General features: G+C 70.8%; 100 protein-coding genes, 1 tRNA gene and 1 pseudogene (2 of these 102 only partly in view). 55 read left to right on the top strand and 47 right to left on the bottom strand.

Going from position 1 to position 115,343, the window contains the following annotated elements; all coding sequences use genetic code 11:
• Together FXF50_RS29110 and FXF50_RS00755 are read right to left on the bottom strand one after the other, a co-directional pair.
• A protein-coding gene (locus tag FXF50_RS29110) for a hypothetical protein (RefSeq protein ID WP_187399451.1) crosses the window boundary here: on the bottom strand, positions 1 to 576 show its 5' portion. The gene continues 594 nt to the left of window position 1, outside the view; the window shows 576 of its 1,170 coding nt (coding positions 1-576); the start codon lies at positions 574 to 576; its stop codon lies off the left edge, out of view.
• Entirely contained in the window at positions 573 to 1,097 is a 525-nt protein-coding gene (locus tag FXF50_RS00755; protein WP_148425248.1) for a SigE family RNA polymerase sigma factor, read from the bottom strand. The genes FXF50_RS29110 and FXF50_RS00755 overlap by 4 nt, the downstream gene beginning before the upstream one ends.
• Positions 1,098 to 1,230: 133 nt before the next feature.
• On the opposite strand from FXF50_RS00755, the gene FXF50_RS00750 reads away from it, so the two are divergent.
• Both FXF50_RS00750 and FXF50_RS00745 read left to right on the top strand, forming a co-directional pair.
• Positions 1,231 to 2,004 carry an ArsR family transcriptional regulator gene (locus tag FXF50_RS00750; RefSeq protein WP_148425247.1) on the top strand — a complete coding sequence of 258 codons (774 nt, stop codon included), beginning with the start codon at positions 1,231 to 1,233 and terminating at the stop codon, positions 2,002 to 2,004.
• A complete protein-coding gene (locus FXF50_RS00745; protein ID WP_148425246.1) occupies positions 2,001 to 2,408 on the top strand; it encodes a VOC family protein in 408 nt (135 codons plus the stop codon). The genes FXF50_RS00750 and FXF50_RS00745 overlap by 4 nt, the downstream gene beginning before the upstream one ends.
• A 176-nt stretch (positions 2,409 to 2,584) precedes the next feature.
• On the opposite strand, the gene FXF50_RS00740 is transcribed toward FXF50_RS00745, so the two are convergent.
• The 9 genes from FXF50_RS00740 to FXF50_RS00690 form a co-directional block, all read right to left on the bottom strand.
• On the bottom strand, positions 2,585 to 3,187 hold the full coding sequence (locus FXF50_RS00740) for an LUD domain-containing protein (protein ID WP_148425245.1): 603 nt from the start codon (positions 3,185 to 3,187) through the stop codon (positions 2,585 to 2,587).
• Positions 3,184 to 4,593, bottom strand: a complete 1,410-nt coding sequence (locus FXF50_RS00735) for a lactate utilization protein B (protein WP_148425672.1) — start codon at positions 4,591 to 4,593, stop codon at positions 3,184 to 3,186. The genes FXF50_RS00740 and FXF50_RS00735 overlap by 4 nt, the downstream gene beginning before the upstream one ends.
• Before the next feature lie 53 nt (positions 4,594 to 4,646).
• Entirely contained in the window at positions 4,647 to 5,420 is a 774-nt protein-coding gene (locus tag FXF50_RS00730) for a (Fe-S)-binding protein (RefSeq protein ID WP_148425244.1), read from the bottom strand.
• 247 nt (positions 5,421 to 5,667) lie between these two features.
• Positions 5,668 to 6,000, bottom strand: coding sequence for a cupin domain-containing protein (locus FXF50_RS00720; protein ID WP_255509818.1), 333 nt, complete (start codon positions 5,998 to 6,000; stop codon positions 5,668 to 5,670).
• 207 nt (positions 6,001 to 6,207) lie between these two features.
• Positions 6,208 to 6,762, bottom strand: coding sequence for a M20/M25/M40 family metallo-hydrolase (locus FXF50_RS00715; RefSeq protein ID WP_255509817.1), 555 nt, complete (start codon positions 6,760 to 6,762; stop codon positions 6,208 to 6,210).
• Between the two features lie 16 nt (positions 6,763 to 6,778).
• Positions 6,779 to 7,486, bottom strand: coding sequence for a DUF998 domain-containing protein (locus tag FXF50_RS00705; protein ID WP_187399450.1), 708 nt, complete (start codon positions 7,484 to 7,486; stop codon positions 6,779 to 6,781).
• On the bottom strand, positions 7,483 to 10,818 hold the full coding sequence (lysX, locus tag FXF50_RS00700) for a bifunctional lysylphosphatidylglycerol synthetase/lysine--tRNA ligase LysX (protein WP_255509816.1): 3,336 nt from the start codon (positions 10,816 to 10,818) through the stop codon (positions 7,483 to 7,485). Before lysX ends, FXF50_RS00705 begins: the two co-directional genes overlap by 4 nt.
• 81 nt (positions 10,819 to 10,899) lie before the next feature.
• Positions 10,900 to 11,967, bottom strand: a complete 1,068-nt coding sequence (locus FXF50_RS00695; protein ID WP_222865958.1) for an FAD-dependent oxidoreductase — start codon at positions 11,965 to 11,967, stop codon at positions 10,900 to 10,902.
• A 154-nt stretch (positions 11,968 to 12,121) separates the two neighbouring features.
• Positions 12,122 to 12,460, bottom strand: a complete 339-nt coding sequence (locus FXF50_RS00690; RefSeq protein WP_148425239.1) for a rhodanese-like domain-containing protein — start codon at positions 12,458 to 12,460, stop codon at positions 12,122 to 12,124.
• A 34-nt stretch (positions 12,461 to 12,494) separates the two neighbouring features.
• On the opposite strand from FXF50_RS00690, the gene FXF50_RS00685 reads away from it, so the two are divergent.
• Positions 12,495 to 13,136 carry a TetR/AcrR family transcriptional regulator gene (locus tag FXF50_RS00685; protein ID WP_148425238.1) on the top strand — a complete coding sequence of 214 codons (642 nt, stop codon included), beginning with the start codon at positions 12,495 to 12,497 and terminating at the stop codon, positions 13,134 to 13,136.
• A gap of 21 nt (positions 13,137 to 13,157) precedes the next feature.
• Here the strand turns inward: FXF50_RS00685 and FXF50_RS00680 are convergent, their stop codons facing one another.
• A complete protein-coding gene (locus FXF50_RS00680) occupies positions 13,158 to 14,282 on the bottom strand; it encodes an NAD(P)/FAD-dependent oxidoreductase (protein WP_148425237.1) in 1,125 nt (374 codons plus the stop codon).
• Between the two features lie 102 nt (positions 14,283 to 14,384).
• Between FXF50_RS00680 and FXF50_RS00675 the strand changes: the two genes are divergently transcribed.
• Positions 14,385 to 15,038: a TetR/AcrR family transcriptional regulator gene (locus FXF50_RS00675; protein ID WP_255509815.1), complete on the top strand. Its 654-nt coding sequence runs from the start codon at positions 14,385 to 14,387 to the stop codon at positions 15,036 to 15,038.
• 21 nt (positions 15,039 to 15,059) lie between these two features.
• Here FXF50_RS00675 and FXF50_RS00670 read toward each other — a convergent pair whose 3' ends face one another.
• Complete coding sequence (locus FXF50_RS00670) at positions 15,060 to 15,473, bottom strand: MmcQ/YjbR family DNA-binding protein (RefSeq protein WP_187399449.1); 414 nt, start codon at positions 15,471 to 15,473, stop codon at positions 15,060 to 15,062.
• Positions 15,474 to 15,548: 75 nt separating this feature from the next.
• Entirely contained in the window at positions 15,549 to 16,784 is a 1,236-nt protein-coding gene (locus FXF50_RS00665) for a hypothetical protein (protein ID WP_148425235.1), read from the bottom strand.
• Between the two features lie 683 nt (positions 16,785 to 17,467).
• On the opposite strand from FXF50_RS00665, the gene FXF50_RS00660 reads away from it, so the two are divergent.
• The gene (locus FXF50_RS00660) at positions 17,468 to 18,583 is read left to right on the top strand and encodes a MerR family transcriptional regulator (RefSeq protein ID WP_148425234.1); all 1,116 of its coding nucleotides are present in this window, start codon (positions 17,468 to 17,470) and stop codon (positions 18,581 to 18,583) included.
• A gap of 28 nt (positions 18,584 to 18,611) precedes the next feature.
• On the opposite strand, the gene FXF50_RS00655 is transcribed toward FXF50_RS00660, so the two are convergent.
• On the bottom strand, positions 18,612 to 19,466 hold the full coding sequence (locus FXF50_RS00655) for a DUF4253 domain-containing protein (protein ID WP_148425233.1): 855 nt from the start codon (positions 19,464 to 19,466) through the stop codon (positions 18,612 to 18,614).
• A 126-nt stretch (positions 19,467 to 19,592) separates the two neighbouring features.
• On the opposite strand from FXF50_RS00655, the gene FXF50_RS00650 reads away from it, so the two are divergent.
• The 4 genes from FXF50_RS00650 to FXF50_RS00635 all read left to right on the top strand — a co-directional run bounded on the left by FXF50_RS00650 (position 19,593) and on the right by FXF50_RS00635 (position 21,977).
• Positions 19,593 to 20,111, top strand: coding sequence for a hypothetical protein (locus FXF50_RS00650; protein ID WP_148425232.1), 519 nt, complete (start codon positions 19,593 to 19,595; stop codon positions 20,109 to 20,111).
• 48 nt (positions 20,112 to 20,159) lie between these two features.
• The gene (locus FXF50_RS00645) at positions 20,160 to 20,387 is read left to right on the top strand and encodes a hypothetical protein (protein WP_148425231.1); all 228 of its coding nucleotides are present in this window, start codon (positions 20,160 to 20,162) and stop codon (positions 20,385 to 20,387) included.
• Between the two features lie 146 nt (positions 20,388 to 20,533).
• Positions 20,534 to 21,403, top strand: coding sequence for a DUF6745 domain-containing protein (locus tag FXF50_RS00640; RefSeq protein WP_255509814.1), 870 nt, complete (start codon positions 20,534 to 20,536; stop codon positions 21,401 to 21,403).
• Between the two features lie 202 nt (positions 21,404 to 21,605).
• Complete coding sequence (locus FXF50_RS00635; protein WP_148425230.1) at positions 21,606 to 21,977, top strand: helix-turn-helix transcriptional regulator; 372 nt, start codon at positions 21,606 to 21,608, stop codon at positions 21,975 to 21,977.
• A gap of 309 nt (positions 21,978 to 22,286) precedes the next feature.
• Here FXF50_RS00635 and FXF50_RS00630 read toward each other — a convergent pair whose 3' ends face one another.
• Positions 22,287 to 22,883, bottom strand: a complete 597-nt coding sequence (locus tag FXF50_RS00630; RefSeq protein WP_255509813.1) for a DJ-1/PfpI family protein — start codon at positions 22,881 to 22,883, stop codon at positions 22,287 to 22,289.
• Between the two features lie 136 nt (positions 22,884 to 23,019).
• Between FXF50_RS00630 and FXF50_RS29615 the strand changes: the two genes are divergently transcribed.
• Together FXF50_RS29615 and FXF50_RS00625 are read left to right on the top strand one after the other, a co-directional pair.
• On the top strand, positions 23,020 to 23,148 hold the full coding sequence (locus tag FXF50_RS29615) for a hypothetical protein (protein ID WP_255509812.1): 129 nt from the start codon (positions 23,020 to 23,022) through the stop codon (positions 23,146 to 23,148).
• Positions 23,149 to 23,237: 89 nt separating this feature from the next.
• Positions 23,238 to 25,211 (top strand): potassium transporter Kup, encoded by a 1,974-nt coding sequence (locus tag FXF50_RS00625; RefSeq protein ID WP_148425228.1) that lies wholly within the window; start codon positions 23,238 to 23,240, stop codon positions 25,209 to 25,211.
• 112 nt (positions 25,212 to 25,323) lie between these two features.
• Here FXF50_RS00625 and FXF50_RS00620 read toward each other — a convergent pair whose 3' ends face one another.
• On the bottom strand, positions 25,324 to 25,905 hold the full coding sequence (locus tag FXF50_RS00620) for a type 1 glutamine amidotransferase domain-containing protein (RefSeq protein ID WP_148425227.1): 582 nt from the start codon (positions 25,903 to 25,905) through the stop codon (positions 25,324 to 25,326).
• Positions 25,906 to 26,146: 241 nt separating this feature from the next.
• Here FXF50_RS00620 and FXF50_RS00615 point away from each other — a divergent pair, with 241 nt between their 5' ends.
• On the top strand, positions 26,147 to 26,989 hold the full coding sequence (locus tag FXF50_RS00615; RefSeq protein WP_148425226.1) for an aldo/keto reductase: 843 nt from the start codon (positions 26,147 to 26,149) through the stop codon (positions 26,987 to 26,989).
• An 86-nt stretch (positions 26,990 to 27,075) separates the two neighbouring features.
• Here FXF50_RS00615 and FXF50_RS00610 read toward each other — a convergent pair whose 3' ends face one another.
• From FXF50_RS00610 to FXF50_RS00595, 4 genes are all read right to left on the bottom strand, one after another.
• Entirely contained in the window at positions 27,076 to 27,483 is a 408-nt protein-coding gene (locus FXF50_RS00610; RefSeq protein WP_148425225.1) for a DUF2267 domain-containing protein, read from the bottom strand.
• Between the two features lie 73 nt (positions 27,484 to 27,556).
• Positions 27,557 to 28,240 (bottom strand): TMEM175 family protein, encoded by a 684-nt coding sequence (locus tag FXF50_RS00605; protein WP_222865957.1) that lies wholly within the window; start codon positions 28,238 to 28,240, stop codon positions 27,557 to 27,559.
• A 141-nt stretch (positions 28,241 to 28,381) separates the two neighbouring features.
• Complete coding sequence (locus FXF50_RS00600; RefSeq protein WP_148425667.1) at positions 28,382 to 29,557, bottom strand: zinc-dependent alcohol dehydrogenase; 1,176 nt, start codon at positions 29,555 to 29,557, stop codon at positions 28,382 to 28,384.
• Entirely contained in the window at positions 29,554 to 30,096 is a 543-nt protein-coding gene (locus FXF50_RS00595; protein WP_148425224.1) for an SRPBCC family protein, read from the bottom strand. Before FXF50_RS00595 ends, FXF50_RS00600 begins: the two co-directional genes overlap by 4 nt.
• 655 nt (positions 30,097 to 30,751) lie before the next feature.
• On the opposite strand from FXF50_RS00595, the gene FXF50_RS00590 reads away from it, so the two are divergent.
• The 4 genes from FXF50_RS00590 (at position 30,752) to FXF50_RS00575 (ending at position 34,913) form a co-directional block, all read left to right on the top strand.
• Positions 30,752 to 31,642: a hypothetical protein gene (locus FXF50_RS00590; protein ID WP_148425223.1), complete on the top strand. Its 891-nt coding sequence runs from the start codon at positions 30,752 to 30,754 to the stop codon at positions 31,640 to 31,642.
• Positions 31,643 to 31,989: 347 nt separating this feature from the next.
• Positions 31,990 to 32,343: a hypothetical protein gene (locus FXF50_RS00585; RefSeq protein WP_148425222.1), complete on the top strand. Its 354-nt coding sequence runs from the start codon at positions 31,990 to 31,992 to the stop codon at positions 32,341 to 32,343.
• The gene (locus FXF50_RS00580) at positions 32,340 to 33,515 is read left to right on the top strand and encodes a zinc-dependent alcohol dehydrogenase (RefSeq protein WP_148425221.1); all 1,176 of its coding nucleotides are present in this window, start codon (positions 32,340 to 32,342) and stop codon (positions 33,513 to 33,515) included. Before FXF50_RS00585 ends, FXF50_RS00580 begins: the two co-directional genes overlap by 4 nt.
• Before the next feature lie 297 nt (positions 33,516 to 33,812).
• A complete protein-coding gene (locus FXF50_RS00575) occupies positions 33,813 to 34,913 on the top strand; it encodes an L-dopachrome tautomerase-related protein (RefSeq protein WP_148425220.1) in 1,101 nt (366 codons plus the stop codon).
• Between the two features lie 13 nt (positions 34,914 to 34,926).
• Here FXF50_RS00575 and ctaD read toward each other — a convergent pair whose 3' ends face one another.
• On the bottom strand, positions 34,927 to 36,933 hold the full coding sequence (gene ctaD / locus FXF50_RS00570) for a cytochrome c oxidase subunit I (protein WP_148425219.1): 2,007 nt from the start codon (positions 36,931 to 36,933) through the stop codon (positions 34,927 to 34,929).
• 280 nt (positions 36,934 to 37,213) lie between these two features.
• Positions 37,214 to 38,230, bottom strand: a complete 1,017-nt coding sequence (locus FXF50_RS00565) for a glycosyltransferase family 4 protein (protein WP_148425666.1) — start codon at positions 38,228 to 38,230, stop codon at positions 37,214 to 37,216.
• Between the two features lie 729 nt (positions 38,231 to 38,959).
• On the opposite strand from FXF50_RS00565, the gene FXF50_RS00555 reads away from it, so the two are divergent.
• From FXF50_RS00555 to FXF50_RS00545, 3 genes are all read left to right on the top strand, one after another.
• Positions 38,960 to 39,970 carry a mechanosensitive ion channel family protein gene (locus FXF50_RS00555; protein WP_255509809.1) on the top strand — a complete coding sequence of 337 codons (1,011 nt, stop codon included), beginning with the start codon at positions 38,960 to 38,962 and terminating at the stop codon, positions 39,968 to 39,970.
• Positions 39,971 to 40,071: 101 nt separating this feature from the next.
• The gene (locus FXF50_RS00550) at positions 40,072 to 42,549 is read left to right on the top strand and encodes an ATP-dependent Clp protease ATP-binding subunit (protein ID WP_148425218.1); all 2,478 of its coding nucleotides are present in this window, start codon (positions 40,072 to 40,074) and stop codon (positions 42,547 to 42,549) included.
• 324 nt (positions 42,550 to 42,873) lie between these two features.
• Positions 42,874 to 44,481, top strand: coding sequence for an alpha/beta hydrolase fold domain-containing protein (locus FXF50_RS00545; protein ID WP_148425217.1), 1,608 nt, complete (start codon positions 42,874 to 42,876; stop codon positions 44,479 to 44,481).
• Positions 44,482 to 44,579: 98 nt separating this feature from the next.
• On the opposite strand, the gene FXF50_RS00540 is transcribed toward FXF50_RS00545, so the two are convergent.
• Positions 44,580 to 47,201 carry an SDR family oxidoreductase gene (locus FXF50_RS00540; protein WP_148425216.1) on the bottom strand — a complete coding sequence of 874 codons (2,622 nt, stop codon included), beginning with the start codon at positions 47,199 to 47,201 and terminating at the stop codon, positions 44,580 to 44,582.
• A 1,093-nt stretch (positions 47,202 to 48,294) separates the two neighbouring features.
• Here FXF50_RS00540 and FXF50_RS00535 point away from each other — a divergent pair.
• Both FXF50_RS00535 and FXF50_RS00530 read left to right on the top strand, forming a co-directional pair.
• Positions 48,295 to 48,654: a hypothetical protein gene (locus tag FXF50_RS00535; protein ID WP_148425215.1), complete on the top strand. Its 360-nt coding sequence runs from the start codon at positions 48,295 to 48,297 to the stop codon at positions 48,652 to 48,654.
• A gap of 442 nt (positions 48,655 to 49,096) precedes the next feature.
• On the top strand, positions 49,097 to 49,426 hold the full coding sequence (locus FXF50_RS00530; protein WP_148425214.1) for a hypothetical protein: 330 nt from the start codon (positions 49,097 to 49,099) through the stop codon (positions 49,424 to 49,426).
• 17 nt (positions 49,427 to 49,443) lie between these two features.
• Here FXF50_RS00530 and FXF50_RS00525 read toward each other — a convergent pair whose 3' ends face one another.
• The gene (locus FXF50_RS00525) at positions 49,444 to 49,683 is read right to left on the bottom strand and encodes a hypothetical protein (protein ID WP_148425213.1); all 240 of its coding nucleotides are present in this window, start codon (positions 49,681 to 49,683) and stop codon (positions 49,444 to 49,446) included.
• A 108-nt stretch (positions 49,684 to 49,791) separates the two neighbouring features.
• On the opposite strand from FXF50_RS00525, the gene FXF50_RS00520 reads away from it, so the two are divergent.
• Positions 49,792 to 50,430 carry a class I SAM-dependent methyltransferase gene (locus FXF50_RS00520; RefSeq protein ID WP_148425212.1) on the top strand — a complete coding sequence of 213 codons (639 nt, stop codon included), beginning with the start codon at positions 49,792 to 49,794 and terminating at the stop codon, positions 50,428 to 50,430.
• 37 nt (positions 50,431 to 50,467) lie between these two features.
• Here FXF50_RS00520 and FXF50_RS29105 read toward each other — a convergent pair whose 3' ends face one another.
• The 5 genes from FXF50_RS29105 to FXF50_RS00500 all read right to left on the bottom strand — a co-directional run bounded on the left by FXF50_RS29105 (position 50,468) and on the right by FXF50_RS00500 (position 54,982).
• A complete protein-coding gene (locus FXF50_RS29105; protein WP_187399447.1) occupies positions 50,468 to 50,635 on the bottom strand; it encodes a hypothetical protein in 168 nt (55 codons plus the stop codon).
• 56 nt (positions 50,636 to 50,691) lie between these two features.
• Entirely contained in the window at positions 50,692 to 51,147 is a 456-nt protein-coding gene (locus tag FXF50_RS00515) for a hypothetical protein (RefSeq protein ID WP_148425211.1), read from the bottom strand.
• Between the two features lie 194 nt (positions 51,148 to 51,341).
• Complete coding sequence (locus tag FXF50_RS00510; protein WP_148425210.1) at positions 51,342 to 52,310, bottom strand: hypothetical protein; 969 nt, start codon at positions 52,308 to 52,310, stop codon at positions 51,342 to 51,344.
• 193 nt (positions 52,311 to 52,503) lie between these two features.
• Entirely contained in the window at positions 52,504 to 53,127 is a 624-nt protein-coding gene (locus FXF50_RS00505; protein ID WP_148425209.1) for a TetR/AcrR family transcriptional regulator, read from the bottom strand.
• 214 nt (positions 53,128 to 53,341) lie between these two features.
• Entirely contained in the window at positions 53,342 to 54,982 is a 1,641-nt protein-coding gene (locus tag FXF50_RS00500; protein WP_148425208.1) for an ATP-dependent DNA helicase RecQ, read from the bottom strand.
• Between the two features lie 251 nt (positions 54,983 to 55,233).
• Between FXF50_RS00500 and FXF50_RS00495 the strand changes: the two genes are divergently transcribed.
• On the top strand, positions 55,234 to 56,439 hold the full coding sequence (locus FXF50_RS00495; protein ID WP_148425207.1) for a hypothetical protein: 1,206 nt from the start codon (positions 55,234 to 55,236) through the stop codon (positions 56,437 to 56,439).
• A gap of 203 nt (positions 56,440 to 56,642) precedes the next feature.
• Here the strand turns inward: FXF50_RS00495 and FXF50_RS00490 are convergent, their stop codons facing one another.
• A complete protein-coding gene (locus FXF50_RS00490; RefSeq protein WP_148425206.1) occupies positions 56,643 to 57,161 on the bottom strand; it encodes a 4'-phosphopantetheinyl transferase superfamily protein in 519 nt (172 codons plus the stop codon).
• A 251-nt stretch (positions 57,162 to 57,412) separates the two neighbouring features.
• Between FXF50_RS00490 and FXF50_RS00485 the strand changes: the two genes are divergently transcribed.
• The 8 genes from FXF50_RS00485 to FXF50_RS00445 all read left to right on the top strand — a co-directional run bounded on the left by FXF50_RS00485 (position 57,413) and on the right by FXF50_RS00445 (position 69,974).
• Positions 57,413 to 59,785 carry an AMP-binding protein gene (locus tag FXF50_RS00485; RefSeq protein ID WP_148425205.1) on the top strand — a complete coding sequence of 791 codons (2,373 nt, stop codon included), beginning with the start codon at positions 57,413 to 57,415 and terminating at the stop codon, positions 59,783 to 59,785.
• Between the two features lie 13 nt (positions 59,786 to 59,798).
• Complete coding sequence (locus FXF50_RS00480; RefSeq protein ID WP_148425204.1) at positions 59,799 to 60,824, top strand: iron ABC transporter substrate-binding protein; 1,026 nt, start codon at positions 59,799 to 59,801, stop codon at positions 60,822 to 60,824.
• The gene (locus tag FXF50_RS00475; protein WP_148425203.1) at positions 60,808 to 62,409 is read left to right on the top strand and encodes an iron ABC transporter permease; all 1,602 of its coding nucleotides are present in this window, start codon (positions 60,808 to 60,810) and stop codon (positions 62,407 to 62,409) included. Before FXF50_RS00480 ends, FXF50_RS00475 begins: the two co-directional genes overlap by 17 nt.
• A complete protein-coding gene (locus FXF50_RS00470; RefSeq protein WP_148425202.1) occupies positions 62,406 to 63,440 on the top strand; it encodes an ABC transporter ATP-binding protein in 1,035 nt (344 codons plus the stop codon). Before FXF50_RS00475 ends, FXF50_RS00470 begins: the two co-directional genes overlap by 4 nt.
• 91 nt (positions 63,441 to 63,531) lie before the next feature.
• Positions 63,532 to 66,108, top strand: a complete 2,577-nt coding sequence (locus FXF50_RS00465; RefSeq protein WP_148425201.1) for an AMP-binding protein — start codon at positions 63,532 to 63,534, stop codon at positions 66,106 to 66,108.
• Between the two features lie 1,382 nt (positions 66,109 to 67,490).
• Positions 67,491 to 67,709: a hypothetical protein gene (locus tag FXF50_RS00455; RefSeq protein WP_148425200.1), complete on the top strand. Its 219-nt coding sequence runs from the start codon at positions 67,491 to 67,493 to the stop codon at positions 67,707 to 67,709.
• Positions 67,710 to 68,321: 612 nt separating this feature from the next.
• On the top strand, positions 68,322 to 69,143 hold the full coding sequence (locus FXF50_RS00450; protein ID WP_148425199.1) for a DUF4352 domain-containing protein: 822 nt from the start codon (positions 68,322 to 68,324) through the stop codon (positions 69,141 to 69,143).
• A 168-nt stretch (positions 69,144 to 69,311) separates the two neighbouring features.
• Entirely contained in the window at positions 69,312 to 69,974 is a 663-nt protein-coding gene (locus FXF50_RS00445) for a hypothetical protein (RefSeq protein ID WP_148425198.1), read from the top strand.
• Between the two features lie 216 nt (positions 69,975 to 70,190).
• Here the strand turns inward: FXF50_RS00445 and FXF50_RS00440 are convergent, their stop codons facing one another.
• From FXF50_RS00440 to FXF50_RS00430, 3 genes are all read right to left on the bottom strand, one after another.
• Complete coding sequence (locus FXF50_RS00440) at positions 70,191 to 70,757, bottom strand: hypothetical protein (RefSeq protein ID WP_148425197.1); 567 nt, start codon at positions 70,755 to 70,757, stop codon at positions 70,191 to 70,193.
• Between the two features lie 362 nt (positions 70,758 to 71,119).
• Positions 71,120 to 71,578, bottom strand: a complete 459-nt coding sequence (locus FXF50_RS00435; protein WP_148425196.1) for an ATP-binding protein — start codon at positions 71,576 to 71,578, stop codon at positions 71,120 to 71,122.
• Between the two features lie 337 nt (positions 71,579 to 71,915).
• Positions 71,916 to 72,803, bottom strand: a complete 888-nt coding sequence (locus tag FXF50_RS00430) for an NmrA/HSCARG family protein (protein WP_148425195.1) — start codon at positions 72,801 to 72,803, stop codon at positions 71,916 to 71,918.
• An 82-nt stretch (positions 72,804 to 72,885) separates the two neighbouring features.
• On the opposite strand from FXF50_RS00430, the gene soxR reads away from it, so the two are divergent.
• Both soxR and FXF50_RS00420 read left to right on the top strand, forming a co-directional pair.
• Positions 72,886 to 73,341, top strand: a complete 456-nt coding sequence (soxR, locus tag FXF50_RS00425; protein ID WP_148425194.1) for a redox-sensitive transcriptional activator SoxR — start codon at positions 72,886 to 72,888, stop codon at positions 73,339 to 73,341.
• Positions 73,342 to 73,768: 427 nt separating this feature from the next.
• On the top strand, positions 73,769 to 74,251 hold the full coding sequence (locus FXF50_RS00420) for a hypothetical protein (protein WP_148425193.1): 483 nt from the start codon (positions 73,769 to 73,771) through the stop codon (positions 74,249 to 74,251).
• On the opposite strand, the gene FXF50_RS00415 is transcribed toward FXF50_RS00420, so the two are convergent.
• Positions 74,191 to 74,802 carry a helix-turn-helix domain-containing protein gene (locus FXF50_RS00415; protein ID WP_222865956.1) on the bottom strand — a complete coding sequence of 204 codons (612 nt, stop codon included), beginning with the start codon at positions 74,800 to 74,802 and terminating at the stop codon, positions 74,191 to 74,193. The two genes, FXF50_RS00420 and FXF50_RS00415, sit on opposite strands and share 61 nt — an antisense overlap.
• Before the next feature lie 184 nt (positions 74,803 to 74,986).
• Here FXF50_RS00415 and FXF50_RS00410 point away from each other — a divergent pair, with 184 nt between their 5' ends.
• The gene (locus tag FXF50_RS00410; RefSeq protein WP_148425192.1) at positions 74,987 to 76,246 is read left to right on the top strand and encodes a cysteine desulfurase-like protein; all 1,260 of its coding nucleotides are present in this window, start codon (positions 74,987 to 74,989) and stop codon (positions 76,244 to 76,246) included.
• Between the two features lie 56 nt (positions 76,247 to 76,302).
• Here the strand turns inward: FXF50_RS00410 and FXF50_RS00405 are convergent, their stop codons facing one another.
• Together FXF50_RS00405 and FXF50_RS00400 are read right to left on the bottom strand one after the other, a co-directional pair.
• Complete coding sequence (locus FXF50_RS00405) at positions 76,303 to 76,950, bottom strand: IS110 family transposase (protein ID WP_148425191.1); 648 nt, start codon at positions 76,948 to 76,950, stop codon at positions 76,303 to 76,305.
• Between the two features lie 187 nt (positions 76,951 to 77,137).
• On the bottom strand, positions 77,138 to 77,947 hold the full coding sequence (locus tag FXF50_RS00400) for an SDR family NAD(P)-dependent oxidoreductase (RefSeq protein WP_148425190.1): 810 nt from the start codon (positions 77,945 to 77,947) through the stop codon (positions 77,138 to 77,140).
• Positions 77,948 to 78,078: 131 nt separating this feature from the next.
• Between FXF50_RS00400 and FXF50_RS30185 the strand changes: the two genes are divergently transcribed.
• The gene (locus FXF50_RS30185; protein WP_148425189.1) at positions 78,079 to 78,408 is read left to right on the top strand and encodes a helix-turn-helix domain-containing protein; all 330 of its coding nucleotides are present in this window, start codon (positions 78,079 to 78,081) and stop codon (positions 78,406 to 78,408) included.
• A gap of 193 nt (positions 78,409 to 78,601) precedes the next feature.
• Here FXF50_RS30185 and FXF50_RS00390 read toward each other — a convergent pair whose 3' ends face one another.
• A complete protein-coding gene (locus FXF50_RS00390; protein ID WP_148425188.1) occupies positions 78,602 to 79,954 on the bottom strand; it encodes an MFS transporter in 1,353 nt (450 codons plus the stop codon).
• 45 nt (positions 79,955 to 79,999) lie between these two features.
• Here FXF50_RS00390 and FXF50_RS00385 point away from each other — a divergent pair, with 45 nt between their 5' ends.
• Positions 80,000 to 80,650 (top strand): hypothetical protein, encoded by a 651-nt coding sequence (locus tag FXF50_RS00385; protein WP_148425187.1) that lies wholly within the window; start codon positions 80,000 to 80,002, stop codon positions 80,648 to 80,650.
• A gap of 230 nt (positions 80,651 to 80,880) precedes the next feature.
• Positions 80,881 to 81,207, top strand: coding sequence for a hypothetical protein (locus tag FXF50_RS00380; protein ID WP_148425186.1), 327 nt, complete (start codon positions 80,881 to 80,883; stop codon positions 81,205 to 81,207).
• Between the two features lie 169 nt (positions 81,208 to 81,376).
• Here the strand turns inward: FXF50_RS00380 and FXF50_RS00375 are convergent, their stop codons facing one another.
• On the bottom strand, positions 81,377 to 82,060 hold the full coding sequence (locus FXF50_RS00375; RefSeq protein ID WP_222865955.1) for a GntR family transcriptional regulator: 684 nt from the start codon (positions 82,058 to 82,060) through the stop codon (positions 81,377 to 81,379).
• 337 nt (positions 82,061 to 82,397) lie between these two features.
• On the opposite strand from FXF50_RS00375, the gene FXF50_RS00370 reads away from it, so the two are divergent.
• From FXF50_RS00370 to FXF50_RS00340, 7 genes are read left to right on the top strand one after another with little or no spacing between them, the layout of a single operon-like run.
• The gene (locus FXF50_RS00370; protein WP_148425184.1) at positions 82,398 to 83,498 is read left to right on the top strand and encodes an ABC transporter substrate-binding protein; all 1,101 of its coding nucleotides are present in this window, start codon (positions 82,398 to 82,400) and stop codon (positions 83,496 to 83,498) included.
• Between the two features lie 26 nt (positions 83,499 to 83,524).
• The gene (locus tag FXF50_RS00365; RefSeq protein ID WP_148425183.1) at positions 83,525 to 85,051 is read left to right on the top strand and encodes a sugar ABC transporter ATP-binding protein; all 1,527 of its coding nucleotides are present in this window, start codon (positions 83,525 to 83,527) and stop codon (positions 85,049 to 85,051) included.
• Positions 85,048 to 86,007: an ABC transporter permease gene (locus FXF50_RS00360; RefSeq protein WP_148425182.1), complete on the top strand. Its 960-nt coding sequence runs from the start codon at positions 85,048 to 85,050 to the stop codon at positions 86,005 to 86,007. Before FXF50_RS00365 ends, FXF50_RS00360 begins: the two co-directional genes overlap by 4 nt.
• On the top strand, positions 86,004 to 87,023 hold the full coding sequence (locus tag FXF50_RS00355) for an ABC transporter permease (RefSeq protein ID WP_148425181.1): 1,020 nt from the start codon (positions 86,004 to 86,006) through the stop codon (positions 87,021 to 87,023). Before FXF50_RS00360 ends, FXF50_RS00355 begins: the two co-directional genes overlap by 4 nt.
• The gene (gene lsrF / locus FXF50_RS00350) at positions 87,016 to 87,900 is read left to right on the top strand and encodes a 3-hydroxy-5-phosphonooxypentane-2,4-dione thiolase (RefSeq protein WP_148425180.1); all 885 of its coding nucleotides are present in this window, start codon (positions 87,016 to 87,018) and stop codon (positions 87,898 to 87,900) included. Before FXF50_RS00355 ends, lsrF begins: the two co-directional genes overlap by 8 nt.
• A gap of 60 nt (positions 87,901 to 87,960) precedes the next feature.
• Positions 87,961 to 89,622: a glycerol-3-phosphate dehydrogenase/oxidase gene (locus FXF50_RS00345; RefSeq protein WP_148425179.1), complete on the top strand. Its 1,662-nt coding sequence runs from the start codon at positions 87,961 to 87,963 to the stop codon at positions 89,620 to 89,622.
• A complete protein-coding gene (locus FXF50_RS00340) occupies positions 89,619 to 91,148 on the top strand; it encodes an FGGY-family carbohydrate kinase (RefSeq protein ID WP_148425178.1) in 1,530 nt (509 codons plus the stop codon). Before FXF50_RS00345 ends, FXF50_RS00340 begins: the two co-directional genes overlap by 4 nt.
• A 489-nt stretch (positions 91,149 to 91,637) precedes the next feature.
• Here FXF50_RS00340 and FXF50_RS00335 read toward each other — a convergent pair whose 3' ends face one another.
• Complete coding sequence (locus FXF50_RS00335; protein ID WP_148425177.1) at positions 91,638 to 91,895, bottom strand: DUF6221 family protein; 258 nt, start codon at positions 91,893 to 91,895, stop codon at positions 91,638 to 91,640.
• Positions 91,896 to 92,106: 211 nt separating this feature from the next.
• Between FXF50_RS00335 and FXF50_RS00330 the strand changes: the two genes are divergently transcribed.
• From FXF50_RS00330 to FXF50_RS00320, 3 genes are all read left to right on the top strand, one after another.
• On the top strand, positions 92,107 to 93,195 hold the full coding sequence (locus FXF50_RS00330) for an acyltransferase family protein (protein ID WP_148425176.1): 1,089 nt from the start codon (positions 92,107 to 92,109) through the stop codon (positions 93,193 to 93,195).
• Positions 93,196 to 93,668: 473 nt separating this feature from the next.
• Positions 93,669 to 94,364, top strand: a complete 696-nt coding sequence (locus FXF50_RS00325) for a suppressor of fused domain protein (protein ID WP_148425175.1) — start codon at positions 93,669 to 93,671, stop codon at positions 94,362 to 94,364.
• Positions 94,365 to 94,672: 308 nt separating this feature from the next.
• Positions 94,673 to 96,130 (top strand): SDR family oxidoreductase, encoded by a 1,458-nt coding sequence (locus FXF50_RS00320; protein ID WP_148425663.1) that lies wholly within the window; start codon positions 94,673 to 94,675, stop codon positions 96,128 to 96,130.
• 170 nt (positions 96,131 to 96,300) lie between these two features.
• Here FXF50_RS00320 and FXF50_RS29100 read toward each other — a convergent pair whose 3' ends face one another.
• Positions 96,301 to 97,041 carry a TetR/AcrR family transcriptional regulator C-terminal domain-containing protein gene (locus FXF50_RS29100; protein WP_187399446.1) on the bottom strand — a complete coding sequence of 247 codons (741 nt, stop codon included), beginning with the start codon at positions 97,039 to 97,041 and terminating at the stop codon, positions 96,301 to 96,303.
• 204 nt (positions 97,042 to 97,245) lie between these two features.
• Between FXF50_RS29100 and FXF50_RS00310 the strand changes: the two genes are divergently transcribed.
• Positions 97,246 to 98,595 carry a transaminase gene (locus FXF50_RS00310; RefSeq protein WP_148425174.1) on the top strand — a complete coding sequence of 450 codons (1,350 nt, stop codon included), beginning with the start codon at positions 97,246 to 97,248 and terminating at the stop codon, positions 98,593 to 98,595.
• 116 nt (positions 98,596 to 98,711) lie between these two features.
• Here the strand turns inward: FXF50_RS00310 and FXF50_RS00305 are convergent, their stop codons facing one another.
• Positions 98,712 to 99,629, bottom strand: coding sequence for an NADP-dependent oxidoreductase (locus FXF50_RS00305; protein ID WP_148425173.1), 918 nt, complete (start codon positions 99,627 to 99,629; stop codon positions 98,712 to 98,714).
• Here FXF50_RS00305 and FXF50_RS00300 point away from each other — a divergent pair.
• Entirely contained in the window at positions 99,628 to 99,849 is a 222-nt protein-coding gene (locus FXF50_RS00300; protein WP_148425172.1) for a hypothetical protein, read from the top strand. The two genes, FXF50_RS00305 and FXF50_RS00300, sit on opposite strands and share 2 nt — an antisense overlap.
• A 754-nt stretch (positions 99,850 to 100,603) precedes the next feature.
• On the opposite strand, the gene FXF50_RS00290 is transcribed toward FXF50_RS00300, so the two are convergent.
• The 4 genes from FXF50_RS00290 to FXF50_RS00275 all read right to left on the bottom strand — a co-directional run bounded on the left by FXF50_RS00290 (position 100,604) and on the right by FXF50_RS00275 (position 105,381).
• Complete coding sequence (locus FXF50_RS00290) at positions 100,604 to 101,230, bottom strand: hypothetical protein (RefSeq protein WP_148425171.1); 627 nt, start codon at positions 101,228 to 101,230, stop codon at positions 100,604 to 100,606.
• A 942-nt stretch (positions 101,231 to 102,172) separates the two neighbouring features.
• Positions 102,173 to 104,683 carry a choice-of-anchor L domain-containing protein gene (locus FXF50_RS00285; protein WP_148425170.1) on the bottom strand — a complete coding sequence of 837 codons (2,511 nt, stop codon included), beginning with the start codon at positions 104,681 to 104,683 and terminating at the stop codon, positions 102,173 to 102,175.
• Positions 104,684 to 104,993: 310 nt separating this feature from the next.
• The gene (locus FXF50_RS29610; RefSeq protein WP_148425169.1) at positions 104,994 to 105,242 is read right to left on the bottom strand and encodes a hypothetical protein; all 249 of its coding nucleotides are present in this window, start codon (positions 105,240 to 105,242) and stop codon (positions 104,994 to 104,996) included.
• A gap of 55 nt (positions 105,243 to 105,297) precedes the next feature.
• Positions 105,298 to 105,381: transfer RNA gene (locus FXF50_RS00275), tRNA-Leu, on the bottom strand.
• 94 nt (positions 105,382 to 105,475) lie between these two features.
• Between FXF50_RS00275 and FXF50_RS30180 the strand changes: the two are divergent.
• Positions 105,476 to 105,787 (top strand): annotated as a pseudogene (locus FXF50_RS30180) (hypothetical protein); the annotation flags it as partial.
• 788 nt (positions 105,788 to 106,575) lie between these two features.
• Here the strand turns inward: FXF50_RS30180 and FXF50_RS29095 are convergent.
• Positions 106,576 to 107,007, bottom strand: a complete 432-nt coding sequence (locus FXF50_RS29095; protein ID WP_222865982.1) for a hypothetical protein — start codon at positions 107,005 to 107,007, stop codon at positions 106,576 to 106,578.
• A 1,060-nt stretch (positions 107,008 to 108,067) separates the two neighbouring features.
• Between FXF50_RS29095 and FXF50_RS30175 the strand changes: the two genes are divergently transcribed.
• From FXF50_RS30175 to FXF50_RS00245, 5 genes are all read left to right on the top strand, one after another.
• On the top strand, positions 108,068 to 108,793 hold the full coding sequence (locus FXF50_RS30175; protein WP_148425662.1) for a fibronectin type III domain-containing protein: 726 nt from the start codon (positions 108,068 to 108,070) through the stop codon (positions 108,791 to 108,793).
• Between the two features lie 205 nt (positions 108,794 to 108,998).
• Positions 108,999 to 111,563 (top strand): fibronectin type III domain-containing protein, encoded by a 2,565-nt coding sequence (locus FXF50_RS00260; protein WP_255509859.1) that lies wholly within the window; start codon positions 108,999 to 109,001, stop codon positions 111,561 to 111,563.
• A gap of 29 nt (positions 111,564 to 111,592) precedes the next feature.
• Positions 111,593 to 112,588, top strand: coding sequence for a MoxR family ATPase (locus FXF50_RS00255; RefSeq protein WP_148425167.1), 996 nt, complete (start codon positions 111,593 to 111,595; stop codon positions 112,586 to 112,588).
• A 3-nt stretch (positions 112,589 to 112,591) separates the two neighbouring features.
• Positions 112,592 to 113,746, top strand: coding sequence for a DUF58 domain-containing protein (locus FXF50_RS00250; RefSeq protein WP_148425166.1), 1,155 nt, complete (start codon positions 112,592 to 112,594; stop codon positions 113,744 to 113,746).
• Positions 113,722 to 115,343, top strand: the 5' portion of a protein-coding gene (locus FXF50_RS00245; protein WP_370464066.1) for a DUF3488 and transglutaminase-like domain-containing protein. 793 nt of this gene lie beyond the right edge of the window; only the first 1,622 of its 2,415 coding nucleotides appear in the window; its start codon is at positions 113,722 to 113,724; its stop codon lies beyond the right edge, outside the window. Before FXF50_RS00250 ends, FXF50_RS00245 begins: the two co-directional genes overlap by 25 nt.

Genomic DNA, 115,343 nt, shown 5'->3' with positions numbered 1-115,343 from the left:
CCAGTTCCCCGGCGGGGTGCGCAGCCGCGTGGCGGCACCCTGCTGGTAGCGGAAGACGTACTCCTGCCGCCCGTCCTCGACAAGGCCGACCGCGACACCGGCGGCGTTGACGGCGGTCACCTCGACGGACCTGCCGCGCACCGGCAGCGCCTGCGGCTTCCCGTCCGTCCACAGGACCGGCCGGAAGTCCTGCCCGACGACCTCGTTGCCGACCACGTACCGTCCGGTGGGGTCGACGCCGGACGCCGTGGCGTTCCTCATCCCGGCCGGGAGGGGCAGTTCGCTCGGCTGGCACGGGGTGGGCGAGGCCGCCGCGGTGGTGCCCGCGCCGGTCGGACCGGTGGCGGCCGGCGAGGCGCCGGCCGGCGCGGCGTCCGGCCGCGCGCCCGCCGTCGTCAGGATCGACGGCGCCGTGAGCAGCAGGGCTGTCGCCAGCGCCACGCCTCCGGCCCCCGCCACCGAGCGGCGGCGAAAGGCGCGCCGGCGGCCGGCGCGCACCAGCCCGTCGATCTCGATCCGGCTGGCCGGCACCTCGATCGCGCGCAGCCGGTCCCGCAGTTCCTGTTCGTCGTTCATGGCCGAGCCCCTTCCCCCTGTGCGATCACGACCGGACGCCCGGTGCCCAGCACCTCGCGCAGCGCGGCGAGCCCCCGCGCGCACTGGCTCTTGACGTTGCCCGCCGAGCAGCCGAGAGCCTCCGCGGTCGCCTCGACCGAGAGGTCGCCGAAGTAGCGCAGCACGACGACCGCGCGCTGCCCCGGTGGCAGCGACCGCAAGGCCGGCAGCAGCACGTCCCGCTCCTCGATGCCCTGTTCCGCGGGCACGGGGAGGTCCGGCAGCCGGTCGCCGAGCAGCACCCTCGACCACCCGCGCCGCCGCTCGTCGAGGTACCGGCGCACGAGGATCCGGTGCACGTAGCCGTCGAGGTTGTCGGCGCCGGCGGCCCGCGTCCAGTTGAGGTAGAGGGCGGTGAGCGTCGCCTGGACGATGTCGTCCGCCTGGAAGGCGTCGGCGCAGAGGAGGTACGCGGTGCGGTGCAGCCGGGGTAACCGCGCCGTCACGTACTCGACGTACTCCCGTTCGAGGTCGGTCCGCATCCTGCTCCCTTGTCCTGCCGGCGTGGGCCGTGGCGCTCCGGTCGTCTCTATGTCGGCGGCCGCCGGGTGCAAGGTTGCACAGGGGTCCGACTTCACGCGATACATCAAACCGATTTGATGTATCGTCCGAGGCATGGGTGCGTCCGGGGCCCCTCCCGCCTACCTGCGGTTGGCCGCCCATCCGTTGCGCTGGCGGCTGCTGACCGAGCTCGCCGGCAGCGACCTGCGGGTCCGGGAGCTGGCCACGCTCACCGGCGAGCCGCAGAACCTGGTCTCCTACCACCTGCGGCTGCTGCGCGACGGCGGTCTGGTCGCCGCCACCCGCAGCAGCTTCGACGGCCGCGACAGCTACTACCACCTCGATCTGGACCGCTGTGCCGAAGGGCTCGCCGGCGCGGGCGCCGCCCTGCACCCGGCCCTGCGTCCGGGCATCGGCACAGCGCCGCCGCCGATCCGCCCCCGGCGGTCCCGCCGCCTCGCCGTGCTGTTCGTCTGCACGGGCAACACCGGCCGCTCACCGATCGCGGAGGCCCTGCTCCGCCAGCACACGGCGGGACGCGTCGAGGCGGTGAGCGCCGGGAGCCGGCCAGGCCAGCGACTGCATCCCGGCGGCGTGCGGGTGCTGCGCGACCGGTACGGCATCGACGTGGCCGACCAGCGCCCGCGCCACCTGGACACCGTGGCCGGCCGCCGGTTCGACTACGTGATCACGCTGTGCGACAAGGCGCGCGAGGTCTGCCCCGAGTTCCCGCGGCACCCGCGCCGCATCCACTGGAGCATCCCCGACCCCGCGTCGCCGGGTGATGGCGAGCAGGCCGGCCACCCGGCCTTCGCCCGCACGGCGGCCGACATCGACACCCGCATCCGCCATCTGCTACCCGTCCTCGCGCAAGGGGGTTCGCCATGACCGGAAGCCACGAGTACGCCAGCGTCCGCTACCTGGTCGACGACGTCGCGGCAGCCGTCGACTTCTACACCACCCACCTCGGCTTCCGGTTGGGCGCCGACGCCGCACCGGCCTTCGCCGAGGTGCTCCGCGGTCCCCTGCGGCTGCTGCTGTCCGGGCCCGCCAGCTCGGGCGCCCGAGCCACGCCGGAGGACGCCGCCGATCCCGGCCGCAACCGCATCCACCTCGTCGTCGACGACCTGGCCGCCGACGTCGAGCGGCACCGGGCGGCGGGGCTGCCGTTCCGCAGCGAGGTCGTCGCCGGACCGGGTGGGCGGCAGATCCTGCTGGCCGACCCCGCGGGCAACCTGATCGAACTGTTCCAGCCGGCCGGTCAGGCGCGGGCGGCGACAGCCGCACCGTGACCGCCGGAACCGTGATCCGACGGAACCCACGGCGGCCTTCACCCCTCCATCCTCGGGGCGAACGGCGCCAGGGCGAACGAGAACACCGAAAGGGCCGGCGCGGCATTCGCCAGGCGCTGCCCGGCACCCACGCCGGACGCCACCAACCCACCGCGGCGATCACCCGCCGGCCGGGTTCACGGCGTGATGACCACGTGCAGGTGGCGGGGCCCGTGGACGCCCTCGACCCGGTTGAGTTCGATGTCGCTGGTGGCCGACGGCCCGCTGATCCAGGTCAGTGGCCGGTGCGGATCGACCCGGCCGAGGGCGTCCGGCACGGTGGCGACGACCTGATCGGCCCGCAGCACGCACACGTGCACGTCGGGCAGCAGCGTGATGATCCGGCGGCCCTGGTCCGGGCCACCGTCGAGCACGATGGTGCCGGTCTCGGCCACGGCGACCGCCGCCGCGGTGACCACCCCGTCCACGGCGGCGACCCGCTCCGCCGGGAGGCCGTCGTCCGGCAGCACCTCGACGCCGTCGGGCAGCCAGTGCCGGGGCAGCCCGGCCGGCACGACGACCTGCCGGCCGCCGAGCACCTCGTCGACCACCCGGGCGACCTCGGCGGCGGCGCAGCGGTGCACGGTGGCCCGGTAGTCGGTGAGCCGGTCCACGAACAGGTCCAGGTCGGCGGCGACGGCGCCGGCGGGCCGGTAGCCCCGGGTCACCTCGGCCGGCGCCGGCCGTGGCGCGCCGAGGGCGGACCGGAGCCGGCCGAGGACGAGGTCACGGGAACTCACCGCTCGGCCCACCAGTCGCGGAAGGTCTGCGGCGGCGGGTCCGGCAGGTCGCGGCTGGCCGTCCACCCGGACAGGGGAGGCGGCAGACCCCGCCCGCGCGGGCCGGCGAGCCGGGCGAGCCGCGCGCCGCGCTGCGCGGCCGCGTACAGCGCCGGGTGGTCCATCGTGTACGCGGCGGCGGCCATCGCCGCCGCCTCGGCGCGCGGGTGCGGGGCCTGCCCGCGCAGGTGCACCAGGATCGACGGGATGTCGATCATGACAGGGCAGGCGTCGTAGCAGGCGCCGCAGAGCGACGAGGCGTACGGCAGGGAGGCGTTGTCGGCGACGCCGGTCAGTTGCGGGGACAGCACCGCGCCGATCGGCCCGGGATAGACCGACCCGTACGCGTGCCCGCCGGTGCGTTCGTAGACCGGGCAGACGTTGAGGCAGGCGGAGCAGCGGATGCAGTGCAGCGCCTGCCGGCCCACCTCGTCGGCGAGCACCGCGCTGCGCCCGTTGTCGAGCAGCACCAGGTGCACCTGCTGCGGGCCGTCGCCGGGGGTGACGCCGGTCCACATCGAGGTGTAGGGGTTCATCCGCTCCCCCGTCGACGCCCGCGGCAGCAGTTGAAGGAAGACCTCCAGGTCCCGCCAGGTGGGGACGACCTTCTCGATGCCCATCACGGTGATCAGGGTCTCCGGCAGGGTGAGGCACATCCGCCCGTTGCCCTCGGACTCGACCACCGCGAGGGTGCCGGTCTCGGCCACGGCGAAGTTGGCCCCGGAGACGGCCACCCGCGTGCTGAGGAACGTCTCGCGGAGGTGCCGGCGCGCGGCGGCGGCCAGGGCCGCCGGCTCGTCGGTCAGCCCCGGATCGACACCGGGCATCTCGCGCAGGAAGATCTCCCGGATCTCGGCCCGGTTGCGGTGGATGGCCGGTACGAGGATGTGGCTGGGCCGGTCCCGCCCGAGCTGGACGATCAGCTCGGCCAGGTCGGTCTCGACGGGCTCGATGCCGGCTGCCTCGAGGGCCTCGTTGAGGCCGATCTCCTGGGTGGCCATCGACTTGACCTTCATGACCCGGTCGGCGCCCGTGGCCCGGACCAGGTCGGTGACGATCCGGTTGGCCTCGACGGCGTCGGCCGCCCAGTGCACCGTGCCGCCGGCCGCGGTGACCGCCGCCTCCAGCCGCTCCAGCAGCTCGGGCAGGCGGGCCATGGTGTCGGTCTTGATCGCCCGGCCGGCCGCGCGCAGCTGCGGCCAGTCGGGCGCCTCAGCGATCACCGCCCCCGACTTGGCGCGGATCGTGGTGGTGGCGTGCCGCAGGTTCCGGCGGAGCTGGGGGTCAGCCAACGCCCGCCGGGCCGCGGCGGGGAACGGCTCGTCGCCACGCAGGTGCCCCACCCCGGGCGGGGCGGTCGCCGGCATGCCGAGGAACGTGGTCGCCCGTCCGGTGGCCCCGGCCGGCCCGCCCGGGGCCGTCACCGGGCCACCCCCGCGACGTCCCGGCCGGCGCCGCGGGCGTCCGCCTCGGTGCTGGCCAGGATCTCCGCGAGGTGCACCGTCCGCACGCCCGCACGCAGCCGGGACAGCCCGCCGCCGATGTGCATGAGGCAGGAGGCGTCCCCGGCCGTGCACACGTCCGCCCTCGTGGCCAGCACGTTGCGCATCTTGTCCGCCAGCATGGCCGTCGAGGTGTCCGCGTTCTTCACCGCGAACGTCCCCCCGAACCCGCAGCACTGCTCCGCCTGCGGCAACTCCACAAGCTCCAGGCCCCGCACCGCGCGCAGCAGCCGCAGCGGCCGGTCCCCGACCCGGATCATGCGGAGGGAGTGGCAGGTCGGGTGGTACGTCACCCGGTGCGGGAAGTAGGCCCCGACATCGGTCACCCCCAGCACGTCGACAAGCAGTTCGGACAGCTCGTGCGTCCGCGCGGCAACCTCCTCCACCCGGCTCGCGAGCCGCTCGTCGCCGGCCCGACGCGCCACCGTCGCGTGCTGGTGCCGCACCGAGCCCACGCACGAGCCGGACGGCGCCACCACCACGTCGTACGGGGCGAACACCCGGACGTGCCGGCGTACCAGCCGCAACGCCTGGTCCGGATAGCCGGTGTTGACGTGCATCTGCCCGCAGCACGTCTGGCCCTCGGGGAAGACCACCTCGTGGCCCAGGCGCTCCAGCAGCCGTACCGTCGCCTTGGCCGCCTCGGGGAAGAGCGTGTCGGCGAGGCAGGTCACGAACAGTGCGATCCGCATCCTCAGCCACCCGTCCGGGGTCTCTCGCAAGAAGGCTCCGCGGTGCCGGAGTCCCGCCCCTGCCCCAGGATGCTACCGAGGACGGCTCAGCGGGAGAGGGCGTCGAGGGCCTGCATGATGACGTCCGCCCCCGTTCCACGAGGAGCTGCCGGCGAAGGCGCCGTGCACCAGGACAACCGTGGGCGCGCCGGGACGGGAGGTGGCCGTGGACATCGGCTCTCCGTTCATCGAGGGTGCGCTCCCTCGGTCAGTGGCACTGCGTCACCAGCGGCTCGTTCTCGTCGACGAAGTACGTCGACAGCATCATGGTGGTGACGTCGGCGGTGATGTTCCGCGCGTTGTGCACGACTCCGGGTGGGATCAGGAAGGGCTGCCCGGCGTGGATGGTGAGCGTGGGCCGGTCGTCGAACTCCATGGCGACCGTGCCGTGGATGAGGAAGCCGACCTCCTCGCCGGGGTGCCGGTGCCGGCCCGACGCCAACCCCACCGGGATCTCGAACAGCGTCTGGACGATCAGCCGGCCCGGCACGGAGGCCGGGTGCCGCTGGAGCTCGGTACGCCGGACGGCCGGCGGTTCCACGACATTAGGAGGGTGCGACATGTCCGCCCCTCCCGTCCTGTCCCGTGGATCACCGGCGGCCCACCGACGATGGCAGGCTGCGCGGCGGCCGGCCCCCGGATCACGCGGTGGTCATCCGTTCGGGCGGCGGCCCGGAACTTCCCGGGCCGCGATGAGCAGAGCCGCCGTCGGGTGACCGGCGGCGGCTCCGTTCGCGGGCGAGCGGTGTCAGGGCCGGTCGGCTGCGCCGACCAGGTCGATGAGGCCGGCCAGCAGCGCCACCCGTGGGACGACGGAGTCGAGGTCGAGCCACTCGTGCGGGCTGTGGTCGGCGCCGCCGATCGGGCCGAGCCCGTCCAGCACAGCCGCGCCCGCCTCGGCCAGGAGGTTCGCGTCGGCGCAGCCACCCGTGGCGGTGTGCGACACGGGCACGCCGAGCCCGGCGCCGACCTTGGCCGCCAGCTCGGTCAGCCGGCGGCCGCCCTCGCCCGGCTCCCACGGCGGCGTGTGCCAGGCGCGCAGGTCGACAAGCATCCGGGCGTGGTCGGCGACCACGTTGGGCCGCCCGCCGGCCTCCAGGAGCCCGACGTTCACGGTCACGCCGGGCCAGCGACCGTTGAGCTGGTCCAGGTCGACGGTCAGCCGGGCGGCGGCGAGCAGGGCGTTGACCCCGCGTTCGGGCTCGATGCCCGCGTGGGCGGACCGGCCGCGCAGGGTCACCTCCAGGTCGGCGACGCCCTTGCGCGCCGAGACCAGGTCGCCGTTGTCGCGGGCGCATTCCACGTCTCGAACATCCTGCTCAAGCTCGGCGTCGCCGACCGGGCGCAGGCGGTGGCCCGGGCACGGGACGCGGGCGTACACCGGCCGGGCTGACGCGGTTCGCGGCGACGACGCCGCCGGCGTAGAGCAGCCAGCCGGAGAGGCCGAGCAGCTGCACCCGCTGCCAGGCGCCCGGCGCGGCGTCCGGCCGGATCAGCTCGACCAGCGTGCCGGCCGTGCCCACCAGCAGCACCGCGGCCACCGCCAGCCCCCAGCGGAACGACGCGCGGCGACCGCGCAGGCTCACCAGCAGCGCGAACAGTGAGGCCAGGGCGGCGGCGATGGCCACCGCCGAGCTGACCGAGTGCCCCTGGTCCCGCCAGGACAGCTCGCCCAGCTCCGCGAGCCGGGCGCAGCGCGCGTCGGCCGAGGGGGCGCAGTCCATCGAGCTGACCGTGCCGTCCAGGGCGGTGGCCACGCCGAAGCCGACCAGCGCCCACCACGCCCACCGCGGCCAGCCCCGGGCCCGCCGGGCCAGCGCCAGCCCGGTCGCCGACGCGAGCGCGCCGACGACCAGGTCACCCAGGCCGAACACCAGGTGGTACGGCTGGTCGCGGGCGGCCAGCTCGCTGGCGTACCCGTCGAGGAGGCCGAACGCCGGGTTCAGCAGGGGTCCGATCAGCCACGACGAGTAGAGGACCCCGGCCAGTGCGAGCGCCAGCCCCGGCAGCGCCCGGGCCCGGTTCACGAGGAGTCCCGGACCAGCGGGAAGGGCAGCGTCTCCCGGATCGACCGGCCGGTCAGCAGCATGAGCAGCCGGTCCACGCCCAGGCCCAGGCCGCCGGTGGGCGGCATGGCGTATTCCAGCGCGGTGAGGAAGTCCTCGTCCAGCTCCATCGCCTCGGGGTCGCCGCCGGCCGCGTGCAACGACTGCGCGGTGAGCCGGCGCCGCTGTTCGGTCGGGTCGACCAGCTCCGAGTACGCGGTCCCCAGCTCCATCCCGAACGCCACCAGGTCCCACCGCTCCGCCAGCCGCGGGTCGTCCCGGTGCTGGCGGGCCAGCGGCGAGACGTCGGTCGGGAAGTCCAGGTAGAACGTCGGCGCGTCGGTGCGCGCCTCGACCAGCCGCTCGTACAGCTCCAGCAGCACCGCGCCGCGCTCCCAGCGCGGGTCGTACGCGACCCCGGCGGCATCGCAGAGCTTGCGCAGGGCGGCCAGGTCGGTGTCGGCGGAGACCTCCTCGCCGAGCGCCGCGGAGACCGCCTCGTTGACCGTACGGACCGGCCATTCGCCCCCGATGTCCACGGTGTCGCCCGTCCCGGGGCGGCGCACCACCGGCGACCCGTGCACCGCGACCGCCGCCGCGACGATCAGCTCCCGGGCCAGCTGGCGCATCACGTGGTAGTCCGCGTACGCCTGATACGCCTCCAGCACCGTGAACTCCGGGTTGTGGCTGTGGTCGACGCCCTCGTTGCGGAACGCCCGGCCCAGCTCGTACACCCGCTCCATCCCGCCGACGGCGAGCCGCTTCAGGTACAGCTCGGGGGCGATGCGCAGGCTCAGCCGCAGGTCGTACGCGTTGCTGTGGGTGACGAACGGGCGGGCGTTCGCGCCGCCGTGCACCCGCTGGAGGATCGGCGTCTCCACCTCCAGGAAGTCCCGGTCCGCCAGCGAGGCCCGCAGGCTGTGCAGGGCGGCGCCGCGGGCCCGCAGCAGGTCCCGCGCCGCCGGATCGATGGCCAGGTCGAGGTAGCGCTGCCGGACGCGGGCCTCCGGGTCGGCGAGCCCGTGGTGCTTGTCCGGCAGCGGGCGCAGGCACTTGGCGGTCAGCCGCCAGTCGGCCACCCGCACCGACACCTCGCCGCGCCGGGTCGCGTACACCTCGCCGGTGGCGCCCACGTGGTCGCCGATGTCGACGGTGGCGCGCCACCGGTCCAGGTCGTGCTCCAGCACCAACTGGAGGTCGCCGCTGCCGTCCCGGATCGTCGCGAAGCAGATGCGCCCGTGGTCGCGCATCAGCAGCACCCGGCCGGCCACCGACACGGTCTCCCCGGTGCCGGTGTCCGGCGCCAGCCCGGCGTGCCGCGCCCGCACCGCCGCGCAGTCGTCCGTACGCGCGAAGCCCACCGGGTACGGGTCGACGCCCTCGGCGCGCAGCCGGTCGAGCTTCGCCAGGCGTACCCGGATCTGCTCGGGCAGGTGAACGGCGGCCGGCTCCGGCGGCACGGCCCGGACCGTCGCGGCGGCCGGCGGCACGTAGCCCACTCCGCCGTCGGCCGGTGGCACGCCGTGCAGCGGGGTGGGCCGGCCGCCCGGCAGGGCGACGAAGCCCTCGGCGACCGCGGCGGCGAGGCCCACCCGGGCCAGCTCCCGGCGCTCCCCGAAGCACAGGTAGCGCGGCGTCCAGTGCGGCTGGTACTTGGCGTTGGAGAGGTACAGCGACTCCAGCTGCCACCAGCGGGAGAAGAAGAGCAGGGTGTGCCGCCACAGCCGGATGACCGGGCCGGCGCCGATCCGGGCGCCCTGCTCGAAGACCGACCGGAACACCGCGAAGTTCAGCGACACCCGTTCGACGCCGAGCCGGGGCGCCTCGCCCATCAGCGCCGCGACCAGGAACTCGGTGATCCCGTTCTCGGCCGACCGGTCCCGGCGCATCAGGTCCAGCGAGAGCCCGTCGGCGCCCCACGGGCTCAGCGACAGCAACGCCCGCACCTGGCCGTCGGCGTCCCGCGCCTCGACCAGCACGCAGTCGCCGTCGGCCGGGTCGCCGAGCCGGCCCAGCGCCATCGAGAAGCCCCGCTCGTGTTCGGTGTCCCGCCAGGCCGTGGCCAGCCTCGCCAGCTCGGACAGCTCCCCCGCCGGGATCTCCGCGTGCCGGCGCACCCGGGCCGTGTAGCCGGCCCGCTCCACCCGGTGCACGGCCTGGCGGACCGGGCGCATGTCCCGCCCGTCCAGGTCGAACTCGCGGGCCAGCAGGATCGCCTCGTCCCCCAGGTGCAGCACCTTGAGCCCGTGCCGGTGGTACGCCCTGGCGCCCGCCTCGCTGGCGCCCATCACCGCCGGGGTCCAGGCGTAGGCGCCGGCCTGTTCGAGCCACGCCTCGATGGCCGGCCCCCACGCCTCCGGGTCGCCCACGGGGTCGCCGCTGGCCAGGCTGACGCCGTTGACCACCCGGTAGGTGATCGCCGCCTTGCCGCTGGCCGAGAAGATCGCCGCCTTGTCCCGGCGGGTGGCGAAGTAGCCGAGCGAGTCGCGCCCGCCGTGCCGGGCGAGCAGTTCCCGGATCCGCTCCTCCTCGTCGGGGTGCAGCACGGCGGCGGCCCGCTGCGACCGGAGCAGGGTGAACAGGCCGGCGACGAAGGCGATTCCGCCGAAGGCGCCGAGCAGCAGGTTGACCCAGCCGGGCGCCTGCCCCTGCCGGGTGACGTCCAGGGTGACGGCGCCGCCGAACACCTTCTCGACGGCGTAGCCGAGCCGGTCCACCCAGGTGCGCAGGCTGCCCGGCTCGACGAGGAGCAGCAGGTAGCCGAGCCCGACCGCGACCGCCGCCAGCCCGAGGAACACCCCCAGGGCCTGCCAGACGCTGCCGCCGCGCACCCGGGCGTAGAACTCCCGCCGGGCGGCGAGCAGCAGGGCCAACGCGCCGGCGGCGAAGGCGATGCCGACCCACACCCCGACCGTCTCCAGCGAGGTGAACAGCCGCTCCCCGGCGTCGTCGGTGAGGTCGTTGCTGCCGATCACCAGCAGCAGCACGCCGGCCAGCACGCCGACGGCCAGGCTGAGGGTGAAGTAGACGACCAGCACCCAGTACGCCAGCCGCTTGCGGCGCAGCACCGCCGAGGCGAGGGTGCCGAGGAAGACCGCGTACGCCAGGTTCGCCGGCGCGGGCAGCAGCAGGGCGTCGATGGCGGTGCGGACCGGCTGGATGTCGGAGCGGACGGCGCTGCTCAGCGCGGCCAGCGCGCAGACCACCGCGATCACCCAGAGCAGCGTGGCGAAGGCCCGTGGCACCTGGCGTCGCCAGTCCCGGTCGGCGCGCCGGGCGTCCGCCACCGTCCGCGACGCGGTGCTCGGGGTCAACGTGGCCTCCTTCGTGCCGGTGACGCCCCGGCGTCGACCGGCCTCATGGTAGCCACGCCCGCGGTCGGCCCTCCCCGGAAGCTACGCGGCGACGCCGTGCGGGTCCGCCGGCGCCGCCAGGAGCGCGCGCAGCTCGCGGACGGCCGCCCGCCCGGCGCGGTTCGCGCCGACCGTGCTCGCGGACGGCCCGTAGCCGACCAGGTGGATCCGGGGATCGGCGACCACCCGGGTGCCGTCCACGACGATGCCGCCGCGGGGCCCGCGCAGCCGCAGCGGGGTCAGGTGGTCGAGCGCCGGCCGGAAGCCGGTGCACCAGAGGATGACGTCCGCGTCCTGTGCCGCGCCGTCGGGCCACCGGACACCGTCGGGGACGATCCGGTCGAACATGGGCCGGCGTACGAGGAGGCCGCGTTCCCGGGCTTCGCGCAGCTGTGGGGTCCACGCCAGCTCGCTCGCGCTGGCGATGCTCCCCGGCGGCAGGCCGGCGCGGACGCGCGCGTCGACCGTGGCGACCACCTCGCGGCCGTAGTTGGGCGTGAAGGGCCCGTCCCGGAACACCGGCGGGCGGCGGGTGACCCAGGTCGTCGTCGCCGCGACGTCGGCGATCTCGACCAGGAGCTGCACGGCCGACGTTCCGCCCCCGACGACGATCACCCGTTTCCCGGCGAACTCGGCGGGGCCCCGGTAGTGGGCGGTGTGCAGCTGCCGCCCGCGGAAGGTCTCCTGTCCGGGGTAGTACGGCACGAACGGCCTGGTCCACGTTCCCGTGGCGTTGATCAGTGCCCGGGTCGTCCAGGTGCCCCTGTCGGTCTCGACGAGGAGCCCACCGTCGCCGGCGTCCCGGACGGCCGTGACGGCGACCGGCCGCTGCACGTCGATGCCGAACTCCCGCTCGAAGTCGGCGAAGTACGCCGGCACCGCGTCGGCCGCCGGCTCGTCCGGCGGCGGTGGCGTGAAGTGCATCCCGGGCAGGTCGAAGATCCCGTGCACGGTCGCCATGCGCAGGGTCGGCCAGCGGTGCTGCCAGGCTCCGCCGGGTGCCCGGTCGGCGTCCAGGACGGCGAAGTCGAGACCGGAGGAGCGCAGGTGGTACGCGCTGGACAGGCCCGCCTGCCCGGCTCCGACCACCACCACATCCGTCTTCGGCACGTGCCGCACAACACCTCCGGGTGTGCGCGGCCTTCCCGCCGGCGAGGGATCTCACACCGCCCGCACTACCTGGTCCAGGAGACGGAGGACCTGCGGAGGGAGAGCGGGCGGGCCCCGCGCGGGGAGGTCGCGGGCACGACCTCCCCGCGCCGCCTCAGCGGGTGAGCGCCCCGGACTCGGTGGGCAGTCCGGCGCTCACCCAGTCCTCGATGCCCTCGGCGTACTTGCGCACGTTCGTGTAGCCGAGCGCGGTGAGGCGATCGGCCACCCGGCCGCTGTTGGGGCAGGCCGGGTTGGAGCAGTAGGTGACGACGGGCGCGTTCCGGTCCGGCAACAGCTCACCGGCGCGGTCGGCCACCTCGGCCTCGACCAGCGGGACGGCGCCGGGCAGGTGCTGCTTGGCGTAGTACTCGCCGCCCAGCGCGTCGACGACCGTGACGGTCCCCGCGTCGATGGCGGTACGCAGTTCCTCGCGGCTGATCCGGGCAGTCATGACAACCTCCAGAGAAGTGGACTACAGTCCGTTTATGCCTCGGAACGATAGCGGACCGCGGTCCGGTTATGCCACTCCCCCGGCCGAACTCGTCGAGTTGCGTACGACACCCCCGCGCGAGCGGGCGGACGCGGCCCGCAACCGCGCCGCGGTGCTGGACGCCGCCGCGACCCTCTTCCGCGAGCACGGCGTCGAGGGGGTCTCCATGGAGGCGGTGGCCGCCGCCGCGGGAGTGGGCAAGGGCACCCTGTTCCGGCGCTTCGGGGACAAGGCAGGGCTGGCCACCGCCCTGCTCGACACCCACGAGCGCGCGCTCCAGGAGGCGATCCTGTTCGGCCCCGCGCCCCTCGGGCCCGGCCCGGCCGACGCGCCGCCGCCGGCACGGGACCGGCTGCACGCCTTCGTCGAGGCGTACCTGGACTATCTGCTCGACCACCTAGACCTGGTCCGGATCTCGGAGACCGCGGCGCCCGGCGCCCGGTACCGGATCGGGGCGTACCGGTTCTGGCACCAGCACGTGACCCTGCTCCTCGCGGGCCGCCCGGATCCGGCCGCGGAGGCGCACACCCTGCTCGCCGCTCTCGCCGCCGAGCACGTGCGCGCGGCCCTCGACGACGTCGGGGCGGACCGGCTACGAGCGGCGACCCTGCGGCTGGCCGCCGCCCTCACCACCTGACGGTGTCGTCTCGCGGCGCTGTCAGTCCACGGGTGCCGGCTCGGCGGCCCGTGGCGTGAAGAAGCGCACGGTGTCCTCGGCCGCGCTGGGCGACAGCATCATCGCCTGGACCCGTGCGGACATCTCGGCGATCGGGTGGATTCTGGCGAACATCGCCTGCTCGTACGCCCGGATCGCCGAGTCGGGGTCGGCGGGGTTGCCGGCCAGTTCGGCGGCGAGTTCGGCGGCGTCGAGCATGGCCTGGTTGGCGCCCTCGCCGACGGGAGGCATGAGGTGCGCGGCGTCACCGATGAGCGTGACGCCCGGCCGGTGGGCCCAGCGCGTACCGGTGGGCATGGCCTCGATCCTCCGAGGGGTCGGCGGGCCGTCAGCGGCTTCGATGAGTGCGGTGAGCCTACGGTCCCAGCCCTCGAACATGTCCAGCAGAGCGCGCCCGCTGCGGAAAGCGTCCAGGTGGCGATCGTCCGCGGGCAGGGAGATCCCGACCCGGATGCTGCCGTCGCCGAGGCGTTGCGCCGACAGGATCCGGCTCACGCCGATGCACCAGAGGTTCCCGGGGCCGACCAGCTCGGCGAGGTCCGGGTGGCGCCGGTCGGCGTCGCCGATGCTCAGCTCCACCACGGTGGCCACCGGGGACAGTGTCGCGTCGATCAGCAGCGGCCGGACGACCGAGCGCGCGCCGTCCGCGCCGACCAGGACGTCGCAGTCGGTGCGGCGGCCGCCGTCGAACGTCAGCTCGAAGCCCCCGCCGGACCGTGGCGTCGCCGCGACGAGCCGGTGCCGCCAGACCACCGCGTCGCCGGGGAGCGAATCGAGCAGGAGGTCACGCAGTGCGCGGCGGTCGATCTCGGGACGTCCGGAGAACGAGCCGGGCGCTGGCCTGTGGTGCACGAGGGTGCGTCCCGCCGGGTCGAGGATCCGGTGTTCCTCACCCTCCGGCCGCGCCTCGGACCGGAACCGGCCGGCGAGGCCCGCCGCGGCCAGGGCCCGCTGTCCGGACTCCGGGTGCAGGTCGAGCGATCCGCCCTGTGCTCGCGCGGACCGGCTCGCCTCGCGTTCGTAGACCACCGCGTCGATGCCGTGCCGGTGCAGGATCCGGGCCAGCGTCAGGCCGCCGAGGCCACCGCCGGCGATCGCGATTCGCATCAAGAGCTCCCTTGCCGTACGCTGTATCTCGTGGATACGCCGTACGGTAGCGCACCGCTGCCCGTCTGGGAACGGCCCGAGCCTCAGCCCCGGGCGGCGCCCGTGCCGCTGAGCCGCGCGAAGATCGCCGCCACGGCGATCCGGCTCGCCGACGCACACGGCCTCGACGGGCTGTCGGTACGCAAGATCGCCAAAGAGCTCGGTGTCGGTCCGATGCGGCTCTACGACTACGTGGTCAACAGATCCGAACTGCTCGACCTGATGGTCGACGCCGTGTACGCCCGGATCGCCGAGGCCGACCAGCACTCCGGGTGGCGCGCCACCGTCCTGGCCATCGTCCACCGGACCCGCGAAGTCGCCCTCGAGCATGAATGGTTCGCCGACCTGCTCGGCGCAAGGCCACACCTGGGACCGCACGCGCTCGCCGTGGGCGAATCGACAGCCGCGGCGCTCAGCCAGGCCCCCGGCGTGCGCAGTATCGACGATCTCCAGCGGGCCCTGGGCGCTCTCAACGCGTTCGTCGTCGGAGCGCTCCGCAGGGAGATCACCGAGCGACGCACCGCCCGTTCCACCGGCACCGACGTGTCCGCCTGGCAGGCCGCCCTGGGGCCGTACCTGACACGCATGCTCGAAACCGGCCGCTACCCCACCGTCGCCCGGCTCGTCGTCGACGGCGCCCACCTCGACGCCGAGGAGACCTTCCACCACAACCTCGTCACCGTCCTGGACGGCATCACCAGCCGTCCCCACACGTGACCACCGCCGGTAGGCCAGCGGTCAGCAGGTGGGATGCGCTCCGCTCAGGTCCGGGTTCGACGGGTCGACGCAGTCGTCGAGGTCACCGACGAGCGCGTCCGGGGCCCGCATGCGCCACGCGTCGGTTACAAGCTCCCTCAACCGATCGACACTCACCTGCGCCAACCGCAGCATGACCAGGGGCAACCCGTCATACGCGGGCGTGGTGAAGAAGAGGTCGGGCTCACCGAGGAGCAGGGCCTGCTTCTCCGCTTCGTCGCCCACGTACAGCACCGCGATGTCGGTCCGGATGCGGCGCGACGTGCCGGGCCTGCGCTCGGGGTAGGACCAGACGAAACCCTTGTCGGCGACCCGGAAGTCGAAGCCCTCACTGTCGATCTCGACCACGTGAGGCAGCGCCAGCGCCAGGTGACGGATGTCGTCCGCGTCAGTCATCGACGTCACTCCCGGACACCGCCTCCCGCATCCGTCCAGCCTAACCGCCGCGCTTCCGCGGTGAATTGGTTCGGGTCAGGCGCCCGGTTCGGTCGACGGGGCTGGCACGTACTCGAGGACGACCGCCCGCAGGTAGCGCGGGTTGGTGGGGAGATCGACCGCTCCCACCGCGAACATCAGCGGGCTGCCCGGGGTCCCGGTGATCCCGTGCAGGCTCATGCCGACCGCGCCCGCCGGCTGCGGCGCGGGCGTGCCGACCCACCCGCCCGTGCTGAACGTGGCGAGCGCCGCGCTCGGCGCCGGGGAGTTGTCGATGAGCCACGGCACCCCGGCCAGGTCGGTCGCCACGTCAGGCAGCGCGCCTGCCGGCGCGTCCCGGAGGATCTCGAAGGAGCCACCGCCGCCGCGCACGGCCAACCCACCGTTCCCCACCGCCCACAGCTCGCCGGACGAGCGACCCGCGAGCGCCGTGAACGAGGACTCCTGGTCGTTGATGCCCACCGGAACCGTACGCCAGCCTGAGCCGTTCCAGTGGAACAGCAGGGGGCCCTTGAACCCCTGCCACGCACCGTTGCCGGCGGCCCAGACGTCATCCGAGCGGAAGGCCCTGATGGCGGTGAAGGTGCAGAAGTTCGGCATACCACCGAAGGACGTGCCTCCGGCGCGGCACTCGGCGGGCGACCGGTGCGACCGCCAGGACCGGCCGTCCCACTCCTCGATGATCACGTCGCTGAGCTGGTTGCCCACCAGCCAGGCGTGTCCGTCCGCGACGGTGAGTCCGGTGATCAGCGCGTAGCCTCTGCTGTTCCGCCTCGGGAGGGGCACCTCGCGCCAGGCGGTTCCGTCGTAGTGCAGGACGTGCGTCTCCTGGTCCTCCGGGCCCGCGGCGGCCGTGCTGCCGACGGCCCAGACGTTCGAGGGCGAGTCGGCCGCGACGAGGTCGAACCGACCGTGCCAGGTGGTCGCCGGGAGCGCCCCGCGTGCCCAGCGCGTCCCGTCCCACTGGAGGATCAACGGGGTGCCGCTGTCGTTCGGCTGGTCGGGCGAGTAGGCCTCGCTCCCGACGGCCCACGCGTGCGTGGCGTCCACCGTCACGACGTCCCACAGCACGCTCGTCGGCCGGGCCAGCTCCGGCAGCGTGGCCAGGCGCCAGGCCGGTGCCGGCGCGCCGGTGCCGACGGCTTCGGGCGACCCGCCTGCGGCGGTCGCGGCGGGTCCCGAGGGTGCTGGCGCGGTGCTCGTGCCGACGCGTTCGCCGGTGCAGCCCGACACCAGCAGGACAGCGGCCACCGTCACGGCGATCTTGCGCATGGCACCGATGATCGCAGGGCGGCGCCAGTGCTCGGCAGCAGGACGAAAGTGGGTGGCCTCGCCGGGCCGTCCCGCCCTACCGTGTCACTTGTTCTTCGTGTCCGACCCACTCACAGAGGACTTCACCCCGCGTGACGCCGCCTGCTCTCTAGACCTGACACCGTGCCCGCGCATCGGTCGCCGACGTCGCCGTCGGCTCTTTTCCCATGCCTTCCGTCAGGTCTTCGGAGAGTTCATGTCTACGCGTCCTCATGTCGTGCTGCCCTGGGTCCTTCGCGGCACGCGCCTTCCCCTTCTCCCGTTCCGCCGCGTCCACTGCCGTTCCTGCCTCGCCGCTGTGGAGCGGGACGCATGCCGGCAACCGCTCGACCCGTCCTCTCGCGTAATTTCCTGGCCCGTCCCGCTCTCGGTCGTCGTCGACGGCGCTCGCCCCGAACGGCTCATCACCCAGGGGGCCGGGCATCATCCGCGGACAGATCGCGCCATGGGCCGCCGCCGTGGGCCTGAGCCGCGGCGACAGGCACGGTGGCCGCGGGCCGGGCTGCACCATGCCGCGGTCCGCGCGCGGTCGCTCGGGACCGGGCCCGACCGACGGTCAGGGCCGGCCCGGTACCAGCGCGGAAGGTGAACGCCCGGGCTAAACACTTGCTCCTCACGCGGCGTCAGGGCACATAGTCGGTGGCGTGGAGGAGCACCTGACCGTGGGGCGTGTGGCGGAGTTGGCCGGCGTCAGCGTCCGCACACTGCACCACTATGACGAGATCGGCCTCCTGGAGCCGTCCACGCGGACCGCAGCGGGGCACCGGGCCTACTCCGCGAGCGATGTGGAGCGGCTCCGGGAGGTGCTCGCCTACCGGCGGCTCGGCTTCGGACTGCGGGAGATCGCGGATCTGGTCGACGATCCGGCCACCGACGCGGTCGCGCACCTGTGCCGGCTGCGCGGCCTGCTCATGGACCAGCGCGACCGCGCTGCCGCCATGGTGACGGCCATCGACAGGGAACTGGAGGCACGAGCCATGGGAATCCGGACGACACCCGAGGAGCAGCTGAAAATGTTCGGCGCGCAGTTGTACGACGCCATCGGATCCGCGTACCCGGCGACGCGGCGCACCGAGCCCCGGATCGCCGCGCGCATCTGGGATGCGTTGGGGGACGCACGGACGGTGCTGAACGTCGGGGCGGGCACCGGCTCCTACGAACCACCGGACCGTGACGTCACGGCGGTGGAGCCGTCGGCGGTCATGCGGGCGCAGCGTCCCGCGGGCGCGGCGCCGTGCGTGGCCGCCGCCGCGGAGAGCCTGCCGTTCGAAGACCAGTCCTTCGACGCGGCCATGGCGGTCAGCACCGTCCATCACTGGCCTGACCCGGTCGCCGGGCTGCGTGAGATGCGGCGGGTGGCGCGCCGCGTGGTGGTGTTCACGTACGACGCCGACGACACCGGCTGGCGTCAGCGGTTCTGGCTCACCCGCGACTACCTGCCGGAGTTCGCAGAACTCCTCGTCGGCTGGCCGTCCCTGGCCGACCTGACCCGCGCCATCGGAGGACGGGCAGAGCCGGTGCTGGTCCCGTGGGACTGCGCCGACGGCTTCTTCGAGGCGTACTGGCGGCGGCCTGAGGCCTACCTGGACGAACGCGTACGCCGTGCGGTTTCGGTATGGACCAGAGTCGGACCGCAGGCGGAGCAACGGGCCGTCAGCACGCTGCGCGAAGATCTTTCCTCCGGCCGCTGGGCGGAGCGCAACCGCGACATCGTCGCCCTCGACACGGCGGAGCTCGGTCTCCGCCTGCTCGTGGCCTGAGCCGGGGTGCGGGAGATGGTCGAGTTCGTCAGGGCCGGTTGTGCACGAACCACGCGTCACCTGCGGACAGGGCGACGGCGACCTCCCACCGGTGCAGGTCGAGGTTCGGGGCGAGCGCCTTGAGCTGGCCGGCCGCGGTCCACGCCTCGTCCCCCGGCGTCGGGCGACGACCCACCTGGAACTGCAGCATGGTGCCCCAGGACGCGACCAGGCGGGCGTCCCACCGGTGACGCCACTGCGCCAACACCTCGGCGAGCCTCCGCTGGTACTCCCGGGTGAGCGCACCGTAGAAGGCCACCCAGTACCCCGAGCTGCGGACGTCGCTGGTGGGCAGCAGCATGAGCAGGACGCTGTTCGGCGTGTACCAGTAGTCGGTCTGCGTCACGAACCGCGCCCTGGCGGACACCCGGGTGTGCAGGTCGGCGTCGGCGAGCAGCCGGTCGTACAGCGTCCTCTCCAGCGCCGGACGCTCAGCCGGCAGCGCCACGTCCGACACCAGGGCCGTCAGGTCGACGCCGGCCACGCCACGCGCGCAGTACTCGACCTCACCCTCGTCGACCACGTCGTCCTCGCTGTAGTGGCGGTAGATCAGCCACGGATCGGAAGCCTCGGCCGCCTCGGCGAACGTGCGCAGCTCCGACTCCGACGGACCCGGGTCGGGCTCCGGCCGGATCCTCAGCGTGCCGTCGAAGTCGTCGGTGACCAGGACGGGCCGGCGTCCGAGGACCGGCACCAGTGCGTCGGCAGCCCGCCAGGCCTCGTGCAGGCGATGGGGGTCGACGTCGGCGACGAGGACGGTGCCCGCCGGGCCGTGCCCGATCGGCAGGCCGGCCAGTGGCGTGCCGACGAACGCCGCTGCGATCTGGTCGAGGTCGTTTCGCACGGTAGGAGTGTGGCCGATCATCGACGCGGCGTGGGGGTGGGTCCTCGCCGGGGAGGTCGGCGCCTGGGCGGGCGGCCGGGAGACCGGGGCGGCGCGGGAGACCGTCGTGTGATCTGATCCCTGCCGATGACAACACCGGACGCTCCCACCACCGACCCCGACGCCGCTGCGACCACGCCGCCGCACGTGCGCCGCATGGTCGTGCTCATGCTCGCCAACCTGGCCCTGAGCGCCCTGCTCGCCGGCCTGATGCTGGTCTTCCAGGAGCAGCTGCTGGACTACCGGCTCGCCCACCTCGACCTGCCGGCCGGCACCGACCTGGCCGCCGCCCGGGAGACGATGCGCTCCTCGGTGTGGTCCAAGGTGCTGCCCGTGGCGCTGGTCGCGCTCGCCTACCTGTGGTTGATCCACGGATTGCAGATGGGCCAGCGCAAGGCGTACCGGCAGGTGGTCCTCATCTCGGTGATCGTGCTGCTCGGCTCCGGCCTGACCCTGTTCCAGCCGTTCCCCTGGTGGCTGCGGGCGGTCAACGTCGCAAAGATGCTCGTGGCGGTCGCGCTGCTCTTTCTCGCCGGCCGCCCCCAGGTTCGCGGCTGGTTCGCCGCGACCAACCGACACGACATGGCCGACCGCTTCCCGTCCTGACCTCCCGGCCCGCCCACGATCACCCGTGGAGCGATCGGGCTCCCGCTGGTGGCGCTGACGCTGGTCACCTACGGCGTCTTGAGCATCGCCGTGCTCGTGCGGCAGGTTCTCACCGGCGACACGCAGTGGTCGGACGTGCGTGAGGGGTGGGCGGTGACCGCCACCCTGCTGGTGTTCCTCTGCTGGGGAGTGGCACTGGGCGTCACCACCACCGGCTACGCGATCGCTACCCGGCCTCGCCCGGAGCGGGCCACGGACCGCGGCCCGTCGCTCTGAGCAGCCGGCCTGCCCCATCACGCCCGATCGTCGGCAACGTCCGTGGAGGCAGGCGGCAGGTGGAGAACCGGCTTGCGCCGGTGCCGCCCCACGGGCCATAGTCGTTCCATGATCTCTTACCGGAAGGGCGGCGACGCCCTGGCGCGGTGAGCGCCCCCGCGCGGCGCACCGACGCCGCGAAACCTTCACAGGCCGTTCGCAGCGGCAAGCCTCACGACCTGTGGCAGCAGGCCATCCGGATCCGCCAGGAATGGCTCGACCACGCCCTGTCCACGCAGCCGGCGGACCGGTCGACCGCCGAACGCTGCCTGACCGCCATCTACGCGAGGGCATCGCGGCCGCGACCCCGGTTCGAATGGGTCGACTCGCCAGACAAGGCACGCCCCCTGATCACCGACTGGCCCACCCTCGATCAACTCTACGAGCGCATCCGGGCCCCCCGGCCGCGCGGGACGCCACCGCCGGCAAGCGACATTGCCATGATCGCCTCCCAGCTACGTGGCACGCTGAGCGCGGGCGTCACTCACACCGATCCCGAGCTGTCGCCCGTGCGCACGAGCAAGACGAAAGAACCATGGCCCGAACTGGCGCCGCTGCGGGCGCTCGACAGCGGCGTTCCGCTCGCTGTCGTGCTGCACCAGGGCGTACGCACGGCACTGCACCGCAGCCTCGCGCACGGGTACTGCCTACCCGTGCGTGCGGCGCTGGCTGGCGACGGCCCGGTACCCGTGTGCTGGTACGGGCAGCAGGAGGCCTCATGGATCGCCTACTACGACGTGCTGCACCGCCTCGGCCTTGCCCGGTACGGGCCGGACGAGGCCGAACACCTCGACGCCTGGGCCGACCTGGCCCGCTCCTGCGGCTGGTGGTGGCCGGGCGAGGACGTGTGCGTCGTGGTGGACCGGCCCCAGGTGATTCGCACCGAGCCGGTCTCCGGGACGGTCCACGACCAGATCCGACTGCAACCCCGCGGCCTGCGCTACCGCGACGGCTGGCAACCACTCCTGAACAGGTGAGCTGAGTCGACGTCAGGCCGGGGCGGGCACCCGCCAGTCCCGGCCTGACGTCGACGTCCGACTGCCCCTCCAATCGCCGCCGGCGGCCGACACGCTCGCAAGCCCCTCCGGCCCGCAGATCATCATGCCGAGGACCCTGCCCGGGGACTGTTGGTGGCTCGGTCACGGGTTCTGCCAGCGCATTGATGGTGTTGGTGGCACGATGCATGACGTGGGAACCCCGAAAACCGCCGCACCTGCTGTCTCGCCGCTTGCTGGTGAGCCGATCAAGCGCGCCGACGCCGAACGGCTCGCGGGAGTGCTGAAGGCCGTCGCCGACCCGGCCCGGCTGCGACTGCTCAGCCTGATCCAGTCCGCTCCCGAGGGCGAGGCGTCCGTCAGTGACCTCACCACGCCGCTCGGCCTCTCCCAGCCGACCGTCAGCCATCACCTCCGGATCCTCACCGAGGCCGGTCTGCTGGAGCGGGACAAGCGGGGCGTCTGGGCGTACTACCGACTGGTGCCGTCCGCTATCGCGGCGATCGCCGAGCTGTTGACGCCGCCCCGCAAGCGGGCGACCAGAAAGGCCCGCTGACCGACGCTGCCCGGCCGTCCAGCGGGCGGCCACGGGCAACCCGCTCCGGTCAGTGGACTTCGTCGACGGCGGCGCCGTTTCGTTCAGCGGGACGGTCAGTCCGGGACGCCCTCGCCGAGCAGGCGCTGCGCGGCCGCGTGGGCTTCGCGGGCCGGCCTGGGGCCGGCGGCCCCTCCCCCGCCGACGAGAATCCGGCCGCGGACCCGGGTGGGGTGCCGCGCGGCAACCAGTGACGAGGCATGCGCACGGGGCGGGCGACACCCGGCCGGCCTCCAGCCTCGCGCGGTCGCCGTCCGCGACCGCCGGGCGTCAACTCGACACGAACTCACCGGCGTGGACGGCGCGCAGGGCGCGCTCGACGGTCTCCTGGTTCTCGCCGACCGGAGCCACATAGCCGATGACGTCGCGCGCGGCGCCCTCACCGAGCGTGCGGGTGATCACCCACGTGGCGAGATACTGCGACGCCAGGCAGCCGCCGGCCGTGGCGATGTTGCCCTCGGCGTGAAACGGCGCGTCCAGCACGGTAACGCCGCAGGCCTCGACGAACGGCCGGCTCTTCATATCCGTGCAGGCGGGCATGGAGTCGAGCAACCCGAGCCGGGCGAGCACCAGGGCGCCGGAGCACTGCGCACCGATCAGCTGTCGTGTCGGGTCGAGCGGCAGCCTGGAGAGCATTTGATCGTCGGCGACCACTTCTCGCGCCCGCACCCCGCTGCCGATCAGCACGATGTCTGCTTCGGTCACGAACTCCATCGGGCGCTGCCCGGTCACCTCGACGCCGTTCATCGACGTGACCACCGGCGTCGGGGTCGTGATGAAGGCCGCCAACCCGTCCTTGCGGCACCGGTTGATCAGCGCGGCGGCGATGAAGCTGTCGAGCTCGTTGAACCCGTCGAAGGTGATCACCGCTACCTGCATCACAAGTCTCCCGAGTACGGCATCAGGTCGCCAGTTTCGTTGCTCCGCCGTTCCGGGTCGAGAGCCAATCAGCGGTCGGCGGCATGCCGACCGCCCCCATGCGGAACGGACAGCCCAGACGGTGGTGATCACCGCACTGGCGCTCGCCACCGTTCACGTACCGGCGCTGAGCGCGCTTGCCGCGCTGACCGCAGTCTGCCTGGGGTTCCTGGCGATCGAAGTGAGAAGGCGAGGTCCGTTGGCCCGTTTCTGACCCGGGTGCGCGAATCGCCGGCGTCATTCGACAGGGTGACCGAATTTCGGTCTGGGGTAGGGGCGGCTCCGGGTTGGTATGCCTGTGAGGTGACGGAGCGAGCGAACAACGAAGAGCCTGCGGCGGGCGGCGAGGGGCCGACCGAGGATGGCGGGACAGCCTCTCAGGCATCGCTCGCCGGTCGCCCGGCCGCGGGGCTGGGGTTGCTACTGGGCGCGTTGGGGGTGGTATACGGCGATATCGGTACCAGCCCTCTCTACGCGCTGAAGACGGTCTTCACTCTCGACCGTGGCCTGGTCCCGGACAGGCCCGACGTGTTCGGCGTGATCTCGCTGGTGTTCTGGTCGATCATCCTGATCGTGTCGGTCAAGTACGTCATCTTCATCCTTCGAGCCGACAACGAAGGCGAGGGCGGGGTGATGGCCCTGGCCGCCCTCGCTCGAAGAGCGCTGCTCAAGGCCAACGCGAAACGGGCCGCAACGGTGTTGGCGCTGGGGGCTCTGGGCGCTGCCCTGTTCTACGGCGACAGCGTCATCACCCCAGCGATCTCGGTGTTGTCCGCGGTGGAAGGACTGGAGGTCGTTTCTCCGCAGTGGGCGGTGGTGGTGCTGCCAGCATCGGCGGTGATCCTCACCCTGCTGTTCACCATCCAGCGGTGGGGCACGGGACGGGTCGGTTCCGTGTTCGGGCCGATCATGCTGCTCTGGTTCGCCTGTCTGGGTGTCGCCGGCGCGGCCGAGGTGCTGCGGCACCCGGGCATCCTGGCCGCCCTGTCACCGACCTACGCGGCCGCGTTCTTCCTGAACCACCCGGTCATCGCATTCGTCGCGATGGGCGCCGTGGTGCTGGCGATCACCGGCGCCGAAGCGCTCTACGCGGACATGGGTCACTTCGGCCGCGCCCCGATCCGCCGGGCGTGGTTCGCGATCGTGTTTCCCGCGTTGACACTCAACTACCTCGGCCAGGGCGCGTTGATCCTGCGGGCACCCGAAAGCCGGGACAACCCGTTCTTCCTGCTGCTGCCGGCCTGGGCGCAGCTCCCGATGGTCGTCCTGGCCACCGTGGCGACCGTGATCGCGTCCCAGTCGGTGATCTCCGGAGCGTTCTCGGTGTCCCGGGAGGCCATGCGCCTGGGCTTCCTGCCGCACCTGCGCATCCGACAGACCTCCCGCCGCGAGTACGGGCAGATCTACGCCCCGGGCGTGAACTGGGGTCTGTTCGTGGCGGTCCTGGTGGTCACGTTCGCGTTTGGCTCATCCACGAACCTTGCCGCCGCGTACGGGGTGGCGGTCACCGGCACCTTCCTGATCACCACGACCCTGTTCCTCGTCGTCGCGCGGATGCTGTGGCGCTGGGCCACGTGGCAGGTCGCGGTGTTCGCCGTCGTCGCCGGCAGCATCGAGCTGACCTTCTTCACCGCGAACCTGGCCAAGGTAACCCACGGTGGCTGGCTGACGCTGCTGATCGCGATCGTCGTCTTCACAGTCCTGCTGACATGGCGGCGTGGCGCCGAACTGGTCACCGCCCGGCGGATCGAACGGGAAGGGCCGCTCCCCGACTTCATCGACACCCTGCACGCGACGAACATCCCCTGGGTGCCAGGCACCGCCGTGTTTCCCCACCCGAACAAGGAGACGACGCCCCTGGCGCTGCGCGCGAACGTCGCGTACAACCACGTCCGACATCAGACGATTGTGATCATTACAGGTCGTACCGCGAACATCCCGCATATTCCGTGGGATCAGCGCCTGACCATCGACGATCTCGGCGATCCCAATGACGGCGTCCTCCACATCACCGCGGTCTTCGGCTTCCAGGACCCGACCGATTTCCCCGAGGTGGTTCGCCGCGCCGCCGCCCATCCCCTCGCCAAAGAACTCGACCTCGACGGCATTTCCTACTTCGTCTCGCGGATCACACTCCGTTGCACGCATAGACCCGGCATGGCCACCTGGCGTAAACGCCTGTTCATCGGCCTCGCCCACAACGCTGCCAGTCATGCCGAGTTCCTTCACCTGCCTGAGGAACGCACGATCGTCCTCAGCGCCGAAGTCCCCGTCTGAACCCGACCCCGATCAGTCACACCGAGCCCACCGCGGAAAGCATGGCTGGCGGGATACCCGCCGGGCCGGGGCTCCGGGCCGGCTGATCCTCCCGGCCCGGAGCACCATCGGGTCAGGCTGTCGCCATCTGGCGAACATGTTTGCCCTCGGCGAACTCCTCCACCATCTTGGCGCAGAAGGCCGGAAGGTCGCTGGGGCTGCGGCTGGTGACCAGGCCGCTGTCAACCTGTACCTGCTGGTCCACCCAGTTCCCGCCTGCGTTGCGGATGTCGGTGCGCAGGCTGGGGAACGAGGTGACGGTCCGGCCGTTGACCATGCCGGTTTCGACCAACGACCAGGGGCCGTGGCAGATCGCCGCCACCGGCTTCTGTTGCTCAAAGAACGCCCGGACGAAGTCCATTGCCTGCGGGTTCATCCGGAGCCGGTCGGGGTTGACCGTCCCGCCGGGCAGCAGCAGGGCGTCGTAGTCGGCCGCATTGGCCTCGTTCACGGTCCGGTCCACCCGATAGCGGTTGGCCGGGTTGATGTCCTGGTTCATTGACTGGATCTCGCCGGAATTCAAGGAGATCAGGTGGACCTCGGCCCCCGCCTGCTCCGCGGCGGCCCGGGACTGGGTGTACTCCACGTCCTCGACCCCGTCGGCGGCGAGGCAAGCGACTCGTTTGCCGGTCAGTGGCTGCTGGCTCTGCGCCATCTCTGCGGCCTTCCCTTCGCGGCGCCGCCCCGTCGGCGGCGCGTCGTTCGCTCGGGGTCGCCTTCCCGCTGTCGGCACCGGGAAACAGGCCACCGAACGCCACTCAAGGGTGGACAATCCGCCTATATGCCCGCCGCTCACAGAGGGCCTGCGCGGAGGAAGGTCGCGCTACGAGCGTGCTTCCTGCCGCAGCGGGTAACGCACTCGACCCACTGGTACCCAGGCTCCCGAAAGGCCCACCATGACCCTCGCTGCCGCCGCGATCGAGCTGCCATCCGGCCAGACCATGCCCGTGCTCGGCCAGGGAACCTGGTACCTGGGTGAGCGCCCCGAAAGGCGGCAAGACGAGTTAGCCGCCCTACGCGCCGGGCTCGACCTGGGCATGACCATGATCGACACTGCGGAGATGTACGGTGACGGCGCCTCCGAGGAACTCGTCGGCGAGGCGATCATCGGACGACGCGCCGACGTCTTTCTGGTCGACAAGGTGCTGCCGTCCAACGCCAGCCGACGGGGAACCGTGCAGGCCTGCCGCCGCAGCCTGCAACGACTCGGCGTCGACCACATCGACCTCTACCTGCTGCACTGGCGCGGCAGCCATCCACTCGCGGAGACGATCGAGGCGTTCGCCGAACTCGTCGACGCTGGTGACATCGGGCAGTGGGGCGTGAGCAACTTCGATCTTTCCGACATGACGGAGCTGCTCGAGGCGGGCGGAAACTCCTGCGCAACCAACCAGATCCTGTACAACCTCACCCGCCGAGGTCCCGAGTACGACCTGCTGCCGTGGCTACGCGAGCACCGAATCCCGGTGATGGCGTACTCGCCGATCGAGCAGGGCCGACTGCTCGGCCATCCCCAGATCGCGGAGGTCGCCGCCCGGCACGGGGCCACGCCCGCTCAGGTGGCGTTGGCCTGGCTACTGCGGCAGGACAGGATTGCGGCCATCCCCCGATCGTCCAACCCGGAACACACCCGGGAGAACGCGGAAGCTCGCGACCTGCATCTGAGCGAGGAGGACGTGGCGGCACTCGACACGGCGTTCCCGCCGCCGGCCGGCCCGCAACCGCTGGAGATGCTGTAGCCGTTCGCGGATCGGTTCGGGACCGCCGGCTCACTCGGCGAACCCGGCGAGACATCCGGAGTCGAGCCGGGCGCCGACCGGCCCGGTCAGGTGCCGACCCGGCGGGGCTGGAGCTGTCCCGTCCCCGGCCCGGTCAACTGCCAGAACTCCTGGGGCAGCTGGTCGACCAGGTCTCCGTACTCCTTCGCGCTGGCCGCCTCACGAAGGGTATCCAGCACCGCCCGTACTGCGTCGGTGGCCACCTGGCGATCCACGCCGGCCCGCGACTGCACCCGTTGGAAGAATTCGGCGAGCCCGAACCGTTCCGGATCTTCAGTGGGCCTGTCCACCAGCCCTCGCAGCTCCTCAGGGAGCTGAGAAGCGAGGTCCCTCGCCTGGCCGCCAGTGATCCGTTCTGCCAACGTCTCGAGCGTGGCCCGGGTGATCGGTTCCGCCTGCCCCGGCGGAACCTTCGGTCGCGCTGCCACGGACTGGATGAACTCGGTGTAGTTCACCTGGGATCCCCTCTCGAACCTGAATGCGGCGGGTACCCGCGCCCGCCGGGGTGAAACGGCGGTCCGCCCGCCCTCAGCCGGATGGTGGCGGAGGGCGGTGCCTGATCCGGCGGGTCACCCGAAACTGGTACAGGCCGGCGCTGGTGACGCCGTAGAAGGCGGGCAGAAGGAGGAAGATGGCGAGGCCGACCAGCGGCGTCACCAGGTAGCCGAGCACCCCCGCGAGGGCGTACAGGAGGACCCCGGCGAGGGCGCGGATCCGCTCGACGCGGAAGAACTCGTGCTTGACCTGTTCCTTCAGCAGGTCGGGGTGCTTGGCCAGGTAGTGGTAGAACGCCAGCCACGTCGCGCACAGCGACGCGCCGACCAGCGCGTAGAAGGCGATGGCCACGCGCTGGTCCGCGTTGTCGTGCTCCTGCAGGGCGTGCGACACGACGATGGTCGGAAACGGCAGCAGCGCCGTGGTGAACAGCACCAGCAGGTTCATCCAGTGCAGGCCGCGATCAGTCTGCTGGATGCGGTTGAACGCCGCCTTGTGGTTGAGCCAGACGACGGCCACGTACGAGTAGGACGCGAGATAAGCGACGTACGACGGCCACTGGCTGAGCAGTCCGGACAGGAGGCGGCCGGGCGGGACGTCCGGCACCCGGAGGTCCAGGACCAGCAGCGTGATGATGATGGCGAAGATGGCGTCGCTGAACGCCACGGCACGGCTGGTGTCCGATCGGGTGCCGAGCTCCGTTTCTGGGGCGCTCACCGACCGTGCCTACCCAGGGTCGCCCGCGGCAAACACCCAGGCCCCCTCCGCCCGCAATGCGAACCCGTCTGACCGGCGCCTCCCGACAGATGCCGCATCCGGCGACCCGTGCACGCCGCGGTCGCCGGATGCGGGTGGTCGTCAGGGTTTGAGGACGACCTTCTCGCAGTGGTCCTGCTTGTTCTTGAAGATGTCGAAGCCGCGTTCCGCCTCGTCGAGCGGCAGGGTGTGGGTGATGACCCGGGTCGGATCGATCTCGCCGCGCTCGATGCGCTGCAACAGCGGCTTCATGTAGCGCTGTACGTGGCATTGCCCGGTACGCAGGGTCAGCGCTCGGTTCATCCACGCGCCGGAGGGGAACTTGTCCAGGAAACCGCCGTACACGCCGATCACCGACACGATGCCACCGCTGCGGCACGACAGGATCGCCTGCCGCAGCGCGTGCGGGCGCTCGCTCTCCAAGCGGACCGCCTGCTTGAGCCGGTCGTAGGCGTGGACGTGTGCACTGCCGTGGCTGGCCTCCTGGCCGACCGCGTCGATGCACTTGTCCGGTCCGCGCCCACCGGTCAGTTCCAGCAGCCGGGACCGCACGTCCACCTCCTCAAAATTGATCGTCGTGTAGCCCGCCCGGTCCGCCATCTGCAGCCGGTACGGCTCCTTGTCGATGGCGATGACCTTCGCGGCGCCGAGCACCCGGGCGCTGTCCATGGCGAACTGGCCGACCGGGCCGGCGCCCCACACCGCCACCACGTCGGTGGACTGGATGTCACACAAGTCCGCACCCATGTAGCCGGTGGGCAGGATGTCGGAGAGGAACAGCACCTGCTCGTCGGTCAGATCGGACTCGATCTTCAACGGACCGACGTCGGCGAACGGCACCCGCGCGTACTGCGCCTGACCGCCGGCGAAGCCGCCCGTCAGATGGGAATAGCCGAAGATCCCGGCGACCGGATGACCGAACATCTTCTCCGCGATCCCGGCGTTGGGGTTGGAGTTCTCACAGCAGGAGTAGAGCTCGGCGGCGCACGCGTCGCACGCGCCGCAGGCGATCGGGAACGGCACGACGACCCGGTCGCCGACCCGTAGCTTGTCGGCGGGCACTCCTGAGCCGACCTCGATCACCTCGCCCATGAACTCGTGGCCGATGACGTCGCCGTCCTGCATCGTGGGCACATACCCATCGAGCAGGTGCAGGTCCGAGCCGCAGATCGCGGTGGACGTGATCCGTACGATGGCATCGCGCTTGTTCAGGATCTTCGGGTCCGGTACGTCACGGACCTTGACCTTGTTGCGGCCCGCCCAGGTGTTCGCCCTCACGTTTCCGCTCCCTTCGCCAGGTCGGAATCCGACAGCGGTTGCGCCGGACGCTGCGGGAACTCCTTGCGGGCCCGCTTGCCCCACGGGGCGCCGTCGGACCGGACCACCTCGCCGGTCTCCAGCACCTGCTTGAGCCGGCGCAGATCGTCGTCGAGCTGCTGGTGCGGTTCCTCCCCGAAGTACCTGGCAACCGCCTTGCCGACGGCGCCGCCCGGGATGTCGTAGGTCAGGACGACGTGCACCTCGGTGCTCACACCGTCCGGGGCGGGCACGAACCGAACCGTACCGGCGTTCGGCACGTCGGCGTTCCCGGTCGACCGCCACGCGATCTTCTCGCCGGTCGCCTCGTCGATGATCTCGGCGTCCCACTCGACGTTCTTGCCGAACGGAGCGCTGGCGGACCAATGGCTCGTACGGTCACCGGTGGCGCGGACCTCCTCGAGATGAGCCATGAACGTCGGGAGATTGCCCAGATCGCGCCAGAACGCGTAGACCTCCGATGAGGGCTTGCGCACGGTTGTCGTGGCTGTCAGCTCCATGGGTCCTCCTCTGCGTGCGCCCCGTACCGCCGGTGGCTTGCAACGGAGGTCAGGACATCCAGCACCGTGATCCCGAGGACGGCGCCAGTGACACCAAGGAGCCGCCGCATGCGGCGCCGCCAGCTGTGCCACGCCCAGACCGAGACTCATCCAGCCGAGCCCGCGCCCCCGCCGCTGCACCTCTTCCTGCCTGGCATTCGCTGCCTCTCGGACCGCCAGTCGAGTCGCGGGTAGTCTCCGTATCCGATCCCACCTTGCCGAGCGTCCCGGTCATGGCGAACCGGGGTCGCGAAACAGTGGGGCCGGCATACCCGCCGCAGACCACCTGAACCCCGCCAATCGCCCGCTGACGGGAGACTGCACGGCAGGCCCGGGCGGCTCACAGGGCGTCCGGACGGCCCATCGTCACTGCAACCGGCCGGCGAACGCCGGCGGACCAGGAGCCGACTGCCGCCCACGGTGGGGCTACCCGTTGCTCCTCGCTTTCAGGCGCAGCTGATCCGCCGTCTCCTCGGTCGCACCGCTGAGCCGTTTGCTGCTTCGGCACACGGGTAGACCGCGACCCGGTCCGAGGGGGTGGGCCGAGGATCGGAGCCGCATACCGATGTTGGGCTCCATCCGGTCCGCATGCTATGTGAGACCCGAGGAGTGCGGGATGGCCGAACCGGAGGGCCGGGGCAGGGGCGCACGCGAGACGCCCGCACAACCGCGCGAGCAGGTCGATCGCCAGCGCGACGCCGAGGAGGGCGCGGGAGTCTCGGGTCGGGGCCAGAACGTCGGCCCCGCCGGCGGTCCAACCGGTGCCGAGCGGCCGGGCGAAAGCCCTGCCGCCCCGCAGCGCGGTGAGCACGACCTTCCCCAGCCGGCTGGCGGGCACAGCAGCAAGACGATGTCAGATCCGGACGTCGTCCTCCAGATCCCGCAGGCCAAGGTCGAACAGATCTACGTCGAGGTCGACGACCTGGACGCGTCCGTCTCACTGCGAGCCCGACTGGGTAGCCTGCTCCAGCTCGACGTGGGCGTCCAGGCGCACCTCGGCACGGTGAAGATCGATATCAAGGGCGTTGAGGCCGAGGCGATGCTCGAGGTTCGGCTCGAGGAACTCCGCGGCATTCTCGACAGCGCTCTCCACACCATCGAGCGCAACCCTCAAATCATCGAGTCGCTGGTCAAGACGGTGGACACCGCCGTGAACCAGGTCGGGCAGACAGCTCAGCAGGTGCTCGGGCCGCAGGGGCCGCTGGCGCGGACGCTCGACCACGTCGGGCAGACGGCGCAGGAGGCGCTGGGGCCCAATGGGCCGCTGTCGCAGACGCTGCAGCAGGCCACCCAGCAGGTCGGTCAACAGCTCGGGCAGACTACCCAGCAACTGGCTCAGAACCGCGCGGCGGCGGCTGGCGGCGGCGTGGGTCTGGGCGGCGTGCTGGGCGGATCTCCGGCCCGAACGGCGTGGCAACGGATGAAGAAGGTCGTCAACAACAGCCAGCCACTGAGGCAGGTCACGGCGCGGCTGGTAGGACCGCAGGGCCAACAACCGCAGAGCTGATCGGCGTCCCGCGCGGGATGCCAACTGTCTATTCGCTCTACATCCTCTGCATAACTCCGGGGATGTGGGGGTCGATCCGGGGGCGGGCGTACCACTGCCCTTACCGGGTGCGGGATTCCTCAGCGTGACATTGCACCGATATGACAGGGTTTGCCGGTGACGGTGCCGTCGGTCCGGCAGATGCGGCGACGGGTGGGGTCGACTCGGGGGCGTACATGAGGGCGTTGGTCAAGGCGGCGGTCATCGCGATCGGAGGGCTGGCCCTCCGCAGGTTCCTGCTTCCGTCGGGCCGTCAGGGGCCCTGGCAGCAGGCCCCGTTGATGCGGCGCGAGCCGCGGTGGCACGTGGTGACCGTGAACCCAGCCCGCGACGAGCTGACCCCGGACTCGCCACTTCCGGAGCCACTGGCCGGTCTCGGGGACGCTGTGGACGTGCGGATCCGCCGCGCCGCGGGTGACCGCGGCATCGAGCTGGCGGTACGGCTGCGTGACGGCGCTCAGTCCCCGGTGACCGCGGGGGCCAGACGACTCGCGGGTCGCGATCCCAACCAGGCGATCCGCGCCGCGCTGCGGGAGGCGAAGCAGTTGCTGGAGACCGGCGAGGTGCTGCACCCCGACTTTCCACCCACCACCCAGCCGACGGTGGTCAACCAACCGCTGCAGATGGCGACGCGGCAGGGGCGCCGGGAGGGGCGACTGTGAAGGCACTGTTGTGGCAAGGCGTCAACGAACTGTCGGTGGGCGAGGTTCCGGACCCGACGATGCGCAACGAGCAGGACGCCATCATCCGGGTGCGCAAGACGGTGACGTGCGGCTCCGACCTGCACCTGCTGGGTGGGTACATCCCGTTCATGGAGCGGGGCGACGTCCTCGGGCACGAGTTCCTGGGCGAGGTGGTCGAGGTCGGCCCGCAGGTGCGTAAGCACAAGGTGGGCGACCGGGTGGTGGTCTGCTCGTTCGTCTCCTGCGGCCGCTGCTGGTACTGCCAGCAGCAGCAGTACTCCTTGTGCGACAACGGCAACACCAACCCCGCGATCACCGAGAACGTCTGGGGCTTCGCACCCGGCGGCTGCTACGGCTACTCCCACGCGCTCGGCGGCTTCGCGGGCAGCCACGCCGAGTACATCCGCGTTCCGTACGCCGACCAGGGGGCCTTCACCGTCCCAGATGGGGTGAGCGACGAGCGTGCTCTCTTCGCCTCCGATGCCGCCCCGACCGGCTGGATGGGCGCGGACCTCGGTGGGGTCAAGGCCGGTGACGTGGTCGCGGTGTGGGGCGCGGGCGGGGTGGGCCAGATGGCCGCACGCGCGGCCGTCCTGCTCGGCGCGGAGCGGGTGATCATCATCGACCGTTTCGCCAATCGGCTGCAGATGGCGGAGAAGTACCTGGGCGTGGAGACACTCAACTACCAGACCCAGGACGTCGGCGCTGAACTGCTGGAACGCAGCGGCGGTCGCGGGCCTGACGTGTGCATCGAGGCGGTGGGGATGGAGTCCCACAGCACCGGCCCGCAATACCTCTACGACCAGGTCAAACAGCAGCTACGCCTGGAATCGGACCGTCCGATCGCCGCCCGCGAGGCCATCTACCACTGCCGCAAGGGCGGAAGCGTGTTCCTGCTCGGCGTCTACGCCAACCTTGTCGACAAGTTCCCGCTCGGGGCGGTGATGAACAAGGGCCTCACCCTGCGTGGCGCCCAACAGCACGGACACCGCTACATTCCCATGTTGCTCGAACGGATGGCACGCGGCGAGCTGGTCACCGAACACCTCGCGACACACACCATGCCACTCGACGAGGCGCCACAGGGATACAACATGTTCAAGAACAAGCTCGACGGCTGCGTACGCGCCGTCTTCGAACCCGCCCGATGATCGGTGCGCGGGGTCGTATCGCTGCTGGCACGGCTGGCGCTCGGGGTGCGGGCGCGGTGGTGCAGGGCGACGAGGACACCGACGGGCGCGTGCAGGCCGGCCATCACGCCGAACACAGCGTCCCCTGCTTTCCGGTGGGCCGTCCGACAAACCGGTGAGGCTCGTCGACGCTGACTCAGCGCCTTCCGTCGGAGCGGCAGATGTTGGTCGTCGGCAGCGGCGGGCAGCGCCTACCCAGGGCGTTTGCCGCTCAGGGCTTCGGGAAGAAGGCGTCGCGCCGACAGTCAGGAGCAGCGGATGAACGGACCCCTAGCCGACGAACCCGTCGGCGCCCTCGAACTCGTGCACACCTTCACCGGGCCCATGCCCACCGGGGTGAGCGTCTCGCACACCGGCCGGGTCTTCGTGAACTTCCCCAAGTGGGGCGACGAGGTGCCCGCCACGGTGGTCGAGCTGCGCGACGGCCGCGAGGTGCCGTTCCCGGACCAGGCCTGGAACCAGCCCGCCCGGGACGACGACGCCGGCGCGTTCGTCTCGGTGCAGAGCATCGTGGTGGACCCGGCCGACCGGCTCTGGGTGCTCGACACCGGCAGCCCGATGTTCCGGCCCACGAAGCCGGGCGGACCCAAACTGGTCCGCGTCGACCTGGACAGCAACTCCGTCGCCCAGGTCATCACCTTTCCTGCCGACGTCGCGCTGCCCTCGACGTACCTCAACGACGTGCGGTTCGACCTGCGCAGGGGTGACGCCGGGATCGCCTACATCACCGACTCCTCGGACTCCGGGCCGAACGGGATCGTCGTGGTCGACCTGGCCAGCGGCGCATCCTGGCGGCGGCTGCACGACCACCCGTCCACGAAGGCCGAGCCGCTGTCCACCTACCGGCCGGTGGTCGAGGGACGGCCGTTCCTGGAACGCCCGGCCGACGGACCGCCGAAGCCGCTGTCGATGGGGTCGGACGGGATCGCCATCTCGGCCGACGGCTCCCGGCTGCACTACTGTCCCCTCGCCTCCCGCCGCTGGTACAGCGTCGCCACCGACGCGCTCGCCGACCGAGCCCTCACCGAGGACCTGGTCGCCGCCACGGTGGCGGACGAGGGTGACAAGGGCGGCGGCTCCGACGGCTTGGAAACCGACGACGCCGGCCGGTTCTACCTGACCTCGTACGAGAACAACGCCGTGCTGCGCCGCCGGCCGGACGGAGAGTACGAGACCGTCGTGCACGATCCCTGCCTGCTCTGGCCGGACACAATGTCCGTCGCCACAGACGGGCACCTCTACGTCACCGCCAACCAGCTGCACCGGCAGCCGAAGTACCAGCGGGGACAGGACCTGCGGCGCAAGCCGTACGCCCTGTTCCGCACCCGCATCGACGCCGGACCGGTCCTGCTGCGCTGAACCGCCCGGTGGTTCACCGCTCTTCGTTCTCGCTGTCTTCCTGCCCGGGGCGGCGCCACCGGTCCGGGCTCAGGTCGAGTCGCTCGGCGTCGAGCGGGTCCTGGTCCGCTTCTCTCGTCTGCTCAAAGCTGGGCCGGCGCACCTCCTCGGGTGCCGGTACGTCGACGGGGCGGGCACCGGACTGCGGCGCCGGGTGGTGTGCCACCGCCTCGCGGGCCCCCAGCGCGCCGTCGACAGCGGGCGACTCGGGTACGCGCTTCTCGCGGTGCATTTCGTCCTTGATCTGCTGGGGTGGCTTGGCGGCGCGTTGCGGCAGGTCCCGGCCGAGGTCGGCGACGAGCGGCCCATACTTGGCGTCGAAGGCGGGGCGCTCAGAGCGGATCCGGGGCATACGGTCGAAGTTGCGCAGCGGGGGTGGGCAGGTCGTGGCCCATTCCAGGGAGTTGCCGTACCCCCAGGGGTCGTCAACAGTGACCGTGGCCCCGAACCGCCAGGACTGCCAGATGTTGTAGAGGAAGAACAGGGTCGACGCGCCGAGGATGAAGGACCCGACTGTCGAGACGGTGTGCAGGGTCGTGAAGCCGTCCTGGGGCAGGTAGTCGGCGTACCGGCGGGGCATGCCCTCGTTACCCAGCCAGTGGTGCACCAGGAACGTGGTGTGGAACCCGATGAACATGGTCCAGAAGTGCGCCTTGCCGAGCCGTTCGTCGAGCAGCCGCCCGGTCATCTTCGGGAACCAGAAGTACACGCCGGAGAAGGCGGCGAAGACGATGGTGCCGAAGAGCACGTAGTGGAAGTGCCCGACGACGAAGTAGGTGTCGTGGGTGTGGAAGTCGATGGGCGGGCTGGCCAGCAGCACTCCGGTGAGGCCGCCGAACAGGAACGTCACCAGGAAGCCGACGGCGAACAGCATCGGCGTCTCGAAGGTGATCTGCCCCTTCCACATGGTGCCGATCCAGTTGAAGAACTTCACCCCGGTCGGCACGGCGATGATGAAGGTGGTGGCGGAGAAGAACGGCAGCAGGACCTGGCCGGTGGCGAACATGTGGTGGGCCCAGACGTTGAGCGAGTAGAAGAAGATCACCCACAGGGCGAGGACCATGCCCTTGTAACCGAACAACGGTTTGCGGGAGAAGACCGGAATGACCTCACTGATGATCCCGAAGAACGGCAGGGCGACGATGTAGACCTCCGGATGGCCGAAATACCAGAACAGATGCTGGTAGATAATTGGCCCACCGTGGCCGGCGTCGTAGACGTGGCTGTCGAGGAGACGGTCGGACAGCAGCCCGAGCAGGGTGGCCGACAGCAGCGGGAAGACGACGACCGCCATCAGCGCGGTGATGAACATCGCCCAGGTGAACAGGGGCATCCGCCACATCGTCATGCCGGGGGCGCGCAGGGTCAGGGTCGTGGTGATCAGGTTGACCGACCCCAGGATGGTGCCGACACCCGACAGCACCAGGCCGACGACCCAGACGTTCCCCCCGACGCCGGGCGTGTGTTGCTGTTGGCTCAGCGGCGGATAGGCCGTCCAGCCGAAGTCGGCTGCGCCCTCGGGGGCGATGAAGGAGCCCAGCACCATCAACCCGCCGAACAGGTAGAGCCAGTAGGCCAGAGCGTTCAGTCGGGGGAACGCCACGTCGGGCGCGCCGATCTGCAACGGCACCAGGTAGTTGCCGAAGGCGAACGCCAGCGGGGTGGCGAACAGGAACATCATGATCGTGCCATGCGAGGTGAACAGCTGGTTGTACTGCTCCTGCGACAGGAACTGAAGACCCGGGCGGGCCAGCTCCGCGCGCATGAGCAACGCCTCGAGGCCGGCGGCGATGAAGAAGAAGAAGGACGTGGTCAGGTAAAGCAGGCCGATCTGCTTGGCGTCGGTGGTGGCGATCAGCTTGACCAGTGTGGCGCCGGGCCATGGCCGCCGCACCGGGCCGGGAAAGCCGCCGAATTGGGCCGGCGCCAGGATCGCCGGCTGGCGGTCCTGGCCAGGCTCGGCAGTTGACCGCTTCGGCATGGTTTACCCCGCTCTGAGCTGAGGCGGATGACTCACCGAGCCTAGGCACACCAGGCCGACAAGGGCGTCATATCGGTCGAAATCACTCTCACATGCGAAGCGAGGGTGGGGCTAGATGCGCGATGCCAGACGCGCATACCCGGGTGCCGAGCAGCGCGATCAGGGCCGGGCCGGTACGACATCCACAGCAACGTGTGGAGTTTGATCGTGGCGAGTCCGACCTCGTATCGAGCTCCCAGTTGATCCGGTTGGTCGGCTGGAGGGATTTGCTCAAGCAGTCCTAGACATTCGCGGCAGCGCGCTGGTAGATCGTCTCGTAGCCGCGAGCCATCCGCTGCGTGGAGAAGTTCTCCGCCACGTGGGCGACGCAGGCCGCCGGGTCGAGGCTGTTCGCCTCGTGCAGCGCCGCCGGCAGTTCCTCGTCTGCCTCGCAGACCAGGCCGGTCAGGCCGGGTCGGACGAGTTCCGGGACGGCGCCGCGGTTGAGCGCGACCACCGGGGTGCCGGTCGCCATGGCCTCCAGCATGACCATGCCGAAGGGCTCATCCCACTGGATGGGCATGATCAGGCAGCGGGCGTCGACCAACAGCTGCAGCACGGCCTCCCGGTCGGCGTTGAACACCACCGTGACGTCCTCGTCGAGCAGCGGCCGGATGACCTCGTCGTAGTAGCGGCGTTCGATCGGCTCATTGCACTTGCCAACCAGCATCAGCGGCAGGCCGGCGGCCCGGCACGCCCGGATGGCAACGTCCGCTCCCTTGTCAGGGCTGAACCGGGCCAGCCAGAGCACGGGCCCCCGGCCGGGCGCCGTCTTGCGGGGGATGCCGGCGAGGTCCAACGCGTTGTGCACGGCGCCGGCCCAGGGCAGCTGCGGGTTCAGTCGGCGCTGGGCGTGCGAGATGGCGACCAGGGCGACGCCCTGGTCGGTGAGGCTGAGCACGGCGCCGTACTCGCCTACCGGGCTGCCGTGCACGGTCGCCACGGTGGGCACGGCGCGTCGGCCGGCGACCATCGGGCCGATGGTGGTGTGGTCGTGGATGACGTCGAAGTCGGCGGCGCTGATCAGGTGGGCGACCCGGGCTGTGTGGGCCACCTCGGGCAGCGTCTCGCCGAGCCGCTCGTACTGCAGTTCGGGCACCGTCGAGACGAAGTCGGCGGCCGTGCCGTGCTGCGGCCCGGCCCCGAACAGGGTCACCTGGTGACCACGATCGACCAGCGCGTCCACGAGGCCGGCCACCAGGTGCTCCACCCCGCCGTAGCCCGGTGGGGGCACCGGGAGCCACGGCGGGAGCACCATTGCGATCCGCAGCGGCCGATTCTGCGAGCGGTCGGCCAGCCGGTGGTTGGTGGCCACGAAGTCCTCCCGTTGATCCACTGCAGTGGAGTTCGGTGTGCGTCGTGCTGTCGTTTCCCGTTGCCGACAGGAGATAACGTCGGCTTCCGGTGCGGGGATGCTGTGCAGGCAGGCCGCGTCCGGAACGTCGTCATCCCGGGTGAGCGCAGCTGGTGATCGGGTTGTCTGACCGCCCAGCAGCTTGGCCGAGGCCGTCGCCGCGAAGGACGGGACTGCGGCCTGCGTCCTGTTGGCTCCGGGCACCGTGGCGGAGCTTGAGCAGTCCGCCGACAAGCCGTGTGCGCAGGCGATCCTGGTCGAGGGCCTGCCCAGACCGGGGTCGATGTCGGACAGCCGCGTGTACGGGCAGTGGGCGCAGGTTCGGCTCGGCGGCGACACCGCCTTCCTCGCCTCCTTCCCGGCGGCTGGCGGGTGCTCGCCGCCGGCCTCGTCTACCTCTCGGCCCTGGGGTGGTGCACCGGTGAGGAAGTACCTGCGCGACAACGCCCTCGGTCTGGTGTTCACCGCGGCGCCGGCGGCTATGAGTGCCACCCGGAAGAGGTGTTCTTGGCAGGAAATACTCCGTGTACTCCCGGTGTGCATAGGGTCAGGCGGTAACCCGTCCTCTGTACGTCATGACGTGGGCGAGGAGCGCAGCGGGATGACGGTCGAGACCACGGCGGTCGCCGCCTGATGCGCGCGGCGTTGATCATGCTGGCCACGCTGGTGGTGGCCGTGCTGCTGGACATCGGCACGCGCAGGCTCGTCCGTCGCGCCGACCACGGTCGCTACCAGTGGGTCCTGGGACCACTGCGGAATGCCTGCCGCCGTCCGACGGCCGCCGTGCTGTTCCTCACCGGGCTGTACCTCGCCCTGCCGCCGAGGTCGACCGGATGGCTCGGCGACGTCCGACACGTCACCGGGCTGTTGCTCATCGGCGTCGTCGCCTGGCTGGTGATCAAGGCGTTGCACGTCGCCGAGGGCGTCACCTTCAGCCGGCTGCCGGCGCAGTTGGTCGCGGACCGCCGGATCCGGCGGGCCCGCACCCAGATCCGCCCCGTCCGGCGCTTCACCGCGGTAGTGGTCACGATCGTGGCCATCGGCCTGATCATGACCACCTTCCCGCCCATCCGCGCGTTCGGGATCTCCGTCCTGGGCTCGGCCGGCGTCGTCGGCGCGCTCATCGGCCTGTCCGCCCGGACCGCGCTGGGCAACGCGTTCGCCGGTATTCAGGTCGCCTTCTCGGACGGTCTGCACGTCGGCGACGTGGTGGTCATCGAGGGTGAGTGGGGCCGGGTCGAAGAGGTCAAGCTGACCAACGTGGTCGTCCGGCTGTGGGACGACCGGATGCTCATCCTGCCGACGATGTACTTCACCGAGCGCCCGTTCCAGAACTGGTCCCGGCACGAGGCGCGGGTGGTCGGGAAGGTCCAGATCCACGTGGACCACACCGCCGACCTGGAGGACCTGCGCACGGAGGCGCAACGGCTGGTCGAGTCCTCACCGCTGTGGGACCGGAGCCGGTGGGTACTGCAGATGGTCGACGCCACCGCAGCGAGCGTCGTGATCGAGGTGCAGGCCACCGCCGCCGACGGGGCCAGCGCCTGGGACCTCCGCTGTGACCTCCGCGAGGGCCTGATCCGCTACATCCGCGACAACCACCCGCAGTGGCTCCCCCGCACCCGCAGCGAGTACAAACCCTGACCTCCCCGCAAACCCACAAAAGCCGCCTTGACGGGCGAAAGGTGCGTAGCGTTCGGGTGGGCCCGTGCCGAGGACCCACCCCACCGACAGGAAGGTATGAGATGTCGCTCGACGCGTTCCGCATCCCCGGCGGCTCCTTGGATGACCTGATCAGTCGGTTCTTCGGCGGAGACCCGTTCGCGGGACGTCCGGTGGAGCGCGTGGACCTGTCCCGGCTGCTCTCCACCGAATCGCGGCAGCTGCTGCAACGGGCAGCCGAGCAGGCTGCGGCGTGGGGCAGCCCGTACCTCAACGTCGAGCACCTGCTGTGGGCCGCCGCCCAGTCCGACCCCACCCGCCGGATCCTCGACGCGAGCGGCGCCGACCCCGACGACCTGGCCCGCCAGATAGAGGCGGCCGTCTCCAAGGGCAGGCCACGCGAGGACACGCCTCCGCTCGCGCCAGCGGCGAAGCGCGCCCTGCTCGACGCGCACCGCGAGTCGCGACGGTCCGGCGCGACGTACATCGGCCCCGAACACATCCTGCTCGGCATCGCCGCGAACCCGGAGACGACCGCGGGCCGGGCGTTGCGCGCGCTCGGCGGGGCCGTCACCGGGCCCGTGCGGCCGGCGGGCGGCGCCGACGGGCGCGGGGCCAGCACCACCCCCACCCTGGACCAGTACGGGCGGGACCTCACCGAGGACGCCCGGGCCGGGCGGCTCGATCCGGTCGTCGGGCGTGACGACGAGATCGACGACACGATCGAGGTGCTCTCCCGGCGTACGAAGAACAATCCGGTGCTCACCGGCGAGCCGGGCGTCGGCAAGACGGCGATCGTCGAGGGCATCGCGCAGCGCATCGTCAACGACGACGTGCCCGAAACCCTGGCCAACCGGCGTGTGGTCGCACTCGACCTGTCCGGGATGGTGGCGGGCGCCAAGTACCGCGGTGAGTTCGAAGAGCGACTGAAGAACGTGATCCAGGAGGTGACGGCCGCCGAGGACGGGCTGATTCTCTTCATCGACGAACTACACACCGTTGTCGGCGCGGGCGGCGGCGGCGAGGGGGCGATGGATGCCAGCAACATGCTCAAGCCCGCCCTGGCCCGCGGCGAACTGCACGTGGTCGGCGCGACGACGCTGAACGAGTACCGTCGCTACATCGAGAAGGACCCGGCGCTGGAGCGTCGGTTCCAGCCGATCCTGGTGTCGGAGCCGAGCGTGGAGGACACCGTCGCGATCCTCAAGGGCGTACGCGACCGCTACGAGGCGCACCATCAGGTGCGCTACACGGACGAAGCCCTGGACGCCGCGGCCGAGCTGTCCCACCGCTACATCACCGACCGGTTCCTGCCGGACAAGGCGATCGACCTGCTCGACCAGGCGGGGGCGCGGGTCCGGCTGCGTTCCCGCACCCCGGCTCCGGACAAGAAGGAGATCGAGAAGCGGCTGTCCCAGTTGCGCCGGGAGAAGGACAGCGCGGTGGCGAACGAGGACTACCATCGCGCGGGTGCGCTGAAAGCCGAGATCAGTGCGGCCGAGCGGGACCTGGCGGCGGCGCAGGAGGGCATGCCCCCGGTGCCCGAGGTGCACATGAGCGACATCGCCGAGGTGGTCAGCCGCCGTACCGGTGTTCCCGTCACCCAGCTGACGGAGGTGGAGAAGCAGAGGCTGAGGCGCATCGAGGAGCAACTGCACGAGCGCGTGGTCGGCCAGCAGGAGGCCGTACGGGCCGTGTCGGCCGCCGTACGCCGATCGCGTTCCGGGCTGAGTGACCCCCAGCGACCCGATGGGTCGTTCCTCTTCCTCGGACCCACCGGCGTTGGCAAGACCGAACTGGCCCGGGCCCTCGCCGCGGCGCTCTTCGGCGACGAGTCCACCATGATCCGCTTCGACATGAGCGAGTTCCAGGAACGGCACACGGTCAGCCGGCTGGTCGGGGCGCCCCCGGGCTACGTCGGGTACGAGGAGGCCGGCCAGCTCACCGAGGCGGTCCGGCGCCGGCCGTACTCGGTGCTGCTCTTCGACGAGGTGGAGAAGGCGCACGCGGATGTGTTCAACACCCTGCTGCAGGTGCTCGACGACGGGCGCCTCACCGACTCGCAGGGTCGCACGGTCGACTTCAGCAACACCATCCTGATCATGACGAGCAACATCGGCGCGGACCGCATTCTGGCCGCCCAGACGGCAGGGCGTCCGGTCAGCGACCTGCGCGAGGAACTGATGGGGCTGCTGGGGCAGCGGTTCCGGCCGGAGTTCCTCAACCGGATCGACGAGATCATAATCTTCACCGGCCTGGACCGGGAGCAACTCCTCGAGATCACCGGCCTGCTGTTGGACCGCACCCGCCGCCGGTTGCACGCACAGGACATCAACCTTGAGGTCAGCCCGGACGCCGTGCAGTGGCTTGCCAACCGGGGCTACCAGCCCGAGTACGGGGCGCGGCCACTGCGGCGCAGCATCCAGCGCGAGCTGGAAGACCGGCTGTCCACCCTGCTGCTCGAGGACGGGGCGAATCCGGGCGACACCATCGAGGTCGACGTCGTCGGCGGCGAACTCGACCTCTCGGTCCGGCCCGCCGCCGTGCCGGCCGGCACGTGACGCTCGCCCCTGCCGGGGCGGACGACACGCAGGAGATCTGCGGGGGCGGCGTCCAGCTGACGCCGCCCCACTTCTCGTGCCTAACCGATCACCGTCACGGTGCCGGCCTCACAGCGGGCGAGCCAGCCGGTCGGCAAGGATGCCGGTGAACCGGGACCGGTCGGCCAGCTCCCCACCCTCGGCGAGCAGTTACGAGTCCGATCTGCGTTGACCGAACATCCCTGGCGACAGCCGCTCGGGGGCTGACGATGCGGCTTGTCGACATGCCAGGTTATGCCGCGAAGGCGGTGCCGGTTGCGGTAAGTGTGGAGGAGGAGGTGTCCGATGACGCTGCCGTACGCGACCTTGCCGGGCGACCTCGACCGCCTGATCGCCGACGAGCACGTGGTGGCGAACCGCCTCTTCGAGCACCTCGAGGCCGGACGCGGTGACCGGCGCATGCTGGTCGACCAGTTGAGTTACGGCCGCGCCCTGCACGCCGAGGCCGAGGAGGAGGTGTTGTATCCGGCGCTGGCCGAGATCGGCGCCGCCGCGGACGCCGAGGAGGGGCGGGACGAGCACCAGGCCCTCAAGACGCTGCTCGTCCTGCTTGACCATGCGGATCCCGGCAGCCACGCATTCGAGCGGGCGCTGAACAAGCTGATCGGCGGTGTCCGGCACCACATCGAGAAGGAGGAAGGGGAGTTCCTGCCGGCGCTGCGTCGGGCGGTGGGCGCGGAGGAGATGGGTCGGCTCGGCGAGCGGTACCTCGCCGCCAAGCGGTCGGTCCCGGCCCGCTCGCATCCCAGCGTCCCGCCGAACGGACGCCGTCGCAGGCTCATGCACGTGGCCGCCGGGCTCATGGACGAGGTACGCGACCGGGTATCCGGCCGCAGCAACGTCCTGTCCACCGACGCCTCCTGCCTGCTCGACACCCAGGCGCAGCGGATCCTCGACACCTGGTCCCGACTGGTACTGGCCCCGTACGAGCTCCTCACCCTCGAGCAGGCCCGCCAGCAGCCGAGCCTCGCCGACGCGGCGATGAAGATCCTGCGGCAGGACGGGCGGCCGACGGACCCCGAGGAGGTCGGATCGGCAGCGGATGTCACCGTGCCCGGCCCGGGTGGTGATCTGGTCGTACGCGTCTACAAGCCGCTCGGCCAGACCTCCCATCCGGTGCCCGTCGTGATGTGGGTGCACGGTGGCGGTTGGATCCTGTTCACGAACGACGACTATGACGCGTCCTGCCGTGCCCTGGTCAACCGGACGGGCGCGATCGTGGTGTCGCCGGAGTATCGCAAGGCTCCCGAGCACGTGTTCCCGGCCGCCCACGAGGACGTGCTGGCCACCTACCGGTGGCTCCGGACCAACGTCACCGGGCTCGGCGGCGACCCGTCACGCATCGCCATCGGCGGCGAGGGCGTCGGGGCGAACATGGCGGCCTCGACCTGCGGTCAGCTCAAGCAGGCAGGTGAGCCACTGCCCGTGGCGCAGGTGCTCGTCTGCCCGCTGACCACCACCGACCAGTACGGCGCGTCCATGCGGGACGCCGCAGACGCCCGGCCGCTGAACCGTCCACTGCTGTCCTGGATGATGATGCACGCCTTCCGTGGCGTGACCGACAGCCTGAAAGACCCCAGGGTCGATCTGCTCCCGCTGCCCGCGCAGGCCCTCGCCGGTCTGCCGCCGACACTGATCGTCACCACCGACCGCGACGTGCTGCAGAGCCAGGGCGACGAGTGGTGCGCGCGCTTGGAGGCCGCCGGCGTGCGGGCCACGTCGGTCCGTTACCAGGGAGTGATGCACGACTTCTTCGGCCTTGCCGCGGTGCTGGACAAGGCCGCGCAGGCCCAAGAGGAGGTCGCTCTGCACCTGCGCCAGGCGTTCGGGGAGGCCCCGGCCGCACATCCGCCGGATGGTGCGCCAATGCGAGGGGCCAAGGTCATCGGGTGACGCTGGCTGCCATGTCGCCGATTGGGCCCTGTTTGGCTCGACGACCGCATCCGATGGCAGGTCCCCCTGATCACTCGACTGCTGTCAGTCCCCGAGGCTCACGGGTTGGGCACTGTGCTCGTGCTGCCCAGCCGGGGAACCTGCTCGTTCCTGTCCCGTTCGGGCTGGCGACGCGGTTGCTGATCACGTTGACCGAGCGGACGGGACGGCTGGTTCAGCGCCTCGGACCGGTCCGGGCCGCGGTGCAGGACCGGCTGGCCGGATGTCGCCAGCGCGGTGAGACGCCGGCCCAGCAGGGGCGCGCCGAGCAGGTCGACGAGGCTGCGTACGGCCTGCCGCCGGGAGGGCATGAACCAGAGGAAGAACCCGGCCCGCATCAGCCAGCCCAGCCAGCCGGTGACCTGCACCCCGTACAGCTCGACGGCGCCCTTGCCGACCCCCAGGCTCGCCGCCTGTCCGAGACCGCGGTAGGTGAACCGGCGCGGCGCCCTGCGTCGTAGCGTCGCCGCGATGTTCCCGCCGATCCACACCCCGTGCTTGATGGCCCAGAGCGCGTTGGCGGGGCAGGGTTCTCCTTTGACCGGATGCAGCACGCGGGCTTGGTCACCACCGGACCAGACTCGGCTGCCCGCCCCGCGTACCCGCAGGTACTCGTCGGTGACCAGGCGGCCGTCGCGCGACTCCAGCCGCTCCGTGCCGGGCAGTGCGGCCACCGCCTGGCCCAACGTCGACACGACCAGGCCGCTGGCGAGCACCGAGCCGTCATCGAGGTACGCGCCGTCCCCGTCGACCCGCACCACCCGGGTCCGCAGATGCAGTCGTACGCCCGCCCTCGTGAGCTGGCGTTGCGCGTACCGGGCCAGCCGGGCGAACCGGGGACGCAACTGCGGCAGCAACTCGTGGCCGCCGTGCACGAGATGCACCTGCGGCTCGATCTCGCGCAGCACCCGGTAGCGGGGGCGCAGGCTGCGGAGAATCTCGGCGACCGTGGCCGACATCTCCACGCCGGTGAACCCGCCCCCGACGACGACCACCGTGAGCAACTCGCGGCGGGTCTGCTCGTCCGGGCTCGCCTCGGCCAACTCCACCTGCGTCAACAGCCGCTCCCGTACGGCGGCGGACCCGCCCGGGTCCTTCAGCGACCAGCCGTGCTCGGCCAGCCCCGGAACGCGGGCCAGGTCGTCGTGGCTGCCGCAGCCGATGACGAGATGGTCGTAGCGCAGAGTCAGGGTCTCCCCGCCGGTGCCGACCAACGCTACGGTGACCTCGCGACGGGCCAGGTCGACGTGCTGCGCGGTGCCCCGGACCAACTGCGCCAAGGGGCAGGTGGTCCGCAGCGGGCTCCGCTCGTGCCCCTCGGCGATGATGCCGCCGAGCACCTCGGCGGTGAAGCCATGGAACGAGTGGTAGCCGAGTGGGTCCACAAAGACGATCTCCACGTCGCCCCGGCGCACCTGCCGGCCCAGCCGCCGCCGCAGCGATTTGTACGTCCACACCGACGTGTAGCCGCCGCCGAGCAGGACGATCCGGGTCGGACCGGCCGGCTCGGGCGCCGCGAGCGGCGCCCCGACCGGCGCGGCGAACTGCGCGGCGGACTGCGCGGCCGGGGACGGGCCCAGCGGGGCCTGCTGCCGCTGACGCTGGACGTTGTCGAGGTACCAGCGGCCGTAGGCGACGATCTCGTCGTCGGGGAACAGCATCGTCCCGGCGTCGGGCCGGCCCAGCGCCTGGTCGCTGTTGACCCGGTCGAAGAGCTTCTCGCCGACCAGGTACGACCGGTAGAACTCGATACCCTTCGCGAACGCCCGGTCGGTGTCGTCGAGCTGGGACCGGTCGGTGACGTACTCCGGTTCCGGCAGCCCGGCCAGCGCGAAGATCCGACGCAGCACGTCCCCGGCGGCCGGCGGGGTGGAGTTGGTGAGGTGGAAGATGCGTTCCGGGCTTCCCGAGGCGGCGATGCCCACCATCTGCTCGACCACGGCGTCAACGGGGACGAAGTTCAGCGGCGTGCCCGGATCGACCAGCACCCGCACGGGCCGGCGCAGCCGCTCCGGCGCGCGTACCGAGAGGTTCTGCGCGAACGCGGCGAGCCGGCGCTGAAACCCGTACATCCCGGTGTAGCTGCCGACGACCGCCCGGGTGCGGCTGTGGCCGACCACGATGCTGGGCCGCAGAATGCGCGTGGCCGTGCCGGTGTGGGCGTGCACCAGCGCTTCGGCCGCCGCCTTGCTGCGCTCGTACGCGTTGTTGCTGCCGTCGGGCGCGATGAGCCGCTCCGTGATCACACCGTCGCGGGTGCCCGTGACATACGCCGTGCTGACGTAGTTGAAGGCGGCGGCGCCGAGCCGGTCGGCGAGGTCGAGTGCGTGCCGGGTGCCGTCGACGTTGGTGGTGAAGATTTCCGCCACGGCGGACTCCTCGTAGCGCAGCGATGCCGCGCTGTGCCAGAAGTCCGCGATCGGGCCACGGATCGGCTCGACCAGGCCGCAGTCCGGCCGGCTGACGTCACCGGCGACGGTACGCACCCGCTCGCCGATGTCGACGCGCCGGCCGTAGGCGCCCGCCGCGCTGATCAAGAGGCTCCGCAGCCGCGTGTCCGGGTCCTGCGCACCGGACCGCACCAGGCACACGACGTCGTCGTCGGTACGCTGCAGCAACTCGAGGATGAGCGCCAGCCCGACGAAGCCGGTGCCGCCTGTGACGACGTGCGCTCTGTTCACGGTGGCCCCCCCACAGTAGTAACAATCAAGACCTCAAAAGCTAGGCGTGGCGCTGCGTGCCAGTCGCGCCCTTGTCAGAGAGCCGCCAGTCGTGGTGGCCGAACGGCCACCCGGGCCTCCTCCCCGGTCTCCAAAACGGACTCGCCGTGCTGACCGAGTGGCCGGATGCCGCCATCCACGGGTGCTGCCCTCGTCCTCATCGGTCGACCCCAGCTCCCAGTTCCCGGCGTCCCGAGGGCAATGGGACAGCTGTCACGACACCCCGGGATGACCGGCTCGACCTTTTGAGGACTGGATAAGGAGTGAGAGCGGCACGCCTACGACATCTGATCCGTAGGAGCATCCCGCATCCGCAATCACCGCCTCGCCTCCCCGCTGGCTCGTGGCCGTCGTTCATCCGGTGGCGGCTGTTGGCGTCGTGCTGGGGTCAGGCTGGGGTCAGAGACTGGCAGCTTGGGAATTGCCGATGTTCGCCTGTCTATGGGCATGGCAGCGTGGTCTCGCGGGTCTCTCGTGACCCCGGTTGGCCCCAACTCGCCCCGGCTAATGGCACGCTAATGGCATGGTGGGCTGCTTTCCGACGCTATACCGAGGAGGATCCGATCATGATGACGGTCGACGGGCAGGACTTTCGCATTCGTGAGCGTGCTGAAAAGCCTGTCGCGTACGACTTCGACTGGCTCAGTGGGCCGCACGACCACGGCTTCACCAATTCCGGGTCCGTTTCGAAGAGAGCGCTCAGCCGTTCCTAAATGCCTGAAACGCCTAGCTGCGGAAGCCTCCTTGCCAGCCGCTACTGCTCGCTGGTGACCGCTCAGGTCAGCGGCTACTGGCCCACAGCATGTTGTCGGTATCCCCGCGCTTCGAGCAGTTGATCGGCTCCGGGCTGCCGCCGCGACGTCGGGATATCGGGCAGGGAAGATCTACGCCCGGGCGTAGGCGGGACGCGGCCACCACCCGGATCTGTCATGCTGATCGGCCAACTCTCTCCCCCGGGTGGGCGACGTCGGAGGACGCAGTGACTTCTGTGAGCAGGCAAGACCCAGCGGCGGAAGCGGTGCACGTATGGCCCCGCACCTTGGTAGGGGCGGGGTTGCTGGCCTCCACCCTCGTGGCGGGCTACCTGACCGTGGTGCAGGGCAATGGCCCGGCATGGTGGCTGGCGTGGTGGCTTCCGGTCCTGATTGCGGCAATGCCCTTGCTCGCTGTGCATCGTCGGCCGTTTCGGAACGCCTGCTTGGCAAGCGCGGTGCTGATACTGGTCCTGGCGGTCCTGGGCTTCTGGTTCCTGTCGTTCGTCCACGTTCCGACCGCGCTTATTCTTCTCGCCGCTGCGGCCGCGGATCCGCGGCAGGCGCCCAAGCGGGCTTGTGTGGCGGTGGTCATGGGCGGATTGGTGGCGGCGGCGGCAACTACGCTATTCGTCACGGCCTGGGCGAACTCCTCGGCATAGCTGGCCCGCTAGGCGCCAAAAGGCCTTGAACCCCTGAGACAAGGCATCGTTCCCGGGCTGCGCGCCCTCCCACACAGCACACAGCCAGGTCATAACTCACGGCGGGGGGTCTGCCGGCAACCACCGACAGCAGGGGTAAAGGCGTCATCGGCGTTTCCTGGCGGATCTCCTCGTCGGGCAGTCTCCGACCGTCCAGCCTCCCCGGACGGGGACAAGGTGGAGCGCCCTACCGGACGAGTCTCATTGCCATCTGTCAAGCGTCGGCGCCAGCGGCCCGGAGCGGCCTGAAGATTAGAAGAAGATCAGGGATGGCTGGTCGCGGCAACCTGCCCCTGCTCAAGGCGTCTGCCGCTGTCGGATCGCGTCGGCCTTGGTCGACAGTGTTGGCTGTACGAATGGCTGTAGGGCCGCGAAAGGCTGCTGCGGCATGTTGGGAGGCTCGGTGGCGCTCAACAAGCGAGGCGGTAGGCCGATCGTTGTCGATGGCAAGGGCTATCGCTGGATCGTCCGCCGGAAGCCGACGTACAGCCAGGGCTTGACCTGGTCGCCGCTGAGCTTTGCTGCTGAGCGGACGGAGCCGCCTGGCCGCGCCACTCTCGTCGTCCAGCTGGCGTCGCGTCATCCGGGCAACTGGATGAACGCTCCGTCGTCTCCGGTGCTGCCTTCGGCGGTCGCCAGCGCCATACGACACGCGCTCGACCTTGGGTGGCAGCCGGATCACCCCGGATCGCCTTTCATGCTGACCCTCGGTGATGAGGACCAACTTCCGTAGCCATCGCAGGCCACCCGTCATTCCGAGTCATCGACCCAATCCATGCTGGGGTCCTCTTCGTCGGGTGACGTTGCGATCACCTGGTCCCATGCCTGGACGATGGCTGCGGCCTGCCGCTCGCTACAAGCCAAGCCACTGAGCAGGACGTTGCTCTGATAGTCGAGGATCTCGAAGCGCCATCGATCGAGTTCAGGCCGGTGTTCCAGCGTTGCCCAGAAGTGGCCGGAAAGATCGCTGACGAACACCTCGTCTGCCACGTACCGCTCCCCTGCCTCAAAGCCCATCGCTGTCGAAGATCCCCGCCGGAGGCATCGGTTGCGGTCCTTAAGGCCGTGACAGTCCGACGAGTCACTACCCTGTCCGGGATGAGCGATCAAAGCTGGTTGGCTGACACCCGTACTTCCTTTGACACAGTCGCGGTCAGCTACGCCGGCCAAATGCGCGACGCTGTCGCTGTCGAGCCCTACCTACGAGGAAGTCTTGCGCTGTTCGCCGAGATGGTCCACGACGCCGGTGGCGGGCCGGTGGCAGACGTTGGCTGCGGGCCAGGGCACGTGACCGCCCACCTCAGCAAGTTGGGCGTCGATGCGTTTGGCATCGATCTTTCACCTGCAATGGTCGACGTGGCTCGGCGTGACCACCCCGGCCTGCGATTCGAGGTGGGCTCGATGACGGACCTGGACATCGCCGACGCCTCGGTTGCCGGCCTGCTCGCCTTCTGGTCGCTGGTCCACGTGCCCGATGAGGCGGTCTCCACGGTTTTCGGCCACTTCAGGCGGGCGCTACGTCCGGGCGGACTGCTGCTACTCGGCTTTCATGTCGGCGACGTCTCGCGGCTGAAGACACAGGGCTACGGTGGCCACCCGATGAAGGTCTACGTCCACCGTCGCCAGCCTGGCCAGGTGGCAGCCTGGCTGCGCGATGCCGGATTCACGGTCGAGGCTCAGATGCTGCTCTATCCGGACCAGAGCACTCCCGGGGCCCTCCTCTTCGCGCGCCGCTAGGCCTAGCTTGATCGCACCCTCGATCCACGCCGTTGCGCTAGCACAGACATCGTCTAGCCGAACCTGTCACCCAACACCTGCTGGCCTGCCCGCCGACCCAGGCCCGGGTGTCGCGCAGGAAACGGCGTTCGAGGAAGCTCATCTGCCGGTCGTAGTCCCGGGCCTGCCGGTCCCAGACCCGCCGCTGCTTCTCGTCGCTGCTCACCTCGGCGACGATAATCCGCCCGTGCCACCCGCACCGACACGAGCTTCAGGTCCGCCTCACTGTTGAGCATTGAGAAACCCGACGGCGGTGGCGGTCCACCATCCGGCCTGCGAGATCGCCATGACCAGGGTTGCCGCCAGCAGCAGCCTCCACGACGGGGGCTCGATGTCCACCTCCGCCAACCGCTGCTGCACCTGCGGCCCGAAAAGACCGTTGATCGCCACGACCAGCACCGCGACGAGTTTCACCATGGTGAGGGGCGCGGACGTGTCGGGCGCCAGGACCACGCCGCTGAGCGCCAGTCCGCCCAGGCCGAGCCAGATCGGCGCGTGAACGCCGCGCGCGACCTGCACGACGGTAGCCAGGCTTCGGCGGCGCAGCAGCCACATCAGAGCGAACCAGTCCAGGGTCAGCACCGCGCCGAAGCCGAGCACCAGCGCGGCCAGGTGGGCGAAGAGCGCCAGCTGCCGGACGCCTGCGCTCGCGGCCAGGTGTGGGGCGACGAAAAGCATGCCCGTCCAGGTGACCAACAGCGCCAGAACCTGGGACGCGGTCCAGCATCGGAGGCGAGAACGGCGCATCCTACGGACGCGGGCGCTCCCATGCAGAGCTGTCATGACGATCTCCGCGATGCTTGCGTGCCGGAACAGCGTGGACGGGCCCTGTCCTGCCGCGGCCCGCCCACTCTGCGTTGTCGGTGGCGCCGTCAGCGCTCGGCGATCCAACCGGTCATGATGCCCATGACGTTCTCGTGCGGATGGTCGGCGACGTAGCGAGCCGCGACCTCCAGGACATCGCCGCGACGGACGGTCGCGACCGGAGCGCCGACGCACGGTGGTGCGCTGGAGATTTCGGCATTCCCGTGCTCGTCAATGAACTCGGGTGAGCCGCCCAGGACCACGGTGACCGCGCACATTCGCTGGCCCGTGGTGAGGTTGGTGGCGGTGATGGTCCTGCCGCCGTGGTGCAGGTGGCCCTTCAGGTAGACGACCTCACCGCTCACCGTCGAGGTCCATCGTGCGGTTCGGGTGGTGTCTCCGGCGGGAACGTCGTAGGTGGGGTTGAGGCAGCCGACCACGTCCAGCCACATCGGGGTGACCGGCGTCAGTCGCCGCGCGGCCGGGCCGGTGACGTAGCTGTACTCGATGGAGATGTAGACCGTCTTCTCCGCGTGGGCGTGGTTCATCAGGTCGTACACCATGCTCCACCGGTCGCTCGGGTTGACCCGCATCCCGTACCCGGCGGGCAGGGTCGCCGGGGTCCGTTCGTTGCCGGACGAGAACAGGCGCTTCGGGCCCAGCCCGCCGAGGCGGCACACCAGGTCCGGCTTCCCGAGCTGGCCGATCACGGCGTGGTGCAGCATCGGGCCGGTGTTGATGTTGGCGTTCCTGCCGTCCTCGTACACCAGGTTCGGCTTGATCGCGGTCAGCATGCAGTTCGTGCAGGGCTTTTCGACGTCGAATGCCAGCCGATTCCCGGTGCTGCCCATCTCGTCGTGCGAGTGACCGGTGGCGGCGGGAAGCGTCCACGGACCGTAGCGAATGGTCCTCGTCTCGGTCGCCGCGGGCCGCTGCTGGTCCTCGTCCGCGGCGCTCGCCACCGGGATGCCGGCAACGGGGGTGCCGGCGACGGCGACCGCGGCGGCCACCGTCAACGCCAGTCTGCGCAGAGACACCATGTCCTCCCCTTCCTGGGTTGTGCCCTACTCCCGAACGGGTCCATATACGGACGTATATGGCTAGTGACCGTTCAGTAACTTGACTCGTCCAGGATGACCAGAGCAGCGATGGTTGTCAATGGATGCCAGGTGCAGCGCTCAACCGACACCTCGTGCGCGGACCTGCGAGAGGCCGAGCCCGGACCCCGGCCTACCGCGGGCGCTCGTCGACCGGCAGTCCCTGCTGGCGGGCGAGGGCCAGCAGGGCGACCCGCAACTGCGGTACGGGTAGCGACGTCACCGGACCGTCGAACCAGCGCCCGATCGCGGTCCCGCCGACCACGCTGAGCATGAAGCGGGCCAGTTCGTCGGCGACGGCCGGGCGGTCGGCGAGGTCGAAGACGTGGCGGAGCGAATCGACGGCCCACTGCCGCAGGGCGAGCCGATACTGCCCCAGCTCGGCGAGGGCCCTGACGGCGGCCCCCTTGTCCAGCATGCCCAGATCGAGCAGCAGCCGCAGGTCGTGCGGGTGCTGCTCGAACGCGGCGCTCGCGCCGTCGAGGAACGCGGTGAGCCGCTCCCCCACCGTGCCACCGACGGGGGTCCCCGGGAGCGAGTCGACGAGCTGCTGGCGGGCCCGGCGGAGCACGGCGAGGTAGATCCCGTCCTTGCTGCCGAAGTGCCAGTAGATCGAGCTGGCCGGCGACCCGGAGGCGGCGGAGATCTTCGAGATCGAGGTACCGGCGTAGCCGAGCCGCGCCATCAGTGCCATGGCGGCGTCGAGGATCGCTTCGCGGGAAGGCACCTCGGCACCGTGGAGGGCGGCGTCCGGCATGGCGTCCAGCGTAGGGCCGATCGCCGCCGGTAGCGACCCGCAGGTTTCCAGCGCGACGACGCACCTTCCGGCTCTCCCGGCGAGGGTTCAGCGAGCAGGACCGGGCCACAGTTGCAGTCGAGACGCGGGATAGCTGTAGTCGGCGGATACCTCGTTGAGGAAGAAATCGGGTGGGGAAGAGTTCTTCGAGGCAGGGCCGGTCTCGACGCGCTCCTTACCGGGAATGTGCCTCCAGCGCCAGCAGGCCCTGCGCTTGCACGACAGAGACCGACAGGGTCTTGTAGCCGACCTCGTCGAAGAGCACCGTCATACGGTCCTTCTCGTAGCCGAGAACCATGCCTGATCCCCATTTGGGGTGCCGCACCAGGCTGTGGAGTGGGTACGGGCCGTCGCCCGGAAGCGCTTCGGAGGTACCGCCCTGGCAGTTGTCGCAGTGGCCGCAGGGTCGGCTCAACTGCTCGCCGAAGTAGCCGAGCAGCGACTGCATCCGGCAGCCACGGCTCTCGGCGAAGCGGCGCATCATGTCGGTGCGGGAGCGCTGCCCGGCCTGGTAGCGGCCGTACTCGGCCAGCGCCTCCCGCGCCGCCTGGTCGGGAAGCGGGGCATACGGGCCGGCCCTCAGTTCGCCCCTCGGCCCGGTCGTGGCCGCCCCAACCTGCTCGAGCAGGCTGAGGTGGGCGGCGATCTTGCGCGGGCTCAGGCCGGTGGCCTTGGCCAGCGCGGAGCGCGTCACCGGGCCGGCATGCAGGGTAGCGGCGACCGTTCGCAGCTCGTCCAGGTCAGGTGCGCCGCCCTTGAAGAAGCGTTGCAGCGCAATGTCCTCGGCTCGGTAGAGCAGCAACGCCCTGGCCGGCTCACCGTCGCGCCCTGCTCGCCCGATCTCCTGCAGGTAGCTGTCCGGTGAATCGGGTAGCGCCACGTGTGCCACCCAGCGGATGTTCGGCTTGTCGATGCCCATCCCGAACGCCGACGTGGCGACCATGATCGGGATCCGGTCGGCGAGGAAGTCCTCGTGGCGGCTGCGACGTAGCCCGGCCGCCATGCCACCGTGGTAGGCCTGCGCGGGATAACCCGCCTCGGACAGCCGTTGCGCGAGGTCCTCGGCGGCACGCCGGGTCGGCACGTACACGATGCCGGGCGGGTCGGCCTCCTTGAGCAGGGTGAGCAGCCTGCGCCACCGGTAGTCCTCGCTGGGGCAGTGCGCGGCCGCCACGAAGAGGTTCGGGCGGTCCAGCCCGGACAAGACCAGCCGCGGCTTGCGCATGCCGAGCCGCGTGGTGATGTCATCGCGCACCGGCGGCGACGCCGTGGCGGTCAGTGCCACGACGGGTGGTCTGCCCAGGCCGCGGACAAGGTGGCCGATGGAAAGGTAGTCGGGGCGGAAGTCGTGGCCCCACGACGAGATGCAATGCGCTTCGTCAACCGCCACCAGCGCCGGGCGCAGCGCGCGGACCTGGGCCAGCCGTTCCGGCGAGCTGAGCTGCTCCGGGGTGATGAACAGGAATCTCGCCGTACCCGAGCGCAGCTCGGCCAGCGCGGCCTCCTGCTTGCTCTGGCTCTCCGCGGAACTGATCCGGACCGCCCGCAACGCCGGATCGTCGCGCTGGTTGAGGTTGCTTATTTGGTCCTGCTGTAGTGCCAGTAGCGGTGAGATCACCACCGTCGGGCCGCGCAGCAGCGTGGCGGGAACCTGGTACACCGCAGACTTCCCACCCCCGGTCGGCAGGACGACCAGCGCGTCACGGCCCGCGAGCAGGGCCCGCATAGCGCGCATCTGCGTGTCGCGCAGCCTGTGCCAGCCGAAGTGCCGACGGGCCGCGCGGCGTAACCGCCAGGAACGGAAGATCGTCATCATCGACGGGCATGCTAACCAACCGCACCGACGAACCCAAGATCCCTCCAAGGCCCGTCGTACGCCTCGTCGTCGGTCACGCGCCAGTGCAGGCCGGGAAGTTGCAGCCGGTCGAAGACACCGAAATCGACTGAGTGGGCGCGAGACAGATCGGTGCTTTTGGGGAGCAACAGGAAGCATGAACTCCGCACGCGTTTCCCAGCCCGACCATGAACAGTTGCACAAAATGTGACGGCGACATTACGGCGATCATCATGACCCCGACGGCGACGCGCCCCGGATGGCCGAGCAGGTGGGCCGAGCGCGAGAACGACCGGCGGCGACACGAATACGCCATACGGGCCCGGGCCTGGCACCGACGCCACGACGAGCTGATCCGACTGCGGATCGAGGCAGCCGGGTTCCTCGGATGTATGCAGCCACGTACCGGCCTGCCGGTCGACCTTGACGACGACGAGGTTGTCTACCGGGTGCTGCCCGCCGTCGAGCTGGTCGAGGCGCAGGCACGCCACGTCCCCGGACTACCCACGCCCGGGCTTGCCGGCGCCGCGGCAAGCGTCGGCGCACCCGGCCGCCCACTGCCGGGCGCCCTGCGGATCGTCGACGCTGGCATGGCCGTCGTCACGAACCATCGGGTGGCCTTCTCCGGACACCGACGCCGGCGCGAGTGGCGATACCTGGCGATGGTGGGACCCGCGCATCACCCCGACATCCCACTCACGCTGCTACACACCACCGACGGGGGCCGGCTCGCCGGGCTGCTCGTGCCCGGCACCGCCACCGTGAACTTCCGCTTCTACCTCACCCTCGCCTTCGCCGCCGCCACCGGGAAACGCGCCGCCGTCGCCGCGCAGATCGACAACCTGCTCGCGGCGCACCAGGGCACTCGGCCGCTACCACCACCACCGGTAGAGCCAGACCAAGCCACGCCGACTCCACTACGCCCCGGCCGTCTGACCGCGGCCGCTGCCGCCCTCCTCGCACTGGCGTTCGCCGCGCTGTCTGCCGGCACGCTGAAACCGGAACAGCCCGACTCGCCGCACCGGGCAGGGGCACCCCACAACGCCACCGTCGACCCGCCGCGCGCCATCGGCACCACCGTCCCGAGCACGCCGGCAACGCCTGCGACGCCGACCAGCGGTACGCGCCCGTCGCCGACGGAAGCGGCCCCGCCGCCGACGGGCGGGGCACCACGACAAGACAGATCGGTCCCGCGTCAAGCCGAGGCGAGCCGTGGAACCGCCGCTAAATCAGCGGCCACGGACTCCGCTGGCAACTCGAAAACGACCACTCGTCGTGTTCGGACGGCCGATTCGACCGCGAGCACAACGCCGCGCCCGACCACCGGCCCAGCCTCAACCGGGTCCCCCTCGCCAGAGCCTTCGATGGTCAGCCGTTGCCCGGGGCTCCTACAGCTACCAATCGTTGAGCCGCTCCTCTGCCCACCAGCCAATCACTGATAGATGCACAAGCACCTGACCGCCGGCTGAGTGACGGCGGCTGCGTGGACAGGAATGTCTCCTCGGCGCCGCGCGGGCGGATCGGGCGTCGCGTTGACACCGATGCCGATCCGGAAGCGGCGGCGGTTGCCAACCTGACCGGCCGGCCTCTAGTTGATCAGGCGGGCCGCGATCGGCTGCACAGCCGCCGCGGGGCCAAATTGTCATGTAGATGGCGAGAGCAGGGGCGTCGCGTCGACCACCTCGACCGCGGCCGCCTCCCGGCTGGTGGCCAAGGTCAGCACGTGCCCGGGCGCAGGGGGCGGCAGCCGGTGGAGTGTCAGGCCCGGCCCGCCACCGGCCTTGAACCGGGCTTCTGCGATTGTCCAGGCGACCACCTCCCACACCGGCCGATCACCGGTCCGCTCGACATCGACCCCGACCCGCCCGCCGCCGGGCAGGGCTGCGACGGTCACCACCGCGCCGCTGTGCGACACCGACATGTGCAGTGCGGTGCCGGGCAGCGTCGGCCGACCGTGCCAGCGGCCGCAGTGAGAGCAGGTCCGGTCCACCGTCACCGCCTCGGCGGGAACGCCGAGCATCGAGCCGGCGACGGAGCGCAGCAGTGCCGCTCCGAGCAGGAACCGGGCGCGATCCGCCTCAGCTACGGCCCGATCGAGGCGCTGCCGTTCGCGGGGGTCGAGCAGGTTCATCAATCCGACGTGGGCCCTGGTCAAGCCCACGGTGAACACCGTGATCCTGCTCGTCGTCGACGGTTGGACAGCCACAGGTCATTAGGTTAGCCTCACCTACCGTGTCTCTGCTGGATCCCCGGCGGGTGCGCGCCGCCGTCCCAGTGTCTGACACGGCCGACACGCACCACCCTGCCCTTATCGACTCGGCCGGCCGTCTCAGTTACGGGGAACTGGCCGACCGGGTGGCTGCGCTCGCGGCCAGCCTGCCGCCAGCGCTGGCTGGTCGTCGGCTCGTGCACGTGCCGCTGGCACCGCATCGCGACCTGGTGCTGGGCTACCTGGCAGTGCTGTCGGCCGGGCACGTGGCACTGGTCACCCCGTCCGAGCATCAGTCCATCACCGCGGTCTACCAGCCCGACCTGTCGCTCCGGCCGGACGGCACCTTCGTGAACGCGACGCCGAGCAGTGACACCGCGCAACCGCGGCACCTCCTGCATCCCGATCTGGCGCTGCTGCTCAGTACGTCGGGCAGCACCGGCTCACCCAAGCTGGTTCGCCTCAGCCACCGCAACGTGGTCAGCAACGCCGAGGCGATCGCGGCCGCGCTGTCGATCACGCCGGCCGACCGTGCCGTCACCTCGCTACCGCTGCACTACTGCTTCGGGCTGTCGGTGCTGCACGCCCAACTCCGCGCGGGTGCCACCACGGTGCTGCGGCCCGGGTCGGTGACCGACCCCGGCTTCGCCGATGACCTGCGCCGCGACCGGGTGACTCTGGTCGCCGCCACTCCGCACGTGGTGGATCTGCTCGACGTCCAGGGTGTGCTCGGCCATCTGCCTTCCCTCCGGCTGCTCGCCCAGGCCGGCGGCGCGTTGCCGCCGGCGCGGGTGCGGGAGCTCGCCGCCCGGGGCCGCGCGGCGGGCTGGGAGATGGCAGTGATGTACGGCCAGACCGAGGCCACCGCGCGGATGGCCGTATTGCCACCCGAACTGTCGGAGCGGTACCCCGATGCGGTGGGATGGCCGATCGCCGGGTCGGCGTTCCGGCTCGACACGGCCGGAATCGACGAAGCGGTGGGTTCGCCCGACGGCTCGGTCGGCGAACTCGTGTTCACGGGACCGGGCGTCATGCTCGGGTACGCCGAGCAGCCCGACGACCTGGCCCTGGGTCGGATGCACACCGAGCTGCGGACCGGCGACCTGGCGCGGATCGACGCGGACGGGCTGGTCCGGATCGTCGGGCGGCGGTCCGACTTCGTGAAGATCATGGGAATCCGGATCGACCTCGGTCAGGTCGAGCGCTCCCTGCGCGGCCAGGGGCTGCAGTCCTGCGTCACCGGGCGCGACGATCAGCTTCAGGTCACCTACCGGCGCTGCGCGCAGTCCCCCGACCAGGTTCGCGACCGGGCAGCGCAGCTCTCCGGTCTCAGCCGGTCGGTGATCTCGGTCCGCGCGGTCGACGACCTCCCGCTGCTGCCCAACGGCAAGATCGACCGCCGGCGCAGCGCCGAACTGCACGTCACGGAGAGCTCCGGCCAGCAGGCGGAGACCGCCGCTGCGGTGGTCGCGGTGCTGGAGCCGCTCGTCGGCCCCGGTGGCGTCGACCCCGACCGGTCGTTCGTCGAGCTCGGCGGCGACTCCTTCAGCCACGTCGTGGCGTCCGTCGGCCTGACGCGTCTGCTCGGTGACCTGCCGTCTGACTGGCACCACCGCCCGGTGCGCGACCTGATCGCGCTCGCCGACCGGGTGCCGCGTTCCCGGTGGTGGCGTCCGCTGGCACGGGTGGAGACGACCGTCGTCCTGCGCGGCGTGGCGGTGGTGACGATCTGTGGCAGTCATGTCGGGTTGTTCCGGCTGCCCGGCGGAGCGCACACCCTGCTCGCGGTCGCGGGTTTCCTGTTCGCGAGGTACGTACTCGCCTCGCCGACGACGGGGCAGCGCGCGCGGCGGACCGCCCGGATCGCGGTCGGGGTCGTCGTCCCGGCGGTGACCGTGGCGGCGGTGATGCTGTTCGGGTTCGGAACGGTCCACTGGTCGAACCTCGCGCTGGTGCACTGGCTCGCCCGGCCGCGGGACATCAACGACTTCTGGTTCGTCGAGGCCTACCTGGTGATCATGTCTGCCACCGTCGCCGCGCTGGCTGTTCCGTGGCTACGGGCCGCATACACCGCCGACGCCTGGCGCACCGCGATGGTCGCTCTGGGCGTGCTGCTGGTGCCCCGCTATCTGGTGCTCGCGTTGTACGACGGTCCGCTGCGTGGCCTGCCCGGCACGGTGGCATGGCTCTTCGTGGCGGGGATCGCGATGGCGGTGGCCGACAGCCGGAAGCGCCGCCTGGTCACCGTGGCGGTCGCCGCCGGCGCCGCCTTCGGCTTCTTCGCCGGAGATCCCGCACGCAACCTGACCATCATGGTCGGGCTCACTGTGCTGGCGCTCGTACCCGCGCTGCCAGTGCCGCGGCTGCTCGTCCGTCCGCTCGGCGCACTGGCGGCCGCCTCACTGCACATCTACCTCGTGCAGTTCCAGGTGTTCGCGTTCTTCGATTCTCCGATCGTCCAGTTCACGGCCGCGATCGCCACCGGTCTGGGGTTCTGTGCGGTCGGCAACCACGTCCTGCGCCGGCGGCTGTCGCCTCGGCCCGCGGTCGCAGTCATCCGGCGAAGCAACTCGTGAGAGAGGACATGACATGCGTCGACGCACGTTCCTGACCGGCCTGGGGGCCCTCGGGGCGGTGGGCCTGGTGGGGTGCGGGTCGAAATCCGAGGGCGGGTACAAGGCCGACCCCGATGCGCTGCAGGTCTACTCCGCGCAGCACGAGAACCTCACCAAGGCGTGGGCCGAGGCGTTCACCTCGGCGACCGGCATCAAGGTGCAGGTCCGCAAGGGCTCCGACGCATCGATGGGTCATCAGATCGTGGCCGAGGGCTCCGCGTCGCCCGCCGACGTGTTCCTCACCGAGAACAGTCCGGCGATGACGCTGGTCGAGCGGAACAAGTTGCTCGCCCCGCTGGACGAGGCGACCCGGCGGCAGGTGCCGGCTCACCTGACCCCGTCGTCGAAGTCGTGGACCTCGATCGCCGCCCGGTCGACCGTGCTGGTCTACAACACCGCCAAACTCGACAAGGCCGACCTGCCGAAGTCGCTGATGGATCTCGCCGCGCCGCGGTGGAAGGACCGCTGGGGGTGCGCCCCGGGTGGTGCCGACTTCCAGGCCATCGTCGCGGGCATGCTCGCCGGTCAGGGCGAGCAGAAGACCACTGACTGGCTGAACGGCCTGAAGTCCAACGCCCGAGTGCTGCAGAACAACATCGCCACGATGAAGTCGGTCAACGCCGGTGAGATCGAGTGCGGCGTGATCTACCACTACTACTGGTACCGGGACCAGGCTGGCACCAGGGAAGGCAGCGCGAACACGGCCCTGCACTACTTCCGTAATCAGGACCCCGGCGCGTTCGTGTCGCTGTCCGGAGGTGCCGTGCTGGCCCGGACGAAGAAGCCGGCCGAGGCCCACAAGTTCCTGGCGTTCATCACCAGCAAGGCCGGGCAGCAGGTGCTGGTCGACTCCCAGTCGATGGAGTACGCCGTGGGCAGCGGTGTCGACTCGGCTCCCGCGCTGCCGCCGTTGAACAGTCTGCAGGCGCCCCCGGTCGATCCCTTCACGCTGAACTCCGAGAAGGTGACTGAGCTGATGACCGATGTCGGCATCATCTGACCTCCGCGAGTCCCCCGCCGCCGGGTACCCGGAACGGGTGGCGCCCCGGCCGGTCGTACGCGCCCGCCGGTCCACCCGGATGCCGTGGCCTGTCGTGACGGGCGCGCTGCTTGTCGCGGCCGTGATGGTCCTGCCGGTCCTGGTCGTGGTCGGCCAGGCCTCCACCAGTGGCGACGAGGCGTCGAGGCTGCTGCTGCGGCCGAGAACGGCCGAACTGCTCGGCAACACCATGCTCCTCGTCGTGCTGACCGTTCCGATCACCGTGCTGCTGGGCTGTGGCGCGGCCTGGCTGGTGGAACGGACGACACTGCCGGGCGCCGGCACGTGGCGCACCCTGCTCCTGGCACCGCTCGCCATCCCGGCGTTCGTCAGCAGCTACGCCTGGACGTCGGTGCTGCCGCAGGTCCAGGGGCTGGGCGGCGCGGTGTTCATCACCGCCCTGGCCTACTACCCGTTCGTCTTCCTGCCGGCCGCGGCCCTGCTGCGGGCGCTCGACCAGGGGCACCTCGACGCCGCGCGGTCGCTCGGCTCATCCGGTCTGGGAGCGGTACTGCGGGTGGCGATGCCGCAGTTGCGACCGGCCATCACCGGTGGCGCGTTGCTGGTGGCCCTGCACCTGCTGGCCGAGTTCGGCGTCCTGCAGATGATGCGGTTTCCCACCTTCACCACGGCGATCCTCCAGCAGTTCGCGATCGGGTTCAGCAACGCCGCCGGCAGTCTGCTGGCCGCGGTCCTGGTGGTGCTCTGCGTCGGTCTGCTGGCGCTCGAGGTGCCACTGCGCGGCCGCACACGGATCGCCCGGGTGGGCGCCGGCGCCCGGCAGCGTCCGGTCGCGTACCGCCTGGGCGCGTGGACCGTCCCCGCGTCCGCCGCACTCGCCGCGCTGGTCGGCTTGGCGCTGCTGGTTCCGCTGGTGTTGGTGCTGCGTTGGCTGGTGCGGGCGGTCACGTCCGGCGCGGTGTCCGTCGGCCCGCTGCTCACGGCGACCGGTTCGACCGTCGGCCTTGCGGTGCTGGCGGGCCTGGCGGCGTCGGTCGCCGCGCTGCCCGCTGCCTGGCTGCTGCACCGGTACCCGTCCCGGCTGTCGACCACGCTGGAGCGGGTGACCTATCTGGCGAGCGCACTTCCCGGGGTCGTGATCGGGCTGGCGCTGGTGACGCTGGCGGTGCAGTGGGCCCGTCCGGTCTACCAGACCGCCGCACTCGCGGTGCTGGCCTACACGGTGCTCTTCATGCCCCGCGCCATGGTCGCCTGGCGGTCCGGCCTGGCCGCGGCTCCGCCCGAACTCCTCGAGGCATCACGTTCGCTCGGGCTGTCCGGTCTCCGTACCCTTATCCGGGTGGTCCTCCCGCTGGTCCTGCCATCGGCGCTGACCGGATTCGTGCTGGTCTTCCTCGCGACGTCGACCGAACTGACAGCGACCCTCCTCCTCGCCCCGACCGGCACCGAGACGCTGGCCACCGCGTTCTGGTCGGCCAGCGACCAGTTGGACTACGTGGCGAGTGCCCCGTACGCTGCGGCGATGATCGCCCTGTCCGCCCCGCTCACCGTCCTGCTGCGCCGGCAGATCCTGGACCAGCGATGAGCGGCGCCGGCATCTCCATCACCGGGCTCACCGTCGGGTACGGCGGCCCGCCGGTGCTGGATCAGGTCGATCTGCACGTGCGCGCGGGCGGCGTCACCGCGGTGCTCGGTCCCTCCGGCAGCGGCAAGACCACACTGCTGCGGGCGATCGCCGGGTTCATCCGGCCCGACCGCGGGCGAATCGAGGTACGCGGCGAGGTGCTCACCGACGGACCGACGTTGGTCGCTCCGGAGCGGCGCGGCATAGGTTACGTCCGACAGGACGGCGCACTCTTCCCGCACCTCGACGTCGCCGGCAACATCACCTTCGGGCTGCCGAGAGCCGAACGGCGCCGCGCGGCCCAGGTCGAGCCGTTGCTCGAACTCGTCGGCCTGTCACCGAGCCTGGCCCGCCGCCGACCGGACGAGCTGTCCGGCGGGCAGCAGCAGCGCGTCGCGCTCGCCCGGGCCCTGGCCCGCGAACCATCCGTGGTGCTGCTCGACGAGCCGTTCTCATCGCTCGACACCGCGCTGCGCGCCGCAACCCGCGAGGCCACCCGTGCCGCTCTCGCCGCGCAGGGCGCAACCACCGTCCTCGTGACACATGACCAGGCCGAGGCGTTGTCGTTCGCCGACCAGGTGGCCGTCATGTTCGACGGTCGTTTCGCCCAGATCGACAGCCCGGCCGGCGTCTACGGCGCACCGGCCACGCCCGAGGTCGGCCGGTTCCTGGGCGACGCGATGCTCCTCGACGGGCAGGCCGTCGGCCGGACCGTCTCCTGCTGCCTGGGCCGGCTCGACCTGGCCGAACCGGCCACCGGCGACGTACTCGTGCTGGTCCGACCCGAGCAACTCGTCCTGAGCGAGCCGTCCGACATCACGGCTTCGGTCTGGTCGGTGACCTACCAGGGCGCCGACGCCATGGTCCGCCTGGAACTGGTCGGCCAGACCACCCGTCTGGTGGCGCGCGTCCCCGGCGATCGCGTACCGCACGTGGGCGACAAGGTGGGTATCGCCGTACCCGCTGCCGTCCGCTCGTTTCCCCGACACTGACTGGTGGATGAGGGGCGTCGCCCGACAGCCAGGAGATGACGCAGGCCACCCCCGCTTTTCTCTTAGGTGAGGCTGCCCTAATCTGTCGCCCATGCGCGTCCTCCCCGACACCGGGCCGGCGCCGTTCGTCCGTGCCCTGGCAGAGCACGGCGACCGGCCGGCTGTGATCACCGCCGACGGCCGGTTGAGCTACGCCGAGCTCGCCGCGCGGGTCAGCGAGGTGGCCGCCCGGCTCGGCACGACCCGCCGGCTGGTGTTGCTCGCCGGGGCGAACCGGGTCGACGAACTGGTCGCGTACCTGGCGGCGCTGACCGGCGGGCATCCCCTGCTGCTGGTGCCGGGGGACCACCACGCCGCGGTCAGCGAGATGGCCCGGGCGTACGACCCGGACGTGCTGATCCACCGCGTCGACGGAGAGCTGGTGGTCGACGAGCGGCGCCCGGGCACCGGCCACGAGCTGCACCCCGACCTGGCGCTGCTGCTCAGCACCTCCGGGTCGACCGGCTCCCCGAAGCTGGTCCGGCTGTCGTTTGAGAACCTTCAGGCCAACGCCGAGTCGATCGCCGAGTACCTGGACATCCGCGACACCGACCGGGCCGCCACCACGCTGCCGCTGCACTACTGCTACGGCCTGTCCGTGGTGAACAGCCATCTGCTGCGCGGGGCGGCGCTCATCCTCACCGGGCTCTCGGTCACCGACCGCTGCTTCTGGGAGCTGTTCCGGGCCGAGCGCGGCACCAGCCTGGCCGGCGTGCCGTACACCTTCGACCTGCTGGACCGGGTCGGCTTCGACCGGATGCGCCTGCCCCACCTGCGGTACGTCACCCAGGCCGGGGGCCGGCTCGCCCCGGAGCGGGTGGCCCGGTACGCCGCCCTCGGCCGCCGCCACGGCTGGCGGTTCTTCGTGATGTACGGCCAGACCGAGGCCACCGCCCGGATGGCGTACCTGCCGCCGGAACTGGCCGAGCTGCGGCCCGAGGCGATCGGTGTGCCCATCCCGGGCGGGTCATTCCGGCTGCGGGCGCTGCCGGACCGACCCGAGCCGGACACGGGCGAGCTGGTCTACGCCGGGCCCAACGTGATGCTGGGCTACGCGGAACAGCCGGGCGATCTGGCGCTGGGGCGCACCGTCGAGGAGCTGCCCACCGGGGACGTGGCCCGGCGTGGGCCGGACGGGCTCTACGAGATCGTCGGGCGGACCGCGGAGTTCGTGAAGATCTTCGGCCTGCGGGTCGATCCGCGCCGGGTGGAGGATCGGCTGCGCGTGGCGGGCGTCGAGGCGTACTGCGTCGGGACGGACCGCGAGCTGTTGGTGGCCGCAACGGACGGTCACCGACCCGAGCGGGTACGGCGGCTGGCCGCCGCCGCGGCGGGGCTGCCCGCCCGGGTGGTCCGCGTGCACCTGCTGGCCGAGCTGCCCCGGCTCGCCAACGGCAAGCCGGACCGGGCGGCCGTCCGCGCCCTCACCACCGCTCCCCCGCCGGTCCCCGCCCTCGACGCGCCCGGCGTCGGGACCGAGCGGCTCTGCCGGCTCTACGCCGACCTGCTCGACCAACCCGAGGTCAGCGCTGACCAGAGCTTCGTCGACCTGGGCGGCGATTCCCTGTCGTACGTCGAGATGTCGGTCCGCCTCGAGGAGCTCCTCGGCGACCTGCCCGCGGACTGGCACACCACGCCGATCCGGGAGCTGGCCCGATCCGCGCCGGCCCGCCCGACCGGGCACCGCGTGCTGGAGACCAGCGTGGCCCTGCGGGCGTTGGCGATCGTGGTCATCGTCGGTTCGCACATTCCCGTCTTCACCGTCAAGGGCGGGGCGCACCTGCTGCTCGCCGTAGCGGGGTTCAACTTCGCCCGGTTCCAGCTCACCACCGCGGCCCGGCGGGAGCGGATACGCGGCGCCGTACGTGCGATCGGCCGGATCGTGCTGCCGTCGGTGGCCTTCATCGCACTGGCCGGGGCGGTCACCGGCGACTACACGCTGACCAACCTGCTGCTGCTCAACAGCGTCCTCGGCCCGCACGACGGGGCGACGGAGTGGCAGTTCTGGTTCATCGAGGCGCTGGTCTACATCCTTCTGGCGACGACCGCGCTGATCGCCGTGCCGGCGATGGACCGGATCGAACGGCGGTACCCGTTCGGCCTGCCGCTGGCGCTCGCCGCCCTCGGCCTGGTCACCCGGTACGACCTGCCCGGCCTCGCCACGTTCGGCTACGTGCCGTCGGCCGTGGTGGTGTGCTGGCTCTTCGCGCTCGGCTGGGCCGCGGCCCGCGCCGCCCGGACCGCCCAGCGCGTGGCCGTCACCGCCACGGCGGCACTCACGGTGCCGGGCCTGTTCGGCGAACCGTTCCGCGAGACGTTCATCGTCGCCGGCTTCGCCCTCCTCGTCTGGGTGCCGCGGCTGCCGAGCCGGCCGGCCGTCAATCGCGCGGCCGCCTCGCTGGCCGCCAGCTCACTCTGGATCTACCTCACCCACTGGCAGGTGATGCCGATCGTCGGCCCCTGGTCGCGGGCGGCGGCGCTGGCCGCATCCCTCGCCGTCGGGATCGGGTGCGCGATACTCGCCCGGCAGGCGGCTCGGCGGCTGCCATCATTCGTGGCAGCGGCGAGGTTCGGAGCGCGGGCGGGTCGCGAGCACGCAACAGGCCGCCTCGATCAGTCGGCGCGATAGGAACAAGCGGAGCCCCTACGACGCGCGGGCGAGCTGCGGGCCTCCGCCCATGCAGGTGTGGCTGATCGTCGCGTCGGTCCGGGTTGTCCGAGTGGTCGGCGTAGGACAGCGCCTCGGCGAGCAGCGTCCGTGTGTGGCTGCCCGCCGCGGAGTAATGCACGAGGTGCCGGCAGCGTCGGCCGGTGGATCGCGGAGGTCCAAGCCGAGCAGGCTGCGGCCGAGGCCGCCCTGCGACGCCTCGGCGGACGACGCCACCTCACTCCGGAGGAGATCCACAACTCGTGGGAGCCTTGGGAAGCATCATCAGGATCTTTGAGAAGCATCATCGAGGTGCGGTGTGATGCCGAGCCCGCGGACAAGGGCCGAATTGACCTATCGGTCGATGGCCCGCAACATGTCCGCTCAGGTCGCCTCAAGTGGATCATGTTCTAACTTGCGTCGGGGATCGACACGAACCGCGGGCCGCTACAGCGGCGTCACACCATCGCCGCGCTCCTCGACCAGACTCACGCCGACATGCCAGCCGCAGCCCCCGTCGTACCAGAAGGACCTACCGTCGCCGAGTCCGACGCGAAACTGGCCCGCTATCGAGCGGCACTCGAAGCCCGGCGCCGGTCATGATCGCGCAGCCCATGCCTGCTGTGGCCGCACAGACTGCCGCCGCTCGCGCAGACAGGTGACAACCGGGGCGGTTCCGCATCTGGCGCTGCTCGCCCACCGAATGTCACCGCGTGTCACCGAGTCGTTAGTCGGCGAGTGGCTGGGCGTCGCGCAAGCACTCGGGAATCGACCGACCCCAGGCTGACCGCCATGTGACGTCCGCAGGACAGGCCGGGGTTCACGCGGTCACCTCAGCGGGCGGGACACGCATCGGATGTCAGGCAGCGCGACCTCGGCGTAGCCCGAGGGGTTGCCGGTCGGCAAGGGTGAGCACGCCCAACAGGCCCGTGCTGGCACACCTCGTTCCATCCGCTCCGACGTCCCAATCGCGCACAGCCCGACCGCGCGCACCATTCTCTCCGTCAGTGGCGGCCAGATGGTCCCCCCGTCATCCGCGCTGCCAATTGCCGTAGCTTCGTCTGGGTGCTCGGCTTGGCCGCCTCGCGCCGCCCACGGTCAATCATCTTGCGCCCCTGTGGGCTGTTCAGGAAACCCTTGATTCGCTGGCCGACCGATGTCATGACCTGCCACCTTCCAAACCCTTTGCTCGCCGCGGGTTTTGGCTGTTGTGTCATTGGCTCCTTACCCGAACGCGCCCTGCCTATCTGCCCAGGAGGTGAGCGAGTTGCGCTCGGTGAGTGCTGTCGGGCCCCGCCACGGCAAGGCCGCTGAGAAGGTGCCCGTTTCGAACGAATTGGGGATCAGGGGCGTCGGCCGCCGCCGTGACCAGCAAGCCGACCAGCCGGCTGGGAAAAGAAGATCACGTACTGGAGGTCGTCTGCGGTGACGAGTTGACAGCCAGGACCATGCCGACGGGATCCCGACGGCACTCATGCGGCGGCTGGCCATCGTTGCTGGATCTGATCGGCGGCTTGGCCGCGCCGGCGCAACTGACCCCCATGCCGCAGATCACCGACATGGACGACGTGGGGATTGGCTGACTACGTACCCGGCGGCCGGGATCGAGGGGGTGGTCGTCAAGCGGCTGGACGGCCGGTACGAGCCCGGCCGGCGCGGATGGCAGAAGTTCCGTGGTGCCGTGCGGCGACCGAGGCGATCATCGGCGAGATGACCGGCAGTCACGGCAATCCGAGCACGCTGCTCCTCGGCCGGTTCGATCGAAGGTGTCACCTGCGCTACGCGGGAAGGACCCACCCGTTGGCGATGGTCCAACGCCGGGAATTCCCGCCGCTGCTGTCCCACCCCGGCTGCAGCGCCGGGGCATCGTCGCGCACCCCTAGCCGCAGCCGCTGCCGGCGATGGCGCCACCGGGTGTGGTTCGTGCGTCCGCGGCTGGACCTGTCGGTGTACGACGTGCCGCTGCTGCTCGGCGGTGAGGCCGACCCGTTCTGGGACGCCGTGGCCGGAGCGTAACAAGTTGGTGGCTCAACGGTTGACGGCCGGGTCACCAAGATCGGGTGTTTCTCAAGCTGACCGGGTGTGTGGGTCAGGCCAGCCGGAGGACCGTTGCCTGAGGCAAAATATGCCAGGGTGGAAAGTATTGCGCTCAACTAACGGGGCAGCGCGAATCAAGCCTGGGAGAACACCACTCAATGACCACCCCCTACGACCCTGCCCAGAACCAGCCGCTGGCCGGCCAGCAGCCGATGCCGCCCACCGCTCAGTTCCCGCAGGTGCCCGCCGGCCAGTTTCCGCCGCCGGCGCCCGGGCAGTTCCCTCAGCAGCCCGGCCAGTTCCCGCCGCCGCCCGGCGCGCCGGCCCCCGCCGCCCGCAAGCGGCCCTGGCTGATCCCCACCCTCATCGGCGTCGGCGCGTTCGTGGTGCTGTGCTGCGGCGGCTCGATGGTGATCGGCCTGGTCAGCGGCGACGACAAGAAGACCGGTGTGTCCGCTAGCAGCGACATCCCCGCTGCCAGCCCCAGCACCTCCGCCCCGAGCACGTCGGCCCCCGCGCCGGCCAAGCCGGAGCCGGCGAAGACGACCGCGGCGCCGGCCCCGGCCAAGCCGAAGACCTTTGGCGTCGGTGACAAGGTGCGCGGCGGTGACTTCGAGTTCACCGTCAACGGCGTGAAGTGTGGGATCTCCCAGGTGGGCAGCCAGTTCCTGAACACCAAGGCGCAGGGCACCTTCTGCAAGGTCAACGTGACCGTCAAGAACGTCACGAAGAGCGCGCACACCTTCCACGCCGACGGCACCCTCACCGCCCAGGACGCCACCGGCCGGGAGTACGAGGCCGACGGCGAGGCCGGAATCTACGGCAACACCGACGGGCAGGGTTTCCTCGACGAGATCAACCCGGGCAACTCGGTGAAGGCGAACGTCTACTTCGACGTGCCGAAGGGCACGAAGCTGAAGACGATCACGTTCGACGCCGGCCTGTTCACCTTCGCCGAGGACGCCGTCGTCACCCTCTGACCGGCCGCCGGCAGACAAGCGTGACCTTGCGAAGACAGCCGACAGCCCCGGAGATTCTCCGGGGCTGTCGGCTGATAGCCAGAGCCGGGGGCGCCCCGAGCAGTCGCGTGGCCGAGCACCTTGCCTCCGTGGCGCCCTGAGTGAGGTCTGCAGTTAAGGAATGTTCCCATGATCCGACAGAACTACCGACGAACCGTCGCCATCGCGGTTACGGCCGTCGCCCTGCTTGCAGGCGCGGGCTGCGGCGGCGGGCAGCAGCACCAGGCGGTCGGGGCCACCAGCTCGCCTTCGGCCGCCGCCACCTCGGCCAGCCCCACGCCGTCCCCGACGCCGTCGCCCACCCCTTCCGTCAGCCTGAGCCCGACACCGCCGCCGAAGCCGGTACCGGCGTGGACGCCGTGCGACACCTCGCTGGAGAGCTACGAGGGCGGCTGCAACAACGACTTCCTGACTGGGGACACCTGCGACGCCGCGTACTACTCGAAGCAGCTGGGCGGCACCGTGCTCGACGCGTTCATCGAGAACAAGGACGACGTCAACGAGACGCGCCTGCGGGACTGCCCGCAGTTCCTGGCCGACTGGAAGAAGGCGAAGACCGGCTTCACCGACGGCAGCTACGAGGTCGGCGCGGAGGTCAAGCCCGGCACCTACCAGACGATCGCGCACGTCAACGGCGGCAGGGTGGAGGACTGCTACTGGGAGAGGACCGGCGCCAACGGAAACATCAGGGCCAACAACTTCATCACCGCGGCGAAGAAGGTGACGGTGACGATCCGGTCCTCCGACGAGATGTTCACGTCCCGCAATTGCGGCAACTGGATCCGGGTATGAGTACCGAGCGCGGGCGCATGTGGGCTCGAGCCGGTCGGCTGGGAAGACAGAATACCGACGACGGCAGACGCTTCGAAGAGCACCAACGCGTACAGCTGCACACCGGCCTTCGCACTGGCACAACAACCCGGGGCCGGAGCTGTGGTTCTCGGCCCCGGGTTGAACTTGGCAGGCCACCCAGGCGTGCCGCTGGCGACGCCACCTGCAACTGTCACATCAGCTGACAGCGGCGCGGTAACGGGTGAGCAGGATCAGCGCCGTGGCGGCGGCGCCCACCAGTCCAGCGAGCGTGAGCAGCCAAAGCCCGGCACCGACGCTCACCTGGGTGACGGCGCTGATTGCCTTGCCGATGCCCAGCGGGTCGTCCCCACCGGACATGCTCTCGCGCATCTGCGCCTCGGTCGCCTGCAGATCCACGATCTTCCACACGCCGATTCCGAACAATGCGAGGGCGGCGAGGCCAGCGAGGATCGGCGCGACGACGGGCACGTTCTGGCGCCGCAGACTCAACCCGCCGTAGGCAGCCACTACGACGCCGAGTACAACAACGATCCAGCCGTCCGTTCCGTCCGTACCAGACAACGACATGCTGCCCAAGATCGGCGCGGTGACCTTCGCCCAGGGCATGAACGAGCCAATGACGGCCGCGATGCCCGCAGCCAGCACGATCCATTCGCGGACCGGTCGCATTGCGGCCGGCGCCAGGGACGGTCCACCTTCGACGGGCTGATTAGCGGACGGCGACTGGTCCGCCGGCGGGGGCGTGCTGAAGTCCTGCACCATTCTTTGATTCCTCTGGACGTCGATGCCCTTCTCACCGGTTGAGGCGGGCAGAGAGGTAGCAATCTAGGGCACCGCCGCAGCAGGGCATTGTCCCCAGCAGAAACCATCGCCCGTACGGATGATCAAAGTGTGGACATGGCGGGCGGTGGGCCCGGCCGTACTGCCTCGCTAAGCCGCCGTCCGGGTCCAAGACACCGTCCAGCTTGCTCCACAAACATGTCGTGCGGGATCCGGCGCGAGTTGCTGCAGGGCTGTGCGGAGACGATTCGCCGGCCGGGACGGTCAGCGTCACTAGCTAGTCGCCGGAGTCGGGCGTGCTGAGCATTGGCAGGATCCCGGTCATCGCCAGCACCCGCCGCACCTCATCCGGTCGCGCTCGGCTGTACGCCGGGGAGGCGGGCTGTGACGGTGGCTGTCGTGCCGAGCGGCCCGCTGTCGATGACCAGGCTGTCGGTGAGCTGCTGGGCCAGCCACAGACCCCGGTGGCCCGGGGTTCCGGGGCGCGGCAGCGCGATCGGAACATCCCCTGTTCCGGGACCGTGGTCGATGACCTGGCAGGACAGGGATACGGCATCGCACAGCAGGCGGAGCCCTCCGCTGCCGCCACCGTGGCGCACGACATTGGTGACCAGCTCGTGCACGGCCAAAACGAAGTCCTCCAACGCGTCACCAGCGAGCCCGGCCGCGGCGGCGGCCGCGGCGACGGCGTGCCGCAGCCGCGTCACCGCGACCTCAGTGATCGATTCCGACAGTAGAGTCACCGCGTCCGGGACATGGTCCGGGTCGCGCCCACCGGCCCCGACGTGGCCACGCCAGCTCACCTGCGCACCGTACACGCCGCCACCGGTGATCACCTCTCGGCTGGGCGGCCCCTGGCGGCAGTGCCGCGGACCACGAACGGTGCGATGGTCAGGTCAGCTACCTTGACTCGACTTTCGCATTTCTGTGGAACGTATGTGCGGGCTTATGGCAAGCAAGCTGATCTTGAGGATTGCGGCCGTTTCTATCCGGCGCCGGCTGCTACGGCTGTGTGGCAGGAGACGCCCGATCAGCTGGCAAAGTCCGGGAACTGGCCACGTGTTGCCGAAATGGGGCGGCCGAAAGACTCCGCCGCTCGGTCCTGCAAAGGCCCGAGCGGCGTCGTACTGTCATCGCGGGTTACCGCGCCGTCGTCCGGCTTCGTAGGACGACGTCCCAGTCGACCGTCCTGGCCCAATCGGCATAGCTGTGCCAGGCCACGTCCGGGTACCTGGCGTGCAGCCCGTCCACGTCGAGGAAGTCAGTGTTCTCCTCGAACCGCTGGAACATGTCGGTGATTTCGTCGCCGGCCCATTGGCGGACCTGGTCCAGCGGCAGTTGGTGGTACGGGATCTCGCGGCCGAGTACATCGCTGAGTATCTTGGCCGCCTGCTCGCCGGTTACCCGGTCGGAAACGACGTCGATCCGTTCGCCAACGAACCGATCCGGGTGCTCGATGGCGTGCACGGCGAGCCCGGCGATGTCCCGGACGGTCACTTGGTCCAGCGGCTTGCCGGCGGACAGTGGGTTGGCCAGGACGCCGTCGCCAAGGCGGCTGAACCCGATGTTGAAGACGTTCTCCATGAAGTACACGGGCCCGAGGACGGTCGCACTGACCTCCTTGTTCCGCAGGTACGCCTCGACAAGCTGCTTGCTGTCGGCATGGTCGATATTCGATTTCACCAGCCGGTCGGCGCCGCGTACCGAGGAGTAGACGAGGTGCGCGCCTGCGCGCGCTGCGGCATCGACCAGGCGGCGGCCCTGGGCGACCTCTTCGTCCTTTCCACCGGATCCGAACGGTACGGACAGCCCGAAGATCGCGTCAACGCCCTGTGCGGCCCCGGCAAGGGCCTGCGGGTCGGCCAGGTCGCCGGCGAACAGCCGGATCCCGGAAGTGGACAAAGCCAGCGCGGACGGCGACTCGGGCGACCGCACGTAGGCCCTGACGTCGTGGCCATGATTGAGCAGCAACTCGGCGACGGCGCCGCCTTGCTTCCCGGTGGCGCCGATGACGAGAACGGTGGCCATAAACGGCTCCTTGATCGTGACTTGTGGACGGCGCTGATTCTCTGGCCTCAACCTCTGTTGAGGTCAAGCGCTAGGGTCAACCATGCCAAGACCCCGCACCACGTTCCATGAACTCACCGTCGGGCAGGTCGCCGACCGCAGCGGCGTCGCGATCTCGGCGCTGCACTTTTACGAGCGCCAGGGTCTGATCCGCAGCACCCGAACGGCGAGCAACCAGCGCCGGTACAGCCGCGACATGCTGCGCCGGGTCGCCTTCATCCGGGCATCCCAACACGTTGGCATCTCGCTCGCGATGATCCGAGACGCCCTGGACCAACTACCGAGTGAACGCACTCCCACCCGCGACGACTGGGCTCGCCTGTCCGCAAACTGGCGAACCGAGCTCGACGCACGCATCGCGCACCTGCAAGCACTGCGCGACGACCTCACCGAGTGCATCGGATGCGGCTGCCTGTCGCTACGATCCTGCCATTTGACCAATCCGCGCGATGTGCTGGGTCGCGAAGGTCCAGGTGCACGCCGCCTACCACGCAGGTGATAACGCCAATGCCCGTCCCCAACCGTCGCCGATGAGAACGGACGCTCATCGGCTTCTCAGGGCGATCTGCGGTCGTGCGTTTGATCAATACTGCATACGGTCGGCGTGTCGGGTGATCTCGCCGGCGCAATGAAGCACGTCGGCGGTTGCCTTGAACCCAGTTGAAGAGAGTTACCGCCGATGCTGCAGGTGCACACCCAACCGGGGTCGCTGCGGCGCGTGCTGGAGGCGTTCCGGCCGTGCTTCACCGCCCCAACGATCACCACGTTCGTGACGCTGCTGGTCGGGTTGATCGCCCGGCCGGCGCACCGCACGGCGGTGTGCGGCATGCTGGCCGGCGCAGGCCTGGGCGGCGTGTGGCATCACAGCCGGGCGCCACCGGTTTTCGCCGCCGCCCCGCCGGCACCCCGACAGACTCGGACTCACGGTGTTGCGGTCGATCGTCGGCCACCTGGCGCCGATCGGGGTACCACTGCTGGTGGCCGTCGACGACACCATGTTCCGCCGCTGCGGCCGGAAAGTCTATGCGGCGTACTGGGGCTACGACGGCTCGTCGACGGTGGCCAAAGGCAACCAGAAACTGTCGCGCGGCAACACCTTCGTCGTCGCAGCGGTCATAGTTGCCCTGCCGTTTCCGGACCGGCCGGTCGCGCTGCCGGTCCTGACCCGACTGTGGCGCAAGAGTCTACGGTACCCGGATCGGCACGCCCGCAGACCTGGCCGCCCACCGTGCCCGCCACACCGGTCACCGTCACCCGCTACGGCCGCACCACTCCCATCGCCGTGCACCACCAATGCCTCCGGTGCTGACGCGAACGATCTCGATCCCGGCCTGCTCGGCGATGCCGGTCAGGTGGCGACGTGGGTGACGCGGATGAACCTGACAGGTTCGCTGCCGTCGTTGCGGTAGCCGTAGTCCCGGTCGGTGGCGAGCCGCGCTGATGCCCCCGTGTCGAGAACCGTGTCGTCGTGGCCGTCGGCGATCAGGGTGAGCACGCCGCTGAGGACCAGGAACAGCTCTTCGCTGCCGTGCGGGTCCGGCTCGGCCTGGTAGGAGTCCCCGGGGACGAGAATCCAGTCCCACAAGGCTGCCGAGGGGCGCACTGTGCTCGCGGTGGACAGCACCGCGTGACTTCCGGCAGCCGAGGACCAGATGCCAGTGGCGGTGCCAGGGGCGTTGACGACCAGTGAGCCGGGCCGGGTCTCGCGGGCCAGGGATGCGAAGTCGGTGCCGAGGGCGTGGGCGACCTTGGCGACGGTGACCAGGCTGGGGTTGGCCTCGCCGAGCTCGATGTGGCTGAGCATCCGCACGCTCACCCCGGAGGCGTCGGCCAGTTGCTGCATCGTCATGCCGCCCTCCTGACGGCGCCGGCGTACCTCCTGGCCGACCCGTTCGATGAACGGGTCGCTCCAGCTGGCCTTGGTCTCCATCGGCACCTCCGCACTCAGTTCGGTGGGCATGCGACTCGTCCACCAGGAGCCCGGCATGCAGCATATTGCACGTGACGATGATGTGCATTATATTGCATGCGCCGATGCGCGGAGTGCAGCGGCCCGGAGATTGGTGCCCAGCAGCTGACCACACGTCTTGCTTCAGGCGCTGCCCCCGACCGCCACGATGTGGCTCGACCGCAGGAGACTGACGATGACCTCCATTGAATCGGCCACCAGAGCGTCGACCGAATTCGACATCGCTGCGCTGAGGGCGCAGTTCCCGTCCCTGGCCTCGGGCATCGCGCACTTCGACGGTCCGGGCGGCACACAGACGCCGCGGCCGGTCGCCGACGCGATCGCCGCCACGATCACCAGCCCGCTGTCCAACCGTGGCACGGGCTCGGTGTCGGAGGCCAACGCCGACGCCGCGGTCACCGCGTTCCGGCAGGCCTACGCCGACCTGCTCGGCGTTCCCGCCCGCGGGATCGTCCACGGCCGCAGCGCCACGCAACTGACCTTCGACTTCTCCCGGGTGATCGCCAAGCAGTGGCGCCCGGGTGACGAAGTCGTCGTGACCAAGCTCGACCACGACGCCAACGTCCGGCCCTGGGTGATCGCCGCCGAGAACGCCGGCACGGTCGTGCGGTGGATCGACATCGATCCCACCACCGCCGAGATCGATCCCACCTCCGTCGAGACCGCCATCACCGAACGGACGCGGCTGGTCGCCGTCACCGCCGCGTCGAACCTTCTCGGCACCAAGCCCGCGGTGCGGGCGATCGCCGACGCTGCACACGCCGTCGGCGCGCTGGTCTACGTCGACGGCGTGCACTACACCGCGCACCAGTTCGTCGACGTCCCCGCCCTCGGTGCGGACCTGTACGTCTGCTCCCCGTACAAGTTCCTCGGCCCGCACTGCGGCGTCCTGGCCGCCTCCCCCGACCTACTCGAGACCCTGCATCCGGACAAGCTGGTCCCCTCCACCAACGCCGTCCCCGAACGCTTCGAGCTCGGCACCCTCCCCTACGAGACCCTCGCCGGCGCCACCGCCGCCGTCGACTTCCTCGCAGACATCACCCCCGCGGCCGTCGGAAGCACGAACGGCAATTCCTCACGGCGGGAACGGCTGCAGGCCTCCCTGCATGCCGTTGACGAGCACGAGATGCGCCTCCGTCGCCTACTCGAAGACGGACTCGCGGCACTGGGCGCCGACGTCGTGGTCCACTCCCGTGCTGCCGACCGCACCCCGACGCTGCTGGTCACCCTGCCCGGCCGCAAGACCTGGGACGCGTACCAGTTCCTCCTGGGCCGTAACGTGCTCGCCCCCGCCGGATCCTTCTACGCACACGAGCCGTTCCACCGCCTCGGCTTGGACGACGAGCACGCGCTCCGGCTCGGCCTGGCTCCCTACAGCGACGACACCGACATCGCGCGCGTCCTCGACGGTCTGGCCGCCTTCCTCGCCCAGTGACGGCGGAACCCGGCCCGTCGGGGCTGTCTCGCTAACGGTGTTTCCGGCGATCTTGGTTAGTAGGTCTCAGCGGCCGGGAAGCGGTCGCTGTCCAGCTGACGAATGCGTTGGGCCAGGCTGCGTAGGGTCTGCCGCAGGACCCGCTCAGCGGGGGTGTGGCAAGCGTGGACGTGCAGCAGGGCGCAGGCGGCTGTCTGCCGCGGCGTGGACTGTCGGCGTAGCGGCTCGCGGATCTGGTCGGGTGCGGTCAACAGCAGTGCCTTGAACACGTTGATCGCGGCGGTGCGGGTCGCGTTGGCGTGTTCGCGAGCCACGAGCAGGATGCGTAACGCTTCCCGGTCGCCGTCGCTGCGCGGCTGGGCGTGATGCTCCGCAGCTAGGGCGGTGCGGGCGGCCGAGACGGGCATCGGACGGATCAGACTTGCCGCCTGGCCGACGCCCCACGCGTTGCGGCCGACCGGCTTCGACGACCTGCTGTCCTGCAGCCAGCAGCGCCCGCAGCAGGCGGCCCCGTGCGAGCGGCAGCCTTCCACCGCCCAGGTCAACCGGGGGCCCGGCGCCTGCTGGGCGCACCAGGCGATCAGCTTGCTATAACCGTCCGGGTTCGCCTCGACGGTGACGGTCGCGATCTCCCGGCCAGCGCCGTCGAGCAGGCAGGCGGTGTGCGTGTCGGTGTGAGTGTCCACGCCGATGACGGCGTCCACCGATTCTGTTAGGAGTGAGCCTTGACCACCGGCACCGATCCTGGCAGCAGCCCACCCAGGACCACCACCGCGAGCCTCACAGATGCTTACGTCGTGGCTTCAATTGGTGCGTGACACTCCGCCGAGTAGTGCCCGGACCCTGACCTGGCGTTCGCGTCACCGACCTGGCCTTCGCGTCACCGGCGCGTCACCGGACCCGGGACGGATCGGTCGGGGTATTCAGCCACGCGTCGAAGTCGCGGGCCACGATGCGTTCGTCGGTGACACCGTCGGCGGCCGGCGAGCACAGCCAGCGGATCGGCGCGGCCATGACAGCGGGATCAAGCAGCTGCTCGCGAACCGCCTGGGGCATCCCGTCAGGGATCATGCCGGTACGGGTGGCCCCGCCGGGCAGGAGCACGTTGACCCATACCGAGTGCTCACGCAGATCGGCGGCCATGATGCGGGACAGCGCCTCGGACCCCGCTCGTGACGGGCCGTAGGGCACGAAACCTCTACGGATCATGGTCTCCTCGTTGAGCGAGATGTTCACGATGCGTCCGCCGCCGGCGGCGAAGAAGGTCGGTACGACCGCGCGGGCGACCAGGAAGTAGCCGGTGAGGTTCGTGTCGATCACGTCCCGGAAACCGTCGGGTGTGACCTCCCAGAAGCCCCGAGGTTCGGTGAAGAATTCCGGGTTCACGGTCCGCATGCCGATCCCCGCGTTGTTGACCAGTACATCGAGTCCGCCCAGGCGGTCGACCGTCCGACGGACACCGTCGGCCACCGAGCGCTCATCCCGGACGTCCATGGCGACGCCACCGACCCGCCCGCGATCGGCGTCGATCTGCTCGGCGACCTGGGCGGTGCGGCCCTCATCGCGGCCGGTGATGACCACCCGCGCGCCGCTGTCGGCCAGCGCCTCGGCCATCGAGCGGCCAAGGCCGCCGGTCGCCCCCGTGACCAGGACCCGTACGCCGGAAAGGGACTCGTCGATTCTCACGTCACGTACGGTCATGAATCAATCATCCCTAATTCATCTGGACAGAAACGGTGGTGACGGCCGCGCCGCCGTCACCACACCTACCCGGACTACCCCGCGACCGGGTCTTTTATCAACTCCCGCCGAATGTGTGAGCAAATGCTGCCATGGCGTCCGGATCAATCGGCGAACGCATTGCGGCCTATCGGCGTCGACGAGGACTGAGCCAAGCGGCGCTCGCTGGCTTGATCGGACGGTCGGAGTCGTGGCTCTCCCAGGTGGAGCGCAGCGCACGATCGGTCGGCCGTCTGTCGGTCCTGCTGGACATGGCGAAGGAAGCGGTGCGCCAGTACTTCTCGCGCTACGACCACTTGTTAGGGATGGAACCGGGCGCTCACTTCGACCTGAAGGCGTGCGAGGTCCGGTTGCCGATGCGCACCGCATGTACCAGGCAGCCCGGTACGAGGAGGTCACTTCGGACCTTCCCGGCCTGTTGACGGCTGCTGACGCACTCCATCGTGGCACTCAGGGCTCTCTCGTCGCGACCTACTGCTTGCGTATGTCTCTGCCTACGTCGTCGCCGCGAAGCTCTTGACGAAGATGGGGGCGGGGGACTTCGCGTTGCTGGCGTCCGACCGCGGCGCCGCGAAGTCCGATCACAGGTGAACCGTCACTTTGCGGGTGTTGTGCCTAGCGGCTACCCGCTGACTCCGGCAGCGACACGTCGGCCTGGCGGAGCGACGGTGTACCAGTCCCTTCCTCGGCATCGCTGCTGGAGGCTCGGGCGTCGGCCAGCACTTCTGCGGGGACGTGCCGCTCGAGGAATCGTCGAGCCAGGCGAGTCGACGGATGGATGGCGATCGTGGCCACCAGGATGATGCCGGCGATCACCAGCCAGCCGGCAGCGCCCCAGTTCAACGCGAGGAACGTGTACACCGCCGGCGCCCAAACCTTGCCCAGTGTGCCGCTCAGCTCGGCCGCGCCCTGGTAGGCGCCGCGCTGGCGCGGGTCCATCAGCTCGGCTTCGAAGGACCAGCTCGCCGCCGAGAGGTAGAGCTCAGCGCCCGTCACAGTGACGTGGCCCAGCCAGACCAGAAAGATCGTCACCCAGCCGACGGTGTCGTGCGTCGCGAGCGTGATGAGGCAGGAGAGGACGAAGAAGGTTGAGGACAGCCGAATCGCCTTGAGCGCGGTCGGCAAGTCCCTGACGCCGCGGGAGGTGACCATCGGCAGGAAAATGCACATCACCGTGTTCGTGGCGAACAGGAAAGCCAGCACCACCCGCGGAGCGTCGGTCTGCTCGACCAGCCAGAGCGGAATGACGACGTTCAGCAACACCTGGTTCGTCCAGAACACCCCACCGAAGAACGTGGTGAGCAGCCAACCGGGGTTACGCAGCGGACCCGGCCCGGGTATGCGCACCTTGCGGTCCTCTCGGCTGCGTTCATCGTGCGAAGCCCGCGGCAGCCGCGTGACCGCGGCCGAGTTGACCAGGAAGACCGCGGCGGTGAACCAGGGCAGTGCGTGCAGCACGTCGTTGGAGTGGAATGCGAGCGCGATTCCGCCCATGACGGAGCCGAGGGTGAAGCCGAGGTTGAGCGCGGAGTACATGTAAGCGCGTGACTTCACCCGCTCGTCTGGTGGCAGCACATCGATCGTGTATGCCCCGAACGCGGCGCCGCCGAGCGCACCGATCACCTCCATGCAGACGGCCATGGTGACGTAGCCCTCGAAATCAGTGATGAACGGCCAGACGGCGAACATCGCCGCCTGCCCGGCGGCGCTGACCGCCCACATCTTCTTCGGCCCGTAGCGGTCGACCAGCTTGCCCATCGGTACGGCGGCAAGGAAGGCGGCGATGCCGGCGAACGTCAGGCCGAGACCGACCTCAGCAGCGGACAGCCCGACGATCTTGGTGAAGAACACCGCGGATCCGGTCATGAACGTGCCTTGGCCGAGCGCGAAGAGCAGCGACTGCACGGACAGGCGGCCAGCCAGCGGCGACGGTGGGCGGGCACGGCTAAGGAGGGCTGAGAGCGTCACCTCGGGATTCTCTAGGGGCGGTACGACAGTTGTCCCGCCATTTACATGCCACCGGCCGACGATCCGCGCCTCGAGCAGCTGGCCATCGCGCTGAGCACCGTCGGCTACCTTGGTGGCCAGCGGTGCCCCCTATGCCAGGACGAAATACTTATGCCGAGCCCGTACGCGTCATACGAGCTGACCTTGCGCCCGGACCATCGCATCGTCATCTTGCGAGACATCGACTGTGACGCCGCCGTTGGGGACACGTCGGCAATCGAGCACGCCGCGCGCCACGTTGCAGCAGGTAACGGTTATGCCCTGCACCTGCACACAGTGCAGAATCTGCTCGCTACACAGGTGCGGGTGGAGACGTGGACCGGGCCACCCGCTGATGAAGGCGTCGATACTGGCTGGACCAGTGCAGCGGCCGTAGATCTCGATTGCCCGACGGGCCTGCTGGTGCTCGGCGACGGGATGAGCGCCTCCATCGATGGCATCGATCCACCTGAGGGCCCAGGTCGGTACCGCATCGCTGTCTACCACCAAGGACGCGAGCGAGCCGAGTTGGCATACCGCGAAGTCGTGCACGCCATGGGTCCGCGAGCAGGCCGGGCGGACAGCGAGCTGCAGGCCCGGTACGGAGCCGTCGAGAAGTACCTCCTTCGCATGTGGTGGCAGCAGGCTCTCCCGGACACTGACGACGATGACAGCTGACGACCTCATCCCACGCACGTCGCACGCTCGGTCGCATCGGCGTTGGCTGATCACCGCGGGCGCCGCCTTGGCCGTCCTGGTAAGCGGCTTTCTTCCTTGGTTTCAGTCAGGATGGGTCGCTTCCACGAACAGGGCTGAGCAGCTACGAGACCAACAGCGCATCGGCTTGGGCCGCATCCACCGCCTGGAGCACCGCCCTAGTGCTCAACGCGACATCAGCCGCAGCCTCGATGCTGCTCACCCGCATCGATCGTCACCTGCCGCCGGCGCTGACCTCCCTACGATGGGCATCCCCGGCACTCTCCCTCCTTGGCGTCGTGCTCGTGCTCTGGGCATGGATCGAGATCCCCCGCGCCGATACGATCGGCGCCGGCGGCTGGAGCACCATTTCAGGCGGCCACATTGGTGACATCGTCCGCGACCGGTTACAGGTCCTGCATCTCGACGGCTTGCGTTACGACGTCGGTTGGGGTCGATACGCTGGGATTTTCGCCATGTCCTCGCTGTCGGCCCTGCTCCTTCTGCAGGCTTCTCACACTCACCGACATGCGACCTAAATTTGCCCGGGGTTGACCCCTTTGGTCTTTCTGAAGAGGTCACCAAGCAGGCATTCCCGGCGCCGGGGAGCTGGCTGGCGTGTCGAGCACGACTACCCACCTCGTCGGGCTGCACCCGACCTGCACTCACCTGCAGGGCCAGAGCAGCCCCGAACGGCGTACCGTCAGCTCAGCGGATTCCCACGAAGAAGCGAGTCTGGTCGCTGCGGTGCAACGCGTGGTAGGCCTCAAAACGGGTGCCGTCCGGCAGCCAGGCGACGGACTCAATGCCGAGCAGCGGCGTTGAGGTCGTGATCTCGAGCAGGGCGGCGTCCTCGGGATCGGGGAAGACGGCTTCGATCCAACGGTCGGCCCCGACCGGTTCCAATCCGTACCGGCGGCGCAGTACGTCGTACAGCGACTGGTTCTCGAGCACCGCGCGTTCCAGGCCGGGCACCAGCCGGGCCGGCAGGGCCGTGTCGACGAGCAGCCAGGGCTGACCGTCGACGCGTCGGAGTCGGCGCATCCGTACGACCGGCTCGCCCAGCGGGATCTGCAGGAGTTCGGCCTCGCGCTGGTCCGCCGGGCCCAGGGCCTGACCGATCGTGTGCGTGGTGACCCGGCGCCCCGACTCGCGCAGGTCGTCGGCGGAGCCGGACACGGAGCCGACGAAGCGCAGCTCGGTCTTGCGGGGCGCGACGAAGGCGCCCCGTCCTTTGACCTTGTAGATCATCCGTTGCTGGACGAGCTCGCGCAGCGCCTCTCGCACGACGGTGCGGGAGACGCCGTAGAGGTCGGTCAGCTCCGCCTCGGACGGCAACGGCTGGTCCGGGGCGATGTCGCCGGCCTCGATCTGGCCGCGCAGCTCCCGCATCAGCTGCATCCACAGCGGCTCGCTCCCGTCCCGGGTGAGCCGCCGGTAGGTCATCGTCATGGACTTCCTTCCCCGTCGATCGAGTACAGCATGCCACGGCAGAACGATGCCTGTCATGACAGGCATTGCGCCCGGATGACCCCCGGTGCGCTGAAAGGACACGGAGACGTAACCGCCGTCACTGTGACTTGGAACACGTTTGTTATCCAGCCCTAGCGGACCTGTCACTACAGGTCTGTAATGACTGCACCTCACCGCAGCCCCCCGGCGCGGTCGGCTGACTGAGCACGTCCACTCCCGCTCCGGCGGGTTTTCGCTCTCCCTGGAGGCCCCCACCATGCGTACCCACCCCTCATCCCGACGACGGCGCAGCGCGGTCGTGGCCGCGCTGGTCGCGGCCGTCGCGGTCACCGCGACTGGCTGCGGCTCCGGCGCGGGCGGCGGCAAGGCCAAGAGCGGCGACAAGCCGTTCATCGCGCTGAGCAACGGCTTCATCGGCAACGGCTGGCGGCAGACGATGATCGCCAAGTTCGAGGCCGCCGCCACCAAGGCACAGAACGACGGGCTGATCAGCAAGTTCAAGGTCGTCAACGCCCCGGGCGAGAACTCGGCCACCGAGCAGGTCGCCCAGATCAAGAGCCTGCTGCTGCAGAAGCCGGACGCCCTGCTGATCGACCCGGCCTCGCCGACCGCGCTGAAGCCGGTCATCCAGCAGGCCTGCGACGCCGGCATCAAGGTCGTCGTCTTCGACTCGGCGATCGACGCCCCCTGCGCCCACGTGCTGCTCAACAGCTTCAAGGACTGGGCGACGGCCGCGGCCGAGCCGCTGGTCAAGGGCATCGGCGGCAAGGGCACCGTGATCGTCAGCCGGGGCGTGGTCGGCTCTCAGCCCGAGGCGGAGATGTATCAGACCACGCAGGACATCCTGGCCAAGAACCCGGACGTCAAGGTCGCCGCGACCGTCAACGGGATGTGCGACGGCGCCAAGGCGCAGAAGGCAGTGCTCGGCGTGCTGTCGAGCGTGCCGAAGGTCGACGGGGTCATCGGCTGCGGTGATGGTTACGGCGTCGCCCAGGCCTTCAGCACGGCCAACAAGCCGGTGCCGGCGGTCACCTTCGAGACCAACGGCCGCGCGCTGAAGTACTGGCAGGACAGCAAGCTCGACAACGGCTCGGTCGCGGTCATGTCCGACCCCGGCCAGTCGGTCGCCGCGCTGTGGGAGGCGATCGACCTGCTCGACGGCAAGGACGTTCCGAAGGAGATGACCTTCCCGATCGTGCTGGTGGAGCAGAAGGACGTCGCCGCGTGGGCCGGCGTCCTGAAGCCCGACGAGTACGCCGCCTGGCCGTGGACCCAGGAGCTCTTCCGCAAGCAGGTCGAGGCCGTCAAGAGCGGCGGCGCCCCGGTGCAGCCGCCGATCCCGACGGCCGCCGGCTGACCGGACAGCAACTCAAGGAGCGCATCATGCACGTCGACAACCTGCCGGTGGGGTCGCACGCGGCCCCGCCGCAGGGCGACCGGAAGTCGTCCCCGGCGCCACCGGTCGTCACCGCGCGGCAGGTGACCAGGACGTACGGGCGCACTCGAGCCCTCACCGGCGTGGACCTCGACGTCCGCGCCGGTGAGGTGCTCGGCCTCGTCGGTCACAACGGCGCCGGCAAGAGCACGCTGATGCGCGTCCTCGCCGGCCTCGAACCGTGCGACGAGGGCACGGTCACCGTGGGCGGGCACAAGGACGTCACACCGGGCGCCGACCCGTTCCGCGCCGTCCGGATGGCCTACCAGGAAACGTCGCTCTGCCCGGACCTCACCGTCGCCGAGAACATCTGGGTCTCGTCCCGGCACTGCCTACCGCGCGTGCGCTGGCGACGGGCGGCCAGCACGGCAGTCGTCCGCCGGCTGGACGAGATGTTCCCGGGCCACGGGGTGTCCCCGCGGGACCGGGTCGAGGACCTGTCGCTGGCCCAGCGGCAGATGGTGGAGATCGCGCGGGCGAGCCTGGTCGACCGGCTCGACCTGCTGATCCTGGACGAGCCGACCGAGTCGCTCGGCCCGGACGCCGCGCGCTCGCTCTACACGTACGTCCGCCGGGTCGCCGCCCAGGGAACCGCCGTCCTGCTCATCTCGCACCGGATCCGTGAAGTGCTCTCGGTGGCCGACCGGGTCGCGGTGATGCGTGACGGCGCGGTCGTCGCGGAGCGGCCCGCGGCCGGCCTCAGTGAGCGTGACGTGCTCGTCCTGATGGGCGCGGAGGTGGTCGAACCCACCGCCGCTCCCGCGTCCGCCCGCGCGGCCGGCGAGCGGCCGGTCGTCGCCGAGCTGCGCGACGCCACCGGCCGGGGCCTGCACGACGTGTCGATCACGGTCGGCCGGGGCGAGGTCGTCGGGCTGGCCGGGCTGGCCGGCCAGGGCCAGCAGCAGGTGCTCGAACGGCTGTGGCGCCCGGTCCGGCGGGACACCACGGTCCAGGGCACCCGCGCCTACGTGCCCGGTGACCGGCAGCGCGCCGGCGTGCTGCCGCTGTGGTCCGTGGCGGAGAACCTCATCGTCACGGCCATGCGCGGCCTGGCCCGGTTCGGCGTACGCCGCTGCGACGCGGAGGAGGCCGCGGTCCGCGAGTGGGTGGACCGGCTGGCCATCCGCGGTGGTGCCGACGCGGGCATGACCGAGCTCAGCGGCGGCAACCAGCAGAAGGTCATCGTGGCCCGGGCGTTCGCCTCCACGGCCGACCTGGTCCTGCTCGACGACCCGTTCCGCGGGGTCGACGTGCACACCAAGACCGACCTCTACACGCTCATCCGGCAGGAGGCGGCGAGCGGCCGCAGCGTGGTCTGGTACTCGAGCGAGAACGCCGAGATGGCGCACTGCGACCGGGTCTACGTGCTGCGGGCCGGCCGGGTCGTTGCCGAACTGACCGGCGCGGAGATCTCCGAGGAACGGATCATCGCCGTCTCCTTCACCGAATCCGAGTCGACGGGAGCACAGCGATGACGAACCTCGTCGCGACGGCCATGCCGTCGCGGGCCCTGCTGCGCCGCACCGGGCCCGCCATGGTCAGCGCGGTCGCCATGGTGGCCATGATCGCGGTCTGCGCGTCGCTGCAGTCCGACGTGCTGACCGTGCCCGGTCTCGCGCTGATCCTCTCGGCCACCGTGCCGCTGGTCATCGCGGCCCAGGCCCAGATGGTGCTCATGGCCGTGGGCGACATCGACCTCGGCATCGGCAACTTCGTTGGCCTGGTCACCGTCATCACCGCCACGAAGCTGGTCTCCTCCCCCGGCACCGGCGCGCTGCTGCTGCTCGGTCTCGTGGCGGCGTACGCGGTGCTCGGCGCGCTGATCCACCTGCGCCGGGTGCCTTCGCTGATCGCCACCCTCGGCGCCTCCTTCGTCTGGCTGGGTCTGGGACTGTTCGTCCTGCCCACCCCGGGCGGCAGCACACCCGAATGGCTGGCCGCCTTCGGCTCCTGGCAGCCGGGCGGCTTCCCGGCCCCGCTGCTGCCGATCCTCGTCGTCGCGGCGCTGGTCTGGCTGCTGTCGGCCCGCAGCTCCGTCGGGGTGCGGGTCCGCGCGTTGGGCAGCAACGCGGTCGCGCTGCAACGGGCCGGCCTGCGACCGCTGGCCGCCCGGGTGATCGCGTACGCCGTGGCCGGTGCGCTCGGCGTGCTCTCCGGCCTCGTGCTCGCCTCGCAGACGGGTGGTGGCGACGTCTCGTCCGCCACCAGCTACACGCTGATCACGGTCGCCGCGGTGATCCTCGGCGGTGGGTCCTTCGCCGGCGGCACCGCCGTCCCGTGGGGCGTCGCCATCGGCGGCATCACCCTCGGCCTGGTCAGTGTCGTCCTCAGCCTGCTCGACGTGCCGTCGAACATGCAGTCGGCCGTGCAGGGCGTGATCGTGCTGGCCGTGCTCGCCGGTCGCGTCGTGGTCGGAAAGGTGTTCCGATGACCCTCCGTACGCTCGCCCGCCCCTGGATCTGGGGCTTCGTCGCCGCCGCGCTGGTCTGGGTCACCATCCTGGCCATCTCCAGCCAGGGCGGCGGGCAGACCGTCTCGCTCGCGCTGTCCCTGGCCCCGTACCTGGTCATCGTCGGTCTGGGCCAGATGCTGGTGATCACCGCCGGGGCGGGCAACATCGACGTGTCGGTGGCGCCGGTCATCTCCCTGGCCGGGTTCGTCGCGGTGCAGGTGACCGCGACGACCGGATCGGTGCCGGTCGGCATCCTGGCCGGCATCGGGACCGGGCTGGCCGTGGCCCTGGTCAGCGTGGTGGCGATCCTCGGGCTGTCCGTCCCGCCGATCATCGCCACCCTGGCCGCCGGGCTGATCGCCTCGTCGCTGACCCTGTCGCTGGCCGACGGCTTCACCGCGGTGCCCGACGACGGGCTGCGTGGGCTGCTCAACCTGCGGCCGGCCGGCGTACCCGTGCTCGCCGTCGCGGTGGCCGCGCTCACCGCGCTGGTCGTGGCCCTGCTCCGCCGCACCACCTACGGTCGCTCGCTGCTCGCGGTCGGGCAGAGCCGGCCGGCCGCCGAACGGGCGGGCATCCCGGTCAGCCGGATCCTCGCCGTCACCTACCTGGCCAGTGGCGCCCTGGCCGGGCTGGCGGGCGCGCTGCTCGCCGCCTACATCGCGCCGTCGCCCGACCTGGGCACGCGCTACCTGCTCGACTCGGTCGCCGTCGTCGTCATCGGCGGCACGCTCATCTCGGGCGGTCGGGCCGTGCCGGTCGGCATCTGGGGCAGTGCGCTCTTCTTCATCCTGCTCGACGGCCTCGTGAACCTCGTGGGCTGGAGCACCGCCGCGCAGAACCTGCTCAAGGGCGGCCTGGTGCTGTTCGTCCTCTTCCTCGCCGGCGGCGGAACGCTGCGCAACGCCGGCGCGACCATTCGACCCCGTCGACGGCTGCGACCCGCGGCCGCGACCACCGCTGGAACTGACACAGGAGAGAACACCAATGGCTGACACCGACGGTCTGCTCGACGCCCGCGATTTCGGCGGGGCCGCCGCCACCACCGCGGGCTTCCACGTCAAGGGAGCCCACGCCCAGGACTGGGGCCTGCAGAATCGGCTGTCCCGGATCTTCCGACCCGACAACGGCCGTACGGTGATGCTGGCCTTCGACCACGGCTACTTCCTCGGGCCGATGGCCGGCCTGGAGCGGATCGACACCAACATCGCCCCGCTCGTGCCGGACGCCGACGCGATCATGATGACCCGCGGCGCGCTGCGCACCAGCATCCCGCCGCACAGCAGCGCGGGGATCGTGCTGCGGGCCAGCGGCGGGCCGAGCGTGCTGAAGGACCTCTCGGACGAGCACATCGCCCTGGACATCGAGGACGCGGTCCGGCTCAACGCCGCGGCGCTGGCGATCCAGGTGTTCATCGGCGGCGAGCACGAGTCCCGGTCGGTGGCGAACCTCGCCACGCTGGTGGACGCCGGGCAGCGGCACGGCATCGCCGTGCTGGGGGTGACCGCCGTGGGCAAGGACATGGTCCGCGACGCGCGCTACTTCCGCCTGGCCACGCGGATCAGCGCGGAGATGGGCGCCCACATCGTCAAGACGTACTACGTCAACGAGGGCTTCGAGACGGTGACCGCCAGCTGCCCGGTGCCGATCATCGTGGCCGGCGGTAAGAAGCTGCCCGAGCTCGACGCGCTGACCATGGCGTACCGGGCGATGCAGGAGGGCGCCGCGGGCGTCGACATGGGCCGGAACATCTTCCAGAGCGAGTACCCGGCCGCGATGCTGGCCGCGGTCCGCGCCGTGGTGCACGACGACGCCAAGCCCGAGGACGCCTACGAGCTGTTCCGGGAGCGGTCGGCCGGTTCCGCGTCCTGATCATCGCCAGGGGTGCGGGCCGGCCACCCGGCCCGCACCCCGCATCTCCGGGAGCTCCTCATGTCACACCCACAGACCGGCGCCGATGACCTCGTCGATCTCGTGATCATCGGTGCCGGCATCAACGGCCTCGCCATCGCCCGAGACGCCGCCGGCCGGGGCCTGAGCGTCGTCGTGGTCGACCGCGGGGACGTCGGCGCCGGCACCACCGCCACCTCCAGCCGGCTGATCCACGGCGGCCTGAAGTACCTCGAGCGCTACGACTTCACCCTGGTGCACGAGTCGATCCGGGAGCGGCACCTGCTGTTCCGCACCGCGCCGCACCTGGTGCACGACTACCCGATGCTGATCCCGTTCTACGCCGGGGACAGCCGGCCGGGACCGCTGATCCGCCTCGGCCTGGCCGCGTTCGACGTCCTGGCCGCTGGCCGCGGGCGCGGACGCAGCCGGGGCCTGTCCGCCCGGGCGATCGCCCGGCGCTGGCCGCACCTCTCCCGCCGTGGCCTGCGCGGCGGGGTGCTGTTCAACGACGCCCAGGTGCCGTGGGCCGAGCGGCTCTGCGTCGAGCTGCTGATCGACGCCGAGCGGCTGGGCGCACGGGTGCTGACCTACACGACGGTGACCGGTCTGCTCGTGACGGACGGACGTGTGCACGGGGTCCGGACCCGGGACAACCAGTCGGGGCGGGAAGGGGAGATCCGGGGGCGCCTCACGATCAACGCGGCCGGGCCGTGGATCGACCGGATCCTCGACGGCCAGGTCGAGAGCGGGCGCCTCAACGGCGGCACCAAGGGCAGCCACATCATCATCGACCCGTTCCCGGGCGCCCCGGACACCTGCATCTTCTTCGAGGCCGCCGCCGACCAGCGACCAATCTTCATCTTCCCGTGGGAGGGCCGGTACGTCCTCGGCAGCACCGACCTCACCTACGAGGGGGACCTGGACGAGGTCGTGGCCAGCGACGCCGAGATCGACTACCTGCTCACCGAGGCCAACCGGTTGTTCCCCCAGGCCGGCCTCACCCCGGACGACGTGCTGTACAGCGTCGCCGGAATCCGTCCGCTGCCGTACACGGCCGGCGTGGCGGACAACGCCAAGATCAGTCGTGGGCACACGGTGCTCACTCACGCACCCGCGTACGAGGGGCTGCTCACGATAATCGGCGGCAAGCTGACCACCCACCGCGCCCTCGCCGAGGACGCCACCGACGAGGTGCTGAAGGTGCTCGGCCGGCCGCGGCAACGATGCACCACCCGTACCCGGCCGCTGCCCGGCGCCGACACCCCGGACTGGTACGCCTTCCGGGCGGACTTCCCGCGCTCGGCCGTCCCGTTCACCCCGGCGCAGTCCGCCCGGCTCCTGGACATCTACGGCGTCCGCGCCCGCCGGGTGCTCGAACTCGCCCAATCCGACCCGGCGCTGGCCGAAGTCGTCGACGAGCGGACCGGGGCCGTCGCCGCCGAGGTGGTCATGGCCTTCCGCGAGGAGCGAGCCGTGACCTTGGCCGACGTGCTGCTGCGCCGTACGCTGGTCGGCCTCGGCCCGGACATGGCGGTGTCGACGGCCGTGACCTGCGCGGACGTCGCCGTACGGCAGCTCGGCTGGGACACCGAACGGGCCGAGGCGGAGGTGGCCGCCTACCGGGCCGAGCTGCGGCGCTTCCGCCCGCGCGGCCTGGACCTCGCCCCGGCGACCGGAACGAACGACAGGAGGACGTCGTGACGATTCCGCACACCTGCTACCTCGGGGTCGACGTCGGCCTCACCGCCACCAAGGTGGCCGCCTTCGACGTCGTGGGCAATGAGCTGGCCGTCGTGCACGCGCGGACTCCGCGTACCAGCGTCACCGCCCACCGCCACGACGTCGACATGACCGTGCTGGCGGACACGGTGCTGTCGCTGCTGGCGGAGGTCGGCGGCAAACTGGCCGCCGAGGGGTACGCCCCGGCGGGCATCGGCGTGGCCGCACACGGCAACGGCATCTACCCGGTCGACGGGTCCCTGCGCCCGATCGGGCCGGCCATCGCCTCGTCGGACAGCCGGGCACAGCACATCGTCCAGGAGATCCCGCCGGAGGGGGCCCGCCGGCTGGCCCTGGAGACGGGCTCGATCCCGTGGGCCGCCCAGCCCGCCGTCCTGCTGCGCTGGCTGCGGGACGCCGAGCCGGCGACGTACGCCGCCACCCGCTGGGTGCTGTCCTGCAAAGACTGGGTCACCGCGCAGCTCACTGGTATGGCGAGCGCGGACTACAGCGACGCCAGCGCGTTCGGCCTGGTCGGGCTCGACACCCGCGCGTACACGCCGACGGCGCTCGAACTGGTCGGGCTGCCCGCCTCCGACCTGGACCGGTTCCCGCCGCTGCGCAGGTCCGACGAGGTGGTCGGCGGACTGAGCGCCGCAACCGCGGCCCGCACGGGGCTGCCCGAAGGTCTGCCGGTCATCGCCGGATGCATGGACTGCGTGGCCGCCACACTCGGCGCCGGGGGACGGGAGCTCGGGGACGGGACGATCATCGTCGGCACCTGGGCGATCAACGGGGTGGTGGTGCCCGCGCGCACCCCTGCCCCGGAGGTCACACTCAGCGCGTTCATGCCCGATCCGGCCACGATGCTGGCCATGGAGGTGGCCCCCACGTCGGCGGCCAACCTCGAGTGGCTCGCCTGCGCCGGGGTGCCCCACCAGCAGACGGGCGGCGTCGCCGCGCCGGAACTGCTGCAGGAGGCCGCTGCGGTGCCGCCCGGCGCCGACGGCCTGCTGTTCCTGCCCTTCGTCAACGGCTCACCCGAACACCCATCGGCGTCCGGCACCTTCCTCGGCATCTCCAGCAACCACCGCCGCGGCCACCTCACCCGGGCGGTCATCGAAGGCGTCGCCCAGTACCACCGGGTGCAGCTCGACCGGGTGCTGGCCAGCGGCGCGGACGTCGGTGACCGGCCCTGGCGACTGGCCGGTGGCGGCGCCCGGTCGACAGTGTGGGCGCAGATCTTCGCCGACGTGCTCGGCCGCCCGGTCCGGCGGCAGCTCACCAGCGAACTCGGCGCCCGGGGCGTCGCCTCCCTGCTGCCCGGCGCCCTCGGCCACGACGTGCCGCCGTGGACCGTCAACGACGAGAACGACCTGTGCGTGCACCCGGGACCGGACCGCGTCGCCTATCTGGAGCACGCCCAGGTGTTCGACCGCTGCCTCGCTGGGATGTCCTCGGTGTGGTCGGAGGTCGAGCGCTACCGCAACTCTGGTCGGCGCGTCTGACTTTGGGGTCTGGTGACATCCGGGAGACTGGAGGACGGTTCTCCCGGAATGTGACAAGGATAAGCGGCCGCGGTGGATCGTCTCGGACGATTTGTGGGCCGAGATCCCACCGCTGCTGCTGCCCTACCGTCCGCCTGGGCTATCGGAGTAGCTAGCCGTCGAGCTGTCTGGCTCTGATCGAACAGTTCGGACTCCACCCGTGCAACCGACTCGGTTCTTGAACCTCAGGACGCGTCTCGGTCAGCGGCTCGGCGTCCGTGCGCTTCCAGGGCCGACCGGGTGCATGATCAGCGCCTTCACCCCGTAGGGGGTCGGCTGACCCGCCAGTACAGACGACGGACACGGTAGAGCAGTTCGAACGCCAATGGCCGGAACCCTCATACGGCCATTCAATCGGTGAGCCGTGCGGTGCGGTGAACGGGCCCGGCTGTCGTATCAGCTCGGGAGATCCCACGTGCGCGCGGACGATGAATCGCCTTGCCGGGCCAGCTACAGGTGCCACTCGTGCCGATAGTCGGGGTGCTCGGAGTAGGACTGCACCAGTACTCGGACCGCGTACCCGAGACCGGCGAAGCGCTCATCAGACGGGTCCATCGCCTCGTACTCCCGTGCCAGCATGTCGACCAGGTCGAGCATCGGCAGGTGGCTGTCGAGCAGAGCTTCACCGCCGAAGCGGTGGGCCACCTCGGCGTAGGCGTGATTGTCCGCCTCGTAGCGCGCATGAAGGAATCGCAGCAGATCTTCCATCCGCCGATTTTGTCGCGCCCCACTCCGCTCACCCGCTGCCATCCCGCCAGCCACGGACCGGAACCGTTCGACAACTCCATCCCGGAGTCGTCTGGCCTCCGCCGGTGCGGTTCCTGGCCTACACCGGCTGCTCCGTGGGTGACGCGTTGGTCTTGGTGATCCTGTTCACTCCAGCTAGGTCGGGCTATCGGCCGACCGGCAGCCTGGCCGGGTGACAACCACGGTGATGCCTGACAGCCCCGGCGTCGCTGTCGCGCCCGTCCGGCGCGACCCGTACATCGACAACATCAAAGGGCTGTTGATCGTCCTGGTCGTGCTCGGCCACATGGTGGGTCAGACGGTCGGCTCCTCGCCCGGTGGCAGGACGATCTACACATTCATCTACCTGTGCCACATGCCGGCCTTCGTCATGCTTTCGGGGATGCTCTCGGCAACCGAGCTCACCGGCCGTCGTGCGGCATCGCTGATCCGGGATCTGCTCGCGCCGTACGTGGTGTTTCAGCTGCTGTACATGAGCTTCTACACGGCGATGGACAAGCCGATGCCGTGGACAGCCAACATGCTCCTCTCCCCGATTTATCACCTGTGGTTCCTGCCCGCCTTGTTCATCTGGCGGATGCTCACACCGCTCTTCGCCCAACTTCGCGGAGCGGTCGTCATCGCGATCGTCGTGTCCCTCTCCGCCGGAACCGCCAGCCTGCTCGGCCACGCCCTGTCGTTGGACCGGGTGGCAGGAATGCTGCCCTTCTTCGTCCTCGGCGTCTGGCTCGGTCGCGGCAGGCTCGCGTACCGCCCATCTCCGCCCGTGCGGCTGACCGCGATCGCTGTCCTCATCGCTGCCGCGCCGATCGCCTATCTGGTCGCCTCGCGCCTGTCGAACCTCTGGGTGTACTGGAACCGCATGTATCAGCGGCTCGGGGTGGAGGTGACCGAGGGCGTCCTGATCCGGCTTGGACTGATGGCCGTCGGGGTGGCGATGACATGGGCGATCATGATGCTCGCTCCCCGTCGCCACACGTTCCTCACAGGTTGGGGAGCCAACTCCATGTACCCGTATCTGCTGCACGGGTTCGTCGTCCTGGCTTTCCAGTGGTCACCCCTCGACAAGCAGGTCGACAACATCCCAGCCTTGCTGGTGCTCATCGCCGCGGTCGTCGCGCTGGTCTGGATCACCGCCAGCCGGCCAGTGGTGTGGGCGTTGCGTCCGCTGGTCAGCCCTCCGGTCGACTGGCTGCTCAGGGATGTCGCCCCAGCTAAGAAACATCAGTCCACGCCGATCGCACCGCCAGCGGCGACGTGATCGGACCTCGGAAAACGGCAGAAGCCCAGGTCGGTGACCTGGGCTTCTTCACCGAGCCGCCTGACGGAATCGAACCGTCGACGTACGCATTACGAGAGCGAACTGCCCGGCGCGCCGACCTGGGCAGCTAGGCGTCTAGCAGCGGAAACACCTCTCGACATCTCCCACCACTCCCCCGTGCTCGGGGTCGGCTCTTGCGGACTAGATGCGGTGTCGGGCTCCACTTGATCCCGAACGCAGCTAGTGGAGCCCGACAGTTCTGGTGAGGGTGCGGTGGAGCGCGTTCCTCCGTCGACTGACGTGCGACACAGGTCCACCAACTGATCCGCCATGGTCGGCGCACGGAATGCGACAGAGCTGGGGCAACTCCGGACCCGCAGCCGACTCCCTCCGGCAGGCCCGGACGCCTGCACATCCCGATGAACGCTCCTCGGGGCGCACCCTCGTTGGACCGTGGCCTAGGCTGCGTCGTCATGGACGAGCCGCGCGGGTCAGGAGTCCTCCGTCATCAGTCGGTGCACGAGGGGTTCGTACCGGCGCAAGGCCCGCAGCGGGCCTTCGCCGACGCAATCGACCGACACATCGAGGAACACTTCGGGCCGGTCGAGTTCGTCTACCATGAGATCGCCTCGCACCTGGTCGGTGTGCATGTCTATGTCGTGGCACCGACCGAGCAGCGCCCGTACCGCACGCTGGTCACGTCTGGGATGAGTGAGCTGCCGATGACGGTGCCGGAGGGCCACGACATCAGCCCGTACGCCGAACTGATGCTCAGCCTGCCTGCAGATTGGCCGCTGGACGAGGTGGCCGGGCTCGACGATGCAACCGGGTGGCCGCTGCGAGTCCTCAAGCAGGTTGCTCGGCTGCCTCACGAGTACGGGACCTGGATCGGCGAGTGGCATTCTGTGCCGAACGGTGAACCCGCCCAGCCGTACGCTGCGGGCACCCCGTTCGCCGGGGTCGTCGTCGCGCCGATGCTGCGCGTGCCGGCCGAGGCCCGGACGATCCAGGTCGCCGACGGCAGCCGAATCGCGTTGCTCGCGCTGATCCCTCTGCACCCGGATGAGATGGCGGTCAAGGTCGAACGAGGCACCAACGCACTCATCGATCTGCTCGATCGTGGTCGCGTCACCGAATTGCTGGACCCGCGACGGCCCTCGTACGCCTGACTTGGGTGTGTGTCGGGGCGACACGAACCATTACCCCACCGCAGATGACGATCGGCGCGACCTTGAAGCTCGCACAACTCTAGCCGGTCCGGGGTGGCGGCGCGGCCGGCCTGCCCATGGCTGCACCGAGCTTCGTGCGGCTGGATATGCACAGTTTCCGTACGCCGGGCGAGGTTGGCCTTCACGATCTTTGGGCTGTCGAACAGACGCGGGATGCGTCGGAGGCCGTGCGGTGCGTACAGTTCCGGGTCGGACTTGGGGTGGGCCGGGTAGATCCGGCGCAGGGAACGGGACGAGACAGCGACAGAATGACGGCGGACAACATTACCGAAACCGCTCAATACGGCATTGACCGTGGACAGCTGGAGACCTGTCTCAGCGTCTTCGAGGCGTTGGAGGACCTGCCTCCCGATCACCCCGATGTGGTGCGGGTGCAACGGGCCACCGCGAAGCTCTACAAGGTGATCAAGCAGCGGCGACGCGAGGAACGGCGGGATGCCATCGCGGCGGCCGACCGCGCGGTGACGGCGGCCACCGCCACCGGCGCCCCGGGCCGGATCGACGACGAGACCCAGGGCATCCCGCTCGCCTCCCCGACCGTGGGTGCCACGGCCGGCTTCCTGCACAATCCGCGCGGCTGCTACGTCTGCAAGCAGCGTTACCGCGAGGTGGACGCCTTCTACCATCAGCTCTGCCCGCCCTGCGCCGCGCTCAACCGGGAGCGTCGGAACGCCCGCACCGACCTCACTGGCCGGCGGGCGCTGCTCACCGGCGGCCGAGCCAAGATCGGCATGTACATCGCGCTGCGGCTGCTGCGCGACGGCGCGCACACCACGGTAACCACCCGGTTCCCGCACGACGCGGTCCGCCGATTCGCAGCGATGCCGGACAGCGGGGACTGGCTGCACCGCCTGCGGATCGTCGGGATCGACCTGCGCGACCCCGCCCAGGTGATCGCCCTCGCTGACTCGGTCAGCGCCCAGGGACCACTCGACATCCTGATCAACAATGCGGCGCAGACCGTCCGCCGCACGCCCGGGGCATACGCGCAGCTCGTCGCCGCGGAGGCGGCGGCCCTGCCGGACGGCCCCTTGCCGGAGCTGATCACGTTCGCCAAACCTGCCGGCCAGGGCGACCCGGCGGCCCTGATCGCCTCGCCGCAGCCGGCCCCGGTCACCCCGCAGGCGCTCACCGCGTTGGCGCTGACCAGCGGTTCCGCCTCGCCGGAACGGATCGCGGCAGCCAGCGCCATCGACGCCGGCGGTCTGGTCCCGGACCTCGACCCGGTCAACAGCTGGGTGCAGCGGGTGCACGAGGTGGACCCGGTCGAGCTGCTTGAAGTGCAGCTGTGCAATGTGACCGCGCCGTTCGTGCTGGTCAGCCGACTGCGACCGGCGATGGCCGCAGCGACCGCCCGCCGGAAGTACGTGGTGAACGTGTCGGCGATGGAGGGCCAGTTCGCCCGCGGCTACAAGGGGCCGGGGCACCCGCACACCAACATGGCCAAGGCCGCGCTGAACATGCTCACCCGGACCAGCGCCCAGGAGATGCTGGCCGACGGCATCCTGATGACCAGCGTCGACACCGGCTGGATCACCGACGAGCGGCCCCACCCGACGAAGATGCGGCTGGCGGACGCCGGCTTCCACGCCCCGCTGGACCTGGTCGACGGCGCGGCCCGGGTCTACGACCCGATCGTCCGCGGCGAACAGGGCGAAGACCTGTATGGCTGCTTCCTGAAGGACTACGCGCCCTGCGCCTGGTGATCAGCGCGCCCACCCCGCCGTCGGCCGCCCAGGCTCAGGCCGACACGGTCAGCACCGTCGCCCCCGGCCACCACAGGTCCAAGCTGCGGTGGCTGCCGCGATGGAGTCGGTGCAGCCAGCGGCCGTTAGCCAGCCTGCAGATTGAGTCCACGTAGCGTGGGTCGACCTTCTCAGCGGTCGGGTCGCGCTGCTGAGACCCGGGAACGGAGCCCTGTGAGGTAGGTCTCCAGGACCGTGCCGAACACCTCGTTCTCGTCATCGAGGGCGGTGGCCACGTGGGTGCTGGCCGACCGCAGCGTCGCGGGGCGCTGCGCGGGGGTGGCGTAGACACGCATCCCGATCGCGACGTCCAACGCCTGTTGCTCGGGAGAGAGGCTGAGCAGTGTCGCCGTGATGCCGATGTGCCCGAGGACGACCTCCGCGAAGGCACGGCAGTGACGGGCGGCTTCTTCGGGCTCGAATCCCGCCTTCGTCAGCTCGCCGATGATCGTGTGAACGAGCTGCATCTCGGCGTCGCCCCCGGTGAAGCGTGCGGCCGACTGGGCCCCGAGCGCAGGACGCGCCAGGTAGGCCCGCCGCATGGACCAGGCGGCGCTGCGCAACGTGTCCACCCAGGTCCTGCCCGGCTCGATCCCGGCAACCGCCTCCGCCATGATCTGGTCACCCATGGCGAGCAGGAGCTCGTCCTTGTTGCGGAAATGCCGGTAGAGGGCGGTGGGATCCGCGCCGAGGGCACGTCCGAGGCGGGTGAGGGTCAGGAAGGTCGCTCCCTCACTGTCGGCGAGGCGCATGGCGGTCTCCAGGATGACCTCCCGGGAGAGGCTTGCCCGCTTCCTCGTCCCGGACGAGCGCGTGGGCCCCGGCGGCGCATCCGGGGAGGCGCCGGGACCGCCATCGGATTCCTTCGCCATCGAAACTCGGCCTCCTCGTGGTCGCGCTGGTGCCAGCAGATCACACCGCCGCGACCGTGGCCCGCGCCGGGTCAGGCAGGTGGTCGTGGCGGGGCGGGGCCGTCGTCAGTGGCACTGTCAACGCCGTTGACGGAAGGAAATCGCGGCGAGTAGATTCCAGCTCCGTCGCCCATCACGCGGCCCGCATCGTCTCCAGGAGGATCCATGGATCGCAGCAGGCTCAGCACTCTGTTGGAGCGCGAGCGCGACAGCTACGTCCGACGGAATCCGCGTTCGGCCGCGGCGTACGCGAAGGCAGAGCACCTGTTCGGTCGAGTGCCGATGACCTGGATGAACAAGCAAGCCGCCGGCTTCCCGCTGTACCTGGAGTCCGCCCGCGGCAGCCACGTGGTCGACCTCGACGGCCACGATTACGTCGACCTGTGCCTGGGCGACACAGGAGCCATGGCGGGACACAGCCCGACCGCGGTGACGGAGGCGGTCACGCGACGGCTGGCCTCCCTCGGCGGAGCGACGGCGATGATGCCGACCGAGGACGCCGAATGGGTGGGCGCCGAGCTGACCCGCCGGTTCGGCCTGCCGAAGTGGAGCTTCTCGCTGACCGCCACGGACGCCAACCGCTGGGCGATCCGCCTGGCGCGCGCGGTCACGGGTCGGCCGAAGGTCCTGGTCAACAGCTTCTGCTATCACGGCAGCGTCGACGAGTCACTCATCGTCGTCGGCGAGGACGGCGAGGGGGTCAGCCGGCCGGGCAACGTCGGCGCTCCGTGCGACGTGACGCTGACCAGTCGGGTGGCGGAGTTCAACGACGCCGACGGGCTCGCGCGGCAACTCGCCCACGGCGATGTCGCCGCCGTGCTCATGGAGCCGGCGCTGACCAACATCGGCATCGTGCTGCCCGAGCCGGGCTACCTCGACGCGGTACGTAGCCTGACTCGCCGGCACGGCACTCTGTTGATCAACGATGAGACGCACACCTTCTCGGCTGGCCCCGGTGGCTGCACGGGTGCCTGGGGCCTCGCACCGGACATCGTCACCATCGGTAAGGCCATCGGCGGCGGGGTGCCCGTCGGCGCGTACGGCCTCACCGCCGCGCTGGCCGCGGCGATCCTCGACCGCGACGACCTCGACCTGGTCGACATGGGCGGGGTGGGTGGGACGCTGGCCGGGAACGCGCTGTCGCTGGCCGCCACGCGAGCCACCCTCGATCATGTGCTCACCGATTCCGCGTTTGCGGGAATGACGGCGCTCGCGACCCGGTTCACCGACGCGGTCACCACGGTCATCGAGGCCCATGACCTGCCGTGGTCGATCAACCAGCTCGGTGCCCGGGCGGAGTACCGGTTCGCGCGACCCGCCCCCCGCGACGGGACCTCATCGGCGCGCGCATCGGACGGCGAACTGGAGGACTATCTGCACCTGTACCTCGCCAACCGCGGCGTGTTGCTCACTCCGTTCCACAACATGGCGTTGATGTCGCCCGCGACGACTGCCGCTGACGTGGACCACCACACTGAGGTCTTCACGACCGCCGTCGCGGAGCTGCTGGCGTGACCACCTCGCGTCCGCTGGCGGACAGGTCGCCCTGATCACCGGCAGCGGCAGCAGCAGCGGCATCGGCTGCGCGCGCCGCCTGGGCCTGCTGGGTGCGCGCGCCTATTCCAGGGCGCTCAGGGGCGCACGCGAATGACGGTCTTGCCCTTGCGCCGCTCGGTCGGGTTGAGCGCGGGGATGGCGTCGTCGAGAGTCGCGACTGTTCCGATGTGCGTGCGAAGGCGCCCGTCTCGCACCCGGTCGACGATCTCCATTAGCTGACTCGGAACGGACTCGACGACGAAGTCGACCGCCAAGCCGTCGACAGGGCGAGCCTCAACAGGTCCGACCACCGACACCAACGTCCCGCCAGGCCGGATGATGCTCGCCGAGCGCCTTTGGACATCACCGCCGATGACATCGAAGACCAGGTCGACCCCGCCGATGTCGTCGAGCTCCTCGTGGTCGAGGTCGAGGAACTCGTTCGCGCCGAAGTCGAGCGCCGCCAGGCGGTCCGCCGCCCGACCGGTACCGATGACGTAGGCGCCGAACTCCCGGGCGAGCTGCGTCACCACTGATCCGACGGCGCCGGCGGCGCCGTGTGCGAGGACGCTCTGCCCCGCCTGAAGACGACCGTGCTGGAACAGGCCCTGCCACGCGGTCAGTCCGGAGATCGGCAGACTCGCACCCACCGTGAAGTCGACGTTCCCCGGCAGCGGCGCAAGGTTGCGTGCCTCCACGGCCGCGTACTCAGCCAGCGTTCCATCGCGGTGCCAGTCCGTGATCCCGAACACCCGCTGTCCCAACGAGAGTCCCGTCGTGCCGTAGCCGAGGGAGGAGACCACTCCGGCGAACTCGTGGCCGATGATCGCCTGGGCGCGATCGTGACCGGAGCGATCGACCCACGTCGAGGGCCACTCCCACTCCGCGGGGACGAAGCCCGAGGCGTGGACTTCAACGACGACGTCGTTGATCGCCGGCGTCGGCTCAGGCCGCTCCGCGAGTGTGATCCCGGCTGCTTCCGCGGCCTGATCCATCGCGACGATTGCCTTCATGGGTGCCTCCGCATATCTCGTGCTCGTCGGCTCTGTGCGCCGCCTATTGGGCCTGCTAGCCCTGCAGGTGCCGACAATGACGGCCGCCCCTGGTCACGCCCGGTTTGACCACGACGACAAAGATCTTGCCCTCATCAACGTGCCCAGGCTGGTCGAATCGCTGAAACCACTGGGCGAGGATGACTGGTCGTGCTGCTTCAACTGGCCTACCTCGGCGTAACCAACGCGCCGGCGATGCTGGCACCCGATATGGAAGGCCACCGCAGCCTCGGCACTGGCACACATGCTGGCCGCCTCGGACGGCGATCCTGTGGCGATCCCCGATCACCAGGTCGCGAGGTCTTCCGACCAACTCTCGACCGCCTCGTCGGGGCGGGCAGTACGGGGCAGGAACGCACCCTGGTCCTAGCCGGGCCCGGCATTCCGCACACCGACGCCGACCTCGCCCTCATCCCGGAACACCCGCAAACCGGTGAACTCTGGCCGGCGACCCCGCCGATGACGCCAGTCCCGCTGGCCTGGGACGCCCGGCGACACCTCGCGTTCCACCGAGCCCCGAAGCCGGTTGGACGGTCCGTCCCAATCCCGCCGGACGCCCTGCCGGCACTGCTCCCGAATTACCGATTCGAGCCGGACGGTGACACCTTCCTCAACGTTCTCGCCCGACTGCCCCAGGCCAAGCAACCACGGTCACGCGCCATCTACGACCGAGGCCGCCCCTACGTCTGTTGCAGGACCTGGCCCTAGTTGTACTGCAAGTGGGTGCGCCGCGCGTCGCTGACGCTGGCCGCAATGGCGGTCCGGACTCCCCCTGGTGGGCTTGCGCTTTCAGGACGTGGCCAGCGTGGCCGACGGCACACCCAACAACGCGCCACCTCCACCGTCCTCGCCGACGGTCGCTCAGGGAACGCAGGCTGCTAGAGCGCCAAGCCCCGACACCTGTCCCGCACGCAAGACGAACAAGACGAGGGTCATCACGCTTCGAGAATGTTCCGCAGGTCGCTCAACGACTGCTCGCTGAGCAACGACGGCGTCGCTTCGAGCATCAACTGGACGCCCCGCCCGAGCTGCTGCTCCGTGAGCGTCACCATCGCGCTGGTCAACTCTCTCGTGTCGCTGCTGTTCTCGCTCTCCACGTCACGAACCATCTGCAGCTGATCAGCCGCAAACAGTTTCGCCGCCAAGGTTGTGACGATGCGCCGCCGCGCTTCGGCCTTGTTCATCCCGGCCCGGTATGCCTCGAGCACGGCCACCACGTCGTACGACGCTTCTGCAGGCGCAGACTCCACCGGCCGCGCCGCTTCGACCGGGCCAACCGTCGCCTCTACCCGGACGACCTGGTCGCCACCGCTACCGATGCTGGCCAGCGTTCTCCAGGCTGACGTCGCGACAGATGCCACCGCAGATCCTACAGCCGGGATGGCCGACGCCACAGCCGATCCGACAGCCGGGATCGCCGAGGCCACAGCCGGAATCGCCTGCTCACTCACCCACCTCACGATGTGCGGCCTGGCATTTTCAAGGACGTCGCGGGCCACGTCGACAGCGAGCTGACGAAACATCTGCTCGAATTCAGAGCGGAGAGATGCCTGCGGGTCCATCACATGCCTCCGCCGACCATGGCGCCCGTGACCTGGCTCAGCTTGATGCTGCTTGCGCCATGCGTCAGGAGACTGAGCTCCGCAGGGCCTTCCGGCGACCGGCAGAGACGCGTTGCCTCGTCATAGCTGAAACACATCACCCGGCGTTGCATCGCTGACCCCATCTGCTGAACCGCCCGCACCGCGCCGCATCGTCGCAGACTCGCCGCAGAACGCGCCACCCCGCAGCATGCCCACCCCCGAAGCCATCTGACGAAGACGGGTCGTGCGCGGCTCCCGATCAATGCAGGAATGACGGATGGCAGGTCGCGGACGATCGGCACCAGAGCGGGGTGGGATGAACAGCTACCTGTTCAAGCTGATCCGGGCGTCCATCCCGCTGACGCACGAGCAGCTGCCACCCCGTGCCATACCCGTGCTGATTCCTACAACTAGCCCTAAGCCCAGGGGCCGGCCGAGTGAAGCCTCGAGTTGATACCTTCGGTCTTCTCTGGGAGGTCACGCCAGGCCGCTCGACCGCATCACCGCAGGTCAAAGCCCTCGTCCCTATCTGGTGTCGGCGAGCACTTCGGGGATGGTGACCACTACGCCAACCTGCACCCAATCTGCTCCCACCTGCAAGGCCGGGCTATGCAGCGGCTCCTTACCGCCGTGACCTGCGCATACTCCCCTGCCAGGCGACATAGAGCCCTGTCGACTGCTGCGCAAAGCCGCTGAGCACTCCGTGTGAAGCAGGACGCCGCACTGACTCTGACCTGCGGAAACGAGAAGCCGCAGCCAGGGGTGGGTGCGGTTGCACACCGTTGGGTGCCGTTCGACGCAGTTGAGGACCGATCGAACTGGCACCCTTCCCCGCAACTCAGGGCAGGGAAGCACGAAGGCCGCTCCCCTGCCCCGGTCATCAATGCTTGTCGATTATTCCGGTTCTCTGTTGGCGGATGACTAGTCCGTCCAGATACCGCCATCAACGAGTGCGACGGCGCTGTCGTAGATCCCGTCGGAGGTATCGGCCACTGCGATCCGGACGGTCACCGGCACTCCCGGGGCGACCGGTACGGAGCAGGTCAGCGGAACAGTAAGACCGTCCATGCTGGTGGAGTATCCGGCCGCGCCGGTGGAGTTGTCGACATAGTAGGTGCTGTTCTCGCCCGCGTTGATCGTGTTGATCGACACCGGTGTCGTGGTGCCTGGGACAAACGAGCAGTTCTTGCCGTTGACGTAGACGGCCATCACGTCGTTGAACTGGCTGCCGACATACTCGGGATACTCCTCGCTGGCGAACACGTAGCGGACGTGAAGCGTGGGTGCGCTCGGCACCAGGGTCACCTGGTATGAGGCGGCGTCATGGGTGGCGTATCCCGCCAAGGCCGACAGATCTGCGTCGCCGGGTAGTCCGAGCTCTGTGCTGGCGAACTGGTCGGGTGTACCGACGGCGTCGGAGATCCGTCCCGTGCTCAGTACCCACGCCTTTTTACCGGGCACAAACCCGTCCACATGGCCCCACTGGTCGGCGGACCCGGAGGTGGAGTCGCTGACCTTGGACACGCCGGGACCGAGCAGTGAGTCCGGCGTGCCGGTGGGGATGCTGCAGCCCTTTGGGAACTCCCAAGGTGAACCGGGGTAGGGCAGTTCCCCGTTCAGGGCGTCGAGGGTGATGTTCTGGCTCCAGGACCAGCTATTGAGCCAGGCTTTCGCCGTGAGGCTCAGCCCCGCCGACAACGAGGCCTTGAGGTGGCTGCAGTTGTTGTAGTTCGGGTCCCCCAGCGGGAAGTGGGCCTTGTAACTTGCATCGAGAGGGTAGATCTGGCCCTTCACTCCGGCGATCACGCCTGCGTTGGCGGTGCCAACGCCAGGACCGACGGTCAGGGCGCCGCCGGCCTCGAGGTCGACCGCACCGTTAAGCGAGACCAGCGGGGTCAGGGGTGAGGCGTCCAGGATGGCTGACCCGAAGAAGGATGCGCCATCTTTTACTGTCATCGAGCCGGCCACGTGGACCCCGCCAGTGACGGTGGCTCCGATGTTGGAAACTTTCAGTGCGCCGGAGACGGTGAACCGCACGGTCGGCTCGAGCATTACTGATAGCGGGACCGGGTTGACAGTCAGCGTCTTGAACACCTTAGGCAACGGCAGCACGCAGTCGTACTTCGCGCCAACATCGATCGAAGCTGCCCCGATAACCTTTGCCGTCAGTGCCATGTCCAGGGATGCGCCGGTCGGGATATCCACGCCGAGGAAGCGGTACTTGTCCAGCTTGGTCTTGAAGTGGCCCGCGAGCGCAATGCTCGGGGCGTACTCGACCTTCGTTCCGACGCTGATGTGGCAAAGGCCTGCGGAGACTGAAGGCGCAGGCGGGACGTCCGCTGTCATCGGCGCGGCCGCCCCGGCAACGCTCTTCGACGCGGCACTGCCCTTGCCAGCCTTGGTGCGTGTCGCGGGCTTCTTCATTGCCGTGCCGCTGGACTTTGCGCTGGGTGCTGCGGCCGACGGCGCGGTGGTCGGGGACGCGAGGATGTCGGCGTCGGTGGTGAACGAGTCGACCGAGAGTTCGTAGTAGTCAAAGGCGTCGCTCAGACCGCCCGCTACGAGGTCGAGCGCCCTTCCGTTACTGGACACACCGCTGACGACGCCCAAGTAGCCGCCCGGTAGCGCCGGTGAGACCGGCAGGACAACGGCCGCGCCGAGCAGCGGAGTGCGTACACCCTCGTTGAGCACGATCCGGACGCCGTCACCGGTCGTAGCCGCCGATGCGATGTCGTCCGCGTTGGCGATGAACGTCGAGGGCTGTGTCACATACGAGGCATTTGTAGATCCAGCTGGGGAGGCAGTCGTCACCGATATGACCAGTGGCCCATACCAACGGCTGTGGTCCTTGGCGAACAGGGAGTAGGAGTACTGGGCGCCGGGCGCAAGTCCACTGTCGGTGGCGCTTGTCCCGTCGGTCGGCACGAAGGCGCCTTCGTCCACCTTTCTTGGTGCGGTGGGTCCCACTGCACGCCGCAGGGCGAACCGCCAACTGTCGGCGGCGGTCCAGCGCAGCGCGACCGTGGTCCGGTCGAGGCTTGTCACGTGGAGGTCGCGGGGACCGCCTTCCCATTCGTAGATCACGGTCAGAGGCGTGGTGGCTCCGGGACGGACGACCGCCTCCGGCCTCGACGACTGCCCGACATACCTTGCCCCGCCGAACTCGATCGCGGGAAGGTTCACGTGATATGCCCCAGCGGGCATCGACAGCGTCAGCGTCGCCGTCGTGCTGGCGGGTGGCTTTGCGGCTACCAGTTGCGTCTTGCCGTCCAGGAAGATCGTCGCCGGCACCCCCTCCGGGGCGTTGATCGTCACCTTCACCGCGCCCGCGCCCGATGCCGCCAATGCCGTACCGGAGTTGAGAAAGAGGGCAGCGATTGTGGCGGTTGCCGCAAACGCCGCGACAGCTAAGCGGATTCTCTTGATGCCCATGTGCTCTGCCCCTTCGGGATACAGACCGACCAGCCCACCAAGCGCCCCCACTGGCTGCCGGCTCAGGCTGGCACAAGAATGTTCGTGATTTCGTAAGCGGTCAATCACCCAGCGGTGCGGCACGAAAGCCGATCATCCAACAAAGACAACCTTCACCGCTGTCGCCCCCATCCGCCGCTCAGCCGAGCGCCTCGAATTCGTGCCGGCGGATGAGGCAATGTTCGATGCCAAGCGTTTACAAAATCTCCGCCCGCCGCTGAAAGTCAGCATTCTGACAGCTCAATCAGGAATCAGGGCCCCGGCAAAGTCGTCAGGTGATGCCGAGCATTGCCAGCGGGCGGGTGCTGTCGCGGGCGTGATGCCGGTTGGCCGCGGCGATGTTGGCGATTCCGGCGGTGGGCAGGGCACCGATGGCGGCGTCGCGTAGGGAGGCCATAGCCTCGGGCCCGGTCCCGGTGCGGATCTCGGCGACATCGCCGCCGCCCTTCGCGACGCCGACCCCGCCGACAAGGCCGAGGTCTACCGCCAACTCGGCCTCCGGCTCACCTACCAGCCGCAAACGCAAACGGTGCGCGCTTCAGTGGATCTAAGCGCGCACCGTGGGTAATGGTTTGTGTCCGAGGGGGGACTTGAACCCCCACGCCCTATACGGGCACTAGCACCTCAAGCTAGCGCGTCTGCCATTCCGCCACCCGGACCTGCTCGTCCAGCCTACCCTGTCGACCGAGGTGATCTTCTCACCGGTTCGGCCGCCCCGGGGGGCCGCACGGGGCATTACTGTACACGGCCCAGGTGGATCATGCACATCGTCATCACGCCGCCGCGTTTCCCCAGCTCAGTCGGCCGGGCCGGCGGCCCGACACGGCAGCCGAGACCGGATGCTGGGGGGTGGGTAGCGAGGAACCGGCGATTCCGGGCAGCATTGCTCACGTGTCCCACCCCTCCCCCCTGACCGCCGCTCAACACCAGGCCCTCGCGCTGCGCTCCGCCGGTGACCTGGCGACCGCCCGCCGCCTGCTCGCCGACGCGATCGCGGCGGCCCGACCGGCCTACGGTGAGGACCACCCCGACGTACTCGCCACCGGCCACCTGCTGGCCCGACTGCACCGCGAGGCCGACGACCCCGCCGCCGCCCGGCGGGTCCTCGAAGAGGCGTACGCGGCTGGCGAGCGTCGCCGCACCGACAGCGACCCGCTGATGCTCGCCCTCAGCTTCGACCTCGCCGGCGTGGCGGAGGAGCTCGGCAACCGGCACGAGGCCCGCCGCAACTACACCCGCGTGGCCACCGCCGGGCCCGCCGTGCTCGGTCCGGACCACCCCGCGGTACGCGCAGCCCGCCACTACCTCGGCGGCTCCGCCGCCGCTCCCGTCCCGCCCGGACCGCACCCCGGCGGCTCCGCCGCCGCTGCCGGCCCACAGCCCGAACCAGGGGCGCTGTCCGGGCCGACCATGTCGCTGCCGGCGGTGCAGCAGCCGTACCCGTCGCAGCCCGCCCCGCCCCACCCCGGCGCTCCCGCGGCCCCCGCCGGCGTCCCGTCGGCGCCCGCCGCTATTCGGCCGATGCCTGCCGCCGTCCCCCCGCCGCCCGCCGCCGTCCCGCCGGTGCCCGGTTCCGAATGGGCGCCCCCGCCGGGGCCGGCCCGACCGGCACCCTGGGCACCGCCCGCTCCCGGCCCGGCGACCCACCTGCTGCCGCCACCGCCGCCCGCGCCGGTCAGCGCCGCCCCCACCTCGGCCCCGCTGCCGCCGCCTCCGGCCGTCCCCGCGCCGACGCCCGCTCCCCCGCCCCAGGCGTTCGGGCCGGGTGCGCCAGTCAGCGGACCGCATGGTGGCTGGGCACCGCCAGCGGAGGCGACGACCCGGATCCCCGTACCGCCTACCGCCGGCCCCACTCAAGTGGCACCACCCGCCGCCGTGCCGCCGACTCCGGAGGGTTCGCCGGTCACCGCCGTGCCGCCGGCACCCGCGGTTACGCCAGTCACGCCGGTGCCGGCACCCGGGGTTATGCCTGTCACGCCGGTGCCGCCGCCTGGGATCGTGCCGGTCAACGCCGTGCCGCCGGCGCCCGGAGTCACGCCGGTTACGTCTCGACCCCCGGTTGTTCCGGCGACGCCGCCGAACCCCGTCCCGATGGCGCCCGCCCCGCCTACCGCGCACCCCATGCCGCACGCGCCCAGCTCCGCGCCGCCCGCCGCGCCGTCGATCCCGTTGCCGCCGGCGCCGGTCATCCCGCCTCCGGTCCGACCCGTGTCGACGCCGCCCGCGTCCGCCCCGGGGTCGGCCGCGCCGAACTCCGCTGCGCCCGGTCCGATGGTTCCGCCCACCGCGGCGACCGTCCCGCCGGCGCCGAGGATCCCGGCCCCGACCTCCGCCCCGCCCGGGTCCGGCGTACTTCCTCCGCCGCCGCCCATCCCGGTCTCCGCCCTGCCGACGTCCGGTGCGCCGACCGCGGCACCCACCTCGGCCCCACCAGGAGCCGGACCCGCAGCGGCCGTCCCACCACACCAGGCGCCCATGCCACCGGCCGCGGAAACGCGGGATTCCGGAGTGGGCGAGCGCATCGACGTGCCGGCAACACCCGCGCCGGGGTGGGACAAGCCGACCATCCAGGTGCAGCAGATCGGCCCGCTGCTCCGGGAGGAAGCAGAGCGGATCGCCGCCTCGTCGTCCCCCGGCGACGCGACCGCTCAGGTGAGCAGCCCGCCCACGAGCGCGCCCCCCACGGGCAACTCACCGGTGAGCGCGCCGCCCGTCAGTGCACCTCCAGTGCCCGGACCGCGCGTCAGCGCGTCACCCGTCAGCGGACCGCCCGTCAGCGCCCCGCCTATCAGCGCCCCACCCGCCAGCGGGCCGCCCGCCACTGGGCCGGTGTTCCCCCCACCGCAGGGTCACGGCGCGCTCCTACCGCCCCCGCCCATCAGTGGTCCGTTGACCACCACCAGCGGGGCACCCCTCCCGCCGCCGGTCAGCAGCCCGCCCGCCAGTGGCCCGGCGTTTCCGTCGCACCAGGGTGACGGCGCGGGCCACCCGTCCCCGGCCGCCAGTGGGCCGGCCCTGCCTCCGCAACCGGACAACGGTGCGCCCTTTCTGCCTCCGCCAGTCAGCGGTCCGCCGGTCTCCGCCGGACCGGGCATGGGCGCGCCCTTCGCCAGCCCACCGGGCGTCGACCCTCCGTTCAGCGGCCCACCGCCTGCCGCTCCCCCGCTGCCCGACCAGCCCGTCAGCGGCCCGCCCGGCCATCCCGTCAGCACCCCGCCCGCTCATCCGGTCAGTGGTCCGCCCGGCTACCCGGTGAGTGGGCCGCCGACGACCGGCTACCCGCCGCCGGTCAGCGGGCCGCCCGCGGCGGCGCCCGTCAGCGCCTCGCCCGTGCCCCCCTGGGGGATGACCGCACCGCCGTGGAGCAGCGCGGCCCCGCCGCAGCCGCTCGACCGGCCCGCCGACCCGCGTCCCGAGCCGGTGGTGGACGCACCCGTGGCGGCGGAACCGGACCCGGTCCCGGAGGCCGAGGACGAGGCGGGCCGGCCGCTGCCGGTCTACGAGGGGTTGCTGGAGTTCCCGGAGTCGAAGCAGCCGGACCCGGAGCCGTACCCGGGTCAGGGGGCCTGGCCGGCGGTGCCGCCGGCGTTCCACCAGCCGGCCGCGTACCCGGTGGTGGAGGAGCCGGAGCCGCGCGGCCGCAACCGGACGGTGGTGGCCGTGGTCGCCGGTGCCGCGGTGGTCGCGGTGGCGGCCGCCGTCGGCGTGGGCGCCGTGCTGCTCAACCGGGACCCGGCGCCGCCGCCCGGGCCGACGCCGACCGCGGCGAAGCCGAAGGTGAGCGGTCCGCCGCCGGGTGACCTGCAGTTGCAGGACAACACCACCACGATCACGGTCACCTGGACCGACCCGACGGGCGGCGGGGTGCCGTTCGTGGTGGCCGGCGGGCGGGCCGGGCAGAAGCTGGGCGTGATGGCCACGGTGGACGCGGGACAGACCCGCTACACCGTGAACGGGTTGAGTCCGAAGCTGGACTACTGCTTCACGGTGCTGGCCGTCTACTCGACGGACACCTACGCCACCTCGGGCCAGGTGTGCACCGACCGGGAGGGCGGGACGACGCCCAACTGACCGGCCACCGGCGACACGCTCGGTGTCCACAGGGGGACGGTGCGGGTTTGACCGGCACCGGCCGGCCCCTATGATGGCTCCCGGCTCTGGGGAGGGTCGACCGCGCGCGCCGCCCTCCCCCACCGACGCGGGAAGGCAGCCGCCAGTGACCACCATTGAGGACGTCACGAGCACCGGGCCGGAGACGGCCCGCCCCCGGTCCCGGATGCGAGGCGGGCTGGTGACCATCGGCACCGTGGCCGCGCTGCTGGCCGCCATGGGGTTGACCGTGCTCGGGCTGGGCGCCGCCGACAACGCGGTGGCCAACTTCGACGCCTCCTCCTGGTTGTGGAGCACCAGCCGCAGCGAGCTGGCCCGGGTCAACGGGGTCACCGCCCGGGTGGACACCCGGATGGAGGTGCCCGGCGGGCGGCGGCACCAGATGCAGGTCGCCCAGACCGACCGGCTGCTGATCCTGCGCGACCTGAACACCGGTCAGGTCAGCACGCTGGACCTGGCCACCCTCCAGATCACCGCCACCACGCCGACCGCGCCGGGCCTCGGGGTGAGCGTCGCGCTGCACGAGGACGCGGCGTTCGTCGTGGACGCGGTGCAGGGCATCGTCCGGCAGCTCGACCCGCGGTCGCTGACCCCGGTGGGCGAGCCGGTGCGTTACCCGCCGGGGATCACCGGCGGGGCGTTCGACGGCGCCGGCAAGCTGTGGGTCGCGGTGCCGAGCGAGGGCACCGTCTCGGCGGTCACGGCTGCCGAGCTGCCCGCCACGCCGGGCGCCGCTCCACCGGCCGGGCTCAGCCCGAAGCGGGTGGAGACGTACGAGGTCGCGGAGCCCGCACACGAGTTGGTGGTGTCCACGCTGGACGAGGGGGTGGCGGTGCTCGACCGCACCTCCGCCTCGCTGGTCACGGTGCGGGCCGGCCGGACGCTGCGGGCCGACCTGACGACGACCGCTCCGGGGAGCCTGCCGGCGCGCACCAGCGGTCCGCAGGTGCCGGTCACGGTGGCCGGTGAGCGGAAGGTGCACGTGGTCCGCGACAGCGACGAGGTGCAGCGGTTCACGGTGCCGGGTGCGGGTGAGCGGCTGAGCCCGGCGGTGGCCTGGGCGGGCCGGTTCTACTGCGCCGACGAGAACACCGGCACGGTCTACTCGTTCGACGCGAACGGGCAGCTCGTCGACACCATCAAGGGCTCCGGCCGGCCGGGCCCGATGGAGCTGGAGGTCCGCGAGAACCACCTGTTCATCAACCCGCCGAACTCCTCCACCGCCCAGGTCGTGGACGACCGGAACCAGGTGCGCGAGGTCAACAAGTACGCCAACGACGTGCTCGGCGGCGACCCGCCGCCGGTTGCCCCGCCGCCGCCTCCGCCGAAGAAGCCGAAGGTGGGCAAGCCGGGCGCGCCGCGCGCGGTGACCGCCGCCGCGGGGAACGCGTCGGCGCGGGTGAGCTGGCAGGCGGCCGCGTCCAACGGCGCCGAGATCACCCGGTACGTGGTGGAGGGCGCCGGCCAGCGCCACGAGGTGGGCGCGAACCAGCGTGCCCTGGAGATCACCGGTCTGACCAACGGTGAGACGTACACGTTCGCGGTGCACGCGGTGAACGCCAAGGGCGACGGGCCGGCGCGGAAGAGCAACCCGGTGACGCCGACCGCCGCCGTGCCGGACCCGCCGGCCAGTGTGACCGCGGAGGCCCGGCCGGACGGCACGGTGCTGGTGAAGTGGCCGGCGGCCAACGGCCAGGGCAACACCGTCACGAAGTACGCGGTGACGGCCAGCTCGGCGGGCGCGACCGCCCCGGCCGGCGAGTCGCCGAAGACCGAGCTGGTCATCCCGGCCGGCCAGCTGGAGTACGGCACGCAGTACGCCTTCACGGTGATCGCGGTGAGCGACAAGGGCGCCGGGTCGAAGGCGTCGCCGGTGAGCAACACGGTGGCGCCGTTCACCGTTCCTAAGGCGCCGACCGAGCTGCGTGCGTCCACGGTGGCCGACCAGCCCGGCACCATCGCGGTGCAGTGGGCGCCGGCCGTGGACAACGGCCGCCCGGTGACGAAGTACCTGGTGGAGGCCGCCGGCAAGACCACCGAGGTGACCGACGTGCAGGCCACGATCGGTGGGCTCGGCGACGGGCAGAACGTCACGGTGAAGGTGAAGGCCGTCAACGAGGCCGGTCCGGGCGCGGAGGCCAGCACCACCGCGCGCACGGTGGCCGCGCCCCGGGTCACGGTGACCGGTTCGTCGGCCGACGCCACCTCGGTGACGGTGACGTTCACCGTGGACGCGGGCGGCGGCCGGGCCACCTGCTCGGCCGCCACGGGCGGCAAGACCGCCAGCGGCAGCTGCTCCAGCCTGCGGGTGACCGGCCTGACGCCGGGCACGGCGTACACGGTGACGGTGACCGCGACCAACGCGGCGGGCAACGGCAGCGCGACCCGGGCGCAGTCGACCGACCCGGTGTACGGCGTGGCCACGTGCAAGAACGGCTCCTCCGGCGCGGAGGCCACCTACTGCAACTCCGACCGCGCCGGCCGCAACGGCAACGAGATCTTCGAGATCACCCAGCAGGTGGACAGCCGCCAGGCCGGCTGGGTGCCGGACGGCACGCGCCTGCGAACCTTCTGCAAGAAGCAGGGCGAAGAGGTCTACGCCTACATCTACAACAACGACAAGCGCAGCACCTGGTGGGTCCAGGTCGACTACAAGGGCAAGACCTACATCCCGTGGGCCTGGCTGAACCTGGAGGGCGGCGACAACCTCAACCTCCTGCCCACCTGCTGACCGCGCCGCACCGAGGAGCACCCGCGCCCGTGAACACCCACGAACCGCTCACCCAGCCGGAGGTGCAGGGCTTCGCCGCCCTGGCCGCCCGGCTGGCCGAGAACGTCAACGCGGTCGTGCTGGGCAAGCCGCAGGTGGTCCGGCTGGCGCTGACCGCCCTGTTCGCCCAGGGCCACGTCCTGCTGGAGGACGTGCCGGGGGTGGGCAAGACGACCCTGGCCCGGGCGATCGCGGCGACGGTCAAGGGGCAGTGGCGGCGCATCCAGTTCACCCCGGACCTGCTCCCCTCGGACGTGTCCGGGGTGACCATCTTCAACCAGGCCAGCCGGGGCTTCGAGTTCCACCCGGGGCCGGTCTTCGCGAACATCGTGATCGCCGACGAGATCAACCGGGCCTCGCCGAAGACCCAGTCGGCGCTGCTGGAGGTGATGGAGGAGCGCACGGTCACCGTGGACGGCGTACGCCACCCGGTGCCGCAGCCGTTCCTCGTGGTGGCCACCCAGAACCCGGTGGAGATGGACGGCACCTACCGGCTGCCCGAGGCCCAGCTCGACCGGTTCCTGGTGAAGCTGTCCGTCGGCTACCCGGACGAGGCGGTCGAGGTGGAGGTGCTGCGGGGCGCCACCCTGCGCTCCCCCGACTCGCTCACCGCGGTCACCGACACCGCCACCGTCGGCGAGATGGTGAAGATGGCCCGGCGGGTGCACATCGCCGAGCCGCTCTACGCGTACGCGGTGCGGCTGGCCGCGGCGACCCGCACCCACCCGCAGGTGCGGGTCGGGGTCAGCCCCCGGGGCGTGATCGCGCTGACCCGGGCGGCGTGCGCGTACGCGCTGATCGACGGGCGGGGCTGGATCATGCCGGAGGACCTGAAGACGCTGGTCGAGCCGGTCTTCGCGCACCGGCTACTGCTCACCCCGGACGCGCAGGTGCGCGGGGTGACCGCGGCCGACGTGCTGCGCCAGGCGGTCGCCTCGGTGCCGGTGCCGCTGCCGTCGGGCCAGCCCGCCCCGGTCCACGGCTGACCGGTGGGGATCACCGCCCGGGGCGTCGGGCTGCTCGTGGCCGCCGTCGTGCTGCTCGGCGTCGGCTTCCGGTACGCGTACCCGGAGCTGACCGTGCTCGGCGCGGCGGCCGGCGTCGCGGTCGGGTACGCCCTGGTCACCGCGGCCTGGCGCCCCCGGCTGGCGGTGGAGCGGCTGGCCGACCCGGACCGGGTGGCGCGGGGTGAGCCGGCGGCCATGGTGCTGACGGTGCGCAACACGGGCCGGCTGCGGGCGGCGAACCTGCTGGCCGAGGACCGCTGCGGCGGACGGCTGGTGCCGGTGCCGGTGCTGCGGCTGCGCCCCGGCCGGGACACCGAGGTGCGCTACCCGGTGCCGACCCGGCGCCGGGGCGTGGTGCCCGTCGGTCCGCTGCGGGTGACCCGGCGCGACCCGCTCGGCCTGGTGGCGCTGGCGCGCTCGTACGGGGACACGGTGCCGGTGTGGGTGCACCCGCGCATCCATCCACTGTCGGCCGTGCCGACCGGCGCCGGACGGAGCCTGGACGGGCGGGTCGACAGCGTGCCGCACGGCTCGATCACCTTCGACTCGCTGCGCGAGTACGTGGTGGGTGACGAGTTGCGCCGGGTGCACTGGCGGACCAGCGCCCGCGTGGGCGAGCTGATGGTGCGGGAGAACGTGGACACCAGCCTGCCCCGGCTCGTGGTGGTGCTGGACAACCGGGCGGCCGCCCACCCGGACCGGGACGCCGGGGTGGCCGAGTCGTTCGAGTCGGGCTGCGAGGCGGCGGCGTCGGTGGTCGCCGCCGCGATCCGGGAGGACCTGCCGGTGAGCCTGCTGCTCGTCGCGCCCGCCCCCGAGGAGCCGGCCGACGCGGTCGGGCCCTTGGACCGGCTCGCCGCGGCGGACCTGGCCGACGGTGGGGAGGACGTGCTGCGAGCCGCGCTGACCCGGCTGCGGCAGGACCGGCTCGGCGACACGCTGGTCTTCCTCACCGGGCCTGGCGCCCGCGGCGACCTCGGGCACGTCGGCGCGCTGCGCGGCGCGTACCCCTCGGTGGTGGTGGGGATGTTCGGCGCGCCCGAGCCCACGGCGGCCGGCGTGGCGGACCTGGTCGTGGTGGACGCGGCCGACGGCGCCGAGTTCGCCGCCGAGTGGGACGGGATCCGCCGGTGGTGACCGCGGCCCCGCCGCGCCCGGCGGTCGACGCGCCGGCCGGGCCGGACGGCGGACCCGGTGGCGTCCCTTCGCGGGTGCTGCGGGCCGTGCCGGTGCCGCTCGCGCTGATCGTCATGATCGCCCTGGCCGGCGTGGTGCTCGGCCGGGTGTACGCGGACCCGCTGCTGACCCGCCTAACGGCGGGCGCGGCGGTCGGCTCGGTGCTGGTCAGCGTGGCGGCCCGGCGGCTGCCGTCGTGGCTGGTGGCGCCGCTGTCGGTGGCCGCGCTGGCCGGCTGGACGCTGCTGTCGCTGCGGCTGGCGGCCAGCCACGCGGCGCTGCCGGGCGGCCTCGGCGAGGTGGCGGCGGACGCCGCCCGCAACGCGATCCCCCGGCTGCTCACCGCGATGATCCCGGTGGAGCCGGCCCCGGACACCGTGCTGGTTCCGGTGGTGGCGGCCTGGCTGACCGGGCTGGCCGCCGCCGAGGTGGCGCTGCGGGCCGGCCGGGTGCTGCTCGGCTACCTGCCGCCGGTGCTGCTCTACGCCGGCGCGCTCTACGTGGTCGGGCCAAACGCGGGCCCGGCGGTCGGGCCGACGGTGGTGTTCGCGGCGGTCGCCGCCGTCGGGCTGGCGGTGCCCGCCGGGCGGGCCGGCCCGGCCGGCGCCGACCCGGTCGCCGGCCTGGCGCCGGCGGTCCGCGCGGCGGTGCGGCTGCGGCTGCTCGCGGCGAGCGCGGCCGGGGTGGCGGTCGTGGTGGCGGTCGCGGCCCTGCTCGCCCCGGTGGTGGCCGGCCAGGTCGACGCCCGCCCGGTCGACCCGCGCCGCTACGTCGAGCCGCCGCAGGTGGAGTCGCTGGACGAGAACCCGCTGATCCGGATCTCCGGGTGGGCGCTGAACCCGGACCAGAAGCTGCTCGACGTGCGGACCGAGGCGGGCGCGGCGGACGCGGGTCCGCCGCGGATCCGGCTGGCGGTGCTCAGTGACTACGACGGGGTGACCTGGCGGGTGGGCGCGACGTACCGCAACGCGGGACGGATCCTTCCGGCCGGCGAGCCGGCGCCGGGCGCCACCACGGACCCGGTGCGCCAGGAGATCACCGTGGCCGACCTGACCGGAAAGCTGCTGCCCGCCGTGCCGACCCCGGGCGAGGTGACCGGCGCGCGGGTCGCGTACGACCCGGCGACCGGGACGCTGATCCGGCCGGAGGGGCTGGCGCCGGGGCTGCGGTACACGGTCGCCTCGGTCCGGGAACGCCCCGACATGAACCTGATCAGCACGGCGAACGTGCCGGCCGGTGACGCGGTGGCCCGGGTCCTGCGGGTCGCCGACGGTGCGCCGGAGCAGCTGCGCCGGCTGGCCACCCAGCTCGCCGAGGAGAACGGCGCCCCGTACGCCCGGGCCACCGCGATCGCCGACTTCCTGGCCGAGCACTACCGGGTGACCGCGGACGCGCCGAGCGGGCACGCGTACCCGAACCTGGCGTTCTTCCTCTTCGGACCGCGCAACGGCGGCGGGCAGCGGGGCACCTCCGAGCAGTTCGCGGCGTCGTTCGCGGTGCTGGGCCGGCTGGCCGGCCTGCCCACCCGGGTGGTGGTCGGCTTCGAGCCGAAGGCGGA

The sequence above is a fragment of the Micromonospora sp. AP08 genome, from assembly GCF_008085935.1.
GTDB classification, from domain to species: domain Bacteria; phylum Actinomycetota; class Actinomycetes; order Mycobacteriales; family Micromonosporaceae; genus Micromonospora; species Micromonospora chersina.
The sequence above is the reverse complement of the archived record's forward strand: the minus strand, read 5'-3'. Positions and strand labels throughout refer to the sequence as shown.

Bases quoted from the DNA above. Each gene is read 5' to 3' on its own strand.
- FXF50_RS00260 (WP_255509859.1), top strand. From the start codon at position 108,999: ATGCGAGGCGGGCTGGTGACCATCGGCACCGTGGCCGCGCTGCTGGCC.
- FXF50_RS00735 (WP_148425672.1), bottom strand. From the start codon at position 4,593: ATGCCGGCGACCGCCCCGCCCGGGGTGGGGCACCTGCGTGGCGACGAG.
- FXF50_RS29100 (WP_187399446.1), bottom strand. From the start codon at position 97,041: ATGGCGAAGGAATCCGATGGCGGTCCCGGCGCCTCCCCGGATGCGCCG.
- FXF50_RS00650 (WP_148425232.1), top strand. From the start codon at position 19,593: ATGACAACACCGGACGCTCCCACCACCGACCCCGACGCCGCTGCGACC.
- FXF50_RS00670 (WP_187399449.1), bottom strand. From the start codon at position 15,473: ATGACTGACGCGGACGACATCCGTCACCTGGCGCTGGCGCTGCCTCAC.
- FXF50_RS30175 (WP_148425662.1), top strand. From the start codon at position 108,068: ATGACCGCACCGCCGTGGAGCAGCGCGGCCCCGCCGCAGCCGCTCGAC.
- FXF50_RS00380 (WP_148425186.1), top strand. From the start codon at position 80,881: ATGCTGCTCACCCGCATCGATCGTCACCTGCCGCCGGCGCTGACCTCC.
- FXF50_RS00750 (WP_148425247.1), top strand. From the start codon at position 1,231: ATGGGTGCGTCCGGGGCCCCTCCCGCCTACCTGCGGTTGGCCGCCCAT.
- FXF50_RS00415 (WP_222865956.1), bottom strand. From the start codon at position 74,802: ATGCCCACCGAACTGAGTGCGGAGGTGCCGATGGAGACCAAGGCCAGC.
- FXF50_RS00755 (WP_148425248.1), bottom strand. From the start codon at position 1,097: ATGCGGACCGACCTCGAACGGGAGTACGTCGAGTACGTGACGGCGCGG.
- FXF50_RS00745 (WP_148425246.1), top strand. From the start codon at position 2,001: ATGACCGGAAGCCACGAGTACGCCAGCGTCCGCTACCTGGTCGACGAC.
- FXF50_RS00690 (WP_148425239.1), bottom strand. From the start codon at position 12,460: ATGACTGCCCGGATCAGCCGCGAGGAACTGCGTACCGCCATCGACGCG.
- FXF50_RS00595 (WP_148425224.1), bottom strand. From the start codon at position 30,096: ATGGAGCTGACAGCCACGACAACCGTGCGCAAGCCCTCATCGGAGGTC.
- FXF50_RS00375 (WP_222865955.1), bottom strand. From the start codon at position 82,060: ATGCGGGAGCTGCGCGGCCAGATCGAGGCCGGCGACATCGCCCCGGAC.
- FXF50_RS00385 (WP_148425187.1), top strand. From the start codon at position 80,000: ATGCCACCGGCCGACGATCCGCGCCTCGAGCAGCTGGCCATCGCGCTG.
- FXF50_RS00575 (WP_148425220.1), top strand. From the start codon at position 33,813: ATGAACGGACCCCTAGCCGACGAACCCGTCGGCGCCCTCGAACTCGTG.
- soxR (WP_148425194.1), top strand. From the start codon at position 72,886: ATGCCAAGACCCCGCACCACGTTCCATGAACTCACCGTCGGGCAGGTC.
- FXF50_RS00620 (WP_148425227.1), bottom strand. From the start codon at position 25,905: ATGGCGCAGAGCCAGCAGCCACTGACCGGCAAACGAGTCGCTTGCCTC.
- FXF50_RS00550 (WP_148425218.1), top strand. From the start codon at position 40,072: ATGTCGCTCGACGCGTTCCGCATCCCCGGCGGCTCCTTGGATGACCTG.
- FXF50_RS00355 (WP_148425181.1), top strand. From the start codon at position 86,004: ATGACCCTCCGTACGCTCGCCCGCCCCTGGATCTGGGGCTTCGTCGCC.
- FXF50_RS00290 (WP_148425171.1), bottom strand. From the start codon at position 101,230: ATGGACCCGCAGGCATCTCTCCGCTCTGAATTCGAGCAGATGTTTCGT.
- FXF50_RS00515 (WP_148425211.1), bottom strand. From the start codon at position 51,147: ATGCTTTTCGTCGCCCCACACCTGGCCGCGAGCGCAGGCGTCCGGCAG.
- FXF50_RS00685 (WP_148425238.1), top strand. From the start codon at position 12,495: ATGCCTCGGAACGATAGCGGACCGCGGTCCGGTTATGCCACTCCCCCG.
- FXF50_RS00475 (WP_148425203.1), top strand. From the start codon at position 60,808: ATGTCGGCATCATCTGACCTCCGCGAGTCCCCCGCCGCCGGGTACCCG.
- FXF50_RS00335 (WP_148425177.1), bottom strand. From the start codon at position 91,895: ATGGAAGATCTGCTGCGATTCCTTCATGCGCGCTACGAGGCGGACAAT.
- ctaD (WP_148425219.1), bottom strand. From the start codon at position 36,933: ATGCCGAAGCGGTCAACTGCCGAGCCTGGCCAGGACCGCCAGCCGGCG.
- FXF50_RS00320 (WP_148425663.1), top strand. From the start codon at position 94,673: ATGACGGCGGACAACATTACCGAAACCGCTCAATACGGCATTGACCGT.
- FXF50_RS00555 (WP_255509809.1), top strand. From the start codon at position 38,960: ATGCGCGCGGCGTTGATCATGCTGGCCACGCTGGTGGTGGCCGTGCTG.
- FXF50_RS00520 (WP_148425212.1), top strand. From the start codon at position 49,792: ATGAGCGATCAAAGCTGGTTGGCTGACACCCGTACTTCCTTTGACACA.
- FXF50_RS00730 (WP_148425244.1), bottom strand. From the start codon at position 5,420: ATGCGGATCGCACTGTTCGTGACCTGCCTCGCCGACACGCTCTTCCCC.
- FXF50_RS00680 (WP_148425237.1), bottom strand. From the start codon at position 14,282: ATGCGAATCGCGATCGCCGGCGGTGGCCTCGGCGGCCTGACGCTGGCC.
- FXF50_RS00410 (WP_148425192.1), top strand. From the start codon at position 74,987: ATGACCTCCATTGAATCGGCCACCAGAGCGTCGACCGAATTCGACATC.
- FXF50_RS00445 (WP_148425198.1), top strand. From the start codon at position 69,312: ATGATCCGACAGAACTACCGACGAACCGTCGCCATCGCGGTTACGGCC.
- FXF50_RS00665 (WP_148425235.1), bottom strand. From the start codon at position 16,784: ATGCGCAAGATCGCCGTGACGGTGGCCGCTGTCCTGCTGGTGTCGGGC.
- FXF50_RS00495 (WP_148425207.1), top strand. From the start codon at position 55,234: ATGACCCCGACGGCGACGCGCCCCGGATGGCCGAGCAGGTGGGCCGAG.
- FXF50_RS00365 (WP_148425183.1), top strand. From the start codon at position 83,525: ATGCACGTCGACAACCTGCCGGTGGGGTCGCACGCGGCCCCGCCGCAG.
- FXF50_RS00465 (WP_148425201.1), top strand. From the start codon at position 63,532: ATGCGCGTCCTCCCCGACACCGGGCCGGCGCCGTTCGTCCGTGCCCTG.
- FXF50_RS00450 (WP_148425199.1), top strand. From the start codon at position 68,322: ATGACCACCCCCTACGACCCTGCCCAGAACCAGCCGCTGGCCGGCCAG.
- FXF50_RS00300 (WP_148425172.1), top strand. From the start codon at position 99,628: ATGGGTGCCTCCGCATATCTCGTGCTCGTCGGCTCTGTGCGCCGCCTA.
- FXF50_RS00565 (WP_148425666.1), bottom strand. From the start codon at position 38,230: ATGGTGCTCCCGCCGTGGCTCCCGGTGCCCCCACCGGGCTACGGCGGG.
- FXF50_RS00615 (WP_148425226.1), top strand. From the start codon at position 26,147: ATGACCCTCGCTGCCGCCGCGATCGAGCTGCCATCCGGCCAGACCATG.
- FXF50_RS00480 (WP_148425204.1), top strand. From the start codon at position 59,799: ATGCGTCGACGCACGTTCCTGACCGGCCTGGGGGCCCTCGGGGCGGTG.
- FXF50_RS00635 (WP_148425230.1), top strand. From the start codon at position 21,606: ATGCATGACGTGGGAACCCCGAAAACCGCCGCACCTGCTGTCTCGCCG.
- FXF50_RS00370 (WP_148425184.1), top strand. From the start codon at position 82,398: ATGCGTACCCACCCCTCATCCCGACGACGGCGCAGCGCGGTCGTGGCC.
- FXF50_RS00360 (WP_148425182.1), top strand. From the start codon at position 85,048: ATGACGAACCTCGTCGCGACGGCCATGCCGTCGCGGGCCCTGCTGCGC.
- FXF50_RS00470 (WP_148425202.1), top strand. From the start codon at position 62,406: ATGAGCGGCGCCGGCATCTCCATCACCGGGCTCACCGTCGGGTACGGC.
- FXF50_RS00285 (WP_148425170.1), bottom strand. From the start codon at position 104,683: ATGGGCATCAAGAGAATCCGCTTAGCTGTCGCGGCGTTTGCGGCAACC.
- FXF50_RS00545 (WP_148425217.1), top strand. From the start codon at position 42,874: ATGACGCTGCCGTACGCGACCTTGCCGGGCGACCTCGACCGCCTGATC.
- FXF50_RS00310 (WP_148425174.1), top strand. From the start codon at position 97,246: ATGGATCGCAGCAGGCTCAGCACTCTGTTGGAGCGCGAGCGCGACAGC.
- lsrF (WP_148425180.1), top strand. From the start codon at position 87,016: ATGGCTGACACCGACGGTCTGCTCGACGCCCGCGATTTCGGCGGGGCC.
- FXF50_RS00305 (WP_148425173.1), bottom strand. From the start codon at position 99,629: ATGAAGGCAATCGTCGCGATGGATCAGGCCGCGGAAGCAGCCGGGATC.
- FXF50_RS00440 (WP_148425197.1), bottom strand. From the start codon at position 70,757: ATGGTGCAGGACTTCAGCACGCCCCCGCCGGCGGACCAGTCGCCGTCC.
- FXF50_RS00500 (WP_148425208.1), bottom strand. From the start codon at position 54,982: ATGATGACGATCTTCCGTTCCTGGCGGTTACGCCGCGCGGCCCGTCGG.
- FXF50_RS00430 (WP_148425195.1), bottom strand. From the start codon at position 72,803: ATGGCCACCGTTCTCGTCATCGGCGCCACCGGGAAGCAAGGCGGCGCC.
- FXF50_RS00325 (WP_148425175.1), top strand. From the start codon at position 93,669: ATGGACGAGCCGCGCGGGTCAGGAGTCCTCCGTCATCAGTCGGTGCAC.
- FXF50_RS00400 (WP_148425190.1), bottom strand. From the start codon at position 77,947: ATGACCGTACGTGACGTGAGAATCGACGAGTCCCTTTCCGGCGTACGG.
- FXF50_RS00345 (WP_148425179.1), top strand. From the start codon at position 87,961: ATGTCACACCCACAGACCGGCGCCGATGACCTCGTCGATCTCGTGATC.
- FXF50_RS00505 (WP_148425209.1), bottom strand. From the start codon at position 53,127: ATGCCGGACGCCGCCCTCCACGGTGCCGAGGTGCCTTCCCGCGAAGCG.
- FXF50_RS00590 (WP_148425223.1), top strand. From the start codon at position 30,752: ATGGCCGAACCGGAGGGCCGGGGCAGGGGCGCACGCGAGACGCCCGCA.
- FXF50_RS30185 (WP_148425189.1), top strand. From the start codon at position 78,079: ATGGCGTCCGGATCAATCGGCGAACGCATTGCGGCCTATCGGCGTCGA.